The 115343-nt window shown below is 34.2% G+C and carries 88 protein-coding genes and 2 riboswitches (2 of these 90 only partly in view); of the genes, 38 read left to right on the top strand and 50 right to left on the bottom strand.

Going from position 1 to position 115343, the window contains the following annotated elements; genetic code table 11:
- From LNP81_RS16955 to LNP81_RS16940, 4 genes are all read right to left on the bottom strand, one after another.
- A protein-coding gene (locus tag LNP81_RS16955; protein ID WP_230037864.1) for a VOC family protein crosses the window boundary here: on the bottom strand, positions 1 to 241 show its 5' portion. The gene continues 203 nt to the left of window position 1, outside the view; the window shows 241 of its 444 coding nt (coding positions 1–241); its start codon is at positions 239 to 241; its stop codon lies beyond the left edge, outside the window.
- Between the two features lie 687 nt (positions 242 to 928).
- A complete protein-coding gene (locus tag LNP81_RS16950; RefSeq protein ID WP_230037862.1) occupies positions 929 to 2422 on the bottom strand; it encodes an aminotransferase class V-fold PLP-dependent enzyme in 1494 nt (497 codons plus the stop codon).
- 63 nt (positions 2423 to 2485) lie between these two features.
- The gene (locus tag LNP81_RS16945) at positions 2486 to 3946 is read right to left on the bottom strand and encodes an amino acid permease (RefSeq protein WP_230037860.1); all 1461 of its coding nucleotides are present in this window, start codon (positions 3944 to 3946) and stop codon (positions 2486 to 2488) included.
- 198 nt (positions 3947 to 4144) lie between these two features.
- Positions 4145 to 5125, bottom strand: a complete 981-nt coding sequence (locus tag LNP81_RS16940; protein WP_230037858.1) for a TlpA disulfide reductase family protein — start codon at positions 5123 to 5125, stop codon at positions 4145 to 4147.
- Between the two features lie 254 nt (positions 5126 to 5379).
- A riboswitch (SAM riboswitch) is annotated at positions 5380 to 5479 on the bottom strand.
- A 487-nt stretch (positions 5480 to 5966) separates the two neighbouring features.
- On the opposite strand from LNP81_RS16940, the gene LNP81_RS16935 reads away from it, so the two are divergent.
- Positions 5967 to 7037: a BamA/TamA family outer membrane protein gene (locus tag LNP81_RS16935; protein WP_230037856.1), complete on the top strand. Its 1071-nt coding sequence runs from the start codon at positions 5967 to 5969 to the stop codon at positions 7035 to 7037.
- 188 nt (positions 7038 to 7225) lie between these two features.
- Here LNP81_RS16935 and LNP81_RS16930 read toward each other — a convergent pair whose 3' ends face one another.
- Positions 7226 to 7648 (bottom strand): MgtC/SapB family protein, encoded by a 423-nt coding sequence (locus LNP81_RS16930; protein WP_230037854.1) that lies wholly within the window; start codon positions 7646 to 7648, stop codon positions 7226 to 7228.
- Positions 7649 to 7905: 257 nt separating this feature from the next.
- Positions 7906 to 8283 carry a winged helix-turn-helix transcriptional regulator gene (locus LNP81_RS16925; protein ID WP_230037852.1) on the bottom strand — a complete coding sequence of 126 codons (378 nt, stop codon included), beginning with the start codon at positions 8281 to 8283 and terminating at the stop codon, positions 7906 to 7908.
- 151 nt (positions 8284 to 8434) lie between these two features.
- Between LNP81_RS16925 and LNP81_RS16920 the strand changes: the two genes are divergently transcribed.
- On the top strand, positions 8435 to 8965 hold the full coding sequence (locus LNP81_RS16920; protein ID WP_230037850.1) for an NAD(P)H-dependent oxidoreductase: 531 nt from the start codon (positions 8435 to 8437) through the stop codon (positions 8963 to 8965).
- A gap of 80 nt (positions 8966 to 9045) precedes the next feature.
- Here the strand turns inward: LNP81_RS16920 and LNP81_RS16915 are convergent, their stop codons facing one another.
- The 7 genes from LNP81_RS16915 to LNP81_RS16885 form a co-directional block, all read right to left on the bottom strand.
- Positions 9046 to 9993, bottom strand: a complete 948-nt coding sequence (locus LNP81_RS16915) for a DUF4465 domain-containing protein (RefSeq protein WP_230037848.1) — start codon at positions 9991 to 9993, stop codon at positions 9046 to 9048.
- 57 nt (positions 9994 to 10050) lie between these two features.
- Complete coding sequence (locus LNP81_RS16910; RefSeq protein ID WP_230037846.1) at positions 10051 to 11280, bottom strand: hypothetical protein; 1230 nt, start codon at positions 11278 to 11280, stop codon at positions 10051 to 10053.
- Positions 11281 to 11287: 7 nt separating this feature from the next.
- Complete coding sequence (locus LNP81_RS16905) at positions 11288 to 12520, bottom strand: hypothetical protein (protein ID WP_230037844.1); 1233 nt, start codon at positions 12518 to 12520, stop codon at positions 11288 to 11290.
- 41 nt (positions 12521 to 12561) lie between these two features.
- Entirely contained in the window at positions 12562 to 13857 is a 1296-nt protein-coding gene (locus tag LNP81_RS16900) for a cell surface protein (RefSeq protein ID WP_230037842.1), read from the bottom strand.
- Position 13858: 1 nt separating this feature from the next.
- Positions 13859 to 15004 (bottom strand): beta-propeller fold lactonase family protein, encoded by a 1146-nt coding sequence (locus tag LNP81_RS16895; RefSeq protein WP_230037840.1) that lies wholly within the window; start codon positions 15002 to 15004, stop codon positions 13859 to 13861.
- Positions 15001 to 17049 carry a TonB-dependent receptor gene (locus LNP81_RS16890; RefSeq protein ID WP_230037838.1) on the bottom strand — a complete coding sequence of 683 codons (2049 nt, stop codon included), beginning with the start codon at positions 17047 to 17049 and terminating at the stop codon, positions 15001 to 15003. The genes LNP81_RS16895 and LNP81_RS16890 overlap by 4 nt, the downstream gene beginning before the upstream one ends.
- Before the next feature lie 114 nt (positions 17050 to 17163).
- A riboswitch (cobalamin riboswitch) is annotated at positions 17164 to 17371 on the bottom strand.
- Between the two features lie 294 nt (positions 17372 to 17665).
- On the bottom strand, positions 17666 to 17914 hold the full coding sequence (locus tag LNP81_RS16885) for a hypothetical protein (protein WP_065449787.1): 249 nt from the start codon (positions 17912 to 17914) through the stop codon (positions 17666 to 17668).
- 261 nt (positions 17915 to 18175) lie between these two features.
- On the opposite strand from LNP81_RS16885, the gene LNP81_RS16880 reads away from it, so the two are divergent.
- The 3 genes from LNP81_RS16880 (at position 18176) to LNP81_RS16870 (ending at position 19943) form a co-directional block, all read left to right on the top strand.
- Positions 18176 to 18739 (top strand): Crp/Fnr family transcriptional regulator, encoded by a 564-nt coding sequence (locus tag LNP81_RS16880; RefSeq protein WP_230040922.1) that lies wholly within the window; start codon positions 18176 to 18178, stop codon positions 18737 to 18739.
- A gap of 173 nt (positions 18740 to 18912) precedes the next feature.
- The gene (locus tag LNP81_RS16875) at positions 18913 to 19302 is read left to right on the top strand and encodes a RidA family protein (protein ID WP_230040921.1); all 390 of its coding nucleotides are present in this window, start codon (positions 18913 to 18915) and stop codon (positions 19300 to 19302) included.
- 395 nt (positions 19303 to 19697) lie between these two features.
- A complete protein-coding gene (locus LNP81_RS16870) occupies positions 19698 to 19943 on the top strand; it encodes a hypothetical protein (RefSeq protein WP_230037836.1) in 246 nt (81 codons plus the stop codon).
- 27 nt (positions 19944 to 19970) lie between these two features.
- Here the strand turns inward: LNP81_RS16870 and LNP81_RS16865 are convergent, their stop codons facing one another.
- The 8 genes from LNP81_RS16865 to LNP81_RS16830 all read right to left on the bottom strand — a co-directional run bounded on the left by LNP81_RS16865 (position 19971) and on the right by LNP81_RS16830 (position 29986).
- The gene (locus tag LNP81_RS16865; RefSeq protein ID WP_230037834.1) at positions 19971 to 21479 is read right to left on the bottom strand and encodes a glycoside hydrolase family protein; all 1509 of its coding nucleotides are present in this window, start codon (positions 21477 to 21479) and stop codon (positions 19971 to 19973) included.
- Between the two features lie 204 nt (positions 21480 to 21683).
- Entirely contained in the window at positions 21684 to 23864 is a 2181-nt protein-coding gene (locus LNP81_RS16860) for an HAD-IIB family hydrolase (RefSeq protein ID WP_230037832.1), read from the bottom strand.
- 371 nt (positions 23865 to 24235) lie between these two features.
- Complete coding sequence (locus LNP81_RS16855; RefSeq protein WP_230037830.1) at positions 24236 to 24565, bottom strand: hypothetical protein; 330 nt, start codon at positions 24563 to 24565, stop codon at positions 24236 to 24238.
- 234 nt (positions 24566 to 24799) lie between these two features.
- Positions 24800 to 25132: a DUF4870 domain-containing protein gene (locus LNP81_RS16850; RefSeq protein WP_230037828.1), complete on the bottom strand. Its 333-nt coding sequence runs from the start codon at positions 25130 to 25132 to the stop codon at positions 24800 to 24802.
- Between the two features lie 60 nt (positions 25133 to 25192).
- A complete protein-coding gene (locus LNP81_RS16845) occupies positions 25193 to 25573 on the bottom strand; it encodes a YegP family protein (protein ID WP_230037826.1) in 381 nt (126 codons plus the stop codon).
- Between the two features lie 61 nt (positions 25574 to 25634).
- On the bottom strand, positions 25635 to 27149 hold the full coding sequence (locus tag LNP81_RS16840) for a PAS domain-containing sensor histidine kinase (protein ID WP_230037824.1): 1515 nt from the start codon (positions 27147 to 27149) through the stop codon (positions 25635 to 25637).
- A 522-nt stretch (positions 27150 to 27671) separates the two neighbouring features.
- Positions 27672 to 28325, bottom strand: a complete 654-nt coding sequence (locus tag LNP81_RS16835) for a response regulator transcription factor (protein ID WP_230037822.1) — start codon at positions 28323 to 28325, stop codon at positions 27672 to 27674.
- 86 nt (positions 28326 to 28411) lie between these two features.
- Complete coding sequence (locus LNP81_RS16830; RefSeq protein ID WP_230037820.1) at positions 28412 to 29986, bottom strand: sensor histidine kinase; 1575 nt, start codon at positions 29984 to 29986, stop codon at positions 28412 to 28414.
- 845 nt (positions 29987 to 30831) lie between these two features.
- On the opposite strand from LNP81_RS16830, the gene LNP81_RS16825 reads away from it, so the two are divergent.
- Positions 30832 to 31035: a hypothetical protein gene (locus LNP81_RS16825; RefSeq protein WP_230037818.1), complete on the top strand. Its 204-nt coding sequence runs from the start codon at positions 30832 to 30834 to the stop codon at positions 31033 to 31035.
- Here LNP81_RS16825 and LNP81_RS16820 read toward each other — a convergent pair.
- The 8 genes from LNP81_RS16820 to LNP81_RS16785 form a co-directional block, all read right to left on the bottom strand.
- Entirely contained in the window at positions 30996 to 31772 is a 777-nt protein-coding gene (locus LNP81_RS16820) for a polysaccharide deacetylase family protein (protein WP_230037811.1), read from the bottom strand. The two genes, LNP81_RS16825 and LNP81_RS16820, sit on opposite strands and share 40 nt — an antisense overlap.
- Positions 31773 to 32055: 283 nt before the next feature.
- Positions 32056 to 34872 carry a M16 family metallopeptidase gene (locus LNP81_RS16815; protein WP_230037809.1) on the bottom strand — a complete coding sequence of 939 codons (2817 nt, stop codon included), beginning with the start codon at positions 34870 to 34872 and terminating at the stop codon, positions 32056 to 32058.
- 330 nt (positions 34873 to 35202) lie between these two features.
- The gene (locus LNP81_RS16810; protein WP_230037807.1) at positions 35203 to 37800 is read right to left on the bottom strand and encodes an alpha/beta hydrolase family protein; all 2598 of its coding nucleotides are present in this window, start codon (positions 37798 to 37800) and stop codon (positions 35203 to 35205) included.
- Between the two features lie 22 nt (positions 37801 to 37822).
- Complete coding sequence (locus LNP81_RS16805) at positions 37823 to 39790, bottom strand: TlpA family protein disulfide reductase (protein ID WP_230037805.1); 1968 nt, start codon at positions 39788 to 39790, stop codon at positions 37823 to 37825.
- Positions 39791 to 39816: 26 nt separating this feature from the next.
- Complete coding sequence (locus tag LNP81_RS16800) at positions 39817 to 41172, bottom strand: RagB/SusD family nutrient uptake outer membrane protein (RefSeq protein ID WP_230037803.1); 1356 nt, start codon at positions 41170 to 41172, stop codon at positions 39817 to 39819.
- A gap of 17 nt (positions 41173 to 41189) precedes the next feature.
- Positions 41190 to 44750: a SusC/RagA family TonB-linked outer membrane protein gene (locus LNP81_RS16795; protein WP_230037801.1), complete on the bottom strand. Its 3561-nt coding sequence runs from the start codon at positions 44748 to 44750 to the stop codon at positions 41190 to 41192.
- A gap of 161 nt (positions 44751 to 44911) precedes the next feature.
- Positions 44912 to 45964, bottom strand: coding sequence for a FecR family protein (locus LNP81_RS16790; protein WP_230037799.1), 1053 nt, complete (start codon positions 45962 to 45964; stop codon positions 44912 to 44914).
- 88 nt (positions 45965 to 46052) lie between these two features.
- Positions 46053 to 46595 (bottom strand): RNA polymerase sigma factor, encoded by a 543-nt coding sequence (locus LNP81_RS16785; RefSeq protein ID WP_230037797.1) that lies wholly within the window; start codon positions 46593 to 46595, stop codon positions 46053 to 46055.
- A gap of 482 nt (positions 46596 to 47077) precedes the next feature.
- Here LNP81_RS16785 and LNP81_RS16780 point away from each other — a divergent pair, with 482 nt between their 5' ends.
- The 4 genes from LNP81_RS16780 to LNP81_RS16765 all read left to right on the top strand — a co-directional run bounded on the left by LNP81_RS16780 (position 47078) and on the right by LNP81_RS16765 (position 53778).
- A complete protein-coding gene (locus LNP81_RS16780; protein WP_230037795.1) occupies positions 47078 to 47995 on the top strand; it encodes a bestrophin family protein in 918 nt (305 codons plus the stop codon).
- Positions 47996 to 48028: 33 nt separating this feature from the next.
- Positions 48029 to 48727 (top strand): response regulator transcription factor, encoded by a 699-nt coding sequence (locus LNP81_RS16775; protein ID WP_230037793.1) that lies wholly within the window; start codon positions 48029 to 48031, stop codon positions 48725 to 48727.
- Positions 48711 to 50078: a HAMP domain-containing sensor histidine kinase gene (locus LNP81_RS16770; protein ID WP_230037791.1), complete on the top strand. Its 1368-nt coding sequence runs from the start codon at positions 48711 to 48713 to the stop codon at positions 50076 to 50078. Before LNP81_RS16775 ends, LNP81_RS16770 begins: the two co-directional genes overlap by 17 nt.
- Positions 50079 to 50562: 484 nt before the next feature.
- Positions 50563 to 53778 (top strand): TonB-dependent receptor, encoded by a 3216-nt coding sequence (locus tag LNP81_RS16765; RefSeq protein ID WP_230037789.1) that lies wholly within the window; start codon positions 50563 to 50565, stop codon positions 53776 to 53778.
- 96 nt (positions 53779 to 53874) lie between these two features.
- Here LNP81_RS16765 and LNP81_RS16760 read toward each other — a convergent pair whose 3' ends face one another.
- Positions 53875 to 55242: a sensor histidine kinase gene (locus tag LNP81_RS16760; RefSeq protein WP_230037787.1), complete on the bottom strand. Its 1368-nt coding sequence runs from the start codon at positions 55240 to 55242 to the stop codon at positions 53875 to 53877.
- Positions 55243 to 55462: 220 nt separating this feature from the next.
- Here LNP81_RS16760 and LNP81_RS16755 point away from each other — a divergent pair, with 220 nt between their 5' ends.
- Complete coding sequence (locus tag LNP81_RS16755; RefSeq protein ID WP_230037785.1) at positions 55463 to 56002, top strand: AAA family ATPase; 540 nt, start codon at positions 55463 to 55465, stop codon at positions 56000 to 56002.
- Positions 56003 to 56042: 40 nt separating this feature from the next.
- Here the strand turns inward: LNP81_RS16755 and hxpB are convergent, their stop codons facing one another.
- Together hxpB and LNP81_RS16745 are read right to left on the bottom strand one after the other, a co-directional pair.
- Positions 56043 to 56681: a hexitol phosphatase HxpB gene (gene hxpB / locus LNP81_RS16750; RefSeq protein WP_230037783.1), complete on the bottom strand. Its 639-nt coding sequence runs from the start codon at positions 56679 to 56681 to the stop codon at positions 56043 to 56045.
- A gap of 69 nt (positions 56682 to 56750) precedes the next feature.
- Entirely contained in the window at positions 56751 to 57089 is a 339-nt protein-coding gene (locus LNP81_RS16745) for a winged helix-turn-helix transcriptional regulator (protein WP_230037781.1), read from the bottom strand.
- Between the two features lie 153 nt (positions 57090 to 57242).
- Between LNP81_RS16745 and LNP81_RS16740 the strand changes: the two genes are divergently transcribed.
- The 5 genes from LNP81_RS16740 to LNP81_RS16720 all read left to right on the top strand — a co-directional run bounded on the left by LNP81_RS16740 (position 57243) and on the right by LNP81_RS16720 (position 67996).
- Positions 57243 to 58046 (top strand): DNA alkylation repair protein, encoded by an 804-nt coding sequence (locus LNP81_RS16740; RefSeq protein WP_230037779.1) that lies wholly within the window; start codon positions 57243 to 57245, stop codon positions 58044 to 58046.
- An 802-nt stretch (positions 58047 to 58848) separates the two neighbouring features.
- Positions 58849 to 59427: a phage tail protein gene (locus tag LNP81_RS16735; RefSeq protein ID WP_230037777.1), complete on the top strand. Its 579-nt coding sequence runs from the start codon at positions 58849 to 58851 to the stop codon at positions 59425 to 59427.
- Between the two features lie 55 nt (positions 59428 to 59482).
- On the top strand, positions 59483 to 60619 hold the full coding sequence (locus LNP81_RS16730) for an ABC transporter substrate-binding protein (RefSeq protein WP_230037775.1): 1137 nt from the start codon (positions 59483 to 59485) through the stop codon (positions 60617 to 60619).
- A gap of 15 nt (positions 60620 to 60634) precedes the next feature.
- Positions 60635 to 67096 carry a T9SS type A sorting domain-containing protein gene (locus LNP81_RS16725; RefSeq protein ID WP_230037773.1) on the top strand — a complete coding sequence of 2154 codons (6462 nt, stop codon included), beginning with the start codon at positions 60635 to 60637 and terminating at the stop codon, positions 67094 to 67096.
- Between the two features lie 51 nt (positions 67097 to 67147).
- Complete coding sequence (locus tag LNP81_RS16720) at positions 67148 to 67996, top strand: porin family protein (protein ID WP_230037771.1); 849 nt, start codon at positions 67148 to 67150, stop codon at positions 67994 to 67996.
- 76 nt (positions 67997 to 68072) lie between these two features.
- Here LNP81_RS16720 and LNP81_RS16715 read toward each other — a convergent pair whose 3' ends face one another.
- A complete protein-coding gene (locus LNP81_RS16715; RefSeq protein ID WP_230037769.1) occupies positions 68073 to 68531 on the bottom strand; it encodes a response regulator in 459 nt (152 codons plus the stop codon).
- A gap of 297 nt (positions 68532 to 68828) precedes the next feature.
- On the opposite strand from LNP81_RS16715, the gene LNP81_RS16710 reads away from it, so the two are divergent.
- From LNP81_RS16710 to ligD, 4 genes are all read left to right on the top strand, one after another.
- Positions 68829 to 69314: a hypothetical protein gene (locus tag LNP81_RS16710; protein WP_230037767.1), complete on the top strand. Its 486-nt coding sequence runs from the start codon at positions 68829 to 68831 to the stop codon at positions 69312 to 69314.
- 80 nt (positions 69315 to 69394) lie between these two features.
- Entirely contained in the window at positions 69395 to 69670 is a 276-nt protein-coding gene (locus LNP81_RS16705) for a hypothetical protein (protein ID WP_230037766.1), read from the top strand.
- A 103-nt stretch (positions 69671 to 69773) separates the two neighbouring features.
- The gene (locus LNP81_RS16700) at positions 69774 to 70256 is read left to right on the top strand and encodes a hypothetical protein (RefSeq protein WP_230037764.1); all 483 of its coding nucleotides are present in this window, start codon (positions 69774 to 69776) and stop codon (positions 70254 to 70256) included.
- Entirely contained in the window at positions 70243 to 72795 is a 2553-nt protein-coding gene (gene ligD / locus LNP81_RS16695) for a DNA ligase D (protein WP_230037762.1), read from the top strand. The genes LNP81_RS16700 and ligD overlap by 14 nt, the downstream gene beginning before the upstream one ends.
- On the opposite strand, the gene ku is transcribed toward ligD, so the two are convergent.
- The 4 genes from ku to LNP81_RS16675 all read right to left on the bottom strand — a co-directional run bounded on the left by ku (position 72792) and on the right by LNP81_RS16675 (position 75675).
- The gene (gene ku / locus LNP81_RS16690) at positions 72792 to 73562 is read right to left on the bottom strand and encodes a non-homologous end joining protein Ku (protein WP_230037760.1); all 771 of its coding nucleotides are present in this window, start codon (positions 73560 to 73562) and stop codon (positions 72792 to 72794) included. The genes ligD and ku overlap by 4 nt on opposite strands.
- 9 nt (positions 73563 to 73571) lie before the next feature.
- Complete coding sequence (locus LNP81_RS16685) at positions 73572 to 73940, bottom strand: SpoIIAA family protein (RefSeq protein ID WP_230037758.1); 369 nt, start codon at positions 73938 to 73940, stop codon at positions 73572 to 73574.
- 297 nt (positions 73941 to 74237) lie between these two features.
- Positions 74238 to 74717 carry a cytochrome P460 family protein gene (locus LNP81_RS16680; RefSeq protein ID WP_230037756.1) on the bottom strand — a complete coding sequence of 160 codons (480 nt, stop codon included), beginning with the start codon at positions 74715 to 74717 and terminating at the stop codon, positions 74238 to 74240.
- A 1-nt stretch (position 74718) separates the two neighbouring features.
- Positions 74719 to 75675 (bottom strand): heme-binding domain-containing protein, encoded by a 957-nt coding sequence (locus LNP81_RS16675; protein ID WP_230037754.1) that lies wholly within the window; start codon positions 75673 to 75675, stop codon positions 74719 to 74721.
- A 401-nt stretch (positions 75676 to 76076) separates the two neighbouring features.
- Here LNP81_RS16675 and LNP81_RS16670 point away from each other — a divergent pair, with 401 nt between their 5' ends.
- Positions 76077 to 77195: a LytTR family transcriptional regulator DNA-binding domain-containing protein gene (locus LNP81_RS16670; protein WP_230037752.1), complete on the top strand. Its 1119-nt coding sequence runs from the start codon at positions 76077 to 76079 to the stop codon at positions 77193 to 77195.
- 767 nt (positions 77196 to 77962) lie between these two features.
- Here LNP81_RS16670 and LNP81_RS16665 read toward each other — a convergent pair.
- On the bottom strand, positions 77963 to 80383 hold the full coding sequence (locus LNP81_RS16665) for a TonB-dependent receptor (RefSeq protein WP_230037750.1): 2421 nt from the start codon (positions 80381 to 80383) through the stop codon (positions 77963 to 77965).
- Between the two features lie 927 nt (positions 80384 to 81310).
- On the opposite strand from LNP81_RS16665, the gene LNP81_RS16660 reads away from it, so the two are divergent.
- The 4 genes from LNP81_RS16660 to LNP81_RS16645 are packed head-to-tail and all read left to right on the top strand — an operon-like array spanning position 81311 to position 84937.
- Positions 81311 to 82351, top strand: a complete 1041-nt coding sequence (locus LNP81_RS16660) for an SDR family oxidoreductase (RefSeq protein WP_230037748.1) — start codon at positions 81311 to 81313, stop codon at positions 82349 to 82351.
- A gap of 2 nt (positions 82352 to 82353) precedes the next feature.
- Positions 82354 to 83007, top strand: a complete 654-nt coding sequence (locus LNP81_RS16655; RefSeq protein WP_230037746.1) for an NAD-dependent epimerase/dehydratase family protein — start codon at positions 82354 to 82356, stop codon at positions 83005 to 83007.
- Positions 83004 to 84125, top strand: coding sequence for an MBL fold metallo-hydrolase (locus tag LNP81_RS16650; protein WP_230037744.1), 1122 nt, complete (start codon positions 83004 to 83006; stop codon positions 84123 to 84125). The genes LNP81_RS16655 and LNP81_RS16650 overlap by 4 nt, the downstream gene beginning before the upstream one ends.
- A gap of 23 nt (positions 84126 to 84148) precedes the next feature.
- Entirely contained in the window at positions 84149 to 84937 is a 789-nt protein-coding gene (locus LNP81_RS16645; RefSeq protein WP_230037742.1) for a helix-turn-helix domain-containing protein, read from the top strand.
- Positions 84938 to 85663: 726 nt separating this feature from the next.
- Here LNP81_RS16645 and LNP81_RS16640 read toward each other — a convergent pair.
- Positions 85664 to 86431, bottom strand: a complete 768-nt coding sequence (locus LNP81_RS16640; RefSeq protein ID WP_230037740.1) for a methyltransferase domain-containing protein — start codon at positions 86429 to 86431, stop codon at positions 85664 to 85666.
- A gap of 504 nt (positions 86432 to 86935) precedes the next feature.
- Complete coding sequence (locus LNP81_RS16635; protein WP_230037738.1) at positions 86936 to 87256, bottom strand: hypothetical protein; 321 nt, start codon at positions 87254 to 87256, stop codon at positions 86936 to 86938.
- Positions 87257 to 87461: 205 nt separating this feature from the next.
- On the opposite strand from LNP81_RS16635, the gene LNP81_RS16630 reads away from it, so the two are divergent.
- The gene (locus tag LNP81_RS16630) at positions 87462 to 87866 is read left to right on the top strand and encodes a helix-turn-helix domain-containing protein (RefSeq protein WP_230037736.1); all 405 of its coding nucleotides are present in this window, start codon (positions 87462 to 87464) and stop codon (positions 87864 to 87866) included.
- 195 nt (positions 87867 to 88061) lie between these two features.
- On the opposite strand, the gene LNP81_RS16625 is transcribed toward LNP81_RS16630, so the two are convergent.
- The 4 genes from LNP81_RS16625 to LNP81_RS16610 form a co-directional block, all read right to left on the bottom strand.
- The gene (locus LNP81_RS16625; protein ID WP_230037734.1) at positions 88062 to 90395 is read right to left on the bottom strand and encodes a hypothetical protein; all 2334 of its coding nucleotides are present in this window, start codon (positions 90393 to 90395) and stop codon (positions 88062 to 88064) included.
- A 42-nt stretch (positions 90396 to 90437) separates the two neighbouring features.
- Entirely contained in the window at positions 90438 to 90755 is a 318-nt protein-coding gene (locus LNP81_RS16620; RefSeq protein ID WP_230037732.1) for a hypothetical protein, read from the bottom strand.
- A 254-nt stretch (positions 90756 to 91009) separates the two neighbouring features.
- Complete coding sequence (locus LNP81_RS16615) at positions 91010 to 94369, bottom strand: CheR family methyltransferase (protein ID WP_230037730.1); 3360 nt, start codon at positions 94367 to 94369, stop codon at positions 91010 to 91012.
- Positions 94370 to 94445: 76 nt separating this feature from the next.
- Positions 94446 to 94898 (bottom strand): response regulator, encoded by a 453-nt coding sequence (locus LNP81_RS16610; protein ID WP_230037727.1) that lies wholly within the window; start codon positions 94896 to 94898, stop codon positions 94446 to 94448.
- Positions 94899 to 95374: 476 nt separating this feature from the next.
- On the opposite strand from LNP81_RS16610, the gene LNP81_RS16605 reads away from it, so the two are divergent.
- The 3 genes from LNP81_RS16605 (at position 95375) to LNP81_RS16595 (ending at position 97662) form a co-directional block, all read left to right on the top strand.
- Positions 95375 to 95983, top strand: a complete 609-nt coding sequence (locus tag LNP81_RS16605) for a hypothetical protein (protein ID WP_230037725.1) — start codon at positions 95375 to 95377, stop codon at positions 95981 to 95983.
- 74 nt (positions 95984 to 96057) lie between these two features.
- Positions 96058 to 97020, top strand: a complete 963-nt coding sequence (locus tag LNP81_RS16600) for a GlxA family transcriptional regulator (RefSeq protein WP_230037723.1) — start codon at positions 96058 to 96060, stop codon at positions 97018 to 97020.
- 75 nt (positions 97021 to 97095) lie between these two features.
- Complete coding sequence (locus LNP81_RS16595) at positions 97096 to 97662, top strand: cysteine hydrolase family protein (protein WP_230037721.1); 567 nt, start codon at positions 97096 to 97098, stop codon at positions 97660 to 97662.
- A 78-nt stretch (positions 97663 to 97740) separates the two neighbouring features.
- On the opposite strand, the gene LNP81_RS16590 is transcribed toward LNP81_RS16595, so the two are convergent.
- The 4 genes from LNP81_RS16590 to LNP81_RS16575 form a co-directional block, all read right to left on the bottom strand.
- Complete coding sequence (locus LNP81_RS16590) at positions 97741 to 98742, bottom strand: NADP-dependent oxidoreductase (RefSeq protein WP_230037719.1); 1002 nt, start codon at positions 98740 to 98742, stop codon at positions 97741 to 97743.
- A gap of 23 nt (positions 98743 to 98765) precedes the next feature.
- A complete protein-coding gene (locus tag LNP81_RS16585; protein WP_230037717.1) occupies positions 98766 to 99533 on the bottom strand; it encodes an SDR family oxidoreductase in 768 nt (255 codons plus the stop codon).
- 7 nt (positions 99534 to 99540) lie between these two features.
- Positions 99541 to 100233 (bottom strand): SDR family oxidoreductase, encoded by a 693-nt coding sequence (locus LNP81_RS16580; protein WP_230037715.1) that lies wholly within the window; start codon positions 100231 to 100233, stop codon positions 99541 to 99543.
- Positions 100234 to 100363: 130 nt separating this feature from the next.
- On the bottom strand, positions 100364 to 100954 hold the full coding sequence (locus LNP81_RS16575; RefSeq protein WP_230037713.1) for a TetR/AcrR family transcriptional regulator: 591 nt from the start codon (positions 100952 to 100954) through the stop codon (positions 100364 to 100366).
- A 418-nt stretch (positions 100955 to 101372) separates the two neighbouring features.
- Here LNP81_RS16575 and ribB point away from each other — a divergent pair, with 418 nt between their 5' ends.
- From ribB to LNP81_RS16540, 7 genes are all read left to right on the top strand, one after another.
- Complete coding sequence (gene ribB, locus LNP81_RS16570; protein ID WP_230037710.1) at positions 101373 to 102035, top strand: 3,4-dihydroxy-2-butanone-4-phosphate synthase; 663 nt, start codon at positions 101373 to 101375, stop codon at positions 102033 to 102035.
- Between the two features lie 3 nt (positions 102036 to 102038).
- On the top strand, positions 102039 to 102611 hold the full coding sequence (locus LNP81_RS16565) for a Crp/Fnr family transcriptional regulator (protein WP_230037708.1): 573 nt from the start codon (positions 102039 to 102041) through the stop codon (positions 102609 to 102611).
- A 383-nt stretch (positions 102612 to 102994) separates the two neighbouring features.
- Positions 102995 to 103342 (top strand): hypothetical protein, encoded by a 348-nt coding sequence (locus LNP81_RS16560; RefSeq protein ID WP_230037706.1) that lies wholly within the window; start codon positions 102995 to 102997, stop codon positions 103340 to 103342.
- Positions 103343 to 103710: 368 nt separating this feature from the next.
- Entirely contained in the window at positions 103711 to 104184 is a 474-nt protein-coding gene (locus LNP81_RS16555) for a DUF4625 domain-containing protein (RefSeq protein ID WP_230037704.1), read from the top strand.
- 7 nt (positions 104185 to 104191) lie between these two features.
- Positions 104192 to 106618: a TonB-dependent receptor gene (locus LNP81_RS16550; RefSeq protein ID WP_230037702.1), complete on the top strand. Its 2427-nt coding sequence runs from the start codon at positions 104192 to 104194 to the stop codon at positions 106616 to 106618.
- Between the two features lie 31 nt (positions 106619 to 106649).
- Positions 106650 to 107558 carry a DUF4625 domain-containing protein gene (locus LNP81_RS16545; RefSeq protein ID WP_230037700.1) on the top strand — a complete coding sequence of 303 codons (909 nt, stop codon included), beginning with the start codon at positions 106650 to 106652 and terminating at the stop codon, positions 107556 to 107558.
- Positions 107559 to 107603: 45 nt separating this feature from the next.
- Positions 107604 to 108818, top strand: a complete 1215-nt coding sequence (locus LNP81_RS16540; RefSeq protein ID WP_230037698.1) for a hypothetical protein — start codon at positions 107604 to 107606, stop codon at positions 108816 to 108818.
- Positions 108819 to 109438: 620 nt separating this feature from the next.
- Here the strand turns inward: LNP81_RS16540 and LNP81_RS16535 are convergent.
- Both LNP81_RS16535 and LNP81_RS16530 read right to left on the bottom strand, forming a co-directional pair.
- Complete coding sequence (locus tag LNP81_RS16535; RefSeq protein ID WP_230037696.1) at positions 109439 to 111136, bottom strand: ribonucleoside-diphosphate reductase subunit alpha; 1698 nt, start codon at positions 111134 to 111136, stop codon at positions 109439 to 109441.
- A gap of 17 nt (positions 111137 to 111153) precedes the next feature.
- On the bottom strand, positions 111154 to 112128 hold the full coding sequence (locus LNP81_RS16530; RefSeq protein ID WP_230037694.1) for a ribonucleotide-diphosphate reductase subunit beta: 975 nt from the start codon (positions 112126 to 112128) through the stop codon (positions 111154 to 111156).
- Between the two features lie 599 nt (positions 112129 to 112727).
- Here LNP81_RS16530 and LNP81_RS16525 point away from each other — a divergent pair.
- Positions 112728 to 113282, top strand: a complete 555-nt coding sequence (locus tag LNP81_RS16525) for a GNAT family N-acetyltransferase (protein WP_230037692.1) — start codon at positions 112728 to 112730, stop codon at positions 113280 to 113282.
- A gap of 518 nt (positions 113283 to 113800) precedes the next feature.
- A protein-coding gene (locus tag LNP81_RS16520; protein WP_230037690.1) for a histidine kinase crosses the window boundary here: on the top strand, positions 113801 to 115343 show its 5' portion. It continues 20 nt past the right edge of the window; only the first 1543 of its 1563 coding nucleotides appear in the window; the start codon lies at positions 113801 to 113803; its stop codon lies off the right edge, out of view.

Raw genomic sequence — 115343 nt, 5'->3', positions numbered from 1 at the left:
CGACATAAGGATCTCCTTGTTTTCTTTTGCGTCCCTGAGTAGGGAAATCGGCGTTATTGTCGCATATTTCTATATAAGAATCAAATGCTTTGTTCTTTAGCATTACACACTTTTCTAAATTAAATTCAGGCAAACTCCAATCGTGTACCACTTCAAAATTAAGGGTTTTGTAAAATTGCACGGTTCTTTCAAAATCCTGTGCTTTTATGGCAAAATGATGAAATCCTATTATATTATTCATTTTGATTGTTTTTTGATGTAAATATATTTTTTAAAGATTGTTTGGGTTTAATTACTTAGAAATTTATCCCAACGTATTTAAGATATATTCTATAATATAGCGCTCCGCTGGAGCTATTGAAAACTACATTCTGATTGGCTATAAATATTACGCTCCGCTGGAGCTATCGCAACGTTTGTCATCTCGAACGCAGGGAGACCCGATCGATAGCGAACATACGAAGTATATAACACCAGCAGATCGACAAAGATTATCGATTGTGTTCCATCGGAACATCTCATCGGTAGAAAAAATACATCGTGAGAAACATCGTCCCATTGGGAAGTTTGAGAAATTGTATATGTAATCTGCATATGTTTTTTACCAATTATTATATATATAGAATCAAACGTTCCTACGGAACGTGAAAAAATGCCGTATTTATTGGGCTACCAATGAAATGTTCCGATGGAACAAAAGCAAAGCGATAAGATATTGTCCTTAACAAATTGTTCCATTGAATTTTCCTTAGCTTAATGAAATTGACCGATAGTTATCGGGAGGCCCAAACGGCTACTTCACTTACTTTTTATTTTATTTCGGATTTCAGTGAACTTCGTGTGGAACGGATTGCTTCGCCAGTTCGCACTTTCAGGCTCGGGTGCGGGATTAGCTCCTAAAAAAAGATTTCCTTTTATCATAGAAAATTTATTCCAGCCAAAACCATTCTTTTACCTCGTTTTCTATACTTTCTTCTTTTACCAAACTTTCAAACTCATTGGTTGCTGTATTGTGCTTGTAGTCTTTTTGCCATTCTTTATGATTTGAAACTACTTGCTGAATCGCATCGCAAATAAATAAAACTTCGTCGTTTGTCATAATGGGATGCAAAGACAAACGCACCCAGCCTGGTTTATTGCTTTGATTTTTTTGAAGAAGTTCTTCGGTTATTATATTCGATTTTGTTTCATCGATATCAAATAAATAATGCGCGTAAGTACTTGCACAAGACCATCCGCCACGAACCTGAATACCAAAACGGTCATTTAAAAGTCGAACAATCAAATTGTAATGAATGTCCTCAATTATAAAAGAAACACAACCAATTCTATCTGTATTTATATCTCCCAAAACAGACAAACCTTCTATCTTTTGAAATTCTGAGTAACAGAGACTGAGTAATTCTTTTTCTCTTTTTTTGATATTTTCGACAGCCATTTGATCTTTCAGTTTTAATGCCAGAGCAGCTCGAATGACTTGCAAAAAGCCTGGAGTTCCGCCATCTTCTTTTACTTCGATCGACTCACTGTACGAATAATTACCCCAAGGATTTGTGTATTTTACATTTCCTCCTCCGGGATTATCAGGAACATCGCTTTGATAGAGTTTTTCATTAAAAACCAAAACACCGCTGGTTCCGGGTCCGCCCAGGAATTTATGTGGCGAAAAAAAGATAGCATCTAATTGTTCCTGCGGATCTTTTGGGTGCATATCTATTTTTACATAAGGCGCAGCAGCGGCAAAATCGACAAAGCAGAATCCGTTGTGCTGATGCATTATTTTAGCCAGTTCATGATATGGCGTAATGATTCCAGTAACATTTGAAGCAGCTGTAAACGAACCAATTTTCAGCGTTCTGTCAGAATATTTTTCAAGCAATTCAGAAAGTTTTTCAGGGTTTACCAAATTGTTTTCATCAGGCGGTAATACTACAAGTTCGGCATTGGTTTCGTACCAGGAAACCTGATTAGAGTGATGCTCCATATGTGTGATAAAAACTACCGGTTTATCTGCAGTATTCAACTCAGTATTTACTCTGTTATGAGCATTACGTAAGCCTATATAACGCTGTAATTTTGATAAAGCGGCGGTCATTCCGGTTCCTGTCGTTACTAAAACATCAGAATCATTTGCGTTTACATGTTTTTTAATCAATTCTCTGGCATGATTATAAGCGTAAGTCGACGCCTTGCCTGTTTCGCTGGAAAAAGAATGCGTATTGGCTACCATTGGGCCTATTTTGTTGAGTATAATATCTTCGATGGGCAGGTATAATCTTCCGCTGGCCACCCAATCTCCATATAATAATTTTTGTGTGCCATAAACCGACTCGAAAGTGTGGTTTACTCCTATTGTATTTCCTCTAAACTTAGAAAAATAGCGCTCTAACTGACTTGGTTTCGTTTTCTCAATAACATTCATTTCCCTATCATTTTAAAATTAACTTCTTTTTTTAAACTTTGATTTCTTCCTTATTTTTAAGAATTACAGATCTAAATCTTCCTTTTCTTTTCTCAATTTGCTATGTCGTTTTCCGTATAAAAAATAAAAAACAATCCCAATTGCCATCCAGATAAATAATCGTTCCCAACTTTCAAGAGGAAGTCCCGTCATTAGAAAAACACAAACACAGATTCCTAAAATGGGTACAAAAGGCACAAACGGAACTCGAAATCCTCGTTTTACATCAGGACTTGTTTTTCTTAGGATTATAATCCCCAGTGAAACAAGTGAAAAAGCAAATAAGGTTCCGATACTTACCATATGTCCTAAATCTGAAATGGGCACAAATCCTGCCAATAGGCTCACAAATACCATGAAGAAAAGGTTACTTTTCCAGGGTGTTTTAAATTTGCTGTGTATATCACTAAAAAAAGAAGGCAAAAGTCCGTCTTTAGACATGCTGTAAAAAACTCTCGATTGCCCCATAAGCATGACAAGAATTACAGAGGTATAACCTGCTAAGATTGCAATGATTAAAGCACTGTTTAAAAAATGAAATCCCGTTACCGCAAATGCAGTTGCTGCCGGACTTGCATCGCCAATAAAGGTTTTATACGAAACCATACCGGTCATTACATAAGAAAAAGCAACATATAAAACAGTCGCCACCAAAAGCGAACCTATGATCCCGATTGGCATATCTTTTTGTGGATTTTTAGATTCCTGCGCCGCTGTAGAAACGGCATCAAAACCAATAAAACCAAAGAACACTACTGCAGCACCTCTAACAATTCCTGACCAGCCAAAATGACCAAATTCTCCTGTATTTTCAGGTATAAAAGGATGATAATTTTCTTGTTGAATAAATGACCAGCCTAAAACGATAAACAGCACAATTACACTCAGTTTTAGCAATACCAATAAATTATTCATCGTTGCCGATTCTTTAGTTCCTTTTGCCAATACCAACGAAAGCAACGCAACAATTACAATTGCAGGAAGATTTACGATTCCGCCACTTAAAGTCGATCCGTCTGCTAATTTCACCGGATCAAATGGTGAACTTGTCAATTCCGGAGGTAAGTTGATATGAAGCTGTGCTAACAATTTGGTTGCATAACTCGACCAGCTTACCGCCACAGTCGCAGATGCAAGTGCATATTCTAGAACCAGATCCCAACCGATAATCCAGGCCATAAATTCTCCCATTGTTGCATAAGTATACGTGTAAGCTGAACCCGCAACCGGAATCATCGAGGCATATTCTGCGTAGCATAATGCACAAAATGCACAGGCAAATGCTGCTAGAATAAAAGATAAAATAACCGCTGGTCCCGCATTTTCGGCTGCTACAATGCCGGTAAGCGAAAATATTCCTGCTCCCACAATAGCGCCAATTCCTAATGCAACAAGGTTTATTGGACCTAATGAACGTTTTAATCCTGCTCCTTCATTTTGCTCATTTTCTGAGACTAATCTTTCTATTGATTTTTTTAATATCATAATTTTATTGTTGAGAATAAACAATTTATCCCGCCTTTGATAGCGTATTAATTGTTGTTCTGCTGGTAATGTTTAGTACTAACACATAGAAATTGAGTGAATAGGAAATTCGAAGAAAAACTGTATTCTATGAGTTTAAAAAATATATTAATTATCAAAACCTGCAAACTTTTAAGAACCGTGCAGGTTTGCAGTTCTTTATTTTAAAAGTGATTTAAGTGTAGACTGAAGTTCGTCTCCATGAAGGTTTCTTGCGACAATAACACCTTTTGCATCGACTAAATAATTGGCAGGAATGGCTCTTACTCCATATAATTTAGCGATAGCACTATTCCAGAATAATAAATCCGAAACATGCAGCCAGTCTAAGTGATCGTCCTGAATTCCTTTTATCCAGTTTTCTTTCTTTTTGTCTAATGAAATTCCGACAATATTAAAACCTTTATCATGATATTCTTTGTAAGCGGCTACAATGTTTGGATTTTCTCTTCGGCAAGGTCCGCACCATGAAGCCCAGAAATCTACCAATGTATATCCTTTAAGGTTTTCAGAAAAACGAATCGATTTTCCTTCCGGATCTTTAGACACAAAATCTGGTGCTTTTTTTCCAACCTGTAATCCGTTAAGCACTTTTACAAGTTCCTGAAGTTCTTTCACGTAAGTGGAATTTTGCTGACTTTTATCTAAAAGAGAAATATTCTTAGTAATTTCTTCCGGACTCAGTCTATACGACCAATTTCGGTACAGCACATATGCAGAAACCAGAGAACCAGGGTGTTCTGTGATAAATTTACTTATATCAACATTAGCCGTTTTTCTGTAATTATTAAATAAATCCTGAGACGCAGAACCTTCTACAACCGATGTGCTATAATATTTAACAGGACTTAATTTTACTGTAATTGGAGATTTTTCAAGGAAAATATATAATGGACTTTCAGCTGTATTTAAGCTTAATCCGTACAATTCAGGAAGTTTGACTTTCGTTTTAAAACTGAATTTCCCATCGGTAACTTTTACCGAATCTATTGTAGTAAACATCTTGTTGTGAAACTTTTGCAGGTAGACATATTGAGCAACAGTATCGACAACTGTTCCTTTTAGCTGCACGTTTGCCTCTTGTGCCTGAGTTGTTGTTGCGCAAAGGCATAAAGCCAGAAATATTACTATTTTTTTCATTGGGTTTGTTTTTAAAAATTGGACATAGAAATTCCAGAACCAATATTAAAATGGTCTGTTATTGTATGGATAAAAAAGATATGGGATCTAAAAAAAAGTTACGTGTAGTGCATTCGGAAAACCAGGAGATGGTTTTCTATTTTTGAAAATAAGTTACATTGTTCCGGACAGGCAGGTAATATTTGTTCAGTTTTCATTCTAAAAAATAAATGATTTAATACTAATGATCTTATGCAGATTTACTAATGAAATCTATCTTATCTGTCCGCGTTGGCGGAAGGATTTAGCACCTTATTTGGCAACAGGTTGCTAAGACATCACCGGGCCTACTCCCTCAGTCTTTCTGGATAAGTTCATGTAGATTTTTTCTACCCTGCAAATATAATATAAATTCTATGTAATTAGTAGAGTTTAAATTTATTTTTTAAAATATTTTAAATTAATACATAGCAAAAGTAGTTGTAAAGGACAAAAAAACTTAGTAAAATAAGCCATAACAATAAAAATATCAATTTGTTATACTTTTAAAAATGCTTTGATTTTATTTGAAATATCCAGCATTTTGGGATGAAAGTTTCATCATACATTATTAAGAAATGCTTTTCAAAATAAAAAAGAAAGTACAAAAATTGATTCTTTCGAAAAATAGTAAAATTAAAAACGCTGCCTTTTTTTTAGAACATAGACCTCACCTTTTCTTACAACTTTAAAAAAAAATATTTATCTTTAAGTTTTTATGAAGGGTAAAAAATGGTTGTTCTGTTTTTTTTATAATCACTTCACTTCATGCGCTTTAGAACACAAACACTTTTTATAAGACTAACTTAAAAGTAAATTTAAAATGCAGAAAATCTTACCTTTCCTAATCATCTTCTTATGGTCTTCTGGTATTTGGAGTCAGACAAAATCTACTGATAGTATAGCCTCTAAGAAACCAGAAAAAAATATTGATTTTAATGTAATGCCTTATCTTAATTACAATAGGACAATGGATTTTATGTTTGGCGCTATCCCGATGATGATGTACAAATTGAATAAAACCGATACTATTTCGCCTAAATCTTTATCTGGTCTATCTGCGGTTTACACGACCAACAAATCCTATTTTATAGCTACGTTTAACAAATTCTTTTTTAAAGAAGATTCCTGGCGTTTGCAATTTTTCGCAGCAACGGGCAATCAAAATGCACAGTTTTATGTAGATGATATTGATGTTCCTGATTTTTACAACTACGGAACTAAAACAACAATGGCAAGTTTTACGATTCAGCGTAAACTATTCAAATCTTTTTATGCGGGATTTGGATATGCTTATGCACATTATGACACAAAATACGAAGATAATATTGAACCTTCTTCTGTCACGCATACAAATGGTTTACAGCTGATTATGTTGTACGACACAAGAGATGCTATTTATTATCCTACTAAAGGAAAAAAAATAAAATTGCGATGGCTCGATTATCCTGAATGGTTCGGAAATGATGTTAGCGCTAACAAAATTCTTTCAGAGTACAATCAATATTTTCCTATGCGAGGCGGAACGGATGTTTTGGCAGCACGCTTTGCCGGTAAGTTTGGGTTAGGAAATATTGCCTTCGAACAACAGCAAACGATTGGTAGTGAAGACATCAGAGGATATTCTGAAGGGAAATATCGCGGCGACGGATTGATGGATTTACAGGCTGAATACCGCTATAATTTTAATAAAAGAATGGGACTTGTAGGATTTGCAGGGGTTGCCACTATTTATGGTTCAGATACAGAAAGTTTTAACTGGAAATTATATCCGGGAGCCGGTGTAGGTTATCGCTACAGGGCTTTTAAAAACGAAAAATTCAACATAGGATTGGACGCTGCTGTTGGTAAAGGCGATTGGGGACTTTATTTTAGAATTGGAGAGGCTTTTTAGAGAGCTTTAATGAAATGATTTAATCGCTATATAAAAATAATTTTCTCGCAGATTTGGCAGATTTAGCAGATTTAGCAGATTTTTACTTTTTAATCGCTGTCTTTATTCTTTACTCTTTATTCTTTATTCTTTATTCTTTATTCTTTATTCTTTATTCTTTCCTCTTTGCTCTTTATTCTACCCTCTACTTACTTCCTATTCCTCATCCACTTATCTATCGGCTCCAGAACTGTATTCACAATGGTTACTAATGCCGTACAAATCAAAGCTTCGGCAAAATAACCTGAAGCGGCGATACAACCAATGGCAGCACTACACCATATTGTGGCCGCAGAATTTAGTCCGTGTACATTGGGGCCTTCTCTAAAAATAACTCCTGCTCCCAGAAAGCCAACTCCCATAACTACCTGAGCGGTAATTCGGGTTACATCGATATTGGGTGCTGTTGCCGCTACTTTTATAGACAATAATACAAAAGCAGCAGCTCCTGTAGCTACGAGCATATTGGTTTTTAATCCTGTTTCTTTATGATGCCATTGCCTTTCAAAACCTATAATGAGTCCTGCGAATAAAGCTATTACGAGTCGGGTAAAAAATTCAGTTGTTGTCAAGATGTTTGCTTTTTAATACTAAAATTTAAAACATTAAATATAAGAATTTTCAGGATGATTTAAATTCTAAAGTTTCGCTTTGTGTTATCCTAAAAGTTTTTTAAAACCTGTTAGGTATTCTGATTATTATTAAAATTAAAAGGAATAATAAAATGCATCTATAATAAAGCTACTATCTTGATATTGATATTGATGTTGAATAAATACCTAACAGGTTTTGAAAACCTGTTAGGATAGTCATGGCGGACTTTTATATATTACCGTTCTTCAGTCTCAAGAATTTGATTTTCAAGTATCATTTTTAATTGGGGAGCAAATGCCAATCCCCATTTATCAATAGCAACAATCAAGGGCATTAGGGATTCTCCTGATTCGGTTAGAAAATATTCTACTTTTAAAGGGATTTCATTATAAATTGTTTTTCCTAAAAGTCCGTGAAATTCAAGTTCTTTCAATTGGTTTTGCAATACGCGTTTTGTAATACCATTAACAGCATTGATAAGGTCTTTAGGACGTTTTATTCCTTTTGCAATTTCATCGAGTAAACAAAATTTCCATTTAGAACCCACTACTTCCATTGCTACATTAAGTCCGCAATTATAATCGATTGGTATTTTTCGCTGATACATATTCATTTCTTTTAGAAATACAAAAGTACAGACAAATGCCGTTTTTGCATCTAAAATTCATGGTGATTAATTTATCACTATATGATTAATTCGCCCCTTATTGTCGTATTTATGAATGAGTTTGATCTTTGCAATCGCAATTTTTAATACTTATTTAATGAAAACTCTCGTAATTATAATACATCCCAATCTTGAAAATTCTTTAATCAATAAAAGATGGATTGAAGAATTAAAAAAATATCCTAACCAATATACTTTGCATGATTTGCACCAACTATATCCAAACGAAAAGATTGATATTGAAAAAGAACAGCGATTAATCGAGGAGCATGATACGATTGTATTTCAGTTTCCTTTCTATTGGTTCAATTGTCCGCCATTATTAAAAAAATGGCTGGACGAAGTTTTAACACACGGATGGGCTTATGGCAGCAAAAGTGGTTATAAACTGGAAGGTAAAAAAATTGCGCTTGCGATTTCTGCCGGTATCAACAAAGAAGATTACAGCGAAACCGGAAGATACAAATACACGTTACAACAACTAACAACTCCTTTTGAGGTCACTTTCAATTATATAAAAGCCAATTATAAACCCTTGTTTGCTTTTTATGGCGCAGAACATCATCCAAATCAGGGAAAAATAGAAAAAAGTGCGGGAGAATATATCTCTTTTCTGGAATCTTTATAAAAAATTATCAAGTAAAGTAAATGCATAAAAAAAGCTGCAAGAAATCTTGCAGCTTTTATAAAGTAATGAGATTAATGCCTTTAATCTACACGTTTTACAGAAAGTTTGTCTAAGCAGAAATAAGCTGCAGTATTCATTCCGTAAACTAAATCTGAATCTGTAGAAGTCATTTGGAAAACAAGGTATTTTACATCTCCTAAACTCTGAAGATTAAGTGTATTTACATTTATCCATCCTGTAGGCATTACTAATGAAGATCCTGTATGATTTGCTAATGTATGTACAATAGGATTCGTGATAGTTCCGTCTTCAGCTACTCCGTAAATTAATAATTTGAAAGAATCACCTGAAGTGAATGCTCTTGCAAATCCATCTCCGTATAAACAACCGTAATACGGCCATGGGTGCATGTTTATTTTTAATCCTTCGACTTTATATAATCCTGTGTTTCCAATTTTAATCCAGTTTGAAAAACTGCTTTCGCTAAAGGTAGTTCCTTGTGGATTTTTAGGATCTAAATAGCTTGACCAATACGCTACGATATAAGGATCACCTGTTGTTCCGGGAGTTCCGGCAGCAATTGTAGAAGAAGTACCAAAACCGCTTCCGGCCATAGTTCCCCATTGATGAGGCACCCATCCATCAGATCCGCCAGGGCCTGAACCAGAACCGTAATCTGTAATGTCATTTACATTTGACACGATAAAACCATCCCAATAATTATAACCTGAAGAGGTAGCTGTATGCGAAAATGTAAAGATATCTACATTTAAATTCGTGTTAGACACATACGTGTTTTCCCAGTATTTACCGCCGGTTGTTGTAATGCCGCTGGTTAATAATGCACTGGTTAAATTAAGCGTTGATGTGGTTCCAATTGCAGGATCTGTTACTGTTCTTTTTGTTAAACCACTCTGGTTTTTTGCAACTGCACTTGCACTTTCGTTGCTTAAAGGCGCATCATCATTGTTACAGGATGAAAGTCCTAAGAAAAGACCTACTGTTAAAAAATAAAGTACTTTTTTCATAATTTATAAAATTTAGGGTTAATATTCGTTTTTAGTTAATATAAGAAAAGGTGGTTTTTACTTACTTGCTTTTGGAAAATTCAAATCTTCGGCTTTTATAAAGTAGCTTGTTACCAAATCTGTAGCACCTGCGGCTGCAAATGTTGAAACGAATACTTTGATAAAATCGATTCCGGGTAAATGAACTTTCTTCCCGTTACTATCTACAGCCCAGCTAATATCTATTGACGGATCTTTGATACCTCCGTAACCCCACTCAAAAGTTCCTACATTAAAGGTTGTTTCATCTCCGTCACTTACATCTTTCACCGGCAAATACACTTTTGTTCCTTTTACTGTATAGGATTCTCCCATCCATTGCGGATAATAATTATAGCGTCTCCATTTTTTTGTTTTTGTAATAAAACCGGATGCATTTTTATTATCGGTCCATTTAAGATATTCTTTATCAAACTGCCAGTCTTTTGTACCTGTTACAGCTGCTTTAGCCGGATTAGGCTTGTTGTAGGTCATTTCATAATTTTTAACAGTAGTCGATTTATTGTATTCACTACCAGCGATTTCATACCATTCGTTTTCGTCTGCAATGCCGTTTTTATTTGCATCGTAAGCAACATAGATGCTTACAGGCGAAAATTTTAAACTACCGTTATTCTCATTCATTAAAACTGTAAAATCACGTTTACCATAAGTATTTATTACTGTATGATCAAAAGCTGTAACAATTGATCCTCCAAAAGTTCCTAATGAAATACCATTTTCTTCTGTAAGATCTGACTGAATTTTTTCCATAACTTGTGCTTTGGTCGTAAATGGAATATTATCACTATTATAACTAGGTGCAGGCAAATAATCGATAACCGATAATGCTTTTGAAGTATAGGTTTTACCCGTTTCTGAAACAGTAACTTTTGTAGACGCTTGTTTTACCAATTTCCCTAATGTTACGGCTAAATCTACTGTATAACTAGCTGCTTTAGGCGCTATGAATTGTAATGTTTTAGTGTCTCCAATAACAGAATCTTTTACAGCTCCGTTAGCTCCGCTTACTTTTGTTGTCCATTTGTATTTTGCAAGGGCAGCATCACCATTTTCGATAATTACTTCAGGATCTACAGTTACTGCATTGTATCTGCTAACGCTAAAATCCGATGCTAATTTTAATGAAATGGAAGCTTCTTTTACAGGTTGCGTTTCAGGATCTTCTTGTTTTGAATCGTCATTGCTGCAGCAATAAAAAGCGCCAATAGCCAATAGAAACAAACTATGTTTTAAATACTTTTTCATATTCTTATTATTTTACTTTTTTTAAATTGTATTTTTTTAATAGATGAAGATCTCCTGCTCCTGCAAACTTAGTAGCCATTGAAGATTGCTGATGGCAAAGTCCCATTGGTTCGCTCACACAGTTTACTATTTTTATAAAATTAATTCCGGGAAGATTGGCTTTGTTTCCGTTTTTATCTACTGCCCAATCGATATCGATATCAGGGTTTACTGCATTTGCATATCCCCATTGTGGAGGTGTAAAATTCCATAGGGTAGCTTGCCCCGGACGTGCCGTAACAAAATCTACATTTAGTTTTGTTCCTTCATAAGTAACTGAAGTTTGAGCAGCCCATAAAGGATAATATTCTTTTTTGCTCTTAGATCTTGGCAGGTAGTAGGACTCAGGTGAATTATTTTCGCAAAAAATGTGTTCACGATCTGAAAACATATCATTAGGTCCGCCCACTACTACAGGTGCTCCTGCCGCTTTTTTATGATACGTGATTTTAAAATTCTTTATGGTATTTGTTTTTGTGTGCTGACTTCCTATGATTTCATACCATTCATCTTCATCGGGTTTTCCGTTTCCGTTTTTATCATAAGCAACATATATTAATCCCGGTGCCGGCGGATTGGCCTGATCTGTTAAATCTCCTCCATAAATTTTAAAATCGTTTTGTCCCGGAACATTCACAACAGTATGATCGAAACCTACAATAATAGAACCTCCAAAACCTCCAAGATCCAATTGATATCCAACATTGGTTTCATTGATTCTGCCCAAAGCCGTTCGCACTACATCTTCTTTTTTAAATCCGTCTTTGTATAAATCATTGGCAAACATTCCCGGTGCCGGATCAAAATCAAAAATACTTGTGATATATGGGGTGTAATTTTTGGTCTCGTTCGTTACATTAATTATTGTTTTTTTACTGCCTTTTTTATCTCCTGAAGTAACATTTAAAGTCAGTTCATAAGCTCCCGAATAAATGGCTACAAAACGTAAGTCTTTTGTGTTTCCAACAATAGAATCTGTCTTTTGGTTCACCGGATTTTTAGTCAAAATCCATTCATAAACAGGGCTTGCAACTTCGGCAGAAACCGGAATATTAAGGACGCTAAATGTCGATGTTTCGTATTTTTCCTGAAGTGTAACTGCGATCTTTTCTTCAGCTTTATCATCATCATTGTTGCTACTACAGCTTGTAAACACGGCTGCAAAGGCAACTAATAATAAATGGGTAAGGTTTTTTTTCATGGTTTTTGGTATTATAATTTTAATTTAATATTTTGGTTAATCTATTTTCGGGTAGGAATATTTTCTCCCAAAAGGTGCAAATCTGTTGCTCCCATTATTTCGGTAGAAGTTTCGCCTAACCATCCCGCCTGCTGGTTGAGACCATTATACACTTTTACAAAATCTACTCCCGGAAGGTGAATTTTGTTTCCGTTTTTATCAATTGCCCAATCAATATCTATAGCAGAATCATCGTCGTTGTTGGGTGCGTTATCTGCATATCCGTAAAGAAATGCGTACTGAACAAAATAGCTTCCTGTTCCGCTTTCATCAACCGCATTGTCCCGTAATCTTGTTCCTTTAAAAGTGAGACTTGGCTGATCTTTGAGCCATTTTGGCCAGTAATCTAATGAGTGATTGTAGGCGTTGTTTTGTGCCAAATAACCATCTTTACCCTGATTGTCTTTCCAGTAGATATATTCTATATCAGTAAAAAGTACAGTTCCGGTTCCACCTCCGGGAACAGGCACTTTGTTGGGATCTGGCCTGTAGTACGTGATTTCATAATTATGAATCGTTTTTTCCATGTTGTGACCTGCACCTTCTATTTCGTACCATTCGTCATCCGGAAGTCCGTTTTTATTTTTATCGTAAGAAACCATTATCACTCCCGCTTCACTACTCCCGCCTCGCATTGAAGTATCAGGATTAGGATTGGCATCTGCCCAGAAAGCATTGCCTAAAACCCTAAAATCGCGTTTGCCTTTTATGTTAACAATGGTATGATCAAATCCAAAAACAATGTAACCGCCAAATGCTCCAAGCGAAATAAGATCTCCGTTTTTCTTGGCCAAGTATGTATTGGCTCTGGCCAAAATTCTTTCGGCCGTTTCTCCATCATTGGCTGCCGGTAAATCATTTATAAACTGTCCGGGCGCAGGTTTAAACTCAAATACTTTGTCGATAAAAGTTTTATATTCCTTTGTTTCTTTGGTTACATTTACCTTTACTTTTTGCGTTTGCATCATTCCCTGATCGTTGATCAATAACGTCAGTTCGTAAACCCCAACTTCAGTCGCTGCAAATAAGGTTTCCTTGGCCGTAACATCAGAAAATGCATAATTATCAGATGGTCCTTTTGTCACGCTCCACGTAAATTTAGCCTCTGTACTTAGTCCATTATGTGCTGTAACTGCTACTATTTTAGAGCGTTGTACACTATATTCATTTTCAACAATAGTTTCTCCGTTATCATCGTCATTCGAACCACTATCAGAACAATTGGTAAGTGTTAGTGCTACTAATACAAGCACTGCGAATCGAAAATGTTTTAAAAAGTTGTGATACATTTTTTTCATTTTAATTTTTAGTTATAAAAGCAATATGTGCAGGAATATTCCCGGCGGTAGTTTTCCATTTTAGTTTGCCTTCGGGCGTAAAGCAATAGATGTAGCCTGTTACCACATAATTTTGTGCATCGGTAATATAAATTTCCTTTGTTTCAGGATTTATCTGAAGTCCGTACGGAATCATAATTTGTTTCTCGGTACCGTCTGTAATAATCTTATCGCTTATTACTTTCTTCGTTTTTGTATCTAATATTCCGTAGGTCACCTTATTACTATTGGTGAGGTAACTCCATGATACACTGTAATAATAGAGCAAATCGTCAACGAGACACATTCCTAAAACCGGCATATCGAGCTGCATTTTTTTCTCATCAGTTTTAGTATCAATCACAAAAAGATTCGAAGGAATGTTGTAATAATCTCCTCTGGAACTCACATAAATATCTCCCCTGCTGTCGATTTCCATACTGTAAAGATTGATACCAACATCTATCTTTTTTATTTCGGTAAAAGTTTCAAGATCGATTACAGATACGGTTCTGTCGTAGTTGGGAACCCTGTAACCTCCGGAATTGGCAACGTAAAGTTTCCCGTTGTGTACCACCATTTGTTCGGGCTGATAACCCACATTTACTTTTCTTTTTATTTCTAATGATGTCGTATCGATTTCTGCCACAAAACCTATTTCGGCATTGGGGTCAATCGCCACAGGACCTGCGTAAGAACTTACATAAGCTTTATCTTTATAGAAAGCCACATATCTACAATTGGGAATGTCTATTTTTTTGATGCGTTTTGCCGTCCATTTATCAATAACTTCTACTTTGTTCGAAACATTAATTACCGCATAAACCTTGTTGCCGTAGATTTGAATATCGTTTCCAACATCACCCAATTCTTTTACAACTGTTGGGTTTCGTTCTGAATAAATATCGGTGGTATAATTTCCTGTCCTGTAATTGAATACATCAATACTGGCTCTGTTCATTCCCATATTACCTTCATTAAGAAGATAAAATCCCTCTATTTTACCGTCGCTTCTTGGCGCAGCTACACTTTTATCCGAAGACGGAAAAATCGTTTCCTCTTCCCTACAGGAAACAAAAGCAAGGGTTATCAATAAACCGAGGACTAATTTTGTTGTGATCTTTTTCATAGCTCGATACTTATTATAAATTTCATTGTACGACCCGGCATAGGATAATTGTAAATTACCTCGTATTGCTGATCGAAGACATTGTTAAGTTCTATTGCGCCTTTCATTTTATAATGCTGAAATGCAAATGATTTCTGCACTGCCAAATCGTGTGTATACCAAGGCTGAACTTCGTTGACTTTTATATTATTAACATTGCCATTGTATCGTTTTCCTACGTATACAAAACTGTAATTGAAGTTCCAGGTTTCGTATTCAGCATTTAATATTCCTGATCCGCTATGCCATGGCGTATAAGGGATCTGGTCTCCGTAAGATGATAATTCCAGACCGCCAAATTTGGTGTAATCCCTGTTTTCAGAAAAGGTATAAGTAAGATTTGTGGTTAAGTTTACTTTGCCAATGTGCATGCCTATATTCACGACAGATTCTATTCCTTGTCCTTTTACCTGCCCCATATTGGTCATCATCCAGCGAAATAAATTTCCTGTAGGCGCTGCTAATATTTTGTCTTTGGTATTGGTATAATAGCCATCAACCTGAAAAGATATTTTATCGAAGAATCCTTTATTTACAAGCACATTATAAGTAAAACCAATATCGTACTGATTCATATATTCAGGTCTCAACGTACTCGAACCAACCATTGTATAATACAAATCATTAAAAGTGGGCATTCTGAAAATACGTTTTGCAAATGCTCTTACATTAAAATCGTATTCCTTAAAAGGTGTGTAACCTAAAAATAAAGCAGGTGTAAATTCTTTTTTATCAGGGGCTTTTGCATTGTAGCGCACTTCTTCCTGAACATAAGTTCCCACAACACTTCCCAAAGCTTTAAAACCACCATATCTGTACGAACTTGCCAAAGAAAATAATGCTGTATAACGCTGCGGAAAAGAAAACTGAGTATTTATTCCTTTTCTGGTTGCATTTAATCTGTTGTACTGAAAATCTGTAGATAGCGAAACATCCCAGTTCGATACTATACTGTACATGTTTACTGCCGATACATAATATTCCTGCTGGTAATAACTATCATCAGATTGTGCGCCTTCGGTTACGGTTTCACCTAAAATATTGGTAGTATCTCTTGCTACATAATGCGTGTAATCGTAAGCATATTTTGCTTTGGCCTGAAACTTATATCTTTTTGTAAAATCTTTAATGAAAGTTCCTTGTGCGAAAAAATTCTTATCGTATTGTCTGAAACCATCAGAAAATTTATTCTCGACAATCGCTCCCGGAGCTCCTCTGTCAGAATCATAATAATACACTTTGGCATCCCAGGAACCGTTATTGATTTTTCCGTAAAGTCCGGATTCAAATCGTAAAGCTTCTATATCGCTATTGTGTCTGGTGGCAGTGGTATCGTAGGCTACAGATCCGTCGAGATTATTTCTTTTGTATCTAAATTTGTATTGTCCGTTTGATTTGATGTATTCTGAACTTACGTTCATGCTGACTTTATCGCTCAGTTTTTGTTCCCATCTAAAAGAAGGATCAAAATAATTGATGGACATGGTTTTAAACCTTACCAGTAAATTTGTTTTTTTATCGCCAACAAAAACAGGACGTTTTGTTCTTAAATAAATGGTCGAGGCGGCTGAAAAGTCTTTTGCCGACTGAAAAATTTCACTTTTCTGTCCGTTGTATAATGTTAGGGATTCCATGTCATCCAGGGAATATTTACCCAGATCTGTGACTCCGTTTTGCGCGTTACCCAACTGAATACCATCGTAAAAAACACCTACATGATGTGTACCCATATTACGTACATCGACCGTTTTAAGTCCGCCGAGACCTCCATAATCCTTAATTTGGATTCCGGCAAAATATCTCAATGCATCGGCAACATTATGGCTCGCTAAATTCTCCAGTAATTTTCCTGAAAGACTTTGTACGGGAATTACTTCCTGATACGGTTTACCTTTTAAAATAACTTCTTTTAAAACACGCAAACTGTCATTAGATACTTGCGAATGAAGCAAATACGGAATAAGAAATAAGAAAAAGAATAAGAGTAATTTTTTTGTATTATACATCACTGATTTAATTAAATAAACTTCGCGGATGTAGTAATCAAAAAGCAAAAAGAGAGAATCCCACTATGCAATAGCAGGTCAATTCTTGTTGTTCGACTTTATTCCACGAAAGTCTTAAACTATGTGATTATGGCAGGTCTCCTGACTTGTTCCATCTTTAAACAACCTTCTCATTCACCGTGGCGAACAATGGCATTAGTAACGTTTAAAGACTTATATAGAACTTACAGTAGCGGGTCTGCTCAGGATTTGCACCTGATTCCCTTTTAACTATTTTCTTTTATTTTTCTAAAGAAAACAGACCAAAATCTGACGTAAAGATATGATTATCTTTATAAAAAGAAGTATAATGTAACGAAATTACATTTTTAATAATGAATTAACATAAACACCATTAATAACATAAGTGAATTAAAAACACGTTTTTGCCAAATTAATTTTGAGTTAAAATACAGCTGTAAGATTGGCAACGATTTCGACCGTTGGGGCTTGGAGAATTGGGTTCTAAAAACACATAACCCAAGGTTGAAACCTTGGACTATGTTTAAAATAAGATTAAAATTTTAGAAGTGTAATAAAATGCAGAGTTTTAATTCTTCAGACGATAATGCTATTATTATCTGAAAATTGTTATGGTATCTGCCAAATTTTCTTTGTAGATAAATGCTTTGATAAATTCCTGGACTTCATTTGTAGTTTCAGAAGGAGTTGCGAAAGAGTTGATATGAAATTCATCATCCTGATCCAGGATATGAATAATTTCGGTATAACCTTTAGAGATTAAACTACCCTTTAATTTAATAATATTCAACTGTTGTTGACTATCCAACTCCTTACGAACTTTTAGTTTTATAGCTTTATCCATTTGTAAATATTTTAAATTATTTGACTCAGATTCATTCTCAAATATAAATATTAATTCGTTAATAATGTTCCTAAAACAGCTTTATAAAACATTATTTATCAACACAGTAATAAACAAAAGTTTAAGAAATTGTTATTAATTTTATTAAATCGTTATCTACTTCTTAAATTTAATTTTCTTATATTTTATGCTAATCGCAAAATTGATATCGCTAATAAAAGCTTCTCTTCTATTAAAATTTCAATAACTTTGGATGCTACTATGCACAATCAACTTAGAGAACATATCGAGAAAATAATTCCTCTTACAGATGAAGAGTTTGCTTTTGTGTCTTCTCATTTTACTGCCAAAAAATTTAAAAAACATCAGTTTCTTATTCAGGAAGGCAATCCTGTCAAGCATTCTTATTTTATCATTTCGGGACTTTTAAAATTGGTTTATACTGATGAAAAAGCAAAGCAGCATGTTGTTTCTTTTGCTATGGAAGATTGGTGGGAAAGTGATTACTACGCCTTTTTTACCCAAACTGAAGCTACAATGTCATTAGAATGCCTTGAAGATACTGAAGTGCTTTGCTGCTCGTTTGAAGATTATAAAAACCTATGTAACGGTTTACAGAAAATGGAGCGCTTTTTTCTGGAGAAAGCCACTTTTGGTTTTCTGGGATCTCAACGTCGCATTATTTCCTGGCAGACTTCTAACTCTAAAGAACGTTACAACCAATTATTAAAACAATATCCTTCGCTCCTGCAGCGTGTTCCTAAAAGTCTTATTGCCTCGTATTTAGGAGTTTCGCGCGAAACACTAAGTCGCTTATCTTCCTGATGTGACAATTCTCACATCAAAATCGTGAAAAATGTCACGAGTACTTTCCAGCCGTTATGCTCAATTTTGTATTACAATTTTAAACTGTAATCGTGAAAAAAACGGCAAGCCTTTTAGTATTACTATTATTAACTACGATGCCTGTATTGGCACAAACGAAAAAAGGAAAACAAATGGAAAAAAGAGAATTTAATCCTTGGGAATGGCAAAATCAACGCAGTTACGTACAAGCAGTTGAAGTAAAAAATCCGCAGGGAACACTTTATGTTTCAGGACAAACGGCAATAAGTGCAGACGGGATTTCCAGCAACGAAAACATGGAATCGCAAATAAAACTGGCATTGCAAAATCTGGATCATGTAATTACCGAAGCCGGATATGAATGCAGCGGAATTGTTCGGTTGAATATCTACACTACCGCGACTGATGAACTTTGGCCACATTTTAATCTTATTCAGGATTGGGTGGCGAAACATGGTATGAAACAAGCTACAACTTTACTGGAAGTAAAAAGTCTTTTTGAAACTTTAAAAGTTGAACTGGAAGCAACAGTCGTAAAATAATCTGTCACTATTTAATATAAAAAAGCTGTGTCTTTCTTTTCAGGAAAAACGCAGCTTTTTTGTTTATTTTTTTTTCTTTAAAATTGAAAAAATCAAATCAATTTATTTACTATTTGAAAAGTTTTAAAATAAAAAAGAAGTGAAATCTTCTTACAATTTACACCTATAAACAATAGTCTTTCAAACGGTTATCTAAAAAAACATGTAAATCCGTCTATTTTTTTTAATTTTTTGCCTTATATTTCAAAACTAAAAATTCAATTTTTACGTAATTACCTGAAACGATAGTCTTGTAATAAGATAAATTCAATTCACTGGTACGTTTTTGGAAAAATATTGAATTTTATCTTATTCCTGATTATCGTTATTTTTATTAAATTTTAAGAATATTAAGTTTGGACAATATTAATGTACTAAGATTAAAAAGAACTTTAGCTTACCTGGAAAGCAAACAACGTGAATTAAAAAGACAAAACGAAAACGATACCCGAAGTCTTGAATCTATGATAAAATATCTTAAAAAAGATATGCTGGAACAATTTAAACTTCACCATTATGATATCTATATTCAGAATGAAATGGACAATACCGAAACTTTCATAAAAAGCGTGCAAAGCATTATCGATAGTAATTCACAATAGTTTGAATTACTATCGATAATAATTAAACTACTGGGCAATTTTATTATACTCATCAATTGCTTTATTAGGATCTGCGGTTGCATATTCGTTTTCCGGTTCTGGAATGACATGAATTTTTGAATCGCTTAAAGAAACAATTGCCGAACATACGTAAACACCAATTTTACCTTCGCTGTATTTATAGTCTAACAATGTGAGTTTGACGATTTCATTGATCGAAAGTTCATAATAGTTTCCGTAACGAATAATCTTAAAATAGATTTCTTTATTGTCTACAATTTCAAACTGATTGGTTTGAAGATTTTCGAAAACAAAATTATTTTTCACATCTTTTTCATTAAATCCCCAGGCTCTAAACTGCACAAAACCATTTACAAAATCAATTGAGATATAATAGGCTGTTCCCTGTTCGTCACATTCGATCACAAAACCGGTTTTCCCCATTCCTTCGACGGCCAGCGTTCCTTCCCAGACAAAATTTTCCGAAGGTTTATCAAAGCAAAAAACTTCGTATCCGCTTCGACAGCCAATTCTCCATTTATTTTCATTTTCTACCTCAAAATTTGCCGACGGATTTCCTAAAATAGGCACCGGAATGGGCAAGTTTCTTTGGTGAATGGTTCTTTGGTAAAGTGTTCTCCAATGATGATAGGTTTTTAATAATAATCGTCCGTTACTATCAACATCCAGTTGTTTAGGCGGCGGAATTACACGAAGAGTGTTGACATTTCCTCCAACGAAATAAAAATTATAAATCAAATAATATTCACCTTCTTTTACAATTCTTGCTGCATAATTGCCTTGTGGCATTAAAACATTATTATGAAAAGCGTGATATTCTCCTTTAAAATCCGGAGAAAACCAATACCGCACTTTGATGTCTTCGCGAATGGAACCAAGCAAATAATGCATCCCTTTTATTTCTACCACACAAGGACATTCGATATCATCATAAACGTAAGCTACATGCAATGGTTTTTGCAGTACAAAACCTTTTTCTTCTCGTTTTGCTACACCAATGCAACCTCTTCTATAGGTTGGTCCTACTGCGCTTCGGGCGCAAATAAGTAAATAATCTTCTCCTTCGAACTGGTATTTATAAGGATCCCGAAAACTCAGCCATTCACGCGGATTATTATCCCGGCTTTCATAATACGGAGCATCACTTTTTAGCGGTAAACCATACTGATTGTCTTTTGTCCAGTGAATCAAATCCGGCGAAACTGCTCTTCCTACTTTTTGTGTAACTCCTTTGTCTTTGCGCTTTAAACCGGTATAATACATTTCGTATCCTTCTCCGTCAGAGTTTTTACTCACATGCATTGTCCATAACATATCATCATCCCATTCGCCGGGATCGCCTACAAACAAAGCATTTTTTACTCTTTTCCAAGAAAGACCATCTTTTGATACTGCATGCGCAATATAATCGTGATTGGGAATAATAAGATGAAATAAATGATGCACTCCGCTTTCATCTATAAACACATCAACGTCTCCTATTTCCCAATTACTAAATCCTGAACCTGAATACATATTTAACCTATTTTATTATTTAACTTATTGTGTCATTTTTGTCATCCTGAGCGAAGTCGAAGGACCGCAAACAAAATCGCCAATCTTTGTCGAAATTCCACATTTCAAGGCATTAAATCCCTTGCTACAATATAAATCGTTCCTTTGAAACTTTCTAATAACAACGATCATCCGGATATCTAAAGAATAACCAACATCTGTTATTTATTTTATTATTTTATAATGTTTTAATCCTTCTAAAATACCCGAAGAAGCTGAATCTTTGGCCACATAAATACTTTTTGTGGTTTCATAATCAGCCAATTCAACACTACGATTTCCTACGATGATTCCTTTTACAGCACCTCTGAACATATCGATATCGTTTCCTGAATCTCCTGCCGCAATAACATTCGATAAAGGAATAGACCATTTACGACATAAAAATTTAATGGCATTTCCTTTTGAGGCTCTTTTAGGGATAAAATCAAGAAATTCACCATGACTCGGGATGATATTTACTTTGTACCATCCAGCGCCTAAAACGGTGATTAATTGCTCGTGATCGTATTTTTCTTTATCATAATAATAGGATATTTTATAAGGATTTTGTGCTTCTTCTTCCTGCAATCGTAACCACGGAACTTCTTTCAAACGGCTGACAATATCTTCTCTTTTCCACCGACCGGCCAAAAATTTAGCCCAGCCTTTGTCTAAAATATAATCTTTACCATTTGTATAATAAATTTCGGTTCCTACAGAGCAGATAATAAAATCCGGCAAAGGAAATTGTTCTTCGTCGATAACTTGTTTTACCAATGCTAAATTTCGTCCGGATGCCAGTGCGAATGCCATTTTATCGGTACGATTGATCAAATGTTCTTTGAGTTCTTTTAAGCCGGGATTGTTTAATTTTGGTTCTATTAATGTACCGTCGATGTCTGAAACAAACAAATGTTCTACCTTACGTTTTAATCGTTCGATATTGATATTAGGATAATGCTGTTTTTTGATTCCTGAACCGGACGACAACGATAAGTTTTCATTGACCAAATCTACATATTGGTTTACGTGACTTAACCAGCTGTAATGTTTCTGAATATTTATCGCTCCGTTATTCGAGTAATATTTCCATTGATTTTCATTGGTTAAGATATTTCGCAATGCTTTTTTGATTTCGTTTTCGTCCAGCGGATCTACTAATTCTCCGTTTTGGCAAGTCGGAATAATTTCTGATGGTCCGCCGTTCTTGGTTACCACAACAGGTAAACCTGAACTTGCCGATTCAATTACGGTTAATCCGAAGTTTTCATGCAAAGCTAAATTCACAAAAACACCTCTTTTTTCGGCTGCATAGCGATAGATAATCGAAACCTCATTTTCGACGTCATGTTTCTTCGGAATGGCCATTTTTCCGTACAAATCATATTTATCCATTAATAGTAATAAATCTGTCAGCACATCTTTTTCAGATTCCGGCATTTTCGAAATATCTTTTCTGATTCCGGCAAAAATCACCAGATTGGCAATGCTTTGCAGTTCTTTGTCTTTACCATAAACTTCAATCAAGGTATGAAGGTTTTTATGGCGATCAGGCCTCGAAAGCGCCAGAATAAAAGGTTTATGCGGATTTATTAAAAATTTAGAAATGGTTTCAGATACCCAGTATTTCCTCTGCTCCTCTTCCATTTGCTTATCAGCATCCTGTTCTCTGTGATAATAAGGAACAAATTTGCTAGTATCAATTCCCGGAGAAATGGCGTGGTATTTACCTAATTCAAAATTTTTGTAGGGTTTATAGGTTTCAATTTCCTGTTCTGTCGATGTAACAATGAATTCAGCTAATTCTAATGTTTTTTCTTCGGCAGCTATTCTTTGTTTGAACTTATATTTCTTTTCAATTTCTTCTTCGCTCAAACCACTTTCGAGTAATTTATTTTTTTTATGAAAACCCAGCGAATGCCCGGTATGTGCGAAAGGAATATTTAGAATAGTAGATAATTCACTGGCTACATATCCGGCGTCTCCGTAATGAGAGTGAATCCAGTTTGGAAATATATCATGAAGTTTAATGTGTTGGACGATTCCGTTTACAAAAGTGTCTAAACCGTCCCATAATTGTTCTTTTGGCTTGTATTTTTTTCCTAAAAAAGGAATACGCCTTATGTCTAATTTATCATTAATGATTTCGATAGGAACTGCATATTCAGGAGAAAGATCTTTATCATCAATTAACCTTGTAAATATATGAACATGTTCTACATTTTCATGTTGCGATAAGAACTCAGCGAGCTCGTATACATATTTTGTTTGTCCGCCATTATCAGCATCTCTACCAATCTCTAAACCTGAACCTTTCAAGAGTCCGTGAATGTTGATTAATGAAATTCGTAATTTTGTCATCATTGTTTTTATTTGTTAGAATTTTTAAGGTACGAAAAATCGAGCAGTTTAGCCCAAAGACTTCCAAAAAATAACAGGATTATTAACATTTAAGCGCCCAAGTGTAAGAATCATAGTCCTTATGAACCTTATTGGCGTGATTACAAAAACGAAGTGTTTTGAGTTCGTATTTCAAAAAACAAATCTTTATTTGGCATAAAAAAACAGTAAAGTAAGCTTTGCCTTTTTTATTATTTCCTTATCGATTTATAATCATACAAACAAAAACACCGTCTTAAAAAAACCATGAGACTGGGTTTGGTTTTGATATGAATTTGGAGAATCGAATTCTGCAGCTTGTTTCTTAAATCCGGAAGTGTTTTTAAGATGTAGTTTTAAGTCTTTAATAATTGTTTTTCGTGTTTTATAACTATCCAAAACAATAAGATCATTAATTTCTTCCATAAAAGATAAGTCTCTGCACAAACGTTTACTGAAGAGACATACCAAAATATTGGATCCTTTTTTTCTAATTTCAAAAAATCACTTAACTCTAACTTATTGTATATCACAAATATGAAACGGTCGAAATCATTTATGTTCTTATTTTCAGTCAGGAAAGAATTATCTGTAAGTTCAAATTCATGAGTAAGGTCTTTTTTAAATATTTTATTAAAAAGTCCTCTAGGATCACGTACTAAAACTTTCGTTTTTTTTAATGTCATTTTTTACAACTTTAAATTTATTTTTTCAAAAAAAACTTGAAAAACAAACCTAAAAGTATTTTAATCCAAGAGTAATAATGGTCTCAATAAGACATATAATCATTACAATAAGACTTTTATTTTTTCAAACTCAAAAAAAGAAACAACATTTTGTTATAAAAAATAAGACCGCAAAAAGCGGTCTTAGATATTAGTTTTCATTTAAAAAATTGTAGCCTTGAAAACTAAATAAAATTAATATTTTATAAAATTAAATCGATCAACAAACATAATTCCTATAAGAGGTATTGGTTTTCTTTTTTGGTGAAAAGCATTTACAACTCCAACAATCAGAACGATCAAAATTCCAAAAATTAAAATTGAAAATAACGTTGACATTACAGGATCTGTCGCAATTACCGGAATAAAAAGCATACTTAATACTGCACCAAAAATTCCCAGACCAAAAGATTGTTTGAGATGATATTGGGCAAATGAAGATCTGCCGCCATTATGGTAAACAATAAAGGAAATCACCCAGCCAATAATCGTTAGGTAGCTAATAATTGAGATCGTTTTTCTGTTCATTTTATCTTGATGAATTTCGCATTTATAAGAGTTTTGGCAGTTTGTTTTTTCGTTTTATTATCAATTTACTTCGGCCACTGCCCTACTGTAAATCTTAGGTTCTTTTTTATTATTTGTACGGTCTTCGATTAAAGCATTTGGTGCCTTTGCTATAAATGATTCTATTTCTAAATCGCACGAAAGTTTATCTTCGAACATTTTACTTATTGCAATAATTTTTCCGTTAAAAGCTTTTATATTAAAATATCTTTTGTTGGTTCGGGATGTCTTTCTATTAAATTTGGTGTTGTCCTGCGAATTGAGTTTTACAGATTCAACTCCTTTTATACACATGTATTTTCTGGTATATTCTCCACTACTCAAGATAATTTCGTCATTATTATCTATAAAATCAAATTGATATTCTCCATTTGCATTTTTGTTAATTACAAATTTTTCCATTTTTAAAAATTATTTTTTGTGTAACCTTGTATTAAATTTCAATTGTAAAGCATCGCAACATTTAATCATTAAAAATGATCTTAAATGTGGTTCCTTTTCCTACCTGACTCTCTACTGTAACTCTACCGTTCATAGATTCAATCTGGTTTTTTGTGATATATAAACCTATTCCATTTGCTTTTTCGTGTTTATGAAATGTTTTATACATCCCAAAGAGCAAATGCCCGTATTTCTCGAGATCAATCCCTAATCCGTTGTCTTTTATTGTCAATACTTTCTTCTCGTTTTCAAGAAAGAAATTAAATTCGATGATTAAAAACTTATCCGGATTAGCATATTTTATTGCGTTTGTACACAAGTTCTGCAAGACACTTTCGAGATAAGCGGGATTAAAATTTATCGTTGCTTCAGCCGGAATATTATTTATAATCGTCGCATTATTTCTGTAACTATAAGCATTAACAATATTAAGAACCCTGCTTAAATAAGCATTCAAATTCAGTGGTTCTACCGCAATTTCAGCATTATTCTGAATATTGACTATTTGCGATAAATCTTCAATAGTCTTGTTGAGATCGTTAGAAACTGTTCGCAGGTATTTCATTGTTTCGCGTTTTTCGGCAAAATTTTCTTCTAAATCTATCATGTCCAGAAGCAATTTAAAATTTCCTGCGTGCGAGTTTAAATTATGAGATACGATATGCGAAAAGTTGAGTAATCTGTTGTTTTTTTCACTGTAGAATTCCATTTTTTTCATTAGTTCCAACTCTTTTTCTTTTTGAGACGAAACATCAGTATGGGTTCCTATTACTTTTAATGGGTTTCCGTTTGCATCACGTTCTATAACTTTTCCTCTGCTCAAAATCCATTTGTATTTTTCTTTGGATGTAAGTACACGATGAAAATTTTCATAAAAAGGCGTTTTTTCATCAAAATGATCATAAATCACTTTATAATATTTTTCGAGATCATCAGGATGTACAATTTCAGCCCAACGTTCGGGAGCATCAACATTGTTTACAACATCTAATTCTAATATTTTAAGAGACTGCGGCGAATAATAAACTGCATTTGCCTTTATATCCCAATCCCAAAAACCTGAAGTCGAAGTTTCTAAGGCGAACTTGAATCGCTCTTCTGAAATTTTAAGTTTTAATTCCTGATCTTTTAGGTCTGTAATATCTGTTATTCGTCCGTATAATTCGACACTGCCATCATTATTTACCTCTCTTTTTGTGGTAACTTTTAGCCAACATAATCCTTTATCAGGCAATTGTGCCCTAAAAATTACATCCCATTTTTTTCCTTTTTTAATAGCATCAATCAAAGACTGTTTTACTAAATTTTTATCTTCCTGATGAATTCTGCTATGAACCGAAAGTATAGTATTGGTAAACATATCATCAGGCAAAATTTCAAACATATCATAAGCCGAATCGCTTATAAATGGCATCTTATAATCATCATGTACTGAAATCGTGAACACAAAAAAAGCATCGCTAATCTCATCAAACAGTTTAGATTTCAAAACATTAGTACTTTTATTCTTTTTTGTTTTATAAAAATCAAATTCCATACTCTTATTTTTTAAAATAACATTCCTTAATATCTCAAACACCACAGAAATAATTAAAGGAGAGATTTCTTTAACTTTTTTACTAAACTTACATTAATAAAATCTCAATCCGGCATATATTCTCTCTCCTTTAAACCTTCTATAATCTTAAATTCTATTTTTTTTTTAATACAAAAACAATTATTTGTTGATCAGACGGCCACTTTCTAAAAATAAAATTGACCTGCATTGCATAAAATCCAAAAACACAAACAAAAGCCGTCTGGGGCAACAAAAAGATTATTCTTATGTCAGGATTTTTAAACTTCTCATTTGCTATTTCTTCCTGACATTACAAAAATACTATCAATAAAATCGATACTTTATAGAATAATGAACGCCTTTATGTAGAATGATTTCTACAGAAAAAACATATAAATTCAGGGAGTTTTAGTCAAAAAAAAACAGGAACCATAGATTCCTGTTTTGTAGTGTAAAATTTTGTAAAAGACCTGATTTCATATCAGATAATGTAAAATCTGGTTATTCATCATAGTAAAGCTGAAAAAACTTAATTAAATCGGCCAGATTATCTATTTCTAATTTTTCGAAAATCCTGTTTTTGTAAGTGCTTACAGTTGTTTTTTTAAGGTTTAAAAGTTCTAGTATTTCTAAATTTCCATAACCTTTTATTAATAACTGCGCGACTTCGATTTCTCTATTCGATAACAGATCTAAAGGATTTGTAGGCTTCTTTGAAATATAAGAATCTAAAATCTTGTCTTTGATATTTTGAGTAATGTATTTACCGGATAACATCATGGTATTAATGGCATTTTTCATTTCATCCTCGGTAGTTTCTTTATTCAGATACCCCGAAGCGCCGGCATTCAAATACCTCATGGCATAAATATTTTCGTCATAAGCCGAAAATATTAAAATTTTGATATCAGGCTGTATTGCCTTAATTTCTGCTATTACATTAATACTATTCCCGTCTGGAAAATTGACATCTAATATGAGTAAATCTACTTTTCCTTCTTTCAGGATATCAAATGTTTCTTTAAAATTTCCTGCTTTGTAAATTATGGCATTCAAAAACAACTCTTTAATAATCAGAGAAACTCCCTGCCTTACCACGCTGTGGTCATCGGCAACTAAAAAAGTATAGTTGTTGGATGGTGATTTCATTTTCATAAATTAAAATTATTACAACTCTTTTTCTCTAACTCTTTATTATTTTATTAAGATTATAAAATACAAAAACAACTAGTTTTTTTACTTTAAACCAAACTTAAAATCAGATTAAACATAATCTTTGTTCCTTTGCTTTCCTGGCTTTCAACGCTAATTTTCCCGCCAAATAGCTCTACTATTTCTTTGCACAAATTAAGCCCTAATCCTACGCCCAGATCATTTACTTTTCCGGAAACCGTTCCCTGATAATAAAGCTCGAAAATGTTTTTTAAGTCATTCTCTGCAATACCAATTCCGTTGTCCTGAATTTCGACTTTTAAATTCATTTGTTTGCCTGAGTTATTTTCAACATTCATGGCAATGAGTATTAATCCGTTTTTTGTAAACTTATTGGCATTTCCTATAATGTTATAAAAAAGCTGATGTATTTTGGTCGCATCAGAATACACTTCAAAATCTGAAACTAAATTAGATTTTACCTCTATTTTATTTCCTTTGCTTTCTACCAATGAAGTCATCGAATAAATGATCTGATTGATTTCTTCTTTTAAATGAAAGTTTTTGCTGTTTAGTTTTGGCGAATAATTTTCATCTTTAGAATATTCTAAAATCTGGTTGGCTAAAAGGAGCAACGAATTGGTCGTGAACTGAATCGATTTAAACGTTTCTTTGATTTCAGGATCTTTTATCGACGAGCTGATCATTTTACTATAAATAGAAATAATACTTAGAGGCGATCTGATTTCATGGCTCACCATACCCATAATCCTATTCTTGAAATTCAGGCTTTCGCGGATTTTTATCTGAGCGGTTGTTAATCTTTTTTCGTACTGAAATGCCATTCTGGTAAAACTAAAAAGTACGATCGATATCACAAACATCAATATTATCAAAATTATTATAGTATAGCTTCTGGCTGCTTTATTGGCATTGTATCGATCTAATAATTCTTTTTGGGTATTGCCCTGAAGAACATTTAGGGATTTGTTATAATGAGGCATTATTTCTGCCTCTAAATTCAGTAATTTATTATTTAGTTCTGTTAGTTTCGAATCCTGATCTCTTAAACTTGCAAACGAGTTTTTTAGATTTTTAAATTGGTTTTCGTAATATTTATTTGTCGTATTAAACATATTGGCAAACTGATCTTCGATACTTCCGGACACAACTTTATCATTGTATTTCATGGTAACTGTGATCTTCAGCTGTTCTTTCTGCACGTCCATTTTTCCGGCTAAGGCATCACCCAGTCTGGTAAATAATCCTTTTTTTGAAACACTGTCAACTTTGATATAAGAATCGGTTTTTATACTGTCTAAAATCTTTTTGTACTGAAATTTATTGAGTTTGAATGATTTTGAAACATTGTTTTTTGCCGGATTAAGCTGGGTTTCGATAATAGAATCAATATCTGATTCTAAAGATAAAATCGTATTTTCTGACTGATACTTTTCTTTCAAGATCTTCATAAACTCCTGATTGCCCTTAGTAAGCAAACTCAAACTATCCACCAGACGGCTTATTTCGTTTAAGGAAGCATTGTATTTATCTAAAGAAATCTGGTCTTTATAGGTTTTATAATTACTGAAATTCTTTTGAGAATCGATAAACGAGCTATTGATCTTACCTGTAAAATGTGATATTTTATTGATAGAATTCATAGAATCCAAAGTTTTAGACATCTGGGATTCATTTGAAGATTCATTGTACCAAATAATTACAATAATTAATTGTAAAAAAATGACACAGGTTATTAAGCTATAGTGGATTATTTTTCTTTGTTTGAATTTTAGTTTCAGCAAACTAAATGTATTATTCAATAAATGCTTTTTAATCAAAATTTATACTTTTAAAATGATAAAAAAATAAGGAGCAAAGAATACATCTATTACTCATACAATTGTTTTAATTAGGTATCAGAAGTATTATCATGAATGATGTACTACAATTTTGAATAAATATTTTTTTAACACTTCAATTAGAATAAACTAATTAAGTCCTACTGTCTGTAAAAAGTTCTTTTTAGTTTAAAATAAACCCGCCGCGAATAAAAACAGCAAAGCTTAGTCCTTGCTAAATCAACACTAAATATAACGACAACAAATATTTAAAAAGATTTGGGGAGTCTTTTAATTGATTAAATATGTTTGAAACAATTTACATACTTTTATTGATTTTTTGGATATAAATTTGTTTTTATTTTTTTAATAAGTTGCAAAAGTAATCTGCTCAGCATTAAGATCATGTAGAACATTATGAAACTACTTGTAGAACTTATTCTACAAAATAAACACTCTTTTTACAATTAAAATTCTTCTTATTTTATATAATTTACCCATAATTTAACTCATTAGAAAAATAAAATAATAAATAAGTTAGTCTAATGATCCAACATTTCCGGTTCGGGTTAATACGCCCATACTCTGACTTTCTTCTTTAATGGCTCTTCTAATGGCTCTAAACAGTATCACATACATATAATTGACGGTATACAAATCGCTGCGGAATGAGCCAAATGAGTTTGCTTAGTTTTTCTTTTATTTCAGAGTTCAGTAAACTTCGTTTGCAACGAATTGCTTACTCATTTGCACTTTCAGGATCTGGTGCGGGATTAGTTCCTGAAAATAATGGTTTTATTATAGAAATTGAAAGGACAAACTATAGCAATTATTATTCAGGCAGTAAATCATCCAGATCAGATGTTTTATAAAACTTAAGGTCGTTAAGCTTCATGTATTTACAAATGAATTCTAAGGTTTCGATTTTTGTCTGATAGTTTTCGGTTACATTTTTTACGGGTTTGTGGCCGCATAAAAGCAAAATTTTATTGTGTTTTTTGGCATAATCTAACAATTCCAGAACATACGGAATACTAAAATGAATGTGACTGTTATCGATATCAAAAGCAAATACAATTTTTGAGTTGCGAAAAAAACTGTCTTGTTTCTCAGGAGCTTCACCTCCAAAAGCTCTTCCTCTTATAATTTTATAATCGTTAGATAAAGCTTTATCAAGAGCATCAGATCTTTCTCCGTACGGATACGCGAATGTCGTAACATTAAAACCTAACCTTTTCATAGAAATAATCATAGGATCTATTTCCTGCTTCATATAAGCATCGATTCCGTCTTGGTTAACAAATTTTACGGCATTGTAATGATGATAGCCATGAGCTGCAATTTCGTGTCCTTCTTTTTGCAGTTGAAGAAGTTTTTTAATCTGAGGTTTTCCAATAGAATCTATTCTGCAAACATTAAAAGTAGCTTTCCATCCGTATTTTTTCAAAGCCTGATCGGCCTCGTACCATTCGTCTACATAAGCATCATCAAAAGATAAAATTACACCTGCCTTGTACGGTTTTGATTCCGGTTTTTGTTTTTTGGTTTCGCAGGAAAAAAAGGTTAAAATCGCTAAAAAAAGTATTGCTTTAGTGTAGAATAGCTTCATATGATAATTGTAGTTAATGAATCGAAATTGCAATAAATAGCAATCTTGCCTTTCAAATATAAACATTTTTCAGTTATCGATTTGGTCTTCTAAATTAAAAGTCCGGTAATTAAAAAAGGCCTCATGAGACCTTTTTTAATTACCAGACTTTTTTATAAAATTCAAAAGAGCTGTCGGCAAACAGCTCTTTCTAGTCCTTAATAAAATACTTACTAATTCAAAAAAATTCTAAAAGACTATTAAAATTAGGGTAAAGAATTGCCGTTCTTAGATTAATAAAATACTATTTCTCTGTATTTTGATCTGTTTTAGGACGCATAACAACTTCTACTTTATCAGCATTTAGCACTACCTCGCCTGCGTATTTTTTAATGTCATTTATTGAGATACTTTTGATAAGCTTTTCATAATCAGCACTACTTACAAATTTATCATTGGTTTTTAACTGATCTACAATGATGTTCATCCAATAGGAGTTTGATTTAATATTTTGCTGATTGCTTTTTATCAAATCTTGTTTTATATCTGATAAATCTTTCTCTGAAACATTATTTTTTACAATATTGTCCAGTTCATCATATACAATTTGAAGCAGTTTGGTATCTTTTTCCGGGTTACAATCAAAGCTTACGCGAAGAGAAAAAACCGGAGAAGGATTTTTAGACAACGAACTCTGTGTCTGAACGCCATAGCTTCCGCCTTCGTCTTCTCTGATTTTATCTAAATATCGTTTATCTAATAATTGAGAAAGCATATACGCCATAATTTGATTTTTGTCTGAAAAAGCAACTTTTTTATTCTCCAGATGCACATAAATACTAGTTTTAGGAACACTCATTTCACGAATCAGTTTTTCTTTAGAAAATCCTTTTGCAGTTCCTGTTTTATGATCAATAAATTTTTCCTGAGTTTGATTTCCTGACAGATTTCCGAAGTATTTATTTATGACTTCAAGATCTTTTTCTGTAACATTTCCAACAAAAACAAAAGTAAAATCTGAAGCATTTGAGATACGTTCTTTGTATATTTTAGAAGCATCATCAAATTTTAATTCTTTAAGATTTTCTTTGTCTAAAAGAAAAGTACGCTCGCTGTGATTGCTGTCTAACAAAGCAATAGTGTCTCCAAATATTTTGCTGTTGTTGTCGTTTACATTTTCGAGTGCATTGCTATAATAATCGATAATTCGCTTATATGCCTGAGTTTCGAATCTTGGATTTTTAAAATACAAATAAGTCAGCTGTAACAGTGTTTCAAAATCTTTTTGTACGGCGCTTCCGCTGAAACCTTCGTAATGTTCACCAATAAACGGGCTTACTTTTACTGTTTTTCCGGAAAGCTGTTTTTGTAAATCGGTTACTTTAAAATCTGCTAATCCCGAATTTTTGGCTAAAACAGCGGCAATTTGTGATGATGGCAGCTCATTTTTTGAAAGTAATGAAACACCACCCGGACTAAAAGCAGAAAATAAAATCTGATCCTGCGATAAGGTCGTTGGATAAATAATAACTTTTGCACCATTTTCCAACACATAGCCTTTCGCCTCTTTTATTCCCTTAATTTCAAACTTTTTAGAAATTGGTTTAATTGTCAATTTATCTGTAACCAAATCAGCCTTAGCAATTGTTTCTGTATAAGGTTCTAATTTTTGTTCTTTTATCTTTTTAATGATCGTTGTATAATCAGTTTCTGACGGATATTTAACTCCTTCTTTTTCTGGCCCCGAAACGGTTAAAACTTGATTTTTTTCTGTTGGAAGCGCTCTAAAAACCTTATTTACCTGCTCAATATTTACTTTATCCAAAGCTTCTTTTACAAACGCTGTTTCGTCTTCTAAACTCATTACAGGAGAGGCTTCTAAAAAATAATTCTGTAATTGCGAAGCCCAGTTTTCATTGCTGATTTTGTCTTTATTTTTTAGCTGATTTTCATAACCATTGCGCATGTTTTCTTTTACGCGATCCAGTTCTTCTTTTGTAAAACCATTTTGAATTGCACGCTCATATTCTGTATAAGCCTGCTCAAAAGCTTCTAATAATTTTCCGTTTTTAGGATTTATTGATAAAGTAAAAAAAGAAGTTAATCGTGTTAAACCAGAATAGTTTAGACCTGCGCCTAATAGTGCCGTTTCATTGTTTACCGTGTATTCCCTAAAACGATTATTCATCATCTGCAAAGCCAGCTGTTCTGTTATGCTGTTTTCATACTCAGATATATCCTGAACCAGCGGTTTTTTCTTTTTAAAATTTAATGAAATAGAGGTTTTCTGAGCTTCTTTGTCGACTGCGAGTTTATACAATAATTGATCATTATCCGGAATGCTTTCATAAGTGCGTTCTGCAGGATTTGAAGGCATTGGAATCGTTCCCATTATTTTTTTTACCTGCTGTTCTATTTTTGCAGGATCAATATCTCCCACAATAATTACTGCCTGATGATTAGGTAAATACCACTTTTTGTAATAATCCCTTAATTGTTTGTATTTGAAATTTTGAATAAGATCCATGTCACCCAGAACATCTCTTTTTGCATATTTAGAGTTGTTGTAAATGACAGGTTCCAGCTGTGATCCAATTCTTAAATCGGCATTTCGTCTCGTACGCCATTCTTCATGAATTACGCCTCTTTCGGCATCAATTTCAGCATCTTTTAAAGATAAAAATCCTGACCAGTCGTGTAAAACGTATAAACAGGAATCCAATAAAACCTTATTTTTAACCGGCACATTACTAATGTTGTAAACAGTTTCGTCATGAGCCGTATAGGCATTAATATCGCGGCCAAAAGTAACACCTTCTTTGGCGAGCATATTGATGATTCCTTTTCCTTTAAAATGCTCTGTTCCGTTAAAAGCCATATGCTCAAGGAAGTGCGCTAATCCGTTTTGATTGTCGTCTTCTAAAATGGCTCCTACATTCTGAACAAAATAAAAATCAGCTCTGTCTTTTGGCCATTCGTTGTGCAAAACAAAATATTGCATTCCGTTGGGTAAAGTCCCGTGTACCACATCTTTTCGTAACGGAATTGTAGTTTTAAATTGCGCTGACATTTGGGTTAAACCCAAAAGTAGAAAGTGCGCGAGAAATATTTTTTTTTTCATTTTTGTTGCTATTGAATGTTCTTTTTGATTGATTTTTTTGTTTGAAAATGGTGTAAGCAGTTCCTGTTGTTGATTTAAAAATTCCTGTTGAAGTCTTCAAATAACAGTTTTTTTTAAACACATAGAAACATAGCTTATAGATACTTAACAAAAGGCGTTTCACTTACATTAATACACATAGCTATGTGTGAGAAACTAGTTTCTTTTGATATACTTTTTATTCATTTCTAAATGTAAATCTATGTTTCTATGTGTTTTAAAATTATGCGTAATCGAAACTTTGTCAAAGTTGAACACTTTGACAAAGTTGAAATTCTTCAATGATTTATATTACATCCAGTCTGGTTTTACTGCACCTTTTAGGTAGTAATCAAAATATTGCTGCATTTTGAGAGTCCAGTCTATTTTGTTTGCCGCATCTTCCAGCGTATGACCTTCCTTTTTGTAATTTACAAGCAAAGCAGGTTTTCCTAAACGACGAAGTGCAAAAAACAAAGATTGTCCTTCCTGATAAGGAACTGCGCGGTCGTTATCATTGTGAAAAATAAGTACAGGAGTTTTGATATTTTTAACCGAAAAAAGAGGTGAATTTTTGATATATCCTTCTAAATTATCGTATAAAGAACTGCTCATTCGGTATTGGTCTGCTTCGTACTTAAACATCGTCGAAATTCCGTTTGATCTCATAACCGGATAATTCGATGTGAAATTGCTTACTCCAGAACCTATAATCGCACAACTAAAAACATCTGATTTAGTAACTAAAAAAGAAGTTTCGTAACCGCCAAAACTATGTCCCTGAATACCAATTTTACCTTTTTCGGTAATTCCTTTTGAAATTAAATACTCAACACCACTTATTACATCGTTGTAAACACTGTTTCCAGGATCGCCATACGTATAATGAACGTCTGGCTGAAAAACGATATAACCTCTGCTTACATAAGATGGAATATTGATGTTTGAAGTACTCACTTCCGGCAGTTGATAAGCATTAAAATCCTCGGTATGTTTTTCATAAAAATGAACAATTACCGGATATGTTTTCTTGCTGTCGTAATTATCAGGAAGATAAAGATTTCCCTGATTTTCTTTTCCGCTAAAGCTTTTCCAGGTTAATACTTTTGAAGTTCCCCATGCATATTCTTTTTGCTGCGGATTTACATCGGTCATTTTTTGCTGAGATCCAAAACTAGCCGTTCCCCACCATAAATCCGGAAAAATGGTATAACTCTCTTTGCTAAATAAAACACTTGAATCATCTCCGGAAACAGTTTCAATTTTTACATTATAATCCTGATTTGCAAATACCTTTGTTATCGAATTGTTATTGGTTAATTTATACACTCCTTTAGATTTATGTACTACATCAAAACCTATAAAAGAAATTGATTTTCTATGATCTAAATCGCCAATAAAACCATTTTCGTTATAACGAAGTTCTATATTGTTTTTTCTTCCGTAACCCTGAGTTATAGAATAAGCCTTTTTCTGATTGGTAAGATCAACTGCCCACAAATCAAACTGATCATAGAGAACAACTGTATTTCCGTTGTTTAGCCAGCCTGCGATTCCATAAGCTGTATTGGCAGATGCCATGTCTACATTCTCATCAAAAACAGGGAAAGGAATTTGCGAACTTATGTTTTTAAACTGCATTGTGTCACTGTCAAAAACCATCCATGATTTTTGTTTTTCATCATATAAAACAGCAAAAGTTCCTTGTGGATTTGAGGACGGACTTCCAAAAACTCCTGTTAGTATTTTTGTAGATTTTCCTGTCGAAGCATCAATCCAGAATATATCGTTACGCTCATTAAAAGTCCAGTCTACTTCTACCGTATACGGCTTTTTATCGATGGCAAAAACACCTTTAAAATCACCCGATTCCGGGAATATTACCTGATCAAATTCGCCAGTTGAAGCTACTTTAATAACTTTATTGTTTTTGATATCATACAAAAACTTTGCTTCGCTGGGAAGTGTTTTTGAATTTCGCAGCATTTCCTGTCTGCGCTCCATACTTCCCTGATTGGATCTCCAGATTTCAATATTTGATTTGGCTATCTGAGTATTTCCCTGACGTTTATTAGAGTTCACTAATAATGGAATAAAATTGCTGTCTTCATTTAATCCGTAAGCCGTTTTTGAAATTGAAAAATCAGGATCGTTTAACGTAATGTCATCATAATTGAACAATACTTTTGTCGAATTAGTAATCAGATTAAAATAATACACCATGTTGAAATCGGTGCTGTTGGTACCTTTTAGAGTAAAAGTACCGCCGTTTTCTTTTACATTTAATTGAAAATCGCCAAAATCAGCTGCTTTTCCGCTGTAAACCGTTTGCTGTTTACCACCGGGAATTCCGTGTTTTAGATATACTTTGTCTTTTTCAATTTGCACATATACAATCGAGTTATTCTTTAAAAAACGAGACGATTTTATGTTGTTTAAAGAAATACTATCGTTGCTTTCTAAATTATAAAAAACCACGCTTTGGAGAAAAAAATCTCCCTTTGCAGCTTCCGGACGGGAATAATATAAAAAATCGGTTCCGTCAAGTACACTGGTGTAATGTTTGGTTTTCCAAAGTTTTTTTACCCCGGTTTTTAAATTCTGCAAAAGTGTACTGTCTTTTTTAACGTACTGAATCCAGTCTTTTTTGCCTATGAATTTTAAATCGCTGACATCATCAAATACAAGACGTTTTCCTTTTGGAGATTCCTGAATAATGATTTGCTTTTTGTTTTCTTTTTCTTCATCCTGAAGTACCGTGCTGTACGATAACCATTTACCATTATAGGATAAAGATTTGCTGTTAATTCTTTTCCAAGTTTGATAAGCAGATTCGTCGACAGCTTTTTTTTGTGCAGATAAACTGTGTATACTCAAACCGAGTATACACAGTAAAATTATTTTTTTCATAACTCTGTAAGGTTTTGAAAGTCTATTTTTCATTCTTTAAAGCATTAATAACTGCGGTAAGTTCATCTACAAGCTGACCCGGATTTCCTGAATATCCTTCGGATGTAAAACGAATCTGGCCGTTTTTGATTACTACTTTTCTCGGAATCCCGCTTGATTTAAAGATAGCTGCGTATTTAGAAAATGATTCGTTATTGGTTCCGCCTCCTTTTTTCATTAGATCAAAATATGTATCCAGTTTTAATCCTTTTTCTTTCAGGTAAGCCAATGCTTCTTTTTTATATCCTTCTTTATTTTCCTGTGTACTGATAAAATAAACTTCAACTTGTTTGTCTTCTTTAAAGTTCGTTACCAATTGCTGCATAGCTGGAAACGCTTTTTTACAAGGTCCGCACCAGGTTGCCCAAAAATCGATTACGATAATTTTTCCGCTGTTCAGATCCAGTTGTTTTGCTTTTCCGTCTGCACTCTGCACTTTAATCGCCGGAGCAGGAACAGGATTCATCAGGGCAATTTTTTCTTCTGAGCTATTTTCTTTCTTAAGCTTTTCGAGATAAGCAGGAAAATCAGTTTCTTTTTTTCCTTCTTTTACATAAGCTTCTTTCAATTTTACCGTTGCTGTTTCTGATAAAGCATTTGCTCTTGCAGCATTCTTCAACACTTCGATAATTGGCTTGTTTAGGGCTTCTAATGCATTTATGTGAATATCATTAACACTTGCTTTTTCGTAACGTTTTTTAAATGGCAGCAGCTCAAAAGTTTCTAATACTTCCTTGTGCTTTTTCAAAATATCGTACATACGAATCTGGATTACTAACTGATCGTTCAATCGGTTTTCTGCATTTTCGTTTGCCTGATTGGGCGACCAGTAAATTCCCTGCATATAGGAGAAGTCGTTTACTTTTTGCTGCATTAATTTAATCATTGGCACTGCCATAGTTTCTATAACTTGTGGTTCAACAGATTTAATATACAAAGCTTTAGAAATATTCTGATGGTATGCATCATTCAAATTAGCAAAATTCATGTTTGGAATTAAAGCCAATATACTTTTGTAATCTTTGCTTTCAAAATAATATCCAAACTGCATTTTTACAATGTTATCATAGAAATACTTTTGAGAATCCGGTACATCTGTCGTGTACGGAAAATCAGCCAAAAATTGAGTGATCACTTTGTTTCTTTCTGCAGTATCTGCAATTGGCATAATTTTTTGATAGGCTTTAAAACGCATAAAAGCACCTTTTGGAAACTGTTTTTGAATAACCGTTTCAAGAGAATCTGCTTTTACATTATCTTTTAATTCAAACTTATATAAATTCTGCACTTTTAAGAAAACTTCTTCGGGCTGACCGTTCATTTTCTTTACAAAATCTCCTAAAAAACGATGTCCTAATTCATCAAATTTCTCTGGTTTCTGAACCTTTAATACTTTAATATAAGTATCAATAAATTTTGGAAAATTGTTGCCATGATCTGCTACTTCTTTTTTCAACCAATATTCAGTTGCATCTCCGTTTATCGTAAAATCTTTAAAATAACCGCCAAATTGCGAATTGAAATCTTTGTTTCTAAAAGTTGCCCAAGCCAAATCTGCTCCGGGCATTTTTACTTTTGGCTCTTTAAAAACAACCAAAAGATAACCTGTGTCTTGTCCGGTATCTGTGACTACACCATTATCCGTATTACCGTAAAATTTGAAAGCCATAAAACCACAGTTTTTAGGAACGGTGTATTCTACATTCCAGACAGCGCCGTTTTTCTTCATTTTAAGATCTTCGATTTCCCATGTGTAATCGTTAAAAACATAGGCATAACCGTTGATTTCCTTGATATTTTCTAAAGGTCCGCCTTTTGCATCATAGGTCATATTCATCGTTAATCCCGGAATTGGCACATCTACCATTCCGGTTAATCTTGACTTAGTTTCCTGACTTGTTGCGTGTATGGTAAAGGCACATATAGCCAATACCAAAAATTTGATATTCATTATTTTTTTTAACATTGTAGTTGTGTTTATTGCCCTAATTCTGGGTTAAAATCAATATAATTTTGATGGATTGGGAATACATATCCAGCACTGTTAGGTGTTAGCGTAAAGTTTTCGTTTTTGAAAACCCTTGTATATGTTTTTTGTAAATTTGGATCTAAGTTTAAACGACGTTGATCAAACCAGCGAAATCCTCTACCAATGAATTCTTTTTGTCTTTCTGTCAAAACAAGATTTAAAGCTTCTGCATTTGTAGTCGCGTTTACCTGGTAAACAGAACCTGTTTTGTATCGTTTAGCTCTTAAAATATTTAAATAATCAACGGCTTTTTGCGGCTGCCCTAATCTGGCATAACATTCTGCTGCAGTTAAATACATTTCAGGAACAGAAACTCCAATGTTGATTCCGTTTGTAGGGCTATAAGTAGCAATTCCAAAAGCTCTGCCTGTATGCGATGGATTAAAAACATTACCCAGAATTGTATAATAATTGTAACGTAAATCATCACTACTGAAACTGTTTAATAAATCTTGTGCCAATGGTGCACCATTATAACCATTAAGCAATGTCTTAGAAAAAATGATTTCAGGATTACTAACTAATACAGGATAGCTGTAAGCTGTAGCAAAAGTGTTTAAATCAATCAATTCTTTTTGCATGCTTAATGCTTTTTCTGCATTATCCAAACTCAACTGATACTGTCCCATATACAAATAAGTTCTGGCTAAAATGCCATAAACGGCTTTCTTTGACGGAAGCACATTAAAATCCGGCGTGTCAACAAGATCGTTGGCCAGAGCACTTTGCAAATCAGAAAGAATTTGTTTGTAAATAACATCAACAGAACTTCTTTCTAATGAAGAGAATAATTCTGGTGTAAGTAAAAGCGGTACCGATTTTTCAGCATTTGAGGTAGTGGGATCAAATTGCGGCCCATAAATATTTACCAGCTGTAAATAAGCAAAAGCTCTATGAACAAAGGCTTCAGCATAAATTTGTTTTTTCTCTGCTTCGGTTCCTTTCTCACTTTTCATTACACCTTTAATAATGGCATTATTGTAATAAATAGTCTGGTATAGATTAATCCAGTCCGAGTCTCCTTGAGATTCATCAAAAATTCTGGATTTCCAGGTATAACTGTTGGCCCATATTGTTGACACACGAGCTTGAAAAGCCGTCGGAAATTCTACATCGGCATCTGCCAGGAGGTACATTCCTCCAGAAGCGCTATATGTATTATAAGCATTTGCCAATGCTCTGTAATCAGAGGTATATTTTAAAATTCTATTGTTACCTACAGGTTCAACTTCAACATAATCTCTGCAGGAATTAAGCAGCAATAATGGTAGAATAATATATAGTGTGATTTTTAAAAATTTCATAATAAGTTCTTTTTTGATTAAAAGCTGCAATTAAATTGTAATGTATAAGTACGCTGTGGTGCAAGAGTATTATAATTATTATTAGAAAGATATTGCGGATCTATTCCTCTATCATTTCTTACCCATAATAACCCGAGATTTCTTGCTGCAAAATTGAAACTTAATGCTTTGAAAAAGGTTTTTTGTAACCATTCATTTGGTACCGTGTAACCTAATGAAATCTGCTGTAAACGAATATTATCGGCTGATAAAACGTTTATATCAGCATTTTGAAAACGATTTAAGCTATTGTAGCTGATGTTTGCCAACCCAGGAACATTGGTAAAATTTTCGTCTCCCGGTTGTCTCCAGCGATCTGCAATAATTTTATCTTTAGCCACTGCACCATATTGTGCACCGCTGTAAGTAGGATAATTTTGCATTTGCTGATCTCTGAAGACAGCTCCCATAAAATAGGTAATCTGAACTCCTAAACTGAAATTTTTAAAGGAGAAATCGTTCATAAATCCGCCGAAATAAGGAGCAACCGTAGTTCCCATATATTTTAGGTCGTCTTTGTTTATGGTATTAATTCCTTTAGAAGAATCGATTATACTGCCATCTTTAGCATAAATTGTAGATTGTCCGTTTGCATCTAATCCTGCCCATCTGTAAGCATACAAATAACTTACGTTCATGCCAACAAGTGGTGAGCTCCCAAAGAGCTGATTTGCAGCTACTGCCTTAAATCTGGAATCGGTAACTTCATTATTTGTGTAAGCAATATTAAAAGTACTATTCCACTTAAATTTTCCATTGAAAATTGTACCGCTTAATCCTAAGTCTACACCATTTCCATCGAGGGTTCCTGCATTGTATTTTAAAAATGCCCAGCCATAAGTTGGATTAAAAGGAAGACTAGTTATAATGTCGTCTGTTTTTTTATAGTAAACATCTATATTACCGCGAAGTCTGTTGTCGAAAAGCCCGTAATCTAAACCAACATTAAAAGTAGCAGTAGTTTCCCATTTGATATATGGATTTTCTGGTAGTGATATAGTTGCGGTAGGCAGTTGCGTATAAAAATCGATACCTCCTAAACCAATAATAGCATTTTGACTTCCGTAACCTCCTGCCGGTGCACTTCCCGCTACACCATAAGTTACACGAGTTGATAAGTTACTTAACCAGCTTACATCTTTTAAGAAATTTTCTTTATTAATATCCCATCTTACTCCAACTGACCACAATGGCAACGCTCTGTTTTTTCTGGAAGCTCCAAGCAGGTTATAATCATCGAAACGAAGACTTCCTGACAAATGATATCTGTTTTTGAAATCATAAGAACCCAATGCATAGTAAGACAAATAACGGTCTCTGTATTTACTGATACTATTATCAAAATTCCCTATGTAAGTTGTCCAGTCGTAAACTGTAGTATAATATTGAGTTGGATTTACAGAAACGTTTGAATTGGTATCAGTATCATAACCATATCTTGTTTGTGAAGTACCTTCTCTGCGTTCTTCTCTAACTTCGGCACCAGCCAAAAAATTTAAATTATTATTTTCGTCAAACGACTTGTTTATGTTCATTTGAAAACGCATACTCTGCGATTCATTTTTTTGATTTGAATCGCTTAAATTCGCACCAACAGGAATTCCATGAACCAATTTGCCGTTTGAAATAGAAGTGGCTTCGTTAATCATGTTTCTAACATAATAGCTTTCTAATTCGTTAAGCGTTCTGGTTTTGCTAAGGATAGAGGTATACATTCCCGAAGCTTCAACGTTTAACCAAGGCGTAATTGTTGCCACTAATCTTGCATTTAATCTTAGATTTTCGCCATTTGTTCTAACATTCGAATAATCGAGTTGATCTATAAAATTATAAGTCCATGGAAGATACCCCTTATTATCAAATCCTTGTATAACTTCTGGTCTGAATTTAATGTAATAATCAAGACTGTTTCCGTTTTCATCTGTCAGCATATCATATGGTCTTAATGCAGAAGTAGAAACATTTGACAGTGCTTCGTTTGCAGTTACATTGGTTTGATATTTTGATGATAAATAATTAATTCCAGTTTCAAATCTTAAAAAACTCTTTAATTTGAATGAATTGTTTAATGTTACATTCATCGATTTAGAGTTATTTGCCTTCATCGCAGCATCATCTGTGTTGTAGCCTAACCCTAAATAATACGTGCTTTTATCATTTCCTCCGGAAACAGAAAAATCATATTGTTTTGTAAGTGAATTTTGTAGCAAATATTTATTAATCTGACCTAAATTACCTCTTTGAGATAGTGAATTCAGCATTTGATCTCTTTCTGCAACAGATATTTGTCCTCTTTTTTCTCTAAACATAATTTCCTGAGCCGCACTAGGATTTGCTGCCTGCCAGTTAGATATATTATCAATAACAAATCCGCCATTTACAAGATCTTTTTCATAATCTACGTATTGTGCCGTATTCATTACTCTTAATTTAGATAAATCTATTTTTTCTCCAAACGTAGTTGCTGTGCTGAAACTAACAGTAGGTTCATCTGATTTCTTGCCCTTTTTGGTTGTTACCACAATTACTCCGTTTGCTGCTCTTGAACCCCAGATAGAAGCTGCAGCCGCGTCTTTAAGAACAGTGATGGTTTCGATATCATCAGGATTTAAGAAACTTAATATAGATGCTCCGGGCACTCCTCTTCTGCTAAAAGCAAAATCATCTACAGACTGTGGAAAACCATCAATAACAACAAGCGGTTTAGAGTTGCTGCTGTAACTGGTTGTTCCCCGAATACTTATGTTCCCCGTTCTTGGATCAACCATAACTCCAGCGATTTTTCCTTCTAAGCGGGAATTAATATCTACTGTAGGAACTTTAGCAATTTCTTTTGCGCTCATCACTTCAATTGCTCCTGTAATTCTTTCTTTAGGAATATCGGTATATCCGTTTGTAGCCACAACCTCTACTCCTGTCAATTCCATTACATCTTGCGTTAAGACTGCTTTTATAAATTTTTGATTTTTTATGGCAATTATTCTCGATTCGTAACCCAAATAGTCTAAACGAATCGAGTCTGTTGCAGTTACACGAATTCTAAAATCACCTTTTTCGCGAGTAATATCCCAGTTGCTTTTATTACTTACTAATAAAACGTTTACTCCCACTAATGGATTTCCGTTTTTATCGGTAACAATTCCGGTAAGGTCATATTGTTCTTGCTGTACTTGTTTAGTTTTCTTAATAACAATTTGTTTGTCTATAATGGTATAGGTTAAACCTGTATTAGACAAAGCAGTATTTAGAATTTGCTCAACAGTTCCGTATTGATTTAAATTTATCTTTTTGGTAGACGACATCAAATCATCATTGTAAAAAAACACATAGTCACTCTTTTGCTGAATGGTGCTAAAAAGCGTTTGTAGTGAAGCGCCCTGTACTTTTACAGAGATTTCATTTTGCGCTTTCGCAACATTTGCGTAGATACTGGTTAATCCTAAGTAGAGAACTAAAATGAATACTCTCATAAATAAAATAAAAGTAAGATTGATGATTTTTTTAGGCAATAGAAAGCCTATATCATGATTTTTATTCATAATTTTGTTTTAGTTTATCGATAATTGCATTTGCAATTAAAATTTTACATAAGCCAAGAGATGTTAGAGCATCTTTTGGTTTTTTTTTGGTTAGTTTTTACTAGTTTATTTTGTCATGTTTTCATTTCCTCATAGGCAATTCTTAGTTTATAATTATTTATTTAGTTAATAGTAATTTTTCTGGTCGCTGCATCATAAACAAATTCAAAACCAGTTGTTGCTTCAAGTGTTTTTACGACTTTATCTAAATCATCATTCAGGGTAAAAGCTCCTGAATACGTTTCATTTTGGTTCGTCGTTTTATTCATCACAAAAGTGACATTGTAATATCTCGTAAGCTTTTCTAAAACCAATGGTAATTTTTGTTTAGAAAATTCATAATATCCTTTTCTCCAGGAGAATATTGTGCTCACATCTTCTGTAGTCGTTTGTATCGTCTGGTGTTTTTTGTCCAGTGCTGCAATCATTCCCGGTTTAAGATCTGTTTGAATAGTATCTCCGCCAAAAAAGCCTTTTTTAGCATACGCTACACGTACTTTTCCGCGTAATAAAGCTGTAGAAACTTTAGCATCTCCTGCATAAGAACTCACATTAAATAAAGTTCCTAACACGCGAACGCTATAATTATTAGCTGCCCTCACAAAAAACGGTTTTGCTGTATTATGCGCCACATCAAAAATCCCTTCGCCTTCAAGAAATACTTCTCTGTTTTTTGTGTTAAAAGCTGTTGGATAAATTAATTTTGATCCTGAGTTTAACCAAACCAAAGTTCCATCGGCTAAACTAAGATGTGCTCTTTTTCCGTACGGAACCAAAACGGTATTAAATTGTGGTTCGAGCGAATTTTTTTGAGCAAATTGTTTATTGTCTACACTTATTTTACTTCCAGATGAATTATAGGCAATTGTACTGCTATCTGCAATATTGATCGTTTCTTGTCCTGCCAGCACTAATCTAACGTTACCGCTTTTCTCTACAACTGTTTCACCTGTATTTTCTTTTGCAAACTGCTCAATTGGGCTAATTGTTTTTTCTTCTTGTTTAAAGACAACCGTAATTCCTAAACAAAGGCAGAATATAGCAGCAACACTCCACGAAAGTGTGCGAAGCCTTTTTTTTCTGGCACGCTGCTTTTCATAAGCGATACTATTTTCAATTCTAGCCTTTAAATCTGATTTGGCTTCTTTTGATAAAATTTTGAAATTTGGGTACAAAATATTTTTCTTTTTAGATTCTCTATTTACTAAGAGAAACAAAAAGCAAAAACATAGACAAAAAATTTAATCTTTTTTTAAAGTTTTATTAAAGTTTCTTCCTCAATTCCTTCAAAGCCCTGTAAATTAAGGTTCTGCAGGATTCCAGACTAATTTCTAAAGTAGAAGAAATTTCTTCATAAGATTGATCTTCACTAAATCGAAGTTGCAAAGCATGACGTTGTTTTGCCGTTAGTGAAGTAATGGCCAAAGCTAAATTGGCGTGTTTTGTAAAAATGGTTTCGTTGTAAATAAGTTCTTCTTCAGTTGAATCTGTTTTATAAATACTATCTGAAACAGCATCAAGCCGAACTACTTTACTTTGAGATTTTAATTTTTTGAAAATATTATTCTGAACAGATCTGAATAGATAGGATTTAATGATTACATCCTCTGAAAGCGTTTTACGATAACGGTGCAATTCTACAAAAATATCATGGATGGCATCTTGTACCAAAGCTTCATCATTGGTATACTGCATTCCGAAACTAAAAAGTAAATCTGCATAGCTATCATACAATTTATGATAAGCATGTGCATCTCCTTTTTTAATTTGTTTCCACAGGTTGATATCACTTTCTTTATTTTCCATTTTCAAAACAAACCCGCTACAAAAGCCGTTTCATGCAAATCTAAATAATTTCCACATCTATCAATTTATTTTTAAAAATTATTTCAATCTTTACCTCTATTTGCAGAATATCAAAAAACAAGGCTATATTTTAACATTTTTATCAATAATATGTGATTTATTTTTGAATTCTGCCATTTTTACAAACAATCCTTTTTCTAAAAATTAAAGCTTGAAATATTCGTGATTTTTTTTGTAATACTTGCCTATCAAAAAAAATCTACAAATCGCCAGACATTTATTTATCTCACTTATTTTTGATTTTTTGAATGTAAAATGAACTGATTTTAATTGTTAAGAAACCTCGTCTTTTTAGACTAAAATTTTACGTAGTTGTTGTTTTATTAACCCAACAAATAAGCACGCACTTTTATCTTCACTGATTTTTTGCAGGAGATTCTACTTTTTACTTACTTTTATAGCAACAAATTTGATCGCCACAAATGATTATTAAAAAAAAGAATACCTGGTTCAAAATGCTATTTGAATGGAAAGGTTCCGTTTTACCACAACTTCTTCCGAGGCTTTTACTTTTATTACTATTTTCATTTTTAGTAGTCTATTTTAAACCTTATCTAATACAGTATAATTTACATGTTAATCCTGCTATTTTTACACTTTTCGGGATTGCGCTTGCTATTTTTCTTGGTTTTAGAAACAGCGTAAGTTATGACCGATTTTGGGAAGGCAGAAAACTTTGGGGCGCTTTACTCAATGATACACGATCTCTTGCGCGACAAAGTATCACACTTATTAATGACCCCACATACGATATCAAACGTGAAAACTTTACCAATTTACTGATCGCTTTTGTATATAGCTTAAAACATCAGCTTAGAGAAACTGACGCAACTGAAGATTTGAACCGATTACTTCCAAAAGATTTCACTGAACAACTTAAAGAGATACAATATAAACCTGTTATTATTTTAAGAGAATTAGGTCTCTGGGTAAAAAATGCCAAAGCCGAAAATAAAATAGACAGCATTACCCAACTGGCTTTTGAAGAAAACCTAAACAAACTTTCGGATATTGTGGGTGGATGCGAAAGAATTGCCAGCACTCCAATTCCTTATACTTATAGTGTATTATTGCACAGAACAGTTTACAGTTATTGCTTTTTGTTGTCTTTTGGTTTTGTAGAAACAATGGGCTGGATTACTCCTTTTATAATCGTTTTTATAGCGTATACTTTTGTCGCATTAGAAGCCATTGCCGATGAATTAGAAAATCCGTTTGGGCTGCAACCTAACGATCTCGCTTTGGATACCATGTCGCAAGTAATAGAGAATACACTTTTAGAATTAAACGGTAAAAAAGTAAGTGCTATAAAAAATACTAATGATTATTGCATTACTTAATTTTGATATTAAACAACCCAATTATAATCGGTTATGAATAAAGTATTATTAGTTGAAGATGATCCAAGAGTTGCTTCGTTTATTACGCGAGGACTTGAGGAACATTTATATGAAGTCAAAACAATTACCAAAGGTTTTGATGCTATAAAAGAAGTTATGGAGAACGAGTATAATATTATTATTCTCGACATCATGCTTCCGGACATAACAGGATTTGAAGTTTGCGAAGTTTTAAGAAGCCGGAAAATAATTGTTCCAATCCTTATTCTGAGCGCGCTGGACACTCCGCACGAAAAAGTAAAAGGTTTACAAGCCGGAGCCGATGATTATCTGGCTAAACCTTTTTTGTTTGAAGAATTACTGGCGCGAATTAATGCGCAGCTTCGTCGTGCCGAATTCAGTACCGGAATTCTCGATTTTCAGTCGTATGCCGGAGTCGAAATAAATATGAAAGAACAAAGCGCTACAAGAGACGGCAAAGAACTGAATCTTTCATCAAGAGAATTAAAGCTTTTGATTTTTTTTATGAAAAACCGCGAGAAAGCCTTATCCCGAATTGCAATCGCGCAAGCCGTTTGGAACATCGATTTTGATACGACATCAAATACCGTAGACGTTTATATTAATTATTTGAGAAATAAAATAGACAAAAACTTCCCTACTCCGCTCATTCATACTGTAAAAGGAACAGGATATATGCTCAAACAAAAGAGTTATGAATCTAAAGAATAAATTAGCTGTAAATTCTACTTTGCTTTTTGCTTTTATAACCGGGCTTCTTATGGCCGGATCTTTCCTTTTGTTTAGAAGTCACATGAAGGACCTTTACTTTGATAATCTGGAAGATCACGCGATGACAACGGCACTTTTTTATTTTGAAAAAGATGAGATAAAAGAACTCAACAGCGAACGTTACAAACAAATTGAACTTCAGTACAAACGTATCAACAACGAATCGATTCGGGTTTATGATGCCAGAACCAATAAACTTTTTATAAACGATAATATCGATTTTACTTTAAGTAATAAAGACCTGAAAAATATTGAAAAAGAAAAACTACAAACTTTTACACGTGGTGATCGACAATTTGTTTCGATTTTTTATAAAGATAATCAGGGAAATTTTATAATTGTAGTTTCCGGAATTGATCATGCCGGTAATCATCAACTAGAAATGCTTGGCCTGATGTTTGTTTTATTTTATCTGGCAGGAATTCCTTTAAATTATCTTTTAGGAACATTCCTGGCCAAACAAACTTTCCGTCCTTTTACAGAAGTTATCGCAAAAGTAAATACCATCACAACCGAGAATCTTCATTCAAGATTAGAAGTACCGCAAACGAGTGGAAAAGATGAAATTAAAGAATTGGTTACCACTTTTAATTATCTTCTGGAAAGATTAGAAAGCGGCATCATGATTCAGAATAATTTCCTAAAAAATGCTTCGCACGAATTAAAAACGCCTCTCACTATTATTATAGGAGATATCGATGTATCGCTGCAACAACCCAGAACAAACGCACAATATGAAGAAATTCTAAAATCGCTCCGTAAAGATACCTTACATCTTAAAGCAACTCTCGAAGGTCTTTTGGTTTTATCAGGTCTTGAACTTTCAGAACCTCAACAAATGGAAACCATCAGAATCGATGAGATATTATGGAATGTTCTCGAGAAAAAAGCCATTGAATATCCGGAATCTAAGGTTTCTTTCAATTTGAATGCCATTGCAGATCACGAAGATTTACTTTCTATTTATGCCAATAAACACATGCTTTTTATAGCCTTATATAATATATTAGATAATGCTATTAAATTCTCCTCTCCTGCTCCGGTTGCAATTTTTGCACTTTCGAACGAAAACAAACTTGTCATTAAAATTACAGATCAGGGTCCCGGAATTTCAGATACTGATAAAGAATCTATCTTCGATCTCTTTTTTAGAAGCGATAATACGCGCCATATTCAGGGACAAGGATTAGGGCTTTTTATCACGATGCAGATTCTTAAACTTCATAATATTCATTTAATAGTAGATTCTGAATTGGGAAAAGGTACTTCGTTTTCTTTGGTATTTCCTTAAATGTTTTTGTTTCACGCAGATTTTGCAGATCGAGCAGATTAAATTGATTAAAAAATCTGCTTAAATCTTTTTAAATCTGCGTGAAAAAATTCAACACATAGAAAACATATAACCACAGATCAAATTAATTAAAAAAAATCTGCTTAATCTGCAAAATCTGCGTGAAAAAAACTTAACACAAACCATAAACAATTCTCTATTTTAAGTCACAATGTTACTATTCGATGATGTCGCTTTTTACAATCGGTAACATTTACATAACACTCTAATCTTTTTCTAATCTACTTTAAATCTAGCTTTAATCTACTTATTTTTAGCTTTTTACGCAAGTACCTGATTTTAAAGAGTTCAATAGATTTTACAGAAATAACATCTTCATAATCCTAAGTTAACAATGAATTGTTTTATGATTTTAAGTTAACAAAAGCGTTAAATCTGATCGAAACAAAGGGAGTTTCTTTGTCAAATAAAAACTAAAAACAACATGACAAAACTAAAACTCTTTTTTTCAGCATTCATGCTTCTTGTTATGGGGAACATTTTTGCTCAAATTACAACCTCATCTTTATCTGCAAAGGTTAGCGATGGTACAAGTCCGCTTACTGGCGCCGAGGTTACGTTGACACATTTACCTACTAATGCAGTTTACAGGGCTGTAACAGACAAACAAGGTAGATTTAGTTTCGAAAATTTAAATGCCGGTGGACCTTACGAACTTGAAATTAAAAGTTCAGAAACCAAAGATTATTCTAATGCACAAATACATTTAGCATTAGGCGATAATGATTTACCAGTAATTGTGGTGGGTAAATCAGATAATAATGTATTAGAAGAAGTGGTGATTACAGGCTCTAAACCTTCGTCTAAAAATAACGGAACAAGTATTAATGAGAAAAAAATTAATGGTTTACCGTTAATCAACAGAGGAATTCAGGATGTTACCAAACTGGTGCCTCAAAGTTCAAACAACTCTTTTGCAGGAACGAACTTTAGATACAACAACGTAACAATTGATGGTTCTATCAATAATGATGCAATTGGTTTTAGCCCGTCTTTAGGTGGTCAGTCCGGAACTTCAGGAATGCCCGGAAGCAGCACGCGCTCGAACTCTATAAGTTTGGATGCGATACAGGATATTCAGGTTTATATTGCTCCTTACGACATTAAATTGGGTAACTTTTTAGGAGGAAGCGTAAATGCTGTTACCCGCAGTGGTACAAATGAAGTAACAGGATCTATTTATAGTTATGGCAGAAATGCTGCTATTACTGGTCCTAATAATGCTGGTGATGGATCGAAAATGCCAAATTCTTTTGGTGATTACCAAGTTGGTTTCAGATTAGGTTTACCTATCATCAAAGACAAATTGTTCTTTTTTACCAACATGGAATATGCTGAAAGAACAGATCCTTTGTTCTACAACGCAGGACAAACAGATTCTAACGGAAAATTGACTTCATTGGTTGATAATGCTACAGCAGAACAAATTTCGAACTTCGTAAAAACAAATTACGGGTTTGATCCGGGAAGTTATGGTGCTTACAACAACTTTGCAAAAAGCCAAAAATTCTTTAATAAATTAGATTGGAAAATTAATGACAAACACTCTCTTTCGTTAAGAAACAATACAGTTATTTCTCAGGCTTCGAACTTAGAGCGTGATGCAGCAAACTTCAGGTTTTCAAGCATGGATTTTACGCAAAAAAACCAATCTATTAGTACGGTTTTAGAATTAAAAAGCCACTTTAACAGCCAATGGTCGAACTCATTCCTTGCAAGTTATTCGGCTATTAAAGATTATCGTGATCCAAAATCATCAAATGCCATGTTTCCTCAGGCAGAAATTGGTTACAACGGAGGAACAATTTTCTTAGGAAATGATCGTGAAGCTACTGTTTTTAATATGAAACAAAATACAGCCGAAATCACGGACAACCTTACTTACAAAACAGGAAATCATACTTTATTGTTTGGTACGCACAACGAATTCTACGACATTAATTACGGATTTGTAAATGCGCTAAACGGAAGAGTTTCTTATAAATCTCTTGCAGATTTCATGAATAAACTTCCTACTCGTGTTCGTGGCACGTATCCTTTTGACGGTTCTACAAGAGATGAAATCTTTAATAATCCGTATGCTAAATTCAAAGTAAATCTTTATAGCGTTTATGTACAGGATGAGATTAGAATTGGAAACAAACTTAAAGTTACTCCCGGTGTAAGAGTTGATTATACTGATTTGCCAAATAAACCAAAATTAAGCCCTCAGGTACAAAATTCTCCTGCTGATCCTAATTATGGTAATACATACAGTTACACTCCTTTAAATCAAATTAATAATAACTTTTTTACTACAGCATTAGTTTCGCCAAGAGTTGGATTTACCTATAATGTAGACGAAGATAAAACCCTTGTTTTAAGAGGTGGTTCTGGAGTATTTACAGGCAGAATTCCGTTTGCATGGTTAGGATATGCTTACTATAATGATGGTGTTGGTTACGGAAGTTATGATAAAAATAACCTTACTCCTGCTCAGGTTACAGCAGCGGGAGATCCATTAGCAACAGGCGGATTAAACGGTTATCATGATGCAACGCCAAAAGTACAGGCCGATTTAGTAGATAATAAATTTAAAATGCCGTCTGTTTTAAGAAACTCTTTGGCTATTGATAAAATTATCGGCGGATATAAATTTACAACAGAAGGTATTTATACTAAAGTAATTCGTGATCTTGAGTTTCAACAAGTAAATAAGACTGATAACCCAACTTATTTCTCTTACGATACGAATCACCAAATGCCAATTTATGCAGCAAACATAAACCCAGCTTTTTCTAATGCTTACTTATTATCAAATACAAATAAAGGATATAGATACAGCATTACTGAAATGGTTTCGAAATCATACGATTTTGGTTTGAATTTTATGGTCGCGTACACTTATGGAGATTCTCGTGACGTTACAAACGGAATTCGTAACTCTATGGAAAGTAACTTCCAGATGAACCAGTCATTGACACCTAATGATCCTCAATTGGCCACTTCGAATTTTAATATCAAACACAGAATTGTTTCTAATGTTGGATATGCGGTAAAACTGGCTGACAATAATACTTTCTCTGCTAATGTGTATTTTAATGCGCAATCAGGAAATCCGTTCTCATGGGGATTTGTAAACTCAACCATTGCAGGAACAGGACAGGCAGCAGGATTGGCTTATATCTTTAAAGATGCAGCAGAAGCAGCTAAATATATCGGAGTAAGTGCAGCAGGTGTTCCATCAGCTACAGCGGCTCAACAAGTTGCAGCTTACGAAGCTTTCATCAACGGAAATGATTATTTGAAAAGCAGAAGAGGAACATTCACACAAAGAAATGGTGATACAACTCCCTGGAACATTCAGGCAGATTTGAAATTAACAGATGAAATCAAAGTTCAAAAAGTTGGTACATTCCAAATTTCATTTAGCATGGCCAATGTTGGAAACCTTATCAATAAAGATTGGGGAAGAAGCTATTTTGTTCCAAACACTTACAATTCGACAGCTAACCTTGGGTTAACAAAATCAGGAAACTTAGGCGGAGTTGCTACTGGCGATCCAACATATACTTTCCAAAAACCTACGGCTACACCTTATACTATAGATCAATTGGCTTCAAGATTCCAAGGACAGCTTGGATTGAGATATTCGTTCTAAAGATTGTGTTTTATTTTTTTTATTCGTCCCCCAGTTTCACACCCTTATGAAACTGGGGGACTTTTTTTTATTTAAAACTTAATTAAAAATTGGAATTTAATTTTCCAACGGTAAAATAAACTTAAAAGTACTTCCTTTTCCAAATTCACTTTCGGCCCAAATTTCGCCTTGGTGTTTTTTTATAAATTCACTGCAGAGTAATAATCCCAATCCGTTACCGCTTTCGTTTTCTGTTCCTTTCTGGATTACTTTGGCATTAATTTTAAAAAGTTTTTCTTTTATATTATCAGGAATTCCAATACCGTTGTCCGTGATTGATACCTCTGCTTTTTGGTTTCTCCTTTTTATGGTGATACTAATTTTGCCTTGCTGATCCGTAAATTTAATGGCATTGGTCAGCAAATTTCTCAAAACGGTATCAATCATGTATTTATCGAGTTCTACTTCGATAATTTCATTCGATTCAAATCTAAGATCAATGTTTTTATTTAATGCTGTATTTCTGTTAAGTGCTATATTCTCTTCAATCAGGGTATTCAATACTACTTTTTTAGGACTGTATTCAATCATTCCGGTTTGTACCCGCGACCAGTCTAAAAGATTCTCCAGCAGCTTATAAATGTTTTTGTTCGATTCGTGAAGCATTCCTGTAATTTCCCTGATCTCTTCCCGACTGTAAGCATCAATTTCCTCGGCTAATATTTCTGATAATGCAACCGATGATCCTAAAGGGCCTTTTAGATCGTGCGCTATAATCGAAAAGAATAAGTTTTTATCGTTTAATAGCTTTTTGATTTTAAGATCTTGTTTTTCTTTTACCAGCAACAAAAATCCTACTGTACCAATAAGAGTGAGCAAAAACAAACTAATACTGTACAAACTGTCGAAGACACGGTACGAAAAAAAATATTCCTGCGGATTGATATAATTATAAACTGCACGTAAGAAGATTAAAATTTCAAAAACAGCGTAGCCCAATAAATAAAACATCCGGAAAAGATTATTTCCTTTTTCTTTGAAATAATTAATTGTTGGTGGTAAAAAAATGGCAAAAATTCCCAGTGACATAATTACAATTCGGGTATTCACCGTACTCTCGAATAATGTTGCAATGTTAAAAACTGCTATTGCGGCAATGGTTATGGCTATTTGCAAACGATTACACCTTCTTGATTTCAATTTGAGCATCGATATCATCGCTATTGTTTCATAGCAGCATCCGCACAAAATGATAGAATTGGCAATATTAATCGAAATAAAATCCGGGATTATGTTTCTTAAAAAAATAAGAACCCAACCAATCGTCAGGGTTATTTTTCCGTAACCAAAAATGTTTAATTTTCTTTTGTTTTCAATCGAAGCATACGAAAACGAATAACTAAAAATGAGAATGCAAATAAACCAGTTTCCCCAAAAATAAAGCAGGAAAACTGTTTTTGGATCCAGTGGTGAAAATTCAGGCATTATAGACTTTAGTAGGTTAAGAAAGTTCACAAATATACAAATTCATGATGTAATGTTATATTACACTGAGTTCATTGGTTATTGAAACGATCTTAGTGACAAAATATTTCAAAAATTTATTTCTGTTTTTATTTAAAACAAATTGAATTCATCTTTAAAGATTATAACTATTTTTATATTCTAAAGGATAAATTGAATTGAAGCATTAATTAAAAACAAGATGAGAATAATGATTATGGGGGCATCGGGAGCCGGCGCAACAACACTTGGGGATTGTTTCGTCAAAAATAACGATTGCTTTTTGCACCTGGATTCTGATGAGTACTTTTGGGAAAAAACAGATCCTCCTTTTCAGGAAGCAAAAAATTATGAGGAACGCAATTCCTTATTTGAAAGCGATTTTTATTCTCAGGAGAATGTAGTAGTTACCGGTTCTATATTTCGTTGGAAAACAGATTATAAAGATCTATTTGATCTTGTTGTATTACTATATATTCCGCAGGAAATCAGATTTCAAAGATTGGCTGAACGGGAAATCTCGAGATATGGAAATAAAATTTTATTCGACGAAAAATTAAATGCAAAATACAAGGAATTTCTAGCCTGGGCTGCCGAATATGATTTAGAAGAAAATACCACCAGCAGAAGTTTTAAGCAGCAAAAACAATGGATGGAAGAAGTAAAATTCGCAACTTTATTTCTGGAAGGTGATCTAACGGTAAAAGAAAGACTTACCGTTTTACAAACCTATATTCGATAAATCAATTTACAAACTTACGTATCTATTGAAAAGACAAAAATCAAGAGAATATAGTAAGCTCATGTTCCAGAAAACTCTCCATTTTATAGTCGGCTAAACTTAGGTTAACATCCTGATTTCCGTTTGTAAAGGCTACGACTTTCATACCAGCCTTTTTCGCCGCCATCATTCCCGAATATGAATCTTCGATAACAATGCAATTTTCAGGATCGATACCCAATTCTTTCGATGTCATTAAATATATAGCAGGATCAGGTTTTCCTAATGGTACAAATTCTGCCGAGAAGATGATATCAAAATATTCAGCAATACCCGCTTTTTCTAAAACTACAGGTATTATTTTATATGGAGAATTTGTTGCAAGACCAATTTTAAAACCATTTGATTTAAGTTTTTTTACAAACGATTCAATGCCGTTTATTTCGCCACCAACCTGCTCTATCAGCTCCATTACTCTTACGATTACCATTTCTTCAACCTCTTCGAGCGTTTTGCTTTCCCAGGGAAATTTATCGTACCAAAACTTTGTTACTTCTACGGTGGTCATTGTTTTGGTTAAAGTAGTAAATTCTGTATTTAAGGCTACGCCAAGGGATGAAAAAACCTCGAATTCGGCTCTTTGCCAAAACGGTTCCGAATCGATAATTACACCATCCATGTCGAAAATAACTGCCTTCATAAAGTATTGAAATTTGAGTTTGGTAGAATTCTGGTTGAGCTGCAAAAATAAATCTTTTCATTGCAGAAATTAAACTTCTTCGTCGACAATTAGCAATTTTCCCCAATCGTTTAGCAACCATAAAACTTCTACCAGCTTCTTTCCTACTTCAGTCAGAGAATATTCTACCCTTGGGGGTAACTCATTGAAAGACTTTTTAATTAAAATTCCGTCTTGTTCCATCTCTTTAAGCTGTTGATTCAAAACGCGCCTGTCTACTTTAGCAATACCACGTAAAAATTCACTCGGACGTTTCTTTCCTTCGTTAATTTGCCAAACAATAGGAATTTTCCATTTTCCGCTGATAGAATTTACAGCAATTTCTAACGGACAAATTTTATTTTCTTCTACTCTTTCCTTTATTTTCATAACAGTGACTTTTTTATCCCTATGAGGCAATAATATGCGTTATTGCCTATGTTGAATCTATTTTGAACCTTTACAAAAATAACAAATTAAAAAGACATCAATAGTTGAGTCCCTTAAAGCACAAACCTGAAATTACAAGCCAATAAAATTATCATGATTGAAACAAAACGTAAAGGATCCCGTTCTGCAAAAGATATTCCAACATCAATCTTAAATCAATTAAATAAAGGAGAAATTGAAACTGCAAATTTAGTAGAATGGTTAGCTGTAGATCAAAAATTACTTCTTGAAAATGTATTAAAACAGCTTAACCTTAATCAATATATTGAACCAATTATCAATAGCATTAACTCCTTGCAGAAACAAACGGTTAATACGATAAACGAAACTATTGGAAATGGTCTTTTAGAAATGGTAACGCAAGAAAGCGATGCAAAAATTCTTGACACAATACAATCACATCAATCAGATTTGGTACGATGTTGGGCGACCTACATCATTGGTCACAATACCAACTTAACAATTGCCGAAAAACTTACCCAAATTAAGCCTTTTGCAGCAGATAAACATTTTGGTGTTAGAGAAATAAGCTGGCTGGCAATTCGACCTGAATTAATTAAAAATCTTGACGAAAGTTTAGCAATCCTTTCAAAATGGACAAATCATACAGATGAAAATGTAAGACGCTTTGCAAGTGAAGCTACGCGACCAAGAGGTGTTTGGAGTGAACATATCGAGAAATTAAAACAAAATCCGGAGTTAGGTTTGGTGATTTTAGAACACTTATATTCTGATTCTTCAAAATATGTGCAAAACAGTGTGGCAAACTGGCTGAACGATGTTAGTAAAACCAAGCCGCAATTTGTTTTAAATATTTGTGCCAAATGGCAGGAAAAAAGCGCATCAAAAGAAACCATTTATATTATAAAAAAAGCGTTGAGAACAATCGAAAAATAATTGAAATAAAAAGGGAATAGCACTTTACTATTCCCTTTTCGCAATTAACTAAAAAAGTTTATTCATCTCCACCATCCATAAACGCCATCAAAAGTGTGTAAGCATTATTTGTTACAATTTTTGATGATGCGTTTATTACCGAAGATTTAATCTGGTGATAACCTTAACTTGTGGTTAATGGTTCAATAAAAATTCACGTTTAAGCTGCTAATTTTTTTATCAATATTCGCAGAGATAGTCATTAAACGAATGTAAGCTTACTCCTTTTCTTTATTTCATTCATTAAATAAGAATTTACTTAAAAAACTCTATCTTACTGATAGTTGCGTTATTTATTTTTGTAAATTTATTCGTTCAAACACACGAAACCCTTTTCTACAAGCCTCCAAACAGGTATTTCATTATTACATTATTCAATAAAAAACTACTTTTTAATTGAATAATGAATTCGCATATCCAGCAGTTATCACCCAAAATTTATCTGACATAAAAAGGAGATTTCATGACATAAAAAAACCGTTCTGTAACATATTTTTCTTGTTATAGGTAATAGATATTTAATTTTAAAATCAAATTGAAGAAAGAGTGTTTATTATACAGTATTTATAGAACCATCAACAAAGTACTTTTTCTTTTTAATTGTAAATGTTTTAATTATTCAAAAAACAGGTGTAAATACCTGCTTGTAAGAAGATTACATGAATTAACTTCGCTATTGAAGAATTAAAAACTAAACTGTAATTAAATCATATTAACCATTAATAATCTATCACTAACATTAACCAATTAAACAAAAACAATTATGGACGTATTTTTAGGAACAATTCTAGCTTTTGGATTTAACTTTAACCCTAGAGGATGGGCATTTTGCTGGGGACAAACTTTAGGAATAGCTCAAAACACTGCTTTATTCTCTTTACTGGGAACAACTTACGGAGGAAATGGTCAAACAACATTTGCTCTGCCTGATTTAAGAGGAAGATCTCTTGTAGGAATGGGACAAGGACCTGGTTTAACTACTATTGTTCAGGGAGAAGTAGCTGGGGTTGAAAGCATTACACTTACAGCAAACAATATGCCTATACACGGTCACCCTCTTGCTGCGGCTACATCTCCTATTACTGTGGCTGTCAATGCAATAAGTTTAAAACCAATAAGCAATGATCCTGATGGTGGTAATAATTATTTTGCTGCTGGAGGAACTACTCCAAATATCTATAGTGAAACTGGAGGGACAAGTAATGCAGTTGGTGGTGTAACTGCAGCAATTAGCGGTGCTACAGGTGTTGCAGGAGGTAGCCAACCATTTGGTTTAAGAAACCCATATCTAGGTATAAATTACTGTATAGCTTTAGAAGGGATTTTTCCATCTAGAAACTAATAGCATTAAAAATAAAACAGAGGCGATAATGCCTCTGTTTTTTTAATCAAAATTTATGGATAACTTTACTAAAATAGGAATTCTACTTCCAAAATCACAACAATATCCAACGCTCGACAGAGATTTTATGAGAGGATTAAAACTTACTAATCCTAATGTGAAATTTTACATCGAAAATATCGGTATTGGTGCAGATGAGAAACTGATAATCGAGAAAATACAAAAGTTAAATTTTCAAGAAGATGTATCAATTATCATTGGCTTTTTTGGGCATTATAATATATCTGAGGTTTATAACTATGCTTCAAAAAACGATATCCTATTGCTTGCCGCTGATACCGGAGCAACATTACCTTATGAAACACCTACTTACAAAGGTGTTTATATTAACTCCTATGGGCTAACGGAATCGTGTTATCATTTAGGTACTTATCTAACTGCCAAAAACTTTCAAAAAGTGGTAACCTCAACTTCGTTTTATGATTCAGGTTACGGCATGTTATCAGCAATTGAATATGCTTTTAAAGATAAACCAATTTTCGCAGGTCACTATATTACACCTTTTGTTCCCAGAGAAAATGAATCGGCACATATGGATAACATCATAAATTCTTATGAACCTGATGCTGTTTTTGCTTTCTATAGTGGCTTATATGCAGAGGAAAATGCCGATTTTGTAAATCAAAATAAAGTTACTAAAAAGTATCCGTTTTATGTTACTCCGTTTTTTATCAATGATAAAATTTTAGAAGAATATAAAAATGAGCCTCACGAACTTTATGTTGTAAGTTCATGGATGCAAAATGATAGTGATAATAGCAACTTTACCGATGAGTATAAAAGCAAATACTCAGATAGTCCTTCAATATTTTCGACTTTAGGTTATGAAAAAGGATTAATACTAAAAACCCTTCTTTTAAATGCAGAGAACAATCTTAATATAAACTCTTTAATTGAAGAAATGAGCAAACTTAATATTGCCGGACCTAGAGGAAATATTGAATTTGATAAGGGTACAAACAGAACATTATTTAATCATCATGTGTATAAATTAAATCTTGATTCTTCTAACAATATAAGTTTTAATAAAATTGAAACATTCGTTAATGACGGGCATTTTATTAAGGCTTTCACTTTATCTACTAAACCGGAACAAATGGGCGGCTGGCAAAATGCCTATTTATGTCATTAAACTAAACTGTATGTTATGAAAAAAAAATTACTCTTATTTATCATCTTTTTGTGTACATTTTTTGTACAACAAAACCTTAAAGCCCAGGCAACTGTCTTGGCGCCAGGTGATATAGCATTTATTGGTTATCAAGCGGGAACTCCAACCGATGGTTTCTCTTTTATCACTCTTAAAGATATCAATGCCGGAACGCTTGTATATTTTACAGAAGATGGCTGGGGAAACGGTTCATGGACTCCAACAAACTTCGAAACACATTTATTGTGGACTGTTCCAGCCTTTACACCTGCTGGTAAAATTGTATCAATAGTCGAAACTTCGGCTGATACTTTTACAGTTACAGGCACAACTGGAGTAACACTTGCGTCAGGTTCAGGTTTTAATCTTACTAATGCCGGCGACCAAATATTGGTGTATCAGTCTGCAACGGGTCCAAGACCGGCGGTACCTACATTTATTGGAGGTATCCATGCAGATTATAACTCTTCAGATTATGACCCTATAACAACATGGAGTAATGCAGCACAAGTAAATTTATTTGGAGGATCTGAAAGTTCATTACCTCCCGGTTTAACCAACGGGGTAAATTGTATTTCGTTGTTTCCGGCATCAGGTCCCGCTGAAGCTAATAACAGTAAATACATAGGGACTTTGACAGGTACTACTGCTGATTTATTGGCAAAAATTAACAATCCTTCAGCCATATACTGGTCACATAGTAACGGAACCGTTGATTTAGGAATAATTCCTACTAGTTATCCTGCACCAAGTATTACACTTGCAGTTGCACCAACTGTAACATCTGCTGTGGCAGCAAGCATCAAATCTGTTTCTGCAACACTTGGTGGTGAGGTTACTGCTGATGGTGGTGATACAACCATAGAAAGAGGAATTGTGTGGGCTACAACGGTAAACCCAACTATTGCAAATAATAAAGTTCAAATAGGGACCGGAACTGGGACATTTGGTAATGTTGTAACGGGACTTCCTGCTGCAACAACTATTTATTATAGAGCGTATGCTACCAATAGCGGCGGAACTAATTACGGAGGTGAATTTAATTTTACAACAGGAGCTGCATTAACTGCTCCGGCAACTATTGCTAAAACAAATGTCAGCTGTAACGGAGGAAACAATGGTACTGCTACAATTGTTGTAAGCGGAGGATCAATTCCTTATACTTATTCATGGTCGCCATCTGGAGGAACAAATGCAACAGCATCTGTTCTTGGTGTTGGAGTTTATAATGTAACGGTTACCGATGGTGAAGGAACACAAATAACTAGATCTGCTACTATAACTCAGCCACCTGTATTAAACGCTTCACCTGCTTTTACAAACGTAGCGTGTAATGGAGGTGCTAATGGTGTTGCTGCTGTATCTGCAACTGGAGGTGCAGGAGGTTATACTTATCTATGGAATACTGGTGCTACAACATCTGCTATTACAGGTCTTATGGCTGGAACATATAGTGTAACTGTTACAGACGCAAATTCTTGTACCAAAACGGTAAATAATATTCAAGTAACACAACCAAGTGTATTAAATGCTACATCTGCTGTTACAAACGTATCATGTAATGGAGGCAGTAATGGTGTCGCTTCTGTAACTGCAACAGGAGGAGCCGGAGGTTATACGTACTTATGGAATACAGGTGCTTCAACAGCTGCTATAACAGGTCGTCCAGCAGGTACTTACAGCGTGACGGTTACAGATGCAAATTCATGTACTATAACGCTAAATAATATTACAATAACGCAACCTCCTGCTGTAGTTAGTGGAACTACAGTAGTATCCAACATATCTTGTTTTGCAGGCTCAAACGGAGCTATCAACCTTACTCCATCAGGCGGTACTGGTCCATACACCTTTAATTGGGGTGGCGGTATTACAACTGAAGACAGAACAGGTTTAGCAGCTGGTACTTATTCAGTTACCATTACCGATGTTAACGGATGTACAGGAACGGTAAGTAATATTGCTGTGGCACAACCTACTGCTGCAGTTGGCGGTACTACAGTAGTAACCAACGTATCTTGTTTTGCAGGTACAAATGGAACTATCAACCTTACACCATCAGGCGGTACAGCTCCCTATACCTTCAATTGGGGTGGTGGTATTACAACTGAAGACAGAACAGGTTTAGTTGCTGGTACTTATTCAGTAACCATCACCGATAATAACGGATGTACAGGAACGGTAAGCAATATTGCAGTAACTCAGCCTCCAGTATTAAACGGAACTCCGGCTGTAACTAATGTTTCTTGTAACGGAGGCTCAAATGGTGTTGCTTCTATTACTGCAACCGGAGGTACTCCCGGATATACTTATTTATGGTCGAACGGAGCTACAACTTCTGCTATTACAGGACTTTCTGCCGGAATTTACAATGTAACTATTACAGATTTTAAAGGCTGTACAAAAACTGTAAGCGATATTATGGTAACGGAGCCACCAGTATTGGCGGCATCACAGGGTACAGTAAATAATGTAAGCTGTAACGGAGGTTCAAACGGAACTGCAACTGTTGCAGTTACTGGAGGAACTGGCAGCTACACTTATTCATGGTCTCCATCAGGAGGTACGGGAGCAACAGCATCAGGTCTTACACAAGGTACTTATACAGTAACTGTTACTGATGCAAACTCATGTCAAACTACCCAAAGTTTTACTATTACCGAACCTACTCCACTTTCTGTAACAACATCGCAAACTAATCTAGTATGTAATGGCGCTGCAACAGGAGAGGCAACAGTAAACGTAACAGGAGGAACAGGAACTTATACTTATTTATGGTCACCAACGGGAGGAACTGCAGCAACTGCAACAGGGCTTACAGCAGGAACTTACACAGTAACAATAAAAGATGCCAACTTGTGTCAAACAACGCAAAGTTTTACTATTACCGAGCCAAGTGCATTGGTTGCTACACCAGTTGCGCAAACTAATATAGGATGTCGCAACGAAGCTACAGGATCTGCAACAGTAAGTGCAACAGGCGGAACAGGAACTTATACTTATTCATGGTCTCCATCTGGCGGAACTGCTGCAACTGCAACAGGACTTGCTGCAGGAACTTATACAGTAATTATTACTGATGCTAACTTATGTCAAACAACACAAACTTTTACTATTACACAACCAGCAGCCATTCTTTCTGCATCAACAGCATCAACTGGTGTTAGTTGTTTTGGAGGATCAAATGGTACTGCAAGCGTAACAGTATCAGGAGGAACTCCTACTTATACTTATTTATGGGCTCCTTTGGGAGGAACTTCATCCTCTATTAGTGGCAGACCAGCAGGAAATTATACTTGTACTATTACAGATGCAAACGGATGTACATTGGTTAAAAATATTACCATTAGCACACCTGCTGCATTTTCTGCAACAGTAACACAAACAAATGTTTCATGTAATGGAGGAACTAACGGTAGCGCTACTGTAAATGCAACAGGAGCTACAGCTCCATATAGCTACCAATGGTCGCCAACAGGAGGAACTGCTAAAACTGCTTCAGGATTAGCGGCGGGAACTTATACTGTAACTATTCAGGATGCTAACACTTGTACATACACAGCAAATGTTACCATAACAGAACCTGCAATTTTAGCAGCAACGACATCACAAACTAATGTTCTTTGTAATGGAGGAGCAACTGGTACAGCAACGGTAACTGCTTCTGGAGGAACATTAAACTATACCTACTTATGGTCTCCTTCTGGAGGAACAGCTGCAACTGCAACTGGCCTTACTGCTGGAAATTATAGCTGTTTAATTACAGATAATAACGGATGTACCTTAACTAAAACTTTTACAATCAATCAGCCTTCTGTTTTAACAGCTACAACATCACAAATCAATGCAACTTGTGTTGTGGGTGGGCAAGCTTCTGTTACTCCATCAGGAGGAACAACTCCTTACAATTATTTATGGTCTAATAGAGTAACAACTCAAACAGTAACAGGTTTATCAGCTGGCAATTATAGCGCTCTGATCACAGATGCTAATGGATGTACAATTACAAAAAACTTTACAATCACTACTGTAAATACATTAGTTGCTACAGTATCTCAAACCAATGTTTTATGTAATGGATCAAACACAGGAACTGCAACAGTAGTACCTTCAGGAGCTCCGGGTCCATATACATATGTTTGGGCTCCAACTGGAGGAACTGCTTCAACAGCAACAGGACTTACAGCGGGTAATTATTCGGTAACCATAACTTCTGCAAACGGATGTTCAATTGTAAAAAACTTTACAATTACAGAACCTACTCCAATAGTAGTTACTCCTTCACAAACAAATATTTCATGTAATGAAGGTTCTAACGGATCAGCTTCAGTAGTTGTAACTGGAGGAACAGGCGCATATAGTTATGTATGGTCACCTTCTGGCGGAACTGCTGCAACTGCATCAGGACTTACTGCAGGAACTTATACAGTAACTATTACAGATGCTAATTTATGTCAGACAACACAAAGTTTTACATTAACACAACCAGCTGCTTTAATAGCAACACCATCTCAAACTAACGTTTCTTGTAACGGTGGATCTAACGGATCTGCAACTGTTTCAGTAACGGGCGGAACTGGTGCTTACAGTTATGTATGGTCACCTTCTGGAGGAACTGCTGCAACTGCATCAGGACTTACTGCCGGAACTTATACGGTAACTATCACTGATGCTAACACCTGTCAAACAACAGCAACAGTTACAATAACAGAACCTGCTCTACTTGCAGCAACAACATCACAAGTGAATGTTTCTTGCAACGGACAAAGTGATGCTTCGGCAACTGTAACTGTAACAGGCGGAACTGGTGTTTATACGTATGCATGGTCACCTTCTGGCGGAAATGCAGCAACAGCAACCGGATTAAGCGCAGGAAATTATTCTGTACTTATTACTGATGCAAACAACTGTACTTTAACACAAAATGTAACTATATCTACAATTCAAGATGTAACTGCGCCAGTGCCTAATGTAGCAAATCTTCCTGCCATTTCGAACTATTGTTCGATTTTACCAGCGCAAATTACAATACCAACAGCAACTGATAATTGTTCCGGAATTATATCTGCAACAACAACAGATCCTTTAACTTATACTGCTGTAGGTAATTATGTAATTACATGGACTTATACTGATGCTAGCGGAAATTTCGCAACACAACAGCAAAACCTTACTGTAACTGCTTCTCCATTAGATCAGGTAACTTTTGCTAATGCTGCATTTACTTATAACGGAAGTGTACGCACCATACAAGTTGCAAATCTTCCTGCCGGGGCAAGCGTAGTATATGCTACTACTCCATCAACAGGAACAGCAAACGGAGCAACTAATGCAGGAGTTTATACTGTTACAGCAACAGTAACACCAGATGTAAGTTCACCAAATTGTTCTCCAGTAACACTTACTGCACAGCTTACTATCAACAAAGCGGCACAGCAAATTACATTTGGAGCCATTTTGCCAAAGATTTTTGGAGTAGGTAATGACTTTAGTTTAAATGGTTCTTCTAATTCAGGTTTACCAATTCGTTACTCGTTCACTTACACTTCTGCCCTGCCGCCAGCTAATGTTTCAGCGCTTGGTTTAGTAAATGTTCTACGATCTGGCGAAGTATTAATTGTAGCACATCAGGATGGTAATGAAAATTACTTACCAGCAGCAGATGTTTCGCAAGTTCTGGTAATTAAAAATAATGATGTAACGGTATCAAAAATTACACTTGGCAGTCAAGTATATCTAAATCCGGCAAAAGAAATTAAGTATTTGATGGAATGTGGAGAAAGCAATGTAAATGTTGCCTTCACAAATGAAACAGGAGCAACATTCTCGCCTTCTGCCAATTTTACAATTACGCCTCCTAAACCGGGAATTTATACGCAAAATGTTACTGTGACTTCACAAGACGGAACTGTAACTGCCAATTATGCTTTAACTATAGAAAAACCATTTGGTTTCTATGACATTGTTCATCAAAAATTCAACAATGTATTGCTTATCAATAATAATCCTCAGACTAACGGAGGTTATGAGTTTGTTTCGTACCAATGGTTTAAAAATGGTCAATTGGTAGGAACGGGTCAATACTATTCAGCGGGAGATGATTTGGCGAATTCTTTAGATAAATCTGCAGATTTTAGTGTAAAAATGACGACCAAAGACGGAAAAACACTTCAAACATGTAGTACCAAAATAACGACTCAAAAATCGTTAGCTGCAAGACTTTATCCTAACCCAATTCAATCAGGACAAGTGATTACAGTTGAAGCAGATTACCCTGCGGAAGAATTAGAAAACATGCAAATAAGTTTGTATAATGTTTCTGGTCAATTGATTAAAACATTGAAATCATCTACGGTAAGAACTGAAATTCAATTACCTGATGCTGAAAGTAATATGTATGTTGTAGTTATCGAAACTCCAAACATCAAGAAAACGCTAAAAGTAATTGTAAATAAATAAAAAATCTGTCAGTGCTATTTTCGAATAGCACTGGCATTAAAAAAAAATAAGATGAAAAAATATATACGAAACTATATAACATCAATATCCATCGTTACAGTAGTTTTAGGATCTTGCCTAAATAGTTACGGTCAGGATAAAAAACAGGAATTATCAATAGCTGTGGGAGGACCGTTTTCATTTCTAAAATCTAATACTGGAGATGTAGTTCCAGGAAACGGTTTCAATGCAGGAATTCGATATTCTTACTACTTAAATGAAGGTTTAAGTATTGGTATTGGTGCCGAATATCAAACCTATACTTCTGATGTAAAATATGGATTTTATGGCGGACAATACAATGCGGTTGATGCTGAAAATGAAGCTTTTCAATTTCGATATAAAGCAACTAATTTAAGAGAACAGCAAAAATTAGGATACGTTAATATTCCAATTACTATTCAGTTTGAAACTCCGGGAGCTACAAAATTATATCTTGCAGCGGGAGCTAAAATAGGTTTTGCTACAACCGGAAGCTACGAAAGCACATTCCAGAACCTGACTACAAGCGGATACTATCCGCAATATAATGTCGAATTATTTAGTCCGGCATTTGCAGGGTTTGAGAGCCAAAACAATCTTAAAACAAGCAAACAGGATCTGGATACAGAGGTGTCTTATTCTGCTACATTCGAAACCGGTTTGAAACAAAAAATTGGTGATCGAAGTGCTATTTATATCGGACTTTATTTAGACTACGGATTAAATAATATCTATGATAAGAAAGGAAGTAAAAATCTGGTACAATACCAACCGGAATTACCTGTTCAATTACAATACAACAGCGTACTTGATGCTTCTAATTCAAATGATATCAGATTGGTTTCTTACGGACTTAAGCTAAGATATGCCATTCGATAAAATCAAAATTTGATTAATGAACTAAGCTCTTCAGGAGTAATAAAAAAATCCATTCGTTGCGGCGAATGGATTTTTTTTATTCAATTTTAACTGCTTTAATCTCGATCTTATTATACTGCGCAATAGATTTTGGCTTATGCCAATATTCTATAATTGTCTTGATAACCTGCTTGAATTTGTCATAATCAAAAGGTCTTACAAAATAGCTGTGCGTAGGCAAAGAATACGGATCGATTACAAAACTCTGCTCAAATAATGTAGTAAAAAACAAGTACGGACAATTGAATATCGTCCCTACTCCATTATTATCCGGATTCGTTTCCATCACTTTATAATTCATAACATTCAGCAATACAATATCAGAGAAAACCAAAAAAGGTTTAATCTGATGGCGAAGCATATAATTACAGGCCGTTTCGGCAGTATTAAAATATAGAATTGCATTGGCGTAGTTGAGTTCGCTAAAAACCTCGATAAATAATTTACGGTCTTCTTGTTTATTCTCTATTACTACTATGGGTCCTTTTTTATTCATAGTCAATAAGTTTAAAATTCTGATTTGCAGGTGCGCTACTTCATGCCATTTATTCTATTCAAATATTTTAAAAATTGAGCAAAAATTCCTTACAAAATCTTCATTTCTGCTTATATAATTTTCATTTGGAGCAAAATGGTTAAAGATTTCTTTTTATAAAAGCTAAAATGCTGTTAATTATATAATTACTATTTCAAATTTTATAAGTAAACACAAGTACTTCATAACTAATTTTGAATGAGACATTTAGAATCAGGAAAATATTTTACTTATCTAATAATTTAACCTCAAATAGCTATGAATACTTCAAACCATAAAACAAGCGAAACTCATGAAAGTTACATCAAGGACGATCGCATTTTGCAGCCACAGCAAGATGAGACTCATTTAGATTCTGATACCAGACAAAATGATATCTATGCTGCAAGCCACAATAACGACGAAAGTTATGTCGATGAATATCAGAAACAAATGGATGAAGAAGAAGATTATCATGACGATCAAATTTTAAATGAAGAGGAAAATCCGGACAATTTAAATTTAGATGATAATTTCGAAGATGCACTTGACAGAGATAACGAAGACGACGATTATTTTGATGAAGACGAAGAGCTTGACGAAAGCGATCTCGACGATGATCTTGTAGAAGATTATGACGAAAACGATCGTGATCCCGACAGTTTTGCTACAGACAATTTAAAACAAGACGAACTCGATCAGGAATACGATATAGATCAGGATCTTGAAGAAAAAGATCCTGTAAATAATCCGAGAGAATTTTAAGTAATAAATCAATGCAAAATAATTACTTACTTCAAAAAAAACAATTTAAAAAATTAGGTTTAATTATAAAATTTGACATCATGGAAAATATTTTAAATCCCAAAACCCGCGAAAACTTTGGCTATGGTATAAAAGAAAAACCTCAGGGAATATCAGCCAATAAAATACTATACGCCGCCGCAGGATCATTAGTTTTAGGTTTAACGCTAAAATTGGCCGGCAAACGTAAAACAGCTGCTACTTTAGGAAAATGGGGAATGTCGCTTTTGACTTTAGGAGGCTATAAAAAACTCTCTAATGTTACTGCTCCGGAAACAAATGAGATTACAGAAAATGATCAAAAGCAAATTATATAACACTTCATGTACTTCAAAAATTCTGTTTATTAATAAATTACAGCTATTTGAAGTACATGATTTTTTTGTTTAAAACCTTAACCGAACACTAAAAAAGCGCATCATGGACATCTATATTTTTTTGCAACTTATTGTAGTTTCAATTGCCGCCACATCAGCAATGACGTTGTTTAGTTATGCGGCTTCGGCAAGCTTTCGTGAATTGTATAAAGAACCTGTTTTGTTGACCTTTATGCTAACAAAATTAAATATTGAATTAGCACCAAAATCAAAAGCTGTTTTAGCCTGGTTGCTGCATTATTTTATTGGTTTTTTATTTGTTCTGTGTTATCATTTTTTGTGGGTTCAGGATCTTTTACCCATTTCGTTTTTAAGCGGATTCATACTAGGCTTTATTAGCGGTATTATTGGCATTATTGGTTGGATGATTATGTTTAAAATGAGTAATCATCAGCCTCAAATCGATTTAAAGGGATACTACTTTCAGCTGCTTCTTGCCCACATCATTTTCGGTCTTGTGGCAACCGCAGTTTATTCCATTTCATTAACACTGATCTTATTAGCAAAATCATATGTCACTGTCTAAATACAACCAGAAAAGAGATTTTAAACAAACTAAGGAACCCAAAGGTAAAGTCGCAAAATCAGCAAACGAACTCATCTTTGTGGTGCAAAAACATGCCGCATCGCATTTGCATTACGATTTTAGATTAGAAATGGATGGCGTCCTGAAAAGTTGGGCAGTGCCTAAAGGTCCGTCTATGAATCCTGATGATAAACGTTTGGCAATGATGGTCGAAGATCATCCGTACAGCTATAAAGATTTTGAGGGCACAATTCCCACAGGAAATTACGGTGCCGGAAATGTTATTGTTTGGGATAACGGCACTTATACTCCCGATGAACCTACACCAAATCCGGAAAAAACTTTATTGGCAGATCTTAAAAAAGGTCATTTAAGTTTTGTTTTAAAAGGAAAAAAACTAAAAGGAGAATTTTCATTAATCAAACTAAAAGGCAAACAGGAAAATGCCTGGTTATTGATTAAAAAACAAGATCCTCATGCGACCGAAAGTGACATATTAAATAAAAATAAATCGGTTATTTCTGAAAGAACTTTAGACGAATTAGAGAAAAATTCTAAAAAAATGGAGGAAAAAACCAATAAAAAAAAGGCTTCAAAAAATAATCCTGCATCAGCCGAAGAAGCTGCTGTTTTTATCAAACCCATGTTAGCCAATACCAAAGAAAAAGCATTTGATGATGCTGAGTGGGTATTTGAGAATAAATATGATGGTTATCGAGCGATTTCTGTAATTAATCCTACTGATGTACAATTATTTAGCCGAAATGAATTATCTTTTAATGCCAATTTTAAACCCATTGCAGATGAATTACAAAAAATAGATCATATTGCAGTTTTAGATGGTGAAATTGTTGTGGAAGATGAAAACGGAAAAGCCAATTTCCAACTCCTTCAAAACTATCTTAAAACAGGTTTTGGAACTTTAAAATATTATGTTTTTGACCTTCTTAATTTAGATGGAAATCTCATCACTGATTTATCATTGCTCGAAAGAAAGGAATTACTTAAAATTTTATTTAATAAATATGATTTTAAAAATATTTATTACTCAGAACATACCATAGAAAAAGGTTTGAAACAATTCGATCTTTCGATAAAAAACAAAGGCGAAGGTATTATTGCCAAAAAAGCCGATAGTACTTATATGTCCAATAAAAGAAGCAGTGACTGGCTTAAAATTAAAATTTCGAATGAAGAAGAAGCCATTATTATTGGAATTACTGAACCCAAAAAATCCAGAAAATATTTTGGAGCCATTTTACTGGGGCAATATTACGGCAAAAGACTGCAGTTTATAGGCAAATGCGGAACCGGTTTTAATGATGCAACCTTAAAAGAATTATATACCAAATTAGAACCTCTTTTTGTGAATGAATCTCCGCTAAGCGAAAAAATAGCATTAAGAGATACGATTCAATGGGTAAAACCAAAGCTGGTTTGTCAGGTTAAATTCTCAGAATGGACAAATGACAAGCATTTAAGACATCCTGTATATCTGGGATTAAGGATTGATAAAAAAGCTTCGGAAGTTTTTGTTCCGTCTACAATTAAATCAAATAACGCAATCGAAAAAGATGTAAAAAAAGATACCATGAAAGAGAAACCAACTCCTGTAACAGAAAACGATTACGATTTAAAAATAGGAAAAACCACTTTGCATCTTACCAATCAAAACAAGGTTTATTTTCCTGATGATGGTATTACAAAAGGAGAAATTGTACAGTATTATAATGAAGTTGCCGATTTAATTCTTCCCTATCTTAAAGATCGTCCGCAATCGATGAATCGTTTTCCTAACGGAATCAATGCGCCGGGATTTTATCAAAAAGATGTCGATGTTGATAAAGTTCCGTCCTGGCTCAAAACCAAAAAAATCTTTTCAGAATCGAATGAAGAATATCTCAATTATCTGATTTGTAATGATAAAGCGACTTTACTGTACATGGCCAATTTAGGATGTATCGAAATGAATCCGTGGAATTCGACCATCAAACACGTCGAAAATCCGGATTGGCTCGTAATTGATATTGATCCTGAAAAAGATGATTTCGAAGAAGTGGTAAAAACAGCTCTAACCGTAAAAGAAGTTCTCGATGAACTCGAAACCGAATGTTACTGCAAAACTTCAGGAGCAACGGGTTTACACGTTTATATTCCGCTGGGCGCGCAATACGATTATGATTCGATTAAAATTTTTGGCGAATTACTGGCCATCGAAATTCATTCGCGTTTGCCTGAAACGACTTCATTAGAACGCAGTATCAAAAAAAGAAATCATAAAATTTATATTGATTATCTACAAAACCGACGCGGCCAAACTCTTGCAGCGCCTTATTCTGTAAGGCCTAAATCGGGAGCAACAGTTTCAACTCCGTTAGAATGGAGCGAAGTAAATTCGAAACTGCATCCATCGCAGTTTACCATCAAAAATGTGCTGCAGCGATTTGAGAAAAAAGGAGATTTATGGCAACCCGTTTTAGGAAAAGGTGCCAATATTAAAAAGATATTACACAAGCTGGAAAACAAAAATCCTCATTAAGAGGATTTCTTTTTTTCCAGACTTGCTTTTAGCATCGCCATCAAATCGTCGCTTTGTTTGTGAACGACTTTAAGCTTTGGCGCTGCTTGTTTTTTGCCTTTCGCTTTGTTCTTTATAATTTGCAAAAGCTTAGCGGTATATTCGTCTTTATAAGCACTAATATCAAATTTCTCCGTAAGCTGATCGATCAGTTTTTCGGCCATATCCATTTCTTTCGTGGCTTTTTTAGATGCTGTAGGCAGTTTTAATTCTGCTGTATCTCTTATTTCCTGCTCAAAACGAATTCGGTTCAAAAGAATCACATTTTTATATGGTTTTAAAATCGCCAGGCTTTCCTTGTTACGTAAAACAAAACTCGTCACTCCTACTTTACCCGATGCTTCAAGCGCATCTCTTAGCAAAGCATAAGCGTTCATCGCACCTTTATCAGGCTCAAGATAATACGGCTGTTCGTAGTAAATACTATTAATTTCTTTTTCTAAAGCAAAACTCTGAATGTTGATCGTTTTGGTTTTCTCGGCATCTGCGGCTTCAAAATCAGCATCTTCAAGAATCACATATTTATCGTCTATTTTATAGCCTTTTACAATATTGGCATAGGCCACTTCTTTTCCGGTATTTTCATTTACCCTCTTGAATTTGATGTTGGCATGATCTTTTTCATCCAGCATATCCATATCAATACTGCTTTCCTGCACAGCAGAAAATATTTTAATGGGAATATTAATTAACCCAAAACTAATCGATCCTGTCCATATTGCTCTCATAACTTTAGTTTATAAAATTGAATCTCCTTCGACCCATTTCAGGGCTTTATTGAAAGCTAACTTTTTAAAACCACGTAATTCTCCCGTAGTATTAAATGTAAATCCGCCATTAAAATTCATCTCATCCGAGTCAGAAACGATGGCAACCCTGTTCCAATTTTCAAATTGCTGTAATCCTAAAACAGCATCTTTAAACCAGACATTTTCAGTAAAATTCTGAATATCTGTATCCAGCGCAAATAAAAAATTAATTTCATTTGATTCTTTTGATAATCCTTCTAATTCCGGCAGTACAACACTTTTAAAATCAGCTGTTGTTACCTGACCAAGTGCTCTAAAAGCAATTAAATTTTTTGCTGTTTCTATTTTGTGTATCATAATGATTATGGTTTGAATTGTTGTTCTAATAATTTCTTTTACAGAGGATTAAAATTAATTCAAGATTCAATCAGAAATTTTACACGATTATGGGCAGAGATTACAAAACTTCAACAGCACATTTAAATGATAGTGAGCGATTACAAAGGATTTTTTCACGCAGATCTTAGAGATTATGGCAAATTTTAATTTAGATAATAATCTGCGTATATCTGCTTAGATCTTTTTAAAATCTGCGTGAAAGATTTATTATACATCGATTTGCGAACGGCTATTCGGCAATAGTGTTTAATTGATTTATAATTGAGGCACATTTGCCTTTTTTTGATTCAGTAATTCCTTAATTCTATGAGCACTACCAAGAGTATCTTTTTGAAGTTCCATTTTGTTTCCCTCAAATTTTTGATAGTTAAAACCTTCTTTTTCTCCATTAGATTCCAAAATTTCAAGCGATAGTAATTTTCCCGGAATAATGGCGCCAATCCAGTTAGGATCTGACTTTTGATGCCATGTAATCCATACTAATTTTTCACCTTTTTTGAGGTTTAATTCATCCGATTTTAATCTTTCTACTGTTTTCTGATTTCCGTAGAGCAATGATGTCGTATGTTTTTTATTATTGATAGAAGAATTGATCACCTGCAAACCTGAAACCTTGTCCAGCAGTACATCCGGTAATGAAGCATCTTTATTCAAAGCGTTTTCATTTGTTTTATCTGCACAGGAAAAAAGAAAAAACAAAGAAAGAATTCCTGTAAAATAGAGTATCGTTTTCATATTATTGACGTATTGGAAGTGTGAATACATAATCGTTTTTTTCCATAGGCTTGTGACAATTCATACATTCGATCACAAAATCGGCTCTTTTACCATACGGAATCAATTCTGTGGTTTTGAATCTCGAAAATCCCCAACCATTCGTTTTTTTATATTTTATGTGATCCTTAGCCATAAATTCGACTTGTTTAAAAGCGCCCTGAGAAATATTCCCATCCTGATCCTCGACCTCCTCATAAGCCGCTTTCGCCAAAATAGCACCGTCCGGCCACGGGTTAATTTTCTTATCTTTAATCGCTTTTATGGCAATATCATTTCCGTAGATAATTCGCATTGTTCCGTTATCAAGACGCTGCGTTGTACTTACAACACCCCAGTTTTTATAATCAGCTATGTACGCAATCCCGTTTGGTGTTTTAGGTATTTTAACTGACTTTTCAGCCTTTTTCAATTCTTCGGTCTGATTGTTTAATGCTTTTATTTTCGCAGTATCCTGAGGTTTATTATTTACTCTTAAACCCCATATATAATTTTCAAGTACTTTGAGATCTTTTTGAGATAATTTTGCCTGCGGATGTGCCAATGTATAACTCTGCAAAGGCATTGCTCCCTGAGAAACCTGATTCACAGATTCCCAAAGTTTTGCCTTTTGATCTGCCGCTGATAATTTATCCCATTCAGAAAAATTGAGTCCGCTCCTGCCCTCTTTTATATGTTGGGCAACAAGCCACGATACGGGAACTATTTTATCATACCAGGCCAAATTGGTTTCGTTCGAATGACAATCATAACAGGAATTTCTTAAAATAGTCTCCACTTCATGCGGCACTTTTAAATTTCCCGTAACTGGTGGATTTGTAATTACAGGACGGATAAATTGTATTCCTGCAAAAATCAATAACAAGATGATGACCGGAATCACGATGACTTTTCTTTTGTAAATTTTTGGCTTTTTCATTTTGGATGTTTTTCTATTTAATAAGGCATTTGGAACTTCTTTTAAAACTGTAAAAATCAAAATCAGGGAAACAAAACTGATCTCATTTTGAAATTTCATACTGCAAATAAAGCGCTGAAACCTCAATGAAATCAACTAAAATAGCGAGAAAGGGAAAAAATGAACTTAAAAGGGAATAAATAAGACTGAATAGAATCTGGCTTTCTGATAAAACATTTATAGAAAGGTTATACTTGGTTTCAACCTTGATTTAAAATTCCTTTCGAATAAATGGATGATCGATTTAAAAACAAAAAACTTGTTCTTTAATTAAACAAAAATTATGACTGCTGTCTCTTAAAAATAATTGTACCCAACCGATTATTATTAATTAAATTTGGATCATCAATTCAAATATTCTTATGAAGAAAGACAAGCTTTATCTTTTTACTTTTTTATCATTACTTGTTGTCGTATACATTTGCGGATACTTTAGCATGAATTATTTGGTAGGTTTAAGTACGGAGCAATTTCTAAAAATTCAGATTGAGTCCAGTAAAAGAGAAGCCAAAGAAATGGCCAACCTGATTTCTTTACAAGCGCAACAAAATAGTGACAGAAAGGTAATCATTAATAACGTACAAAAGAGCATCGAAAAAACCGACACTCAAACGGGTTTTATCTGTATGTTTGATCAAACAGGAAAAGAAATCTGCCATCCTAATCCGGAAAAAATTGGCCGAATGACCGGTCCTGACGAATCGTATATTTCGACAACGCATAATGAAGTAAATCCTGAAGATTTTTATTCCTATCTAAAAAATAAAACCGAAGGCGGTGGAATCAGAAACTATAACAATCAAAAAAAAGATGCTGAAATTATCTACCTCTATCCGGTTAAAGACACCGATTGGATTATTGCTTCGCACGCCAATCTACAAAGCATAAATAAACAAGTTCAGGATTTAAAATTCTATTTTATTCTGGTTTACATCAGCACTGGCGCTTTGATTGTTTTACTTTCTTTTTTTATGATTCGCCTTTTTGGAAGCCGATACGAAAGAAAACTGGAGCAGAAAAATGAAAATCTTTTTAATGAAGTTTTAAGCCTTTCGAAACTCAACTATGATTTAACCAGTTACAAATCAAAACTAGAATCGAATGAGCAATCAAAAGTTCCTGATTTATCTGTTTCTCCTGCGAATAAAAAAAGGATTTTAACGAATCTGAAAAACGAAATCGTCTCGCTCGAAATAGAACAAATCGCCTATATTTATATGGAGAATACGATCACTTACGTGAAAGATGTAAACGGAAAAATCTCTACAAGTAACAGCAGCCTCGAAGAAATTTACAGCGAACTCGACAATGCAATCTTTTTCAGGGCCAACAGACAATTTATCCTGGCTATAAAATCGATAGATAAAATTTTGAAATATGGCAATAACCAGCTCAAAATTGAAGTTGTTCCAAAATCTACAATCGATGTTATCATTAGCAAAAACAAAGCCGCGGAATTTAAAGCATGGCTGAATAAATAGCCAAAAAAGGGGAAGATTTCAGATCAAAATTGAACAATATTTTACATAAAACAAAGCTTCCTCTGAATATCTAAAATTTATATGTCGCTCCGATGGAGCTTTATTTCTAAACCAATATCAAATAGCTATAAATATATCGCTCCTATGGAGCTTTTCTTATAAGGGATTTTTATAATGTTCACCATCAATTTAAAATGCTGAAATGATAATATATTTATAGAGACCCAAAAAAACAAATTATCATTTTCTAGTCCCAGAGGGACGACCTATTTATAAAAAATCAAGCCACACAACACAGAGCCCAGCGGGGCGAAATATTAAATTCAGTAAATAAAAAGGATAAGATTTCAAAAAAAATAAATAATCATGTTCAAGTCCCAGAGGGACGACATATTTATAGAAAATAAAGCCACACAACACAGAGTCCCAGCGGGGCGAAATATTAAATTCATTAAATAAAAAAGATAAGATTTCAAAAAAACAAATAATCATTTTGTAGTCCCAGAGGGATGACATATTTATAGAAATCAAGTCTCACAACACAGAGCCCCAGCGGGCGAAATATTAAATTCAGAAATAAAAAGGATAAGATTTCAAAAAAACAAATAATCATTTTCTAGTCCCGGAGGGACGACATATTTGTAGAAAATCAAGTCTCACAACACAGAGCCCCAGCGGGGCGAAATATTAAATTCAGTAAATAAAAAAGGGAAAGGTTTCAAAAATGAAATCTTCCCCTTTTTCTATTATTTTAAATTTAAATAATCTTAGAATTTAAACGTAACGTTTGCTGTTACACGCGTTGGGTTTTGAGCTGCAAGTCTGTACGACCAATACTTTTCGTTTGTTAAATTATCTACTTTAATTCCCAACCTGTATTTAGGCTGATCGTAAAAAAGTGAAGCATCTAAAACCGTATACGACGGAATCGAAAATTTGAAAGTCGTCGTATTGGTCTGGTAATATTCGCTGCCATAAATACCTCCAAAACCAAATCCTAAACCTTGCGCCGGACCGTTTACAATTCTGTAACTCGCCCATAAATTCGCCGTTCTTGGAGATCCCGCCGTTGTTGGCCTTAATCCCTGAACGCTGGCATTACTTTTTTCGTATTTACTATCATTATACGTATAACCTGCAACGATATTTAGTCCTGAAATTGGGTTGGCAATCAGCTCAGCTTCAAAACCTTTACTTACCTGAGTTCCGTCCTGAATAGAGAAATTAGCGTGATCCGGATCATCGCGTGTAATGTTTGTAACCTGAATATCATAATAGCTCAATGTCGCTGATATTTTATTCAAATCAAATTTAAAACCTCCCTCATACTGATTCGCCTGATTGGGTTTAAAAGTGTTTCCGTCAAAATCAGAACCCGAAACGTTGCTAAAACCATTCATATAATTACCAAAAACAGCAATCCTGTCTTTCATAAGTTGATACACCACTCCAAATTTTGGCGAAAATGCCGTTTGATTGTAATTTCCTGCAATAGAATCTTTACTCGGGTAGTAAGTCCCTTTATTTTCATATCGGTCTACACGAATTCCTCCCATTACTAATAATTTGTCTGTTACATTCAAAACATCAGAAACGTAGGCACTATAGGTATTTTCGTTAGTCGAAACATAATTGGTGAACTTTACCTTAGGATCACTAAACATCGGAGCTACTTTATCCAAATTAAAATTGTTGTAAGCATCGCCTGGTTTTTTGTAATCCATGGCTGGCATATTTACCGTAGCATCATTACGCGTAGCACGAAGACTGTAAAAATCGATACCTGCCACTACCCTGTTCTTTAGTTTACCAATGTTAAAAACACCAATAAAATTCTGCTGAATATCTGTTCCGTAAAAAGGAGATTCCTGATACGTAACTTGTTGTCTTATTGTAGTGGGAGACATCATTTGCAAAGCCACCGTATAGCCATCAGACGAAGATCGTGTTCTGGATATAACAGTTTGAGACGTCCATTGGTCAGTCATTTTATACTTTAACTGTGCAAAAATATTATATTGCTGACTTGTATAATTGATGGTGTTATTGGCAAAAGACAATTTGTACGGAATATTAAGATCTTCAATACTGCTTTCGGTATTTTTTACAACAAATGGCGCAAGTCTGGTTGGCGAAGTCGCTTTGTACATACTAAATTCAGCATCAATCAAAAGCGTCAAACGATCATTGATTTCATACGAAAAACTTGGAGCAAAAGAAAAATTCCTGTTGAATCCTGCATCCTGAAAACTTCTTTCACTATGAAAAGCAGTATTCATTCTTAGCAAAGCTGTTTTATCCTTATTTAATGGTGTGTTGACATCAGCTGTAAATCGGTTTAAATCCCAACTAGCTGCTGAATATGATATTTCACCTTTAAAACTATCAAAAGGCTTTTTGGTCACACGATTAAACAATCCACCAAAAGAAGATAAAGTACTTCCAAAAAGTGTTGCCGATGGTCCTTTGATCACCTCAATACGCTCCAGATTCGAAGGATCGATTGTGGTATAAGTAAAACTTCCAACCCCGTTTCGAACCAATTGAGGTGTAGCAAAACCTCTTGAAATAGAAGTAGTTCTCCCCTGATTTCGTACCTCTGCAATACCGGCTCCCGGAACATTTTTAAACGCGCTATTATAATCTGTAATGACTTGCTCTTTCATTAACTCCTTGCTTACAATAATATAAACCTGTGAGTTTTCGATGTTTTTAAGCGGCATTTTAGCCACATCAATACTCTCTTTTTTAGCAAAACGATTTCCTCCGGTACGAATTACCACATCTTCAAGATTCTCTATAGATGAATTTACTCGAATGTCTACAAGAGCTGATGGTGTTTGCTTTGTAATCTCGGCTGTTTCTGTAGAAGAGGCATAACCAGACATCGTAACTTCGAGTGTATACGTACCAAAAGGTACCTTTTTAAACTCATAATTACCAGATGCATTCGTTACAGCGCTTTTATTAATTTCAATTAATTTTACAATAACACCCTGACTTGCATTTCCGTCATTGGTAATAATAGTTCCTGAAATTTGTCCTGTTCCTGTAGTTTGAGCCTGAAGAAGTCCTCCACTCACTAACAAACTGACTAAAATAATAAAATTAAATTGCTGTTGAAGAGTTGCTATCATTCTTCCTGAAGTTCTTAGGAAAGAGGAAGTTGATATTATTTTTGTTTTCATGTTATTATTATTTAAACCAATTCTAAATTAAGGCGCAAATGAACAATATTTTTTCTTATCAATCAACTGTAATCAGGCAAATTTTTTCAAAATAATTGCATTTAGATAACCGTAAAAAAAACACTAAAACAAGGCTTTAAGAAATTTATTACGTAAAATTTTTATTAGGTAAAAAAGAAGATACATTACCTGTAGAATGATTTTAGATTTTAGATTTTAGATTTTAGATTTTAGATTTTAGATTTTAGATTTTAGATTTTAGATTTTTTACTATCTTTTTCAAAGTTTACAACTTTGAAAAAGATGTACTCCCCTGTTACTATCCTCAATCTTGTCATCCCGAGGAACGAGGGATCTCCGTGAGCAACTCGACAAAAATTGGCACATAAAGCAGACCTGACAGGTTTTAAAAACCTGTCAGGTCTCACTAATTACGGAGTTTCTTTAAGGAGTTTCTTGCGGAGATCCCTCGTTCCTCGGGATGACAGGATTGTGGTTACTTTATATGTTTAAACCAGTTTATTTCATTTTTGATAAACTAAATATTATTATGAAAATGATTACCCTAGCCCCGATAGAAGTGGAAATCCTTTTGTGCCGGTGTTCGGCACAAAAGATTGGAACGGATAGCGGGATTAGCTCCTGAAAAAAATGTTTATACTATAGAAATCGGCATGAAAAATTATTTGTAGTCACATTGCGAGACTTCGACTTCGCTCAGTCTGACATACAAAAACAAGAAAACCAACTATAAAAATCCGTGCTTTCGCAAAGCGAATCCATTTCATCCGCATCCCATCTCTCATTATCTAATTATCTAATTTTCTAATTCCTCCCTGCTGAACTTCTCAACAAAACAACTTTGGACTTTTCAACAAAGTCAACTAAAAGCATTCTTCAGATCTTTGTACCATAAAAATGTAATGAATGATACATACCCATCAAAAAGTATTGGTAACAGGCGGAACAGGTTTTGTGGCGATACATAGTATTTTACAATTATTAAATCGTGGATATCAGGTTCGAACAACCATTCGTTCGATAAAAAGCAAAGACAAGATTTTCGAAACGCTAAAAAATGGCGGCATTACCGATTTTAGTAAACTTGATTTTATCGAAGCTGATCTTACCTCAGATAAAAACTGGCTCGAAGCCATGATTGACTGTCAGTATGTTCTGCACATTGCTTCGCCAATATTTTTAAGATTACCCAAAAACGAAGACGAAATGATCCGTCCTGCCGTTGACGGAACTTTACGTGTACTGAAAGCGGCACGAGAAGCAGGCGTAAAACGTGTATTAATGACTTCAAACTTTGGTGCGGTTGGTTACAGCCATAAAGATAAAAATACAATTATTACAGAGGAAAGCTGGACCAATCCTAACGAAAAAGGACTTTCGACTTATAATAAATCTAAAGTTCTTGCCGAACAGGCTGCCTGGGATTTTATGAAAACCGAAAGCGGAAAATTAGAACTTACAGTCATTAATCCAATGGGGATTTTTGGTCCATCCTTAAGCGCCGATTTATCGAGCGGTTTCGAAATGCTAAAAAAATTATTAGACGGAAGCATGAAAGCAGTTCCGGATATCCGTTTAGGAATTGTAGACGTAAGAGATGTAGCCGAACTGCACATTCTGGCCATGGAAAACCCGGATGCCAGCGGACAACGTTTCCTCGCTTTGGCAGGAGGTACCATGTCATTATTAGAAATCGTAAAGCTCTTAAAACAAAAAATGCCATACGTTGTAGAGAAAGCCTCTACAAAATCTTTACCTACCTTTATAATACGATTAAGCGCTTTGTTTAACGATCAGGCCAAAGCCATTTTGCCATTAGTTGGTATTTACCGCGAAGCCAGTAACGAAAAAGCCAGAACAGTTTTAGGCTGGAAACCACGTAATAATGAAGAAGCTATTATGGCAACCGTAATTAGTTTAATAAAATGGAAATCTCTTAAAATATAAATATGAAAGTAATTGTAACAGGCGCTACCGGAATGGTGGGCGAAGGAGTTTTGATCGAATGTTTAGATAATAATCAGATAGAACAAGTTTTGTACGTGGGCAGAAAACCAAGCGGAAAATCACATCCTAAACTAAAAGAATATCTTGTGCCGGATTTTCTTTCGCTGACAAGCGGTGATACTCAGCTTGCAGATTATGATGCCTGTTTTTATTGCGCCGGAATCAGCAGCGTAGGCATGGATGAAGCACAATACACGCATATTACGTACGATACTACTTTGCATTTTGCGAAAGTGCTTTTAGACCAAAACCCAAATCTTACTTTCAATTTTATTTCAGGATCACATACAGACAGTTCTGAAAACGGAAAAGTAATGTGGGCACGCGTAAAAGGAAAAACCGAAAATGCTTTGAAAGCCTTAGGTTTTAAAGCGCAATACAATTTTCGCCCGGGATTAATGAAGCCTGATAAAACGCAAATTCACCTTAAAGGATTCAATAAATATATTACGTTTCTTTATCCTATTATGGGCTTATTTTTTACTGGTTGTACCGTCAGAGAAATTGGTCGTGCCATGATTGCGGTAACAAAAATTGGGTATTCAAAAAATGTACTTGAAGCCATTGATATAAAAAAAGCAGCCAATCCAAAATGAAAAAAAGAATTTTAAAAATCATTAAACGTATCTTGATCATAATCCTGACGATAATAATCGTTTTGGGCATTGCTGTTTTTCTGTACATGCAAAAAGCAACTTTTGGCAGTTTACCATCAGATAAAAGCATGTTGCAAATCGAAAAATCGCCTCATTATAAAGACGGAGAATTTCAGAACACGATTTATACGCCAACATTGGCTCCGGGATATAGCTTTTGGGGCGAAATAACAAAAACGTTTTTCGATAAAACCGTTCCAACCGAACCTACAAAACGAATTCCGTCTGTAAAAACAGATTTGAAGCATTTGCCGGCTGATCAGAATCTTTTGGTTTGGTTTGGGCATTCTTCCGTGCTTTTGCAAATAGACGGAAAGAAAATTTTAATTGATCCTATTTTTAGCGATAATGCTTCTCCTCTGCCCAATACCGTAAAGGTTTTCGACGGAACCAATACCTATCACGTGCAGGATTTACCCAATATCGATTATTTACTCATTTCGCACGATCATTATGATCACCTTGATTATGAAACTATTCTGGCACTCAAAGACAAGGTAAAAACTATTATTTGCGGTTTGGGCGTTGGCGCACATTTTGAACGTTGGGGATATCCAAAAGAAAAAATTATCGAACAGGACTGGAACGATGATGTGGTGGTCGAAAATAACTATACCATTCATACTTTACCGGCCAGACACAAATCAGGACGCGGCTTAAAACAAAATCAATCTTTGTGGGCGTCGTATTTAATTAGTTCGCCTACGCTAAAGGTATATTACAGCGGCGATGGTGGTTACGACACGCATTTTGCCGAAATCGGGAAACAATTTGGCCCCATCGATGTGGCGATTATGGAGAACGGACAATACGATAAAGCCTGGCATTACATCCATATGTTGCCCGAAGAAACCTTGCAGGCATCACGTGATCTTAAAGCCAAAAGCATAATTCCTGTTCATAATTCTAAATTTGCCCTTGCCAAACATACCTGGAACGCCCCGCTAAATGAGCTTAACCGACTCAACGCTAAATATCAAATTCCGTTGATAACGCCTCTTATGGGAGAAATCGTTATTTTTGATGAGCACAAAGTTTTTAAACAATGGTGGAAATAATCCTAACTCACAGACGATAAACCATGAGATATACCGAAATTAAAAGCTGTTATATTGGTCCCGAAATATCACCGGAACAATTCATTGCCGAACATTTCTTTTTGTATCTCGCAAAAGGCACGATCGAAGGTTATGACGGCATTAGCAAATACCATCTTAAACCTGGTGAATATTGCATCGTACGCAAAAATCATCTGGCACGATACAACAAACAAAAACAAGATGGCGAATTCGAAAAAGTCGTTGTGATTTTTGATACCGAATTTCTAAAAAACTTTGCTGCAAAACACAAAACAATAGCCCAAAATAGTACCAATGAAGCATCATTTGTGCATATTAAGAAAAGTGATTTAGTTCCGAATTTTATTCTGTCCCTGATGCCATATTATAATGACGGAGGCGAAATCGACGATACTTTTTCGAGTATTAAACGCGAAGAATTGCTTTTGATTCTCTTAAAAGAAAACACTGAACTAACAGATATTCTTTTTGATTTTGCACCGCCGGAAAAGATCGATTTAGAAGCCTACATGAATAGAAACTATAAGTTTAATATCAGTATGGAACGCTTTGCATATCTCACCGGAAGAAGTATTTCGGGTTTCAAACGTGATTTTGCATCCATTTTTTCAGACACGCCAAGTCGCTGGCTCATACAAAGACGACTTCAGGAAGGTTATTTCCTGATCGAAAAAAAAGGAAAAAAACCATCGGATATTTATCTTGATCTGGGTTTCGAAGATCTTTCGCATTTTTCTTTTGCTTTCAAGAAAAAGTATGGAATCGCACCTTCAGCAATATTGCAGCGATAGTCTTTTTTTTTTCACTCCCGATAGTTATCGCGATAAAGGATTAAAATGTTTTTTTAAAATCTGCTTAATCTGCAAAATCTGCGTGAAAAAAAATTTAAAACACATAGAAACATAGGATTTACGTTATGTCTTAGATAATTAAAAAAAATCTAGATTTTCTCACATAGCTTAACGATCAACCTAAGCGGTAATATTTTAAGTAAACGCCTTTTTAAACAATCCTAAAAACTATGTTTCTATGTGTTTAATAATAACCAAAGATTTTTTTCTCGCAGATTAAGCAGATTTTATTTTAAATAATTATCTGCGCATATCTGCTTACATCTTTTTAAAATCTGCGTGAAAAATTTCAACACATAACTTTCGACCAGTCTATGCGGTAATATTTCAAATGAAACGACTTTTAAGCGATCCTAAAAGCTATGTCTCTATGTGTTTAATAATAGCCAAAGATTTTTTTTCTCGCAGATTAAGCAGATTTTATTTTAGATAATTATCTGCGTATATCTGCTTAAATCTTTTTAAAATCTTCGTGAAAATTTTTCAACACACAGCTTTTCGACGAGTCTATGTGGTAATATTTAAAGTGAAATGACTTTTAAGCAATCCTAAAAGCTATGTCTCTATGTGTTTAAATAACAGACATAGATTCGTTTTCTCGCAGATTAAGCAGATTTAAAAAATCATTTTAATCGTTTAATCTGTGGCAATATTAAAAACTTATAGCTACGCTTTCCTACCATAAAGCAAAAGCCTTTTAAACGAATAAATCGCCGGAAGTTTCGGGAAATGCTCCGCAATCCTCTCTTTATAAGTTTTAATGAAAAGCGCTTTCTGCTCGCCTTCGAGACGTTCTATATACGGAATCAAAGCCGAACCGGATATAAAATTATAAAGCGTTTCATGATCGTTCGCAATTATAGGATATACTTTTTGCTGAATCTGTAACTCTTCGAGTCCGCCATCAAACATAATTTGCGCATATTCGTCGATACTCAAAACGGGGGAATCTCTTTTGTAACCATTCAAGTATGATTTAAATGGTTCCTCATCTACCAATTCGGCAAGAATCACGTTGAGTTTGTTTTCCGGCTGAACAGGCATTTGTATTGCAAATTGTCCTTTTAGGTTTACGAGTTTTATCAATTCTGCAAACAAAGTTTCATGATCGTTTGACCATTGCAAGGCCGCATTACTAAAAATCAAGTCCCATTTTTCGCCCGAGGCTAATGTTTCCTCAGTAGTTGCTTTTCTGAAATGTAGACGATCCGTTTCTAAAGATTTGGATTGTTCCAGCATTTCTGCCGAAGAATCTACGCCCAGAAAATCGGCTTCTTTGAATTTATCGGCCAAAATCGCCGTTTGTTCTCCCGTACCACAACCTAAATCAATGGCTTTCATTCCTCTTACAGGCTTAATAAAATCGGCCAGATCATAAAAAGGCTGATATCGAATATTTTTGAACTTATTATAGATTTCCGGATTCCAGGGCATTTTGTCTTATTTTATAATTTCATTCGATCGGGAAAATTAGCGATCAAATAAAATTGGTTACTAAAAACTAAGATACAAAATTCTTATGGGTTTTATTAGTAGCCTAATCCAGCTCCTGAAACTTCGGGACTATATCTTTTATTTTTCTAAAGAAAAAAAGGATACGTTTCTACCAAAATTAATTCTCAATATAATATAGCGCGCATTTGCAATCATGAGTGTTCGAAACCTTTTGCTCTGAAAGAGCTTTAGCAATAGCGTAGTGCAACGCACTACGAATGAAATCAAAAGTGAAAATTGCCCTGAAAGGGCAAAAGAAAATTGAGCATAAAGAGAAAAAGGTGTTTTCCTAAATAACATCAGCTAAATAGGGTAAAAATAATTGTTGAAATTAGGCTTCCGCCCTTACAGGGCTTAAAATTATAATCGTTTTTCATTCATAGTGCTTCGCACCATGCTATTGCTAAAGCTCTTTCAGAGCAACAGGTTTCTAAGAGCTTTCATTTATTCGACAAGCAATTCATTAATTTCTGTTATCAATTCAAATTCATCCAAAGGAAACATCTCTAAAACCATTTCTAAAATGAGAGGCACATTTATAGGTGAATATTTTATTGTAGTCGAGGTTTGATGTGCCTCTTGTTCTAATGCTACAATACATAATTTTATGATTTCGGTAATCGTACAGCCCAATTCATAATAATTTTGCATTTTAATTTGGGCTTTATGAGTTCCTGTTTTATCAGCAGACGGAGTTAAAGTATTGCAATATTTGGCCGTTAATTGTCTAAGATTCTCTAATTTTTTGATTTCATTGGTTTCCATGGCTTATATTTTTTAGTTGTATCTTGTTAATCATTTTACAATTAGACTTTTATTATTTTATTATAAGAAAAATTGTACTTTTGTTTGACCCAGCGAAGAAAGAAATAGATTGTCTCGTACCCAATCATTTTTTGCCGTATTGTACAGCGATAAATATGTTTTTTACATATTGCGACTTATTACACTTAATTATTATCTTTGAATTATGAGCACACTTACAAAACCAAATCATATAGGGCGAAAAATTAGCCGTATTCGTGAACTTCGTGATATGAAACAGGAAGCTTTGGCACAAGCTTTAGGGACAAACCAACAAGCTGTATCTGCTTTAGAAAATAGCGAAACTATAAGCGATGAAAAACTCATCGAAGTTGCAAAAGCTTTAGGCGTAAGTGTTGAAGCTCTTAAAAATTTTTCGGAAGAAGCTGCAATTAATTATTTTAATAATTTCACAGATAGTAGTGCCGGAACATTTAATAATCATTGTACTTTCAATCCTTTAGATAAATTAATGGAATCTGTAGAAGAAAATAAAAAGCTTTATGAGCGTTTGCTGCAGGCGGAAAAAGATAAAATTGAGTATTTGGAGAAATTATTAAAGGGTAACTAATAGTTTGTAATATATATATAAAATAAAAAAAGAGACTTGTGGATCTCTTTTTTATGCTTCATCATTAACCCGCTCTTCAAATATCCTGACTCTCTGGCGACAATGCTAGTCGAACAGCTTAATTAGTAGTGAGTTCAGAAGTAAAAAAATGTAATAAGTAAGAAGTCAAGAGACTTCACGTAGCATGCATCAAGTTTAATTTAATTCTAAATCATCAAAAAAATTAGTTTTAAAACTACCGGCTAGTACGGAATAAGGATATTCATTTGAATTTAAATTATATCCTAAAATTAAAAAACCTCTAAGCTTTCTTTTATCTAAGGAAACTGTTATATCATTAAGTATAGCATTTCTAGTTTCTATATCTATATTTTTATATGGAAATCCAACTATAACATATCGTCGTCGTTTAGGACCACATACCATTTCCATCCAGTTATGTTTCTTAATGCATTTACCATCAATTATCATTTTGGTAAGTCTTTTTAAATTTGTTTCATATTTAATTTGATCGTCTTCCGGTAGATTTAATAATATATAAGAAGCCATAAGCCAATTATTACTTTTTTGCGAAAGTTTTTTTAAAATATCATCACAATACTTTGTTTTTTTTAGAAAAGGTTTTTTTACATTTATACCCCTATGCTTTCCAATGATATATGGATCAATTTCTTTAGATTTTAAAGTCATGTCTATATGATTAGAATCATCATATTCAGTTTCACCGATATTAAAACCATTGTCTAAATAAAAACCAAACAAATCCATTTCATCTCCTTGGAATTTTAAATGAGCTTCAAATTCTCTTCTTCTTGATAAATAATGTATTTTTTCAGCCTCTAATGGTAAAAGTTCAAAGATTATTTCTAAATCTGTAAAACTTATTGATGGTGCCAATTCATTCAATTTATGTGATATTACTTTAGCATCAATTAATTTTTTAAGATTACATCCTATTGAACCTAAATTTGAAAGAGTGATGCCAATAGGAATATAGTATTTTATTTTTGCACTATCAATACGATTAATTGAATTCGTTTTTGTAGTAAATTCATGTAATTTTTTATTCTCTTTTAAGTAGTTCTCAAAGCGAATTGCTTGTTCTGACGGCTCTATTACTAATTCTTTTAAAGTTTTAAATAATCTGTCTGTTGCTCCACGCCTTGCCGGTGGTGAAACTGTTCCAGATTTGCATTCTATAATTATCGCAAAATCTTCAATTAAAACAATCAAATCATTCTCAAAATCTTTTTCCAAGTTTGAACATTTCCATAGACTACCTGATAAAACTTCGGCACTAGGAAATGATTGTTTAAATAAATTTTCAACTTTATCTTCAAGATATTTTCCTTTTTTTACAGTGTAATCTTTTAGTAGTGTAGTATCAGTAAAAATAAATTTCTCTAATAAGTCCATACCTAAATGAGAAAACATGTGAGGAATTACAGAATAATAACTTTCATCTTTAATTTTAATGAAAGGTTTGGAATGAATAGGATTATCTAAAAAAATAAAATCTTTATTTACTTCTGAAAGATCTCCAAAGCTATAACTTAACTTATCTAGTATATTACAAATTTCAGTCTGATTGGTTTTTTCTAAAATTTCACAAATTTCAGATGAAGAATGAGTAAAAATATCTGAAAGAAAATAATCTGAATGCTCTAAAAGCATACCTTTTAAATTTTTTAGATTCTTTCCAACCATTGTCCAAACCTTTTCTCTGTCAGTTTTAAGAACCGAATTTACATTTGTAAAACTTTCTTCGTATTTATCGAAAACTTCATTATAATTTCTAGCTTTAACAAAAGATATTGTTTTTTGATGATGTAGATTAAGTTTAGCTTCTGTTATGGAAACTAAACCAAAAAGAATATCAAGAAAAACACTAGGCTTAAAACCTTGTGATTTAATAAATTTATCTTCAATCAAATTAGCTAATTCGTAAGCTATAGTTTGCATTTGGTTAATGTATGCCCAATTTCTAATTGCCAAAGTATGATTCATCATTTCTGTACGCAATATTATTGCTCCTATATCATCTTGATCTTTAGCCTTTTCTAAAAGCTTAAGATAGCTAAAAGATTGATTATGGTTTAGATTTTGAATTGTTGATTTGAAATCCTTAATATTTTCATGAAGTGGCTTACCCGAAATATTCCTTGCCATTTTTAAAGACAAGCTTTGTAAAATTTCAAGATAAAAACAATGAAAATCCAAAAAACCATTAATTGCCTCTTGATCGATTCCTTCTTCTAATCTATTAAAATAATAAGAACTGAATGAGCACAAATATAGAGGATCATATTCTTTAAAATAATCAATTAATTTTAAATAATTACTTTCAAATTCAATAGATGCTTTATTTCCTAATTCAATAATGAATTCCGTTCTTTTTTCAAATGCAACGTTCTGGAAAATAGGATTTTTAAATTGTACAAATTTTTGCTCAATTACTTGATAAGGTAAAGGTTTATCCTTAGTTAGCTTCTTTTTTTTAGATATTGGTCTTTTTTTTCTTTTTGACATAATCTATCATAATTAATTATATAGCAATATCCGAGGTGATAATTATTTAGTTATTGAATTGAAATCATTAGGGAAGTTAACGAAAATAATTTCACAAAATCTTCCTAAGTAATAACCACTAAATTCTTCCACTTTTTGAGTCGTTTTTTCGAATTTAAAAACCTCTACGATTAATTCGTCTTGCTGAATATTCGTAGACATTTTTATGACCCCCTTATCGCCCCATTGATCAATATGCTTTATATATTTGATATTGTTACTATTATGTATTTTCCAGGTTTTTAACTTTTCATCTTCAATTAATTTCAAAATATCTGATTTTAATTTATTTGGTTTAGTTGTTTTAAATATTAAGTTCATAAGCTATTAAGTTTATTTTAAAAAGTTTAAAATTAGATGATTTAAAGAATATTGAATCGCAAATCTCAACATTCACCAACTATTTACTTTACGGAAATCCATAATCCACTAAAATTTATTTTAAACAAGTATACCACTAAATAAAAACCAACAACCAAGTATAAATACCCGTTTTACAAAACCTCTAGAAAAACAAAAAGACAATACACCTTTCAGCATATCGTCTTTTCATTAATTAAATAAATTGTAAACTTTTAAACCGGCAATATAATATGAAACTCCGCACCAATATTTTCTTCGGCTTTTGAGAAGATAATACCTTTGTGGTTTTCTACAATTTTTTTGCCAATGGCGAGACCTATTCCGGTTCCGGTGTAGACTTCGTTGTTGTGTAATCTTTGGAAGATGGTAAAAATTTTATTCTCGTATTGTTTGTTAAAACCTATGCCATTATCTTTTATGATGATTTCGTAATAGCTCAATTTAGCATCTAAATTCGGATATTTTTTAATCTGACTGGCGGTCATTTTGTGCGAGCTAATTTCGACTTTAGAGATCGAACCGTCGTTTTTATAAAACTTAAGAGCATTGCTTATTAAATTATAAAAAAGCTGGTTCATTTGCAACGGAATCGCATTGATAACAGGCAATTCACCTACTATTATTTCAAGATCACGTTCTTCGATCATTAACTCAAAATCAACCAAAATATCAGCTATAATAATGTTTAGATCCGTCACTGCAAACAGTCGGTCAGGATTATTAAGATACGAATAGGCTAGTAAATCTTTAATAAGCGTATTCATCCTGATAGAGGATTTGCTGATTTTTTCTATTAATGCAATTACCTGAGGAGAGAAATCTTCGTTCATTTCCAGCAATCGGCTTATGAACATCAATATTTTACGTAAAGGTTCCTGCAAATCGTGACTTGCCACGTAGGCATATTCTTGTAACTGTACATTCGCACCGTGCAGATTCTTAACAGAACTTTCAAGTTCTTTATTGGCTGTTAATAAATCGGCAGTACGTTCTTCTACTTTCGCTTCGAAACCGCTTGATAATACCTGCAATCTTTTTTCGATGATTCGGCGTTCTGTAATATCTTCAATTGCCAGTAAAATAAGTTGTTCTTTACTGGTTTCATTAGTTACTTGTCTGGCGTTTAATAGCATGACGCTTTCGCCGTAAGGCAACAAATTTACAGATATTTGATAATCATCAAGCTGTGTTTTTTCCGGCAATACTTTTTCGAGCATCGCGCGCATCGGGATATTATCAAAAAGATGATTTTGTATTTCGTAAATCAGTTTTCCAGTGGCTTCTTCTTTGGTAATATTGTATTTTTTAGAAAATGCCCTGTTGATATTTTTTATCCTTAAATTGGTATCCAACACCACTATAGGTTCTCTAAGCGTTGCTACAATGGCCTCGGTATAATTTTTAGAAATATTAATTTGCTGCTGTTTGTTCAGGAGTTCCTGATTGATCTGCAAAAGCTCTTCGTTGCTGGATTGCAATTCTTCTTTTGAGGTTTCGAGTTCTTCATTGAGACTTTGCAGTTCTTCGCTCCCACTCAATAATTCTTCATTGGCACTTTGCAGTTCTTCATTCGATGCTTCCTGTTCCTCACTAATAGCATTTACATCATCGTGTATTTTGGCTAATTCTTTCTCAAGTTGTGCGATCCTTCTTAAATTAGTGTTTTCGCGTATTTCTTCTGCCGTAAACTGATTCGAAAGTACATCGTCTTTTCGAACCACGGTCTTATAAAACAAAACCAAAAAATAAGGTTCTGAAGTATCTTCTAATGGCTGAATTTCGATCGATATTTCGCTAATAATCCCTTTGTTCTTAACCTGAATACCTTCCTTTTTTACCAAAGCTCCGGTTTCTTTGGCTTTATGCCAGGTATTTCGAAGTTCGAAAGCCAAACCTTCTCGGGTCATTTTTAGTAAATTAAAAGTTGGTTTTCCGGTCGAAAGTTCAATAAATTCGGCTATAGATGCGTTGATATGAACAATATCCATTTGCTCGTTTACAATAACGCTGGCAGGAGTATATTTAGAAATCAATAAAGCTTCGGCGCTTTTTCTAAAGTCTTCTTTGATAATTTCTTTTCTTTGAATATCTGTTTTTAAAGTTTTCAATTTATCATTCGATCCCATACCGGAATGTACAAATCGGCCTGAAACCTGTTTACGGGTATAAATTTTTCCTGCTTTTTCAAAAGGCTGAAAAAGTTCTGCCGCCGGAACAGCCGTTTCTGACTTTCCTAAAAGCAAAAATCCGTTTTCTTTTAAGGCGTAATGAAAAGTAGTAAGCGATTTTTTCTGCAAAAACGAATCCATGTAAATGAATACATTGCGACAGGTAATCAGATCCATTTTGGCAAAAGGCGGATCTGTTAGAAAATTATGCACGGCAAAAATGCATAAATCCCTAATTTGCCTTTTAATTTTATAACCGTTTGTATTGGCTGTGAAATATTTGGTCAGAATGGTTTCAGAAACATTTCGCATTTGAGATTTTCTGTAAAACCCAATTCGTGCTTTGGCTATAGCCACTTCTGAAATATCCGAAGCAAAAATCTGAATCTCTTTTCCTTCGAGATTTTCACCTAAAAATTCATGAAGGGCAATCGCAAGTGTATACGCTTCTTCGCCGGTAGAACATCCTGCAATCCAGATACGTATGGCATTTCCTTCGGTTACTCTGTTCGTTAATAAGGGAAAAACCTTTTCTCTCATTGTCTGAAATATCTTGGTATCTCTAAAAAATTCAGTCACAGGAATCAATAAATCGTTGAACAAATCTTCGGGCGCCAGTTTATCTCCCTGAAGTACTTTTAGATAATCTTTTAAATTCACAATTTTACTCAAAGCCATTCTTCTGGCAATGCGTCGGCGTATGGTAGTTTGTTTATAATAGGTAAAATCTACTCCGCTATGATGACGTAAAATTTTAATAATTTCCTGAAATACTCCTTCGTCGTTGGGATCCTTTTCTTCGCTAATTTGATCTCTTGCTTGGGTAAGTTCAATAAGTTTCTCGACAATTTTGGCCGGCGACAACACATAATCTACCACTCCGGCATTGATCGCGTTTTGTGGCATTTCGTTATTAGCAGCTTCAATATCCTGAGCAAAAGTAATTCCGCCGTGTTTTTTAATGGCTTTGAGGCCAATTGTTCCGTCGGATCCGTTTCCTGAAAGCAGTACGCCATAGGCCAGATCCAGATGCACTTCGGCCAATGAATTGAAAAAAACATCAATCGCCTGATTTTTGGTGTCTTTTATACGGGGACTTAACTTTAAAACACCATCAAAAGATGTGAGTAATTTATTCTCCGGAATGACATATATGGTATTGGGAGCCAGATGAATATCATCAGTAATTTCGTTTACCGGAATTTTGGCTACACGCGAAAGCAATTCTGTAAGCATACTATCATGCAATGGATGCAAATGCTGCACAATGACATAAGCCATTTCAGAATCTGCTGGAATCGCCTCTATAAGTTGTTTAAAAGCCTCCAGCCCTCCTGCTGAAGCGCCAATACCAACTATGGGAAAATCCTGGCGGGTAGCTTTGGGCAAATTGTTCTTTTGCATATGCATGATTTCATTCTTTAAATATTAATTCATTATAAATCAATGCATACTATTAAAAATTGCATATTTTTTTAAACTAAACTGTGATGACAAAAGATTCGATTCTGACATCTGATAATTTTTCTGCCCAATCTGTTTCGATGACCTTTTTTAATAATTTCTTTAAATCACTAAAAGCAATAGGTTTTACAACATAAGCGTTAGCCCCTAAACCGAAAGTATTTTTGACACCATCTATAGTAGCAGAGGTAGAATAAATCGCGATTACCGGAATATCCTTAAATTTAGCATCTTCGCGAATTTGCTGTAAGGTCTCAAAACCTGACAAAATAGGCATATTAAGATCTAAAAAAATAATGTCCGGAATAGCCAAATTAGTATCATAAAGACGATCCAGAAGTTCTACACCATTTTTACAAAATTCGACCGGATACTCAAGATCAAGATCTTCGAGAGCTTCTGCAAAAAAATCTCTGTCGTCTTCATCATCATCGGTAAGTAAAACCTTTATATTCTTTTTTGCATTCATGATTGGGTCGCGTTAGATTCAAATGTACGCTTAAATAAAATCGGAATGGATAATTCATAGCGATTTCCTTAACACTTTATCAATAAGGTTGTTTATTTGTTTAAAAAACATCAACCGAAATACTTAAATCATTAATAATAATGATTTTAATCTACAATTGTTTTTTTTTGATTATTAGTAAATACATAGTCTTTTAGCTACATAAAAACTTGTTTTATTATAAAGTAAAAGCATATTGCAGTCTTCTGCAGAATTAAATAATAGTTCATTTTCCATCGTTCAAAATAAGAAAAGGCAAAACCTACTTTTGTAAATATTCATCAAATCTATATATTTACTTTTTACTCTCCCTTTTTTGCGATTGAAATAATGTCAAACTAATACCATATCTTCCTTATTTATGAAAATTTTTACTATAGTATTTTTAGCTTTTATCTTAGTAAGTTGTTCTGTATAGTAACCTACCAATAAATAATATGGCCAAATCAAGAATTTATAATTTAATATCTCAAAAGTTTATTACAAAATATGATGATATTCCATTTATACAAACCAACCATAAAAGTGATTTTAAATACAATGTATCTATAGAAGTATTTAATACTGATTACATGACATCTTTTTTTAAAACACTTGATGTATCTGATTTATATGCGATTTATATTTTAAATGAAGAAAATCTTTATTACTATTCTGATCGCAATGTTATATTTAAATATAATTGTTATGGTTCAACCATCATTCTCGTTAAGGTAGAATTGAACTTTTTCAACAGTATCGAATATAATAATCAAAGAGAACTATCAACTTCGTTTTTCTTTAGATCTGATAATTTTAAAGCAATAAACATGGAAGGCATTTTAAAAGAATGTTTGTATGAGAAAGAAATTATTATGGGAAGTTTTAGAAAAACCATTGTTAAACCAGATTTTTTAAAACTACTAGACAACATAGAAATCAAAAATGTTATTAAATTTTACACCTATAAAACCGAAGCTTATATCGAAAAGGCTTTAAAACTAAATGACTATGTTTTAGATGAAAATGAAGACTACATATCAAAAGTAGAAATTAGTTTAGCCTAGGATGCAAAATAAGGCAACAAAAAAATGAAACGATATCATGCAGAAGTCATTGAAATCAAATTAAACCTTTAAAAATGAAAGAAACACTAACAACGGTTTATTTTTACATCCCTCAACAAGTTACACTTTTGGATTTAAGTGGCGTTGTCGAAGTTTTTCAGGAAGCAATAGGTTTAGGATTCAATTATCAATTGCAATACATTAGCAGTCAATTATCTGTAATATGTTCTTCGGGATTAGAACTGGCGTCGCTCACCCATTTTTCTAAAACGAATCCAAAGGAAAATGATATTGTTGTTATTTCGGGAAGCAATACACACCAAATCGATCTGAATGCCGAAGATGCTTCGTTTTTTGAATGGCTTCAGCAAGTAAACAAAAATAAAACTACGATTTGCAGCATTTGTTCCGGCGCTTTTATTTTGGCGAAAGCCGGACTTTTAGACCATAAAGAATGTACAACACACTGGAAACTGGTTGATAAACTCAAAAAAGATTTTCCGCTTGCGCAAACACAAAACAATACTTTATTTACCCAATCGGGAACTATTTATACCAGCGCCGGAATCATAACCGGAATAGATCTGGCACTTCATATTATCGAACAACGACACGACAAAGAAACTGCAGCGAAAATTGCCAAAGAATTGGTCGTATACAAAAGAAGACATGGCAATGATGAACAGGAAAGTGTGTATTTGCAAAACCGAAATCACCATGACGAAAAGATTCATATCATTCAGGATTGGATCATCTCAAACCTTGATAAAACTTCTACAATTGATTTTCTTGCCGAATTGGTTCACATTGGCCCGAGAAATCTAACCCGAATTTTCAAGAAACAAACCGGAATTACTATCGCCGAATATCGAACGAAACTTAGAATCGAAAAGGCCAAAAGTCTCCTCACCAATTCTGATTATAAAATAGAACATATTGCGCATTTGTGTGGTTATAAAACCTCGAAACAATTGCGTGTTGTACTCGAATCTCATCTTGATACTTTGCCCTCGGCAATAAAAAATAAGAGGTCTTAAAACGACTATCGTTTGTCCTTTTTTGATCTTTAATAGAAAGGTAAATTTGTATCTAACAATCTAATTTATAAAAAGATGAAACTTAGAGACCAAAATACAGCCCTTATTTTAATTGATGTTCAGAAAGGTTTTAATGAAGAAAATCATTGGGGCGGAAATAGAAATAATAAAGATGCCGAAACAAAAATGGCTCAGATTCTCGAAAAATGGCGAACGCTGCAATTACCCGTTTTTCATGTCGTTCATAGCTCCATACATCCCGATTCAAAACTCCACCCTTCACATCCCGGATTCGAAATCAAAGACGAAGTAAAACCAATTATTGGCGAACCCGTAATTTCAAAAAACGTCAACAGTGCTTTTATAGGAACTGATTTAAAAGAAAGAATTGACAATCTCGGAATCACCAAACTGGTAATTGTAGGACTTACCACGAATCATTGCGTTTCGACAACCACAAGAATGGCAGGGAATTTTGGTTTTGGAGTCTTTTTAATTTCTGATGCCACGGCAACTTTTGACCGAATTGGCATCAACGGAGAAAAATATGATTCGGAATTGGTACATCAAATATCCCTGGCTAGTTTACACAACGAATTTGCAGAAGTTATCGATACAAAAACACTTCTGGAATTGGTTTAAAATTCTTTGTGTGATTAAAATCAAAAAGCCTTCAAATCAATGATTCGAAGGCTTTTACTTTTTTATATTATTTAGTACTTATTTCATTTTGATTACAATTTTTCCTTTAGCACGTCCGCTTTCTACATACGATAAAGCTTCATTGGTTTTTTCGAAAGTAAAAACTTTATCGACAATTGGTTTAATGATTCCTGACTCGATAAGTGTTGTAATTTTGCTTAACTGTTGCCCATTCGCTTTCATAAATAGAAAAGAATAATCGACATTTTTATGCTTTGCTTTTTTACGAATTCCTGAACTTAATAACGAAAGGATAATCTTCACAAACCACGGTGCTCCAATTTCTTTAGCAAAAACAGGCGTTGGCGGTCCTGAAATAGAAATAAGTTTTCCGCCGGATTGTAGTATTCGCAGCGATTTTTCGAGCGTTTTTTGATCCTGACTGTTCAGTACAACATCGTAATTGTTCAAACGATTTTCGAAATCACTATTTTTATAATCAATAACGATATCTGCTCCAAGTTCCTTCATTAAATCAAAACTTTTGGCGCTTGCTGTAGTCGCAACAGTCGCTCCCAAATGTTTCGCTAACTGAATGGCGATTGTTCCTACGCCGCCTGAACCTGCCTGAATAAAAACTTCTTGTCCTTCTTTAACTTTTGCTCTTTCTACCAAAACCTGCCAGGCTGTTAAGGCAACTAACGGAATAGATGCTGCTTCTTCCATAGAAAGATTCTTCGGTTTTAGTGCAACATCGCTTTCATTTATGGCAATAAATTCGGCAAATGTACCAATACGGTGATCTGCAGGTCTTGCATAAACTTCATCTCCAACTTTAAAGTTTTTTACATTTTTGCCTGTTTTCGTAATTACTCCCGCTACATCATGCCCCAGGATTAATGGCAGTTTGTACCGCAAAATAAGTTTAAATTCTCCTGTTTTTATTTTAGAATCTAAAAGGTTCACTCCTGCTGCATAAATTTCAACCAGAACATCATTGTCTTTTATTTCCGGAACAGGCATTTCTGTAAGCTGCAAACTTCTGTTTTTAGCATATTTATCAATTGTAAATGCTTTCATTTTATCTCTTTTTAAAGTTCTAATTATTGCCTTAAACCTGCATATATTTTTTTAGGATTGACCAAATTAAAAGCCAATTGAGGAAAAAACCTGCTAACGACATATAACAATTTTGTATCTCCAACCCGAATCGTAAACTGATCTTTTTTGATTCCCGAAATAAGAGCTTTTACCAATTGTTCCGGAGTCATTTTTTTATCGTTTCTTTTGGCAGTCATTTCTGTTGCTACAACCGGAGGCAAAAGTTCGAAAACTTTTACGTTACTGTTTAGTATCTCCAGATTTTTTCTAAGTACTCTCGTATAAAAACTTAATGCAGCTTTAGTCGCTGAATAAGTTGGTTCTTCAAGCGCGGGTACCATACTCAAAATCGACGTTGTATTTATAATAGCGCTTTCTTTTCGTGATTTCAGCATGTCTATAAAAAGAGTATTCAATCGTATAACACCAAAATAATTGATATTCATTTCGTAAATAGCATTCTTCAGGATTTGATCACTTGCAATTCCCATATTAAGTGCCGGACTGCCAACACCTGCATTATTATACAAAATGTCTATTCCGCCCAATGAAGATACTTTCTCAAAAAGTGCCACTGCATCACCCTCATTTTCAACATCGCTTTTTATAGTTGTTAATGTTGGGAGCATTTTTTTTGCTGCATCTAATTTGGACTGATTTCTACCTGTGATAATAACATTGGCACCTTCGGCTAAAAACTGTTTTGCAGATTCTAAACCAATTCCCGAAGCTCCTCCGGTAATTAATATCGTTTTTCCTTTTATATTCATATCTAAATTATTTAAAAAATTGCTTTGAATCACCAACCGGAACATCAAATTGATTATTTTCTAAAGCCAAGAACAATTCATCAGCAACTTCTTTTGGAGGGATTCCGTCTGCACCACCAATTTCTGCCGAGAACTCCGTATTTACCAATGGCGGATATACCTCATAAATTTGAAGGTTTTTCTCTTCTTCATAAGTATATCGCAATGCAACTGTATAACTGTGCAATGCCGCTTTGGTCGCACCATAAGTTGGTACTAATTTATGACTGCCAAAAACAGCGATTGAGGAAATATTTACAACAGCAGCTTCTTCCTTTTGTATTAAATGAGGTAGTAAAAGTTCTGTAAAATGAATCACACTCAAATAGTTCGTATTCATCTCGATAGCTGCTTTTTCATGAGCATTCAAAGTTTCATTTAAGAGATAACTAAAAGCGGCACCGGCATTGTTAATGATGATATTAACCTCTGGATAAGTTTCCTTTAATTGCTTTGCAATACGAATTCTGTCTGCCTCTATCGACAAATCACCTTGTATGGCAGTTGCAGTATCCAGTTGTTTTAATGCATTTTCAAGGCGTTCTTTATTACGCCCGTTTATAATTACTTTATTGCCTGCAGCATTCAGTCTTTTAGCAATTGCCAAACCTATTCCGGCACTTCCTCCACTTATGAATACTGTATTTCCTGTTGTTTTCATTGTATATTATTTAAAATTAAAAATTTCGTTTTTTATGTTTTTTCGTTTAAATTCAATTATTTATTTTAACATTTAAACTTTTTAGTCTATTCTAAAATATACTTTTTAGTCTATTTTATATCAAAAAAAATTAGATCGTGTATCCTTCTAACTCAGCTTTTAGATTTTTAATCAGGCCTTGCATTGGTTTTGCCGTATTCATAACTCTGCACATTACGATTCCTCCCTCTACAGAAGCTACTAATTTGAAAGCAAAAACCACAGGATCGAGCGTAGTAGAAAACTCCCCATTATTGATTCCTTCCTGAAGTAAAGCACTTAATTCCTGCTGACCGTTTTTAAAAACTTTAGCCACTTTTTCTTTTATAAAAGGATAATTATCATCTGCTTCTACAGCTGTATTGAATATTGGGCATCCGCCGGAAATATAGGTCTCAATTGGATTCTTATAAAAATCCAAAAAAGCAAATATTTTACCTTTAATTGTTTTTCCGGAATAAACTGCGGCTCTGATTTTGTCTGAAACCATCTTAAGTGACAGATCGATTACTTGTTCAGACAAATCTTCTTTATTTTCAAAATGGCCGTAAAGACATCCTTTCGTAAGCTTTGTAGCTTCAAGAACATCATCAATATTGACTCCCGAAATACCTTTTTCATTATAAAGAGGTACTGCAGTTTCCAGTATAAATTGTTTTGTTTTTTCGGCCTTTGTAAGCATTTTGAAATAAAATTAGAGTACAAATATACTAAAAAGTATATTTTATAAAGTCAAAACATTAATTTTATATAATAATTAACTCTTTTCATATCAATAGTATTCACTTAGAATACTAATAAAGATTGCGCATAAACATAAATTTGAATTGTTTACCCCATATTCTTAAATAGTATTGCTTCTTCTTTTTTTTAAAACTCAAAGATTGTAAAAAAAAATTTGCGGAAATTTGTGTAATTTGTGGTTCCTCCTTCCGCTATAATAATTAGTGAAAATTCGTTGAATTCGTGACAAACTTTTTTTCAAGTCAAGCTTAAAATTCGGCACCAACTAAAAAGCTCATTTTATTGACCTACATCAAACTTTTGCATATTAAACAATTCTAGATTTGCTGCTCATTAATTTAATACCCAAAAATAAAATGATCAGCACACTAACATATCCTTTAGAAAAATTTGGTTTAACGAGCGTACAACGCGTAGAAAACGCATTACAACATTTACAAAACGGAAAAGGAATTTTATTAACCGATGACGAAGACCGCGAAAACGAAGGTGATTTGATTTTTTCGGCACAACATATAAGCGTTCAAAACATGGCGATGATGATTCGTGAATGCAGCGGAATCGTTTGTCTTTGCTTGCCTAACGAAAAAGCAGATCAACTCGAATTGCCTTATATGGTTCAGGAAAATACAAGCAGTTTTCAGACTCCGTTTACGATCACTATCGAAGCAAAAAAAGGTGTAACCACAGGAGTTTCGGCAGCAGATCGCGTTACTACAATTAAAGCTGCAAGTGCTGTAAATGCAAAAGCCTCTGACTTAGCCAGACCCGGACATATTTTCCCGTTAAGAGCCAAAAACAACGGCGTTCTCGAACGAAACGGACATACAGAAGGCAGCGTAGATTTGATGAAATTAGCGGGTTTACGACCAGAAGCTGTTTTATGCGAATTAATGAATGAAGATGGCAGTATGGCTAAACTCGGCAAAATCATTAGCTTTGCAGAAGAACACGATTTTGTAGTATTATCTATTGAGGATATCATTTATTACCGCAAATTTGTGAGAGATTATAAGTAACAAATGATATACGAGCAACTTGGTGATTATATAAAAAATCGTATTGAGGTTTCTGATGAAAACCTTAATACGATTTTATCTTATTTCAAACCTTTAAAACAAAGCAAAAATGAACTTCTGCTTTCGGCGGGGCAAACCAGTCAACATACGTATTTTGTGGGCAAAGGTTGTTTGAGGCTTTATTTTATCAATGAAGAAGGAAAAGATGTTACCCGATATATTGCTTTCGAAAATCAAATTGCTACAGCATTGGTCAGCTTTATTACCAAATTACCTTCTCTAGAATATATTCAGGTAATCGAAAAATCGGAACTTTTGTATATCAGCCATGAAGATTTTAATCATCTCCTCAAAACCGCTCCGGAATGGATGCAATTCTATTGTTCGTATTTAGAAAAAGCCTACGTAAATAATACCAACAGATTGATGTCGTTTACCACCATGGATGCTTTAGAGCGCTATCAATGGCTGCTAAAAATAAACCCAACGATCGTAAAACGTTTGCCCAACAAAATCGTCGCCTCATACATCAATGTCTCCCAGGAAACCCTAAGCAGACTGAAATCTAAGTTTTGATTTTAAAATCATCTTAATTTTTTATTCTTTACTCTAGATTCTTTACTCTTTACTCTTTACTCTTTACTCTTTACTCTTTACTCTTTACTCTTTACTCTTTACTCTTTACTCTTTACTCTTTACTCTTTACTCTTTACTCTTTACTCTTTACTCTTTACTCTTTACTCTTTACTCTTTACTCTTTACTCTTTACTCTTTACTCTTTACTCTTTACTCTTTACTCTTTACTCTTTACTCTTTACTCTTTACTCTTTACTCTTTACTCTTTATTCTTTATTCTTTATCTCACTAATTATTATATTTTTTAATGAAACAATGTTGCATTTATAAATAAGAATTTTATATTTGTAACAATATTGCATTATCAATATCGATTCATCTGAATGAAAAAGAAATTCAAAATCATAAATCTCTTTTTACCGCTTATAGTAGCATTTGCAATACTATTTCCGGCAATACATTCTTACGAACACATACAAAGCCATAATGCGCACAAATGCATTCAACACCAACATCATACGGCAAAAACCGAATTTAAGGCTCATGATCATTCGAATGAAGAATGCGCTATTTGTCATTTTAAATTTAGCCCTGTTACTACTTTTGAATTTGTTACGTTTCAGTTTTACAAAAACAGTACAATAATTCATTTTGTACATTTTTATTCAAAATCATATTCCCCATTTTTCAAAGGCTCTTTATTCTCATTAAGGGCACCTCCTATTGTTTAAAACTATAAAAAGTAATCATTTCATTTATATGAATTGATGTGCACTTATATGTTTTAGAATCTAATTTAGGTCAGAAAAGCAATTCACTTTTTCTAATCATTACTATTTCATTTTTCTTGCAACAACTTGCTTAGAAACGCTTTCTCTTATTTTAAAACGTAAAATTTTCCCTTACGGGGAATAAAACTACGTTGTCTAAAATCAGATTAAGAAGTAGTACCAGACCATATTTCTATCACAACTAAATTCAATATTCCAATTGAATCATCCCTTCGCACGACTTACTTTCCCAATTTCACAATTAATAATTATTTCCTGCTTTTCCGTAACTCAATTTTCTAAATATAATACTTTAAAAATCAATCCAAATGAAGCAAACTAAAACTCTCGTCTGCGTATTATTAGCTGTTTTCGCTCTCACATCCTGTAGCAGTGACAACAACGAAATTGACACCGAATATCCTGTAATCGATAATTCGGCTTCGAATGCATTCCCTGTACAATGCAGCGAAATAACCCGCGGTCAAAAAATCACATTCAAGGCAAAATTTACAGATAATGCTGCTTTGGGATCTTACAGCCTTGATATTCATCACAATTTTGATCATCACACGCACAGTACTGAAGTCAATAATTGTACTGCTGAACCTATCAAAAAACCTGTGAATCCAATGTTGTACATCAATTCGGTTACAATTCCAAACGAACAAAAAAGTTACGAAGCTGTTCAGGAAATCACGATCCCAACCGATATCGATCCGGGCGATTATCATTTCATGATTCGCTTGACCGATAAAGAAGGCTGGCAAACTATTAAAGGCCTAAGTATTAAAATTTTATAATGAATTGATGAACGAAAATAAACCGAATCGATTACGGACATTTTTCCTGATGCTTTGTTGCTTTGCTATAGTTGCAAAAGCTACAGCGCAATCTGTTCGAGTATCCGGCAGCGTATTTTCCGACGGACATAAATCGTTGGATGGCGCTATCGTAACGATTTATCCTTCTGCTATAAGTACTATTACAGACCAACAGGGAAATTTTTACTTTCCTCAAATCCCTAAAAATTCTAACAAATTAACAGTGAGTCATTCTGGTTATTCTTTTTATGAAATGAAACTTTCTTTGGATAAAAATTCAAATACAATACTTGCAATTTTGTTAAAACTCGAAGCAAAACAATTGCAGGAAGTTGTGATTACTGATCAGTCCCGTCGAAAAAAACAGGAATCCCTGAATATCGAAACCGTCAACAGTAGTTTTATACAACGCAATCTTGGCGGAAGCCTGATGCAATCATTGCAAAGACTTCCGGGGGTTAAAACCATTTCCATTGGTTCCGGAGGTTCAAAACCTTTAATACGCGGACTCAGTTTTAATCAGGTAATTGTGGTCGAGAATGGTATCAAACACGAAGGCCAGCAATGGGGCGCCGATCATGGTTTAGAAATCGATCAATATGCCGTTAATCGGGTTGAAATTATCAAAGGACCATCTTCGTTCATGTACGGATCTGATGCTATTGGCGGAGCCATCAATATAAAACCTGTGCCCTTTCCTGCCCAGCATGTTTTGGGCGGAAGCGTTGATTTTACAGGCAAAAGCAATAACGAACAATTTGGAGGATCGTTTAATTTATTTGGTCGAAATGAAAAATGGTTTTTCGATACCAGAATAACCACTATGGATTATGGCGATTACCGCGTACCAACTGATATAGTCCAGGTTTATAACTATGCGGTTCCGCTTTACAAAAACCATTTGCGCAATACAGCAGGTCGTGAAATGGATGTACACGGAAGTGTGGGCTATGTTTCTGATCGCTTTAAATCTATTTTTTACGTAAGTAATATTTACACCAAAAGTGGCTTTTTTGCCAATGCCCACGGGCTAGAACCGCGAAATGTTGATACGGAACTTCATGACAAATCGAGCCGTGATATTCTGATGCCTTTTCAGGAAGTAACGCATACTAAAATTAGTAATACAACTTCGTTTTCGATAGGAACTCACAAACTCGAAACACAATTAGGATTTCAGCAGAATTTCCGTCGCGAATGGAGCCATTATGTCAATCATGGATATATGCCGCCTATTTATCCTGACGATATGTACGCGCCAAAAGACCTGGAAAGACAATATGATAAAGAAGTTTTTTCAGTTGCGATTAAGGATGAGTTATCGTTAGGCAGACATGAATTTACAGTAGGTTTAAATGGCGAGCAGCAGCAAAATGAGATTAACGGCTGGAGTTTTCTGATTCCTGCCTTTAAGCAATCGACTGCAGGATTATTTGTTTATGATAAATTTCAGCTCAATGATTTGTGGCTGGTTCACGGTGCCATTCGTCTGGATCATGGTCAAATCGAAATGAAACCATACACCGATTGGTTTCAAAGCGAAGTCACCGAAAACGGTCAGACTACGCAGCAATATTTAGAACGTTCTCAAGAACTTACCCGAACTTTCAATAGTTTCAACTGGTCGGCAGGCGTGAATTATACGCCGGGGCAATGGTCGCTTAAAGCCAATGTGGGAACAAGTTTCAGAATGCCAATTGCCAAAGAATTGGCTTCAAACGGTGTAAATTATCATTATTTCAGGTTCGAAAAAGGTGATCCTAATTTATCGGCAGAACATTCGTATCAGCTAGATCTTGGTATGGAATGGCAGGAAAACAAATGGTCGGTGCAACTGAGTCCGTTTTTTAATTATTTCCCCAATTACATTTACCTGAATCCTACTTCGCAACATGATATTTATTACGGAGCAGGCAATCAGGTATTTGAATATGAGCAAAGCAAAGTCATGCGTTACGGCGGTGAATTGCAGACGCGTTATCAGTTCCTGAAAAATTTAAGCGGAGAAATTCTGGCCGAATATCTTTACTCGGAACAATTATCCGGGAGCAAAAAAGGATATACACTTCCCTTTTCTCCGCCCGCTTCGGTTTTATTTGGGATGACGTACAATCCGGAAATCAAAAATTTAAAAGACACTTATTTTTCCCTTGATTATCGGTATACGGCGCAACAAAATCAAATCGTTCCACCCGAAAGAAAAACTGCAGCCAGCAACGTCTTCAATCTCGCGATGGGAACCAAGGCAAAAGCAGGACAACAGGATTTTATTATTAGTATTCAGGTTCAGAATTTATTCAATACAAAATACCTCAATCATACCAGTTTTTACAGGTTGATCGAACTTCCCGAAGCCAGCAGAAACATCATTCTATCGGTTAAAATTCCTTTTTTAATACATAAATCAATTTAATATGAATGCAATTAACAAACCCCAATTCCTTATGAAAAAAGCAAAATTATTTCTGCTGTTTTTTGTTATCGCCGCCGGATTTATGGCCTGTAACAACGACAATGACGACAACAACGAAGTTTTGAAACCAACAGCCACCAATGTTGAAATTGGAACTGGCAATAACAAAAAAGCCTTAATTGGACGTGATTTCCATTTTAATGCTGATGTACTTGCCGGAGACAAAATCGCCGATGTCCAAATTAAAATACTTCCAAAAAAAGGAGAAACGTATACCAAAGACTGGAAGTTCGAATTGTCTTTTGCAGAATACAAAGGCGCTAAAAATACCAATGTGCACAAACATTTCAATATTCCTGCAGACGCTCCCGAAGGTAAATTCGATTTCTCGTTTATTGTTCTGGACGAAAACGGATCGCAACTCGAAATCAAAGAAGAAGTTACCATTACAGATCCAGCCAATATGCCTGCTGATCCGCTAATTGGCCGTGATATGCTTTCCCGAAATGACGATCTTATTTATTATATGGAAACCTGGGTAGAACCGGAATTGATCTTCAAAAAGAACGATAAGATTACGGCACATGCACAAGTAAGCCAGATTATGGGCGACGGAATATTATATTCGGTTTTGATCAAAAAGAGCCTGAATTACCATCCTGAAAGTATTGATAATCTTGATTTCAAAAAAGTTATAGTAATCTCAAAAGTAGAACACAAAGGTCTTGCTCCGGCTTCAAAAATTGCTACACTGCAAAAGATCAATGATGCTTGGGGCGGCGAAAGTATCGTTGTTGGCGCTGATAAAGATGCCGAAGGAAACCCAACAACAGCAGACAAATCATGGCAATCCGGGCAATACAATTGGGTTATTCTTTACAAAAACACCTCTTATAATTTGAGTGTTTACAAATCAATGCCTGTTACCATCAATTTTTAATCTACACATTTTTTAAAACCTAAATTAATTTAAACACGTTTTACCATGAAAAACAATTATTTCAAGCTCCTTTTCTTATTTGCTTTATCTACTTTTGCTGTCTCTTGTAGCAATGACGATGACAATGCCACCGAAACGCCAGAAGAAGCGTTGACAGAATATAAATATTTGCGATTATTACTTTCTGATGAAAAAACCACAGCTATAACATTAGTAAATCCGGTTGATGCGACAATCACTTCTTTTAATGCAAAATTTGCAAAGTCAGCACTTTATACTACAGAATCAGGAAGATATGCCGGAATTGTACACAGAGCAGACAATACCGTTGAAACTTTTGACAGCGGATTCGAAAGCCACGGCGATCACGTTGATGTAGACGGAAATCCAAAATTCGGTGCCTTAACGGGTCAATCACTTTTGCCAACGCACTTTAAAAGTAAAATTGGAGAATTACTGACTTTCAACGATGGAGACGGAACTTTATCGGTAGCCAAAGAATCGGAGATTAATACTGCCGGAGCTAAATTTAAAACCATAAATGCAGGTTTATTGGCACATCACGGCGCTATGGCGACTTTCTCAAACGGAACTTATGCTATTACTCAAAAAGACAATTCGGTTGCGGGAACATTACCGGAAAAAGTAAAAATTATCGATAATACCGGTAAAACGCTGTTCGAATCTACTGTTGCAACAAAAGGAATCCACGGAAATGCTTCTGACGGAACTTACGCTGTTTTTGGTTCTGCAAGCGGTGTTCTTGTAGTAGAAAGTTCTGGAAAACAAAAACTAATTGCACTTCCTGAAGATTTTGGAACGGCTTGGTTTGGAACCATTTTAGAAACTAAAGCCAAAGGAAAATTTATAGGATATACTGCCGCAAAAGGCGCTTATTTAATTGATGTTGCAGCCGGAACCATAAAACCAATCTTGCAAAGCACCAACATTATGCAATGTAAAGTAAGTTACAACAACAGCAAATTAGGAATTCTATTATTTTCAGGTGAATTCAAATTATTCAACTTAACGAGTTTGCAAGTTGAAAAAGAGGCAAAAGTAATTCCGGAAACAGCAAGCGATGCCACATCAAAACCACAAATTCAGTTAACAGAGAATTTTGCTTATATCACTTCTCCAAACACAGGAGAATTGTTTCAGTTGAACTTGTCGAATATGGCAATTGCTAAGAAAATCAAGGTTTCGAATACGCCTTATACCATTACTATTTTAGGTTTTGAAAATAGTAAAAGCCATTAGGTTTTTGTTTTTTTAGTTTGAAAGAGACTGTCTGTAAAAGGGCAGTCTTTTTTTTAGGAGCTAATCCCGCTATCCGTTCCAATCTTTTGTTCCGAACCCCGGAACAAAAGGATTTCCACTTCTATCGGGGCTAGGACAATCATTTTCATAACAATATTATCTTATAGTTTGTCATCTTGGAACGAGGGATCCTCGCAAGAAACTGACACAAGGTTTATCTACCATGTCGAGCTACTAACGGAGATCCCTCGTTCCTCGGGATGACAAAAATGAGCATAGATCTTTGTCAAAATTTTAAACTTTGGCAAAGTTATAACGTACTGTTTGTCATCTCGACGCAGGAGAGATCACACACGGAACTCGACAAAGATTGTTGATTTTCTTTGCGGCATTTCTTCTGTGATCTCTTCTCCGTCGAGAGATGACAAGATTCTGGTGACATTTTTTTGTCGAGTTATTTGCGGGGATCCCTCGTTTCTCGGGATGACAAAAATGCGATGATCAACTTTGACAAAGATGCTGCACCTTAAATAAAACCAGTGAAAACCCGTAAAACCCGCATAATCCGTGGGCCAAAAATTGCCACAAAAAAAGGCTGTCTAAACAAACAGCCTTTACTTTTATGATTCGCAACTACTACACGTTACCAAACTCGTAACTAATTCTTTAGATACACTTTGGCTGCGTTGGTAATACAAACTTTTGATTCCTAATTGCCATGCTTCGATCAGCAAACGGTTTACCTCTTTAATTGGCAAATCCGAAGGGATATTCAAGTTGATGCTTTGCCCCTGATCTACATATTTCTGACGGATAGAGGCTTGTTGTACAATCTCTAACTGACTGATTTCTTTAAAGGTTTTAAAGACATCTTTCTCTAATTGACTCAACTGACTCATGTGCTGAACGCTTCCGCCATTTAGCATGATTTCTCTCCAAACTTCTTCGTTATCAAGACCTTTTTCTTCTAATAATGTTTTTAGGTATTTATTCTTACGCATAAAATTACCTTTGCTCAAGCCAGCTTTATAGTAATTGCTGCTAAAAGGCTCAATTCCTGGCGAAGTTTGTCCTAAAATAGCCGATGATGAAGTGGTTGGCGCAATTGCCATTGTAGTGGTATTACGTCTTCCGTATCCTTTTAGCAATTCAGGTTCACCGTAAATTCTAGCTAAATCCTGAGTCGCTTTATCGGCTTTGTCACTGATATGTTTGAAAATTTCTGTGGTTTTCATTTTGGCTTCAAGACCTTCAAACGGAATCATATTTTTTTGCAAATACGAATGCCATCCTAAAACTCCTAATCCCAATGCGCGGTGTCTTTTTGCAAAACGATTCGCTGCTGCCAGATAATAGTTTCCTTCGGTTTTTTCGATGAATTCCTGTAAAACAGCATCAAGGAAAAAGATCGCCAGTTTTACAGCTTCAGTATCTTTCCATTCTTCATAAAGTTCCAGATTCATTGACGAAAGACAGCAAATAAACGATTCATCAAAACTTGACGGCAACATGATTTCGCTACACAAATTACTCGCGTTTATACGCAGGTTTTTATCTTTATAAACTTGTGGTTTGTTTTTGTTTACGTTGTCGCTAAAAAAGATATAAGGCAATCCTTTTTGCTGACGGCTTTCGAGAACTTTAGCCCAAACTTGTCTTTTATCTGCATCACCATCAATCATTTCCTGCATCCAGTAATCGGGCACGCAAATTCCGGTAAACAAGTTCTGGATTGGATTTCCGATACTTTTGATTTTCAAAAACTCTTCGATATCCGGGTGATCTACATCTAAATATGCTGCAAAAGCACCTCTACGAACGCCACCTTGCGAAATGGTATCCATTGTCGTATCAAAAAGTTTCATGAAACTTACCGCTCCACTACTCTTTCCGTTATCGGTTACGGCGCTTCCTCTCTCACGTAATTCTCCAAAATATCCGGATGTTCCTCCGCCAATTTTGGTTTGCATGATTACTTCACCTAATTTATGTGTAATTCCTTCGATTTCATCGGGAACGTGAACATTAAAACAAGAAATTGGCAAACCGCGTTCTGTTCCCATATTGGCCCAAACCGGTGAACTAATACTCATCCAGCCGCGTTCGATCATTTCTACAAAAGACTCTTTTAACTCGGGTTTGTACAATCTTTTTGCTGCAGCGGTACAAATTCTGTCAATTGCACCTTCTACAGTTTCACCTTTTAAAAGATATCCACGATTTAAAATTTGCTCACTTTCAGAGTTTTTCCACCACATTTTATTGTCTGCTTCGCTTAGCGGAGCGCTGTTTCCTGAGATTGTATCTATTGTATTCATAATTGTAATTTGCTGTTTTAGAAAAGGTCGTTTGCCGTAATACTTTTGTCGTGTTTGGTATATTCTACCGGTCTTTTCGCAAAGAAATCATCCAGACTGTTAGCAAAAACTTCTTCTTCGAACCATGCCATGGCTTTATAATCCTCGGCAGGAACATTGAATATTGTTGGAATATTGATTTGAGTCAGACTCTCGTCTAATCTAAATTTCATGAAGTTTACCAAATCTGCTTTTTTGATTGTTTCGATTTCACCATCTTCAAAAATCCAGTCTAATATATCTGCTTCTACGTTGATCGAATCCTTAACTGTTTCTCTAATAAGCGTTAAAGTTTCTTCGTCGAAATAATCCGGGAATTCCTCGCGTATTTTGTTTACAATATAAATTCCGCCATTGGCATGAATTTGTTCGTCTATAGAAGTCCATGCGATAATGTTGCTCACATTTTTCATATATCCTTTAAACCTTGTAAACGATAATAAAATCGCAAACTGACTAAAAAGTGATACATTTTCGATCAGAATACTAAACAATATCAATGAAACCACATACTTTTTATTGTCCTGAGATTTGGTATCTTTTAATACATTCGAAAGATAATCGACACGTTTGCGGATTACTGGAATTTCCATCAGTTTTTCGAATTCATCATTATAACCTAAAACTTCCAAAAGACGCGAATAAGCCTCAGAATGCCTGAACTCACATTCGGCAAACGTACTTCCTAATCCGTTGAATTCCGGTTTTGGGAAATGCTCGTAAATGTTACCCCAAAAACTTTTTACAGCTACTTCTATTTGTGCAATAGCCAATAAACTGTTTTTAATGGCTGTTTTTTCGGCTGCATTCAAATGCGAATGAAAATCCTGAGTATCAGCAGTAAAATCGACTTCGGTATGAACCCAATACGCTTTATTTATAGCTTCTGTAAATTGCAATACCTCTGGATACTCAAAAGGTTTATAATTGATTCTTTTATCGAAAATAGACATATGTATAGTATTAAATGGTGACTTATTTAAAATAAAAATGATTCGTTTATTGGGGATTTCAACGACATTTCTATACCTACAAAATTAACCCACAGTTCTTCTTTCGACCACCTTTTGATGTTAAAAATCCATCCAATTATCAACAGCTTCAAGCCCCTTAAAATTGATGTAAAATTTACTTTTTATCAACAGCATCATAATAATCCGTAACACCCGAAACATCAGCTATTTAAAATAAATCTAAATAGAGTTATCAACATAAAAAACTGCTTCAATATCACTTTCAAAAAAAACAGTTATCAACAATCAACTTTAAAAAAGTAACTTTTTTAATACAGAAACAGTGATTTTCAAAAAATAATTATGTCTCGATAACTCATTTTTGTTACTGTGCTTTTCGGTCTAATAATTGGTTATTTTACAACTTCAAAAAGCAAATAACTAGCTGATTATAAATATTTTAAATTTAAATTTTAATAAATTATGATTTTGAAAGTTTTATCGAAAATTTAAAAATGGCGCCTATTTATCGCATTATTTTAAAGAAAAGAATCAATACTTAAAACTTACCGTAATTTTGTACTCTTAAAATACATATCGTGATTATTAGAAAAGCAACTATTGAAGATTCTGAATCTATTGCCAAATATTTGTTGCTGGCAATGGAAGAAATAATTTATAAATTCATTGGCGAAAAAGATCCTAAAACGGCCTATTATTTCCTGCTTCATTTTGTTGAATATGAAAGCAATCAGTACTCGTATCAGAATTGTTTTGTGGCTGAAGAAAACGATGAAATTGTAGGAGCTGTTGCTGTTTATGATGGAGCAAAATTGCAGGAACTTCGTAAACCTGTTGTGGATTATGTTCGTCTTAATTTCAATCCTGATTTTAGTCCAGAAAATGAAACCCAAAGTGGGGAATTTTATATTGACGCATTAGGCGTAAGTCCAAATCATCAGGGAAAAGGAATTGGTTCTCAATTATTGCAGTTTTTGATTGAAGAAATTGTAACCAAAAACAAGCAGACTTTAGGTTTATTGGTTGAAGAAGGAAATCCGGGTGCGAAGAAACTATATCTTAAATTAGGGTTTAGGGTTGTTGGAGTGAAAACTTTAGTCGGGAAAACTTTGGAACATCTTCAGATTTCTTAATTTTTATTTCAAGTTTCAGGTTTGAAATGAGCATACTTTGTCATTTTACCGCAATCCCGATAGCTATCGGGAGCTAAGATTTACGCAAAGTTCGCAAAGCTTTGCGTTCAATCCATTTTTTATAATCGCGCAAAGTCGCAGAGTCGCAAAGCTTTTACATTTTTTAACTTGGCGGCTTTGCAACTTTACGCGAAATCCTAGGTAATTAATCAAAAAAAAAATACTAATCTAGCAAAGTTCGCAAAGCTTAATTAAAGACAAAGCTTTGCGAACTTTGCGTTTTTATTAAAACCTTGCTTAATAAAAAACTTTGCTCCCGATAGCTATCGGGATTGCGGTTAAATTATAAAGTACTTCCCTCTTAACAAGATTTTTACTAAACGACTACCCGAAATATGTGTTAAGATTTCATAACTCAAAGTGTATCAGTCAAAAAGTTTTATATTTGCACACGAAAAAAATTTATTACCCTATTGCAATTAAGGAGTTCGATGCTCCTTAATTTTTTTTATTACACTTTGAAATTTACTTTAAAAAATACTTTTTCCAGCAGGAACTTCTTCATTTTAGGAATCATTTTCGTTTTTCTTACGTTGCTTTCTATTTATATCCTGAGCGGTTTGATGACTGAGGTTACTGAAAAATCAAATGCAGAAAGCTCACAGCGTAGTTTTGTAAAAAAACAGGAAGTTATTGCACAGGAATTGTCACGCTTCTTGGAATCAAAAAGTGAACTGAAACGAATTGTAGATATCAGCAACACTAAAAATTTATCTGATAATTTAAAGGTTTTAAGTAACATTCATGCCAATGATAGTCTGGTAAAAAACAACTGGTTTCAGATCGACGATCATAAAATAGAATTTACCGTTTCTAAAAACGATTCCAATCTCGAAATTGCTATAAAAGATTTTGTTGCTAAAAACAGAGATCTTAATCAATCTAATACTATTGTCGAAGATCCTGAAAACTTTTTCTGGCGCATTTATTATAAGTATACCACTGCAAATGGAACTGTAATACGATATGGCTACGACATTGATTTGAAATCGCTTCAGACTTATTTCTCGACTATTGATCAAAAAGCGCCTAATTATGCTTTTGTGTTTGATAAAAAAGGAACGATTATTTATCATCCTGAAATAAAATTATTGAAAAAGAACATTTTTCAACTTACTAATATTGCGCCTCAGGATACTACTTTTTCTAAAAGAGAGGATTTTAGCAAGAGAATTGCCCCATCAGAATATTTGCTTTTAGATATTGTACGCTATACCAAACGCCTGAATGTAAAAGGAACAAATTGGTATATAGCTGTAAATTTTCCGAGAGAAATTTCGAATGAAGATGTAAATGCGGTAAAAAAATATGCGTATCTCATTTATATCATTACTACTGCCATTTTAATTGTATTCTTTTATTTGTTTACCATTTTTACGCGCAGAACTTTTCAGGAAAAAGAAATCTTGTCGCAGGAAAAAAACAAATTGCTGCTAGAAAACGAAATGATTAATAAGGAGAAAGCCCTGATTCAGTTACAACAATTAAAGGAGCAGATTAATCCGCACTTTTTGTTCAATTCGCTGAATTCGCTTTATATGCTAATTGAAAGCAATACCGGAGTAGCAAGAAAGTTTACATTAAACCTTTCTAAAATTTACAGATACCTTATTAATCCGCCGCTTAATAATATTGTTACGGTGCAGGAAGAATTGCTTTTTATCGAAAAATATATCTTTTTGCAGCAAACCCGTTTTACTGAGGAATTCGTCTTTACTATTACTATTGAAGATGAAAGCTTTCTGGCAAAAAAAGTGCCTTATCTGGCTTTTCAGATTGCTGTAGAAAATGCAATTAAGCATAATATTGCTTCTGAAGAAACTCCTTTACAAATCACAATTAACATTAACGAAAACGTTGTAATTATTACCAATAATTTAAACGAAAAGCAAAACTTCGGGAAAGAATCTAAGTTTGGTCACAAATACTTAGAAAGTATTTATAAATACTACTCTAAAGACAATTTTAAAGCGTATAAAAAAGACGGCGATTTTACTTGCA

The sequence above is a fragment of the Flavobacterium piscisymbiosum genome, from assembly GCF_020905295.1.
GTDB classification, from domain to species: Bacteria; Bacteroidota; Bacteroidia; order Flavobacteriales; family Flavobacteriaceae; genus Flavobacterium; species Flavobacterium piscisymbiosum.
Note: the sequence above shows the minus strand (reverse complement) of the source record. Positions and strands in the feature narration are given on the sequence as shown.

Coding starts and splice junctions, on each gene's coding strand:
- LNP81_RS16950 (WP_230037862.1), bottom strand. CDS start 2,422: ATGAATGTTATTGAGAAAACGAAACCAAGTCAGTTAGAGCGCTATTTT.
- LNP81_RS16945 (WP_230037860.1), bottom strand. CDS start 3,946: ATGATATTAAAAAAATCAATAGAAAGATTAGTCTCAGAAAATGAGCAA.
- LNP81_RS16940 (WP_230037858.1), bottom strand. CDS start 5,125: ATGAAAAAAATAGTAATATTTCTGGCTTTATGCCTTTGCGCAACAACA.
- LNP81_RS16935 (WP_230037856.1), top strand. CDS start 5,967: ATGCAGAAAATCTTACCTTTCCTAATCATCTTCTTATGGTCTTCTGGT.
- LNP81_RS16925 (WP_230037852.1), bottom strand. CDS start 8,283: ATGAATATGTATCAGCGAAAAATACCAATCGATTATAATTGCGGACTT.
- LNP81_RS16920 (WP_230037850.1), top strand. CDS start 8,435: ATGAAAACTCTCGTAATTATAATACATCCCAATCTTGAAAATTCTTTA.
- LNP81_RS16915 (WP_230037848.1), bottom strand. CDS start 9,993: ATGAAAAAAGTACTTTATTTTTTAACAGTAGGTCTTTTCTTAGGACTT.
- LNP81_RS16910 (WP_230037846.1), bottom strand. CDS start 11,280: ATGAAAAAGTATTTAAAACATAGTTTGTTTCTATTGGCTATTGGCGCT.
- LNP81_RS16905 (WP_230037844.1), bottom strand. CDS start 12,520: ATGAAAAAAAACCTTACCCATTTATTATTAGTTGCCTTTGCAGCCGTG.
- LNP81_RS16900 (WP_230037842.1), bottom strand. CDS start 13,857: ATGAAAAAAATGTATCACAACTTTTTAAAACATTTTCGATTCGCAGTG.
- LNP81_RS16895 (WP_230037840.1), bottom strand. CDS start 15,004: ATGAAAAAGATCACAACAAAATTAGTCCTCGGTTTATTGATAACCCTT.
- LNP81_RS16890 (WP_230037838.1), bottom strand. CDS start 17,049: ATGTATAATACAAAAAAATTACTCTTATTCTTTTTCTTATTTCTTATT.
- LNP81_RS16885 (WP_065449787.1), bottom strand. CDS start 17,914: ATGGATAAAGCTATAAAACTAAAAGTTCGTAAGGAGTTGGATAGTCAA.
- LNP81_RS16880 (WP_230040922.1), top strand. CDS start 18,176: ATGCACAATCAACTTAGAGAACATATCGAGAAAATAATTCCTCTTACA.
- LNP81_RS16875 (WP_230040921.1), top strand. CDS start 18,913: ATGGAAAAAAGAGAATTTAATCCTTGGGAATGGCAAAATCAACGCAGT.
- LNP81_RS16865 (WP_230037834.1), bottom strand. CDS start 21,479: ATGTATTCAGGTTCAGGATTTAGTAATTGGGAAATAGGAGACGTTGAT.
- LNP81_RS16860 (WP_230037832.1), bottom strand. CDS start 23,864: ATGATGACAAAATTACGAATTTCATTAATCAACATTCACGGACTCTTG.
- LNP81_RS16855 (WP_230037830.1), bottom strand. CDS start 24,565: ATGACATTAAAAAAAACGAAAGTTTTAGTACGTGATCCTAGAGGACTT.
- LNP81_RS16850 (WP_230037828.1), bottom strand. CDS start 25,132: ATGAACAGAAAAACGATCTCAATTATTAGCTACCTAACGATTATTGGC.
- LNP81_RS16845 (WP_230037826.1), bottom strand. CDS start 25,573: ATGGAAAAATTTGTAATTAACAAAAATGCAAATGGAGAATATCAATTT.
- LNP81_RS16840 (WP_230037824.1), bottom strand. CDS start 27,149: ATGGAATTTGATTTTTATAAAACAAAAAAGAATAAAAGTACTAATGTT.
- LNP81_RS16835 (WP_230037822.1), bottom strand. CDS start 28,325: ATGAAAATGAAATCACCATCCAACAACTATACTTTTTTAGTTGCCGAT.
- LNP81_RS16830 (WP_230037820.1), bottom strand. CDS start 29,986: ATGAATTCTATCAATAAAATATCACATTTTACAGGTAAGATCAATAGC.
- LNP81_RS16825 (WP_230037818.1), top strand. CDS start 30,832: ATGAGCCAAATGAGTTTGCTTAGTTTTTCTTTTATTTCAGAGTTCAGT.
- LNP81_RS16820 (WP_230037811.1), bottom strand. CDS start 31,772: ATGAAGCTATTCTACACTAAAGCAATACTTTTTTTAGCGATTTTAACC.
- LNP81_RS16815 (WP_230037809.1), bottom strand. CDS start 34,872: ATGAAAAAAAAAATATTTCTCGCGCACTTTCTACTTTTGGGTTTAACC.
- LNP81_RS16810 (WP_230037807.1), bottom strand. CDS start 37,800: ATGAAAAAAATAATTTTACTGTGTATACTCGGTTTGAGTATACACAGT.
- LNP81_RS16805 (WP_230037805.1), bottom strand. CDS start 39,790: ATGAATATCAAATTTTTGGTATTGGCTATATGTGCCTTTACCATACAC.
- LNP81_RS16800 (WP_230037803.1), bottom strand. CDS start 41,172: ATGAAATTTTTAAAAATCACACTATATATTATTCTACCATTATTGCTG.
- LNP81_RS16795 (WP_230037801.1), bottom strand. CDS start 44,750: ATGAATAAAAATCATGATATAGGCTTTCTATTGCCTAAAAAAATCATC.
- LNP81_RS16785 (WP_230037797.1), bottom strand. CDS start 46,595: ATGGAAAATAAAGAAAGTGATATCAACCTGTGGAAACAAATTAAAAAA.
- LNP81_RS16780 (WP_230037795.1), top strand. CDS start 47,078: ATGATTATTAAAAAAAAGAATACCTGGTTCAAAATGCTATTTGAATGG.
- LNP81_RS16775 (WP_230037793.1), top strand. CDS start 48,029: ATGAATAAAGTATTATTAGTTGAAGATGATCCAAGAGTTGCTTCGTTT.
- LNP81_RS16770 (WP_230037791.1), top strand. CDS start 48,711: ATGAATCTAAAGAATAAATTAGCTGTAAATTCTACTTTGCTTTTTGCT.
- LNP81_RS16765 (WP_230037789.1), top strand. CDS start 50,563: ATGACAAAACTAAAACTCTTTTTTTCAGCATTCATGCTTCTTGTTATG.
- LNP81_RS16760 (WP_230037787.1), bottom strand. CDS start 55,242: ATGCCTGAATTTTCACCACTGGATCCAAAAACAGTTTTCCTGCTTTAT.
- LNP81_RS16755 (WP_230037785.1), top strand. CDS start 55,463: ATGAGAATAATGATTATGGGGGCATCGGGAGCCGGCGCAACAACACTT.
- hxpB (WP_230037783.1), bottom strand. CDS start 56,681: ATGAAGGCAGTTATTTTCGACATGGATGGTGTAATTATCGATTCGGAA.
- LNP81_RS16745 (WP_230037781.1), bottom strand. CDS start 57,089: ATGAAAATAAAGGAAAGAGTAGAAGAAAATAAAATTTGTCCGTTAGAA.
- LNP81_RS16740 (WP_230037779.1), top strand. CDS start 57,243: ATGATTGAAACAAAACGTAAAGGATCCCGTTCTGCAAAAGATATTCCA.
- LNP81_RS16735 (WP_230037777.1), top strand. CDS start 58,849: ATGGACGTATTTTTAGGAACAATTCTAGCTTTTGGATTTAACTTTAAC.
- LNP81_RS16730 (WP_230037775.1), top strand. CDS start 59,483: ATGGATAACTTTACTAAAATAGGAATTCTACTTCCAAAATCACAACAA.
- LNP81_RS16725 (WP_230037773.1), top strand. CDS start 60,635: ATGAAAAAAAAATTACTCTTATTTATCATCTTTTTGTGTACATTTTTT.
- LNP81_RS16720 (WP_230037771.1), top strand. CDS start 67,148: ATGAAAAAATATATACGAAACTATATAACATCAATATCCATCGTTACA.
- LNP81_RS16715 (WP_230037769.1), bottom strand. CDS start 68,531: ATGAATAAAAAAGGACCCATAGTAGTAATAGAGAATAAACAAGAAGAC.
- LNP81_RS16710 (WP_230037767.1), top strand. CDS start 68,829: ATGAATACTTCAAACCATAAAACAAGCGAAACTCATGAAAGTTACATC.
- LNP81_RS16705 (WP_230037766.1), top strand. CDS start 69,395: ATGGAAAATATTTTAAATCCCAAAACCCGCGAAAACTTTGGCTATGGT.
- LNP81_RS16700 (WP_230037764.1), top strand. CDS start 69,774: ATGGACATCTATATTTTTTTGCAACTTATTGTAGTTTCAATTGCCGCC.
- ligD (WP_230037762.1), top strand. CDS start 70,243: ATGTCACTGTCTAAATACAACCAGAAAAGAGATTTTAAACAAACTAAG.
- ku (WP_230037760.1), bottom strand. CDS start 73,562: ATGAGAGCAATATGGACAGGATCGATTAGTTTTGGGTTAATTAATATT.
- LNP81_RS16685 (WP_230037758.1), bottom strand. CDS start 73,940: ATGATACACAAAATAGAAACAGCAAAAAATTTAATTGCTTTTAGAGCA.
- LNP81_RS16680 (WP_230037756.1), bottom strand. CDS start 74,717: ATGAAAACGATACTCTATTTTACAGGAATTCTTTCTTTGTTTTTTCTT.
- LNP81_RS16675 (WP_230037754.1), bottom strand. CDS start 75,675: ATGAAAAAGCCAAAAATTTACAAAAGAAAAGTCATCGTGATTCCGGTC.
- LNP81_RS16670 (WP_230037752.1), top strand. CDS start 76,077: ATGAAGAAAGACAAGCTTTATCTTTTTACTTTTTTATCATTACTTGTT.
- LNP81_RS16665 (WP_230037750.1), bottom strand. CDS start 80,383: ATGAAAACAAAAATAATATCAACTTCCTCTTTCCTAAGAACTTCAGGA.
- LNP81_RS16660 (WP_230037748.1), top strand. CDS start 81,311: ATGATACATACCCATCAAAAAGTATTGGTAACAGGCGGAACAGGTTTT.
- LNP81_RS16655 (WP_230037746.1), top strand. CDS start 82,354: ATGAAAGTAATTGTAACAGGCGCTACCGGAATGGTGGGCGAAGGAGTT.
- LNP81_RS16650 (WP_230037744.1), top strand. CDS start 83,004: ATGAAAAAAAGAATTTTAAAAATCATTAAACGTATCTTGATCATAATC.
- LNP81_RS16645 (WP_230037742.1), top strand. CDS start 84,149: ATGAGATATACCGAAATTAAAAGCTGTTATATTGGTCCCGAAATATCA.
- LNP81_RS16640 (WP_230037740.1), bottom strand. CDS start 86,431: ATGCCCTGGAATCCGGAAATCTATAATAAGTTCAAAAATATTCGATAT.
- LNP81_RS16635 (WP_230037738.1), bottom strand. CDS start 87,256: ATGGAAACCAATGAAATCAAAAAATTAGAGAATCTTAGACAATTAACG.
- LNP81_RS16630 (WP_230037736.1), top strand. CDS start 87,462: ATGAGCACACTTACAAAACCAAATCATATAGGGCGAAAAATTAGCCGT.
- LNP81_RS16625 (WP_230037734.1), bottom strand. CDS start 90,395: ATGTCAAAAAGAAAAAAAAGACCAATATCTAAAAAAAAGAAGCTAACT.
- LNP81_RS16620 (WP_230037732.1), bottom strand. CDS start 90,755: ATGAACTTAATATTTAAAACAACTAAACCAAATAAATTAAAATCAGAT.
- LNP81_RS16615 (WP_230037730.1), bottom strand. CDS start 94,369: ATGCAAAAGAACAATTTGCCCAAAGCTACCCGCCAGGATTTTCCCATA.
- LNP81_RS16610 (WP_230037727.1), bottom strand. CDS start 94,898: ATGAATGCAAAAAAGAATATAAAGGTTTTACTTACCGATGATGATGAA.
- LNP81_RS16605 (WP_230037725.1), top strand. CDS start 95,375: ATGGCCAAATCAAGAATTTATAATTTAATATCTCAAAAGTTTATTACA.
- LNP81_RS16600 (WP_230037723.1), top strand. CDS start 96,058: ATGAAAGAAACACTAACAACGGTTTATTTTTACATCCCTCAACAAGTT.
- LNP81_RS16595 (WP_230037721.1), top strand. CDS start 97,096: ATGAAACTTAGAGACCAAAATACAGCCCTTATTTTAATTGATGTTCAG.
- LNP81_RS16590 (WP_230037719.1), bottom strand. CDS start 98,742: ATGAAAGCATTTACAATTGATAAATATGCTAAAAACAGAAGTTTGCAG.
- LNP81_RS16585 (WP_230037717.1), bottom strand. CDS start 99,533: ATGAATATAAAAGGAAAAACGATATTAATTACCGGAGGAGCTTCGGGA.
- LNP81_RS16580 (WP_230037715.1), bottom strand. CDS start 100,233: ATGAAAACAACAGGAAATACAGTATTCATAAGTGGAGGAAGTGCCGGA.
- LNP81_RS16575 (WP_230037713.1), bottom strand. CDS start 100,954: ATGCTTACAAAGGCCGAAAAAACAAAACAATTTATACTGGAAACTGCA.
- ribB (WP_230037710.1), top strand. CDS start 101,373: ATGATCAGCACACTAACATATCCTTTAGAAAAATTTGGTTTAACGAGC.
- LNP81_RS16565 (WP_230037708.1), top strand. CDS start 102,039: ATGATATACGAGCAACTTGGTGATTATATAAAAAATCGTATTGAGGTT.
- LNP81_RS16560 (WP_230037706.1), top strand. CDS start 102,995: ATGAAAAAGAAATTCAAAATCATAAATCTCTTTTTACCGCTTATAGTA.
- LNP81_RS16555 (WP_230037704.1), top strand. CDS start 103,711: ATGAAGCAAACTAAAACTCTCGTCTGCGTATTATTAGCTGTTTTCGCT.
- LNP81_RS16550 (WP_230037702.1), top strand. CDS start 104,192: ATGAACGAAAATAAACCGAATCGATTACGGACATTTTTCCTGATGCTT.
- LNP81_RS16545 (WP_230037700.1), top strand. CDS start 106,650: ATGAAAAAAGCAAAATTATTTCTGCTGTTTTTTGTTATCGCCGCCGGA.
- LNP81_RS16540 (WP_230037698.1), top strand. CDS start 107,604: ATGAAAAACAATTATTTCAAGCTCCTTTTCTTATTTGCTTTATCTACT.
- LNP81_RS16535 (WP_230037696.1), bottom strand. CDS start 111,136: ATGAATACAATAGATACAATCTCAGGAAACAGCGCTCCGCTAAGCGAA.
- LNP81_RS16530 (WP_230037694.1), bottom strand. CDS start 112,128: ATGTCTATTTTCGATAAAAGAATCAATTATAAACCTTTTGAGTATCCA.